The sequence below is a fragment of the Blastopirellula sp. SH421 genome, assembly GCF_057808535.1.
In genome coordinates this window covers 3,510,976-3,626,318 of the sequence record NZ_CM173712.1, presented here as the reverse complement: position 1 = coordinate 3,626,318, position 115,343 = coordinate 3,510,976, and the positions used below count along the sequence as shown (strand labels likewise).

General features: G+C 55.3%; 87 protein-coding genes, 1 tRNA gene and 1 riboswitch (2 of these 89 only partly in view). Of the genes, 38 read left to right on the top strand and 50 right to left on the bottom strand.

Annotated elements, in window-relative coordinates; genetic code table 11:
- On the top strand, positions 1–181 hold the 3' portion of the coding sequence (locus SH421x_RS14910) for a DUF167 domain-containing protein (RefSeq protein ID WP_488850077.1). 125 nt of this gene lie to the left of the window's left edge; 181 of the gene's 306 nt are visible here — the last part of the coding sequence; its start codon lies beyond the left edge, outside the window; the stop codon is at positions 179–181.
- A 70-nt stretch (positions 182–251) separates the two neighbouring features.
- On the opposite strand, the gene SH421x_RS14905 is transcribed toward SH421x_RS14910, so the two are convergent.
- The 5 genes from SH421x_RS14905 to dnaG all read right to left on the bottom strand — a co-directional run bounded on the left by SH421x_RS14905 (position 252) and on the right by dnaG (position 6,532).
- Complete coding sequence (locus SH421x_RS14905; RefSeq protein ID WP_488850076.1) at positions 252–815, bottom strand: hypothetical protein; 564 nt, start codon at positions 813–815, stop codon at positions 252–254.
- 507 nt (positions 816–1,322) lie between these two features.
- The gene (greA, locus tag SH421x_RS14900; RefSeq protein ID WP_488856437.1) at positions 1,323–1,805 is read right to left on the bottom strand and encodes a transcription elongation factor GreA; all 483 of its coding nucleotides are present in this window, start codon (positions 1,803–1,805) and stop codon (positions 1,323–1,325) included.
- Positions 1,806–2,060: 255 nt separating this feature from the next.
- Positions 2,061–2,777: a zinc ribbon domain-containing protein gene (locus SH421x_RS14895; protein WP_488850075.1), complete on the bottom strand. Its 717-nt coding sequence runs from the start codon at positions 2,775–2,777 to the stop codon at positions 2,061–2,063.
- 150 nt (positions 2,778–2,927) lie between these two features.
- Positions 2,928–4,601: a sigma-70 family RNA polymerase sigma factor gene (locus SH421x_RS14890; protein ID WP_488850074.1), complete on the bottom strand. Its 1,674-nt coding sequence runs from the start codon at positions 4,599–4,601 to the stop codon at positions 2,928–2,930.
- A gap of 92 nt (positions 4,602–4,693) precedes the next feature.
- On the bottom strand, positions 4,694–6,532 hold the full coding sequence (dnaG, locus tag SH421x_RS14885; protein ID WP_488850073.1) for a DNA primase: 1,839 nt from the start codon (positions 6,530–6,532) through the stop codon (positions 4,694–4,696).
- A gap of 278 nt (positions 6,533–6,810) precedes the next feature.
- Here dnaG and aat point away from each other — a divergent pair, with 278 nt between their 5' ends.
- Positions 6,811–7,518 (top strand): leucyl/phenylalanyl-tRNA--protein transferase, encoded by a 708-nt coding sequence (aat, locus tag SH421x_RS14880; RefSeq protein ID WP_488850072.1) that lies wholly within the window; start codon positions 6,811–6,813, stop codon positions 7,516–7,518.
- Positions 7,519–7,743: 225 nt separating this feature from the next.
- On the opposite strand, the gene SH421x_RS14875 is transcribed toward aat, so the two are convergent.
- Complete coding sequence (locus tag SH421x_RS14875; RefSeq protein ID WP_488850071.1) at positions 7,744–9,165, bottom strand: AAA family ATPase; 1,422 nt, start codon at positions 9,163–9,165, stop codon at positions 7,744–7,746.
- Between the two features lie 802 nt (positions 9,166–9,967).
- Here SH421x_RS14875 and SH421x_RS14870 point away from each other — a divergent pair.
- Positions 9,968–10,414 carry a hypothetical protein gene (locus SH421x_RS14870; protein ID WP_488850070.1) on the top strand — a complete coding sequence of 149 codons (447 nt, stop codon included), beginning with the start codon at positions 9,968–9,970 and terminating at the stop codon, positions 10,412–10,414.
- Between the two features lie 96 nt (positions 10,415–10,510).
- Positions 10,511–10,924, top strand: a complete 414-nt coding sequence (locus SH421x_RS14865) for an Imm63 family immunity protein (RefSeq protein WP_488850069.1) — start codon at positions 10,511–10,513, stop codon at positions 10,922–10,924.
- Positions 10,925–10,946: 22 nt separating this feature from the next.
- Here SH421x_RS14865 and SH421x_RS14860 read toward each other — a convergent pair whose 3' ends face one another.
- The gene (locus SH421x_RS14860; protein ID WP_488850068.1) at positions 10,947–12,161 is read right to left on the bottom strand and encodes a CinA family nicotinamide mononucleotide deamidase-related protein; all 1,215 of its coding nucleotides are present in this window, start codon (positions 12,159–12,161) and stop codon (positions 10,947–10,949) included.
- A 248-nt stretch (positions 12,162–12,409) separates the two neighbouring features.
- Here SH421x_RS14860 and SH421x_RS14855 point away from each other — a divergent pair, with 248 nt between their 5' ends.
- On the top strand, positions 12,410–13,237 hold the full coding sequence (locus tag SH421x_RS14855; protein WP_488850066.1) for a YkgJ family cysteine cluster protein: 828 nt from the start codon (positions 12,410–12,412) through the stop codon (positions 13,235–13,237).
- 114 nt (positions 13,238–13,351) lie between these two features.
- On the opposite strand, the gene SH421x_RS14850 is transcribed toward SH421x_RS14855, so the two are convergent.
- Positions 13,352–14,275, bottom strand: a complete 924-nt coding sequence (locus tag SH421x_RS14850; protein WP_488850065.1) for a hydroxypyruvate isomerase family protein — start codon at positions 14,273–14,275, stop codon at positions 13,352–13,354.
- 246 nt (positions 14,276–14,521) lie between these two features.
- On the opposite strand from SH421x_RS14850, the gene murB reads away from it, so the two are divergent.
- Together murB and SH421x_RS14840 are read left to right on the top strand one after the other, a co-directional pair.
- Entirely contained in the window at positions 14,522–15,400 is an 879-nt protein-coding gene (murB, locus tag SH421x_RS14845; protein ID WP_488850064.1) for a UDP-N-acetylmuramate dehydrogenase, read from the top strand.
- Positions 15,401–15,618: 218 nt separating this feature from the next.
- Positions 15,619–16,515, top strand: coding sequence for a cell division protein FtsQ/DivIB (locus SH421x_RS14840; protein ID WP_488850063.1), 897 nt, complete (start codon positions 15,619–15,621; stop codon positions 16,513–16,515).
- 35 nt (positions 16,516–16,550) lie between these two features.
- Here the strand turns inward: SH421x_RS14840 and SH421x_RS14835 are convergent, their stop codons facing one another.
- From SH421x_RS14835 to SH421x_RS14810, 6 genes are all read right to left on the bottom strand, one after another.
- Positions 16,551–17,207 carry a hypothetical protein gene (locus SH421x_RS14835; protein WP_488850062.1) on the bottom strand — a complete coding sequence of 219 codons (657 nt, stop codon included), beginning with the start codon at positions 17,205–17,207 and terminating at the stop codon, positions 16,551–16,553.
- A gap of 311 nt (positions 17,208–17,518) precedes the next feature.
- A complete protein-coding gene (locus SH421x_RS14830) occupies positions 17,519–18,982 on the bottom strand; it encodes a DUF7133 domain-containing protein (protein ID WP_488850060.1) in 1,464 nt (487 codons plus the stop codon).
- A 31-nt stretch (positions 18,983–19,013) separates the two neighbouring features.
- Positions 19,014–21,740: a PA14 domain-containing protein gene (locus SH421x_RS14825; protein ID WP_488850059.1), complete on the bottom strand. Its 2,727-nt coding sequence runs from the start codon at positions 21,738–21,740 to the stop codon at positions 19,014–19,016.
- A gap of 116 nt (positions 21,741–21,856) precedes the next feature.
- Positions 21,857–23,992, bottom strand: coding sequence for an ATP-binding protein (locus SH421x_RS14820; protein ID WP_488850058.1), 2,136 nt, complete (start codon positions 23,990–23,992; stop codon positions 21,857–21,859).
- 21 nt (positions 23,993–24,013) lie between these two features.
- The gene (locus SH421x_RS14815; protein ID WP_488850057.1) at positions 24,014–25,459 is read right to left on the bottom strand and encodes a sigma-54-dependent transcriptional regulator; all 1,446 of its coding nucleotides are present in this window, start codon (positions 25,457–25,459) and stop codon (positions 24,014–24,016) included.
- Positions 25,460–25,743: 284 nt separating this feature from the next.
- The gene (locus tag SH421x_RS14810; protein WP_488850056.1) at positions 25,744–27,318 is read right to left on the bottom strand and encodes an alginate export family protein; all 1,575 of its coding nucleotides are present in this window, start codon (positions 27,316–27,318) and stop codon (positions 25,744–25,746) included.
- A 458-nt stretch (positions 27,319–27,776) separates the two neighbouring features.
- Here SH421x_RS14810 and SH421x_RS14805 point away from each other — a divergent pair, with 458 nt between their 5' ends.
- The 7 genes from SH421x_RS14805 to SH421x_RS14775 all read left to right on the top strand — a co-directional run bounded on the left by SH421x_RS14805 (position 27,777) and on the right by SH421x_RS14775 (position 37,471).
- Positions 27,777–29,273 (top strand): CmpA/NrtA family ABC transporter substrate-binding protein, encoded by a 1,497-nt coding sequence (locus SH421x_RS14805; RefSeq protein ID WP_488850055.1) that lies wholly within the window; start codon positions 27,777–27,779, stop codon positions 29,271–29,273.
- Between the two features lie 101 nt (positions 29,274–29,374).
- Positions 29,375–30,934 carry an ABC transporter permease gene (locus SH421x_RS14800; protein WP_488850053.1) on the top strand — a complete coding sequence of 520 codons (1,560 nt, stop codon included), beginning with the start codon at positions 29,375–29,377 and terminating at the stop codon, positions 30,932–30,934.
- Complete coding sequence (locus SH421x_RS14795; protein ID WP_488850052.1) at positions 30,931–31,815, top strand: ABC transporter ATP-binding protein; 885 nt, start codon at positions 30,931–30,933, stop codon at positions 31,813–31,815. Before SH421x_RS14800 ends, SH421x_RS14795 begins: the two co-directional genes overlap by 4 nt.
- A 22-nt stretch (positions 31,816–31,837) precedes the next feature.
- Positions 31,838–32,734: an ABC transporter ATP-binding protein gene (locus SH421x_RS14790; protein WP_488850051.1), complete on the top strand. Its 897-nt coding sequence runs from the start codon at positions 31,838–31,840 to the stop codon at positions 32,732–32,734.
- Positions 32,735–32,770: 36 nt separating this feature from the next.
- Positions 32,771–33,595, top strand: coding sequence for a hypothetical protein (locus tag SH421x_RS14785; RefSeq protein ID WP_488850050.1), 825 nt, complete (start codon positions 32,771–32,773; stop codon positions 33,593–33,595).
- 10 nt (positions 33,596–33,605) lie between these two features.
- Complete coding sequence (locus SH421x_RS14780) at positions 33,606–35,216, top strand: DmsC/YnfH family molybdoenzyme membrane anchor subunit (RefSeq protein ID WP_488850049.1); 1,611 nt, start codon at positions 33,606–33,608, stop codon at positions 35,214–35,216.
- Positions 35,213–37,471, top strand: a complete 2,259-nt coding sequence (locus SH421x_RS14775; protein WP_488850048.1) for a molybdopterin oxidoreductase family protein — start codon at positions 35,213–35,215, stop codon at positions 37,469–37,471. The genes SH421x_RS14780 and SH421x_RS14775 overlap by 4 nt, the downstream gene beginning before the upstream one ends.
- Positions 37,472–37,492: 21 nt before the next feature.
- Here SH421x_RS14775 and SH421x_RS14770 read toward each other — a convergent pair whose 3' ends face one another.
- A complete protein-coding gene (locus SH421x_RS14770; RefSeq protein ID WP_488850047.1) occupies positions 37,493–38,971 on the bottom strand; it encodes a hypothetical protein in 1,479 nt (492 codons plus the stop codon).
- A gap of 317 nt (positions 38,972–39,288) precedes the next feature.
- Positions 39,289–40,575, bottom strand: a complete 1,287-nt coding sequence (locus SH421x_RS14765) for a DUF6666 family protein (RefSeq protein ID WP_488850046.1) — start codon at positions 40,573–40,575, stop codon at positions 39,289–39,291.
- A gap of 302 nt (positions 40,576–40,877) precedes the next feature.
- Between SH421x_RS14765 and SH421x_RS14760 the strand changes: the two genes are divergently transcribed.
- Complete coding sequence (locus SH421x_RS14760; RefSeq protein ID WP_488850045.1) at positions 40,878–41,501, top strand: hypothetical protein; 624 nt, start codon at positions 40,878–40,880, stop codon at positions 41,499–41,501.
- Between the two features lie 58 nt (positions 41,502–41,559).
- On the opposite strand, the gene SH421x_RS14755 is transcribed toward SH421x_RS14760, so the two are convergent.
- Both SH421x_RS14755 and SH421x_RS14750 read right to left on the bottom strand, forming a co-directional pair.
- Positions 41,560–42,702, bottom strand: a complete 1,143-nt coding sequence (locus SH421x_RS14755; RefSeq protein WP_488850044.1) for a trans-sulfuration enzyme family protein — start codon at positions 42,700–42,702, stop codon at positions 41,560–41,562.
- Between the two features lie 205 nt (positions 42,703–42,907).
- Positions 42,908–44,116 carry a trans-sulfuration enzyme family protein gene (locus SH421x_RS14750; RefSeq protein ID WP_488850043.1) on the bottom strand — a complete coding sequence of 403 codons (1,209 nt, stop codon included), beginning with the start codon at positions 44,114–44,116 and terminating at the stop codon, positions 42,908–42,910.
- A gap of 320 nt (positions 44,117–44,436) precedes the next feature.
- On the opposite strand from SH421x_RS14750, the gene SH421x_RS14745 reads away from it, so the two are divergent.
- The 4 genes from SH421x_RS14745 to SH421x_RS14730 all read left to right on the top strand — a co-directional run bounded on the left by SH421x_RS14745 (position 44,437) and on the right by SH421x_RS14730 (position 51,516).
- A complete protein-coding gene (locus SH421x_RS14745; RefSeq protein ID WP_488850041.1) occupies positions 44,437–45,570 on the top strand; it encodes a hypothetical protein in 1,134 nt (377 codons plus the stop codon).
- A gap of 238 nt (positions 45,571–45,808) precedes the next feature.
- The gene (locus SH421x_RS14740; protein WP_488850040.1) at positions 45,809–46,423 is read left to right on the top strand and encodes a YMGG-like glycine zipper-containing protein; all 615 of its coding nucleotides are present in this window, start codon (positions 45,809–45,811) and stop codon (positions 46,421–46,423) included.
- 105 nt (positions 46,424–46,528) lie between these two features.
- Positions 46,529–49,792, top strand: a complete 3,264-nt coding sequence (locus SH421x_RS14735) for a DUF7133 domain-containing protein (RefSeq protein WP_488850038.1) — start codon at positions 46,529–46,531, stop codon at positions 49,790–49,792.
- Between the two features lie 17 nt (positions 49,793–49,809).
- On the top strand, positions 49,810–51,516 hold the full coding sequence (locus SH421x_RS14730) for an outer membrane protein assembly factor BamB family protein (protein ID WP_488850037.1): 1,707 nt from the start codon (positions 49,810–49,812) through the stop codon (positions 51,514–51,516).
- Between the two features lie 339 nt (positions 51,517–51,855).
- Here the strand turns inward: SH421x_RS14730 and SH421x_RS14725 are convergent, their stop codons facing one another.
- The gene (locus SH421x_RS14725; protein WP_488850036.1) at positions 51,856–52,992 is read right to left on the bottom strand and encodes a hypothetical protein; all 1,137 of its coding nucleotides are present in this window, start codon (positions 52,990–52,992) and stop codon (positions 51,856–51,858) included.
- A gap of 165 nt (positions 52,993–53,157) precedes the next feature.
- On the opposite strand from SH421x_RS14725, the gene SH421x_RS14720 reads away from it, so the two are divergent.
- The 11 genes from SH421x_RS14720 to SH421x_RS14670 all read left to right on the top strand — a co-directional run bounded on the left by SH421x_RS14720 (position 53,158) and on the right by SH421x_RS14670 (position 63,585).
- Entirely contained in the window at positions 53,158–53,943 is a 786-nt protein-coding gene (locus SH421x_RS14720; protein WP_488850035.1) for an SDR family NAD(P)-dependent oxidoreductase, read from the top strand.
- The gene (locus SH421x_RS14715) at positions 53,940–55,346 is read left to right on the top strand and encodes a DUF6513 domain-containing protein (RefSeq protein ID WP_488850034.1); all 1,407 of its coding nucleotides are present in this window, start codon (positions 53,940–53,942) and stop codon (positions 55,344–55,346) included. The genes SH421x_RS14720 and SH421x_RS14715 overlap by 4 nt, the downstream gene beginning before the upstream one ends.
- Entirely contained in the window at positions 55,343–56,752 is a 1,410-nt protein-coding gene (gene pabB / locus SH421x_RS14710) for an aminodeoxychorismate synthase component I (protein ID WP_488850033.1), read from the top strand. Before SH421x_RS14715 ends, pabB begins: the two co-directional genes overlap by 4 nt.
- Positions 56,749–57,411: an anthranilate synthase component II gene (locus SH421x_RS14705; protein ID WP_488850031.1), complete on the top strand. Its 663-nt coding sequence runs from the start codon at positions 56,749–56,751 to the stop codon at positions 57,409–57,411. The genes pabB and SH421x_RS14705 overlap by 4 nt, the downstream gene beginning before the upstream one ends.
- A 9-nt stretch (positions 57,412–57,420) precedes the next feature.
- The gene (locus tag SH421x_RS14700; protein ID WP_488850029.1) at positions 57,421–58,011 is read left to right on the top strand and encodes a DUF447 domain-containing protein; all 591 of its coding nucleotides are present in this window, start codon (positions 57,421–57,423) and stop codon (positions 58,009–58,011) included.
- Between the two features lie 76 nt (positions 58,012–58,087).
- The gene (locus SH421x_RS14695; protein WP_488850027.1) at positions 58,088–59,077 is read left to right on the top strand and encodes a beta-ribofuranosylaminobenzene 5'-phosphate synthase family protein; all 990 of its coding nucleotides are present in this window, start codon (positions 58,088–58,090) and stop codon (positions 59,075–59,077) included.
- A 69-nt stretch (positions 59,078–59,146) separates the two neighbouring features.
- Entirely contained in the window at positions 59,147–59,656 is a 510-nt protein-coding gene (locus SH421x_RS14690) for a hypothetical protein (protein WP_488850026.1), read from the top strand.
- A gap of 253 nt (positions 59,657–59,909) precedes the next feature.
- Positions 59,910–60,623 (top strand): pyridoxine 5'-phosphate synthase, encoded by a 714-nt coding sequence (locus tag SH421x_RS14685; protein ID WP_488850025.1) that lies wholly within the window; start codon positions 59,910–59,912, stop codon positions 60,621–60,623.
- 265 nt (positions 60,624–60,888) lie between these two features.
- Positions 60,889–61,776 carry a 4-hydroxy-tetrahydrodipicolinate synthase gene (gene dapA, locus SH421x_RS14680; protein ID WP_488850024.1) on the top strand — a complete coding sequence of 296 codons (888 nt, stop codon included), beginning with the start codon at positions 60,889–60,891 and terminating at the stop codon, positions 61,774–61,776.
- A 224-nt stretch (positions 61,777–62,000) separates the two neighbouring features.
- Positions 62,001–63,119, top strand: coding sequence for a glycosyltransferase family 4 protein (locus SH421x_RS14675; RefSeq protein ID WP_488850023.1), 1,119 nt, complete (start codon positions 62,001–62,003; stop codon positions 63,117–63,119).
- Between the two features lie 124 nt (positions 63,120–63,243).
- Positions 63,244–63,585 carry a hypothetical protein gene (locus tag SH421x_RS14670; RefSeq protein ID WP_488850022.1) on the top strand — a complete coding sequence of 114 codons (342 nt, stop codon included), beginning with the start codon at positions 63,244–63,246 and terminating at the stop codon, positions 63,583–63,585.
- Positions 63,586–63,615: 30 nt separating this feature from the next.
- On the opposite strand, the gene mgtE is transcribed toward SH421x_RS14670, so the two are convergent.
- A complete protein-coding gene (gene mgtE, locus SH421x_RS14665; protein WP_488850020.1) occupies positions 63,616–64,968 on the bottom strand; it encodes a magnesium transporter in 1,353 nt (450 codons plus the stop codon).
- Between the two features lie 275 nt (positions 64,969–65,243).
- Here mgtE and rnc point away from each other — a divergent pair, with 275 nt between their 5' ends.
- From rnc to SH421x_RS14650, 3 genes are all read left to right on the top strand, one after another.
- The gene (gene rnc / locus SH421x_RS14660) at positions 65,244–65,975 is read left to right on the top strand and encodes a ribonuclease III (protein ID WP_488850019.1); all 732 of its coding nucleotides are present in this window, start codon (positions 65,244–65,246) and stop codon (positions 65,973–65,975) included.
- A gap of 940 nt (positions 65,976–66,915) precedes the next feature.
- Complete coding sequence (locus SH421x_RS14655; protein WP_488850018.1) at positions 66,916–67,902, top strand: 2Fe-2S iron-sulfur cluster-binding family protein; 987 nt, start codon at positions 66,916–66,918, stop codon at positions 67,900–67,902.
- A gap of 73 nt (positions 67,903–67,975) precedes the next feature.
- Positions 67,976–68,434: a response regulator gene (locus SH421x_RS14650; protein WP_488850016.1), complete on the top strand. Its 459-nt coding sequence runs from the start codon at positions 67,976–67,978 to the stop codon at positions 68,432–68,434.
- Between the two features lie 232 nt (positions 68,435–68,666).
- Here the strand turns inward: SH421x_RS14650 and SH421x_RS14645 are convergent, their stop codons facing one another.
- A complete protein-coding gene (locus SH421x_RS14645) occupies positions 68,667–69,410 on the bottom strand; it encodes a hypothetical protein (protein WP_488850014.1) in 744 nt (247 codons plus the stop codon).
- A 103-nt stretch (positions 69,411–69,513) separates the two neighbouring features.
- Between SH421x_RS14645 and SH421x_RS14640 the strand changes: the two genes are divergently transcribed.
- On the top strand, positions 69,514–70,035 hold the full coding sequence (locus tag SH421x_RS14640) for a methylated-DNA--[protein]-cysteine S-methyltransferase (RefSeq protein ID WP_488850012.1): 522 nt from the start codon (positions 69,514–69,516) through the stop codon (positions 70,033–70,035).
- Positions 70,036–70,115: 80 nt separating this feature from the next.
- On the opposite strand, the gene SH421x_RS14635 is transcribed toward SH421x_RS14640, so the two are convergent.
- Both SH421x_RS14635 and metE read right to left on the bottom strand, forming a co-directional pair.
- On the bottom strand, positions 70,116–71,204 hold the full coding sequence (locus SH421x_RS14635) for a tetratricopeptide repeat protein (RefSeq protein ID WP_488850010.1): 1,089 nt from the start codon (positions 71,202–71,204) through the stop codon (positions 70,116–70,118).
- Between the two features lie 437 nt (positions 71,205–71,641).
- A complete protein-coding gene (gene metE, locus SH421x_RS14630; protein WP_488850008.1) occupies positions 71,642–73,936 on the bottom strand; it encodes a 5-methyltetrahydropteroyltriglutamate--homocysteine S-methyltransferase in 2,295 nt (764 codons plus the stop codon).
- Between the two features lie 277 nt (positions 73,937–74,213).
- A riboswitch (cobalamin riboswitch) is annotated at positions 74,214–74,431 on the bottom strand.
- Positions 74,432–74,688: 257 nt separating this feature from the next.
- Here metE and SH421x_RS14625 point away from each other — a divergent pair.
- Positions 74,689–74,762 (top strand) — tRNA-Arg (locus SH421x_RS14625).
- Positions 74,763–74,842: 80 nt separating this feature from the next.
- On the opposite strand, the gene SH421x_RS14620 is transcribed toward SH421x_RS14625, so the two are convergent.
- Positions 74,843–80,791, bottom strand: coding sequence for an ATP-binding protein (locus tag SH421x_RS14620; protein ID WP_488850006.1), 5,949 nt, complete (start codon positions 80,789–80,791; stop codon positions 74,843–74,845).
- 392 nt (positions 80,792–81,183) lie between these two features.
- On the opposite strand from SH421x_RS14620, the gene SH421x_RS14615 reads away from it, so the two are divergent.
- Complete coding sequence (locus SH421x_RS14615) at positions 81,184–82,317, top strand: SAM-dependent methyltransferase (protein ID WP_488850004.1); 1,134 nt, start codon at positions 81,184–81,186, stop codon at positions 82,315–82,317.
- Between the two features lie 18 nt (positions 82,318–82,335).
- On the opposite strand, the gene SH421x_RS14610 is transcribed toward SH421x_RS14615, so the two are convergent.
- The 3 genes from SH421x_RS14610 to SH421x_RS14600 form a co-directional block, all read right to left on the bottom strand.
- Positions 82,336–83,409: an HD-GYP domain-containing protein gene (locus SH421x_RS14610; RefSeq protein WP_488850002.1), complete on the bottom strand. Its 1,074-nt coding sequence runs from the start codon at positions 83,407–83,409 to the stop codon at positions 82,336–82,338.
- Positions 83,409–83,711, bottom strand: a complete 303-nt coding sequence (locus SH421x_RS14605) for an Hpt domain-containing protein (RefSeq protein WP_488850000.1) — start codon at positions 83,709–83,711, stop codon at positions 83,409–83,411. The genes SH421x_RS14610 and SH421x_RS14605 overlap by 1 nt, the downstream gene beginning before the upstream one ends.
- A 227-nt stretch (positions 83,712–83,938) precedes the next feature.
- Positions 83,939–85,141 (bottom strand): OmpP1/FadL family transporter, encoded by a 1,203-nt coding sequence (locus SH421x_RS14600; RefSeq protein ID WP_488849998.1) that lies wholly within the window; start codon positions 85,139–85,141, stop codon positions 83,939–83,941.
- A gap of 947 nt (positions 85,142–86,088) precedes the next feature.
- On the opposite strand from SH421x_RS14600, the gene SH421x_RS14595 reads away from it, so the two are divergent.
- Positions 86,089–86,532, top strand: coding sequence for a tellurite resistance TerB family protein (locus SH421x_RS14595; protein ID WP_488849995.1), 444 nt, complete (start codon positions 86,089–86,091; stop codon positions 86,530–86,532).
- A 62-nt stretch (positions 86,533–86,594) separates the two neighbouring features.
- On the top strand, positions 86,595–87,041 hold the full coding sequence (locus tag SH421x_RS14590; RefSeq protein WP_488849993.1) for a tellurite resistance TerB family protein: 447 nt from the start codon (positions 86,595–86,597) through the stop codon (positions 87,039–87,041).
- Between the two features lie 529 nt (positions 87,042–87,570).
- Here the strand turns inward: SH421x_RS14590 and SH421x_RS14585 are convergent.
- The 23 genes from SH421x_RS14585 to SH421x_RS14475 form a co-directional block, all read right to left on the bottom strand.
- Complete coding sequence (locus SH421x_RS14585) at positions 87,571–88,314, bottom strand: hypothetical protein (RefSeq protein WP_488849991.1); 744 nt, start codon at positions 88,312–88,314, stop codon at positions 87,571–87,573.
- Positions 88,314–89,327, bottom strand: coding sequence for a cysteine protease StiP domain-containing protein (locus SH421x_RS14580; RefSeq protein WP_488849989.1), 1,014 nt, complete (start codon positions 89,325–89,327; stop codon positions 88,314–88,316). Before SH421x_RS14580 ends, SH421x_RS14585 begins: the two co-directional genes overlap by 1 nt.
- Positions 89,314–90,249: a phosphoribosyltransferase domain-containing protein gene (locus SH421x_RS14575; RefSeq protein ID WP_488849987.1), complete on the bottom strand. Its 936-nt coding sequence runs from the start codon at positions 90,247–90,249 to the stop codon at positions 89,314–89,316. Before SH421x_RS14575 ends, SH421x_RS14580 begins: the two co-directional genes overlap by 14 nt.
- 660 nt (positions 90,250–90,909) lie before the next feature.
- Entirely contained in the window at positions 90,910–91,932 is a 1,023-nt protein-coding gene (locus SH421x_RS14570; protein WP_488849985.1) for an SMP-30/gluconolactonase/LRE family protein, read from the bottom strand.
- Positions 91,929–93,407: an MFS transporter gene (locus tag SH421x_RS14565; RefSeq protein ID WP_488849983.1), complete on the bottom strand. Its 1,479-nt coding sequence runs from the start codon at positions 93,405–93,407 to the stop codon at positions 91,929–91,931. The genes SH421x_RS14570 and SH421x_RS14565 overlap by 4 nt, the downstream gene beginning before the upstream one ends.
- A complete protein-coding gene (locus SH421x_RS14560) occupies positions 93,379–94,500 on the bottom strand; it encodes a mandelate racemase/muconate lactonizing enzyme family protein (RefSeq protein ID WP_488849981.1) in 1,122 nt (373 codons plus the stop codon). Before SH421x_RS14560 ends, SH421x_RS14565 begins: the two co-directional genes overlap by 29 nt.
- 39 nt (positions 94,501–94,539) lie before the next feature.
- The gene (locus tag SH421x_RS14555) at positions 94,540–95,583 is read right to left on the bottom strand and encodes a M14 family metallopeptidase (protein ID WP_488849979.1); all 1,044 of its coding nucleotides are present in this window, start codon (positions 95,581–95,583) and stop codon (positions 94,540–94,542) included.
- Positions 95,584–95,610: 27 nt separating this feature from the next.
- On the bottom strand, positions 95,611–97,026 hold the full coding sequence (locus SH421x_RS14550; protein ID WP_488849977.1) for a DUF1501 domain-containing protein: 1,416 nt from the start codon (positions 97,024–97,026) through the stop codon (positions 95,611–95,613).
- Positions 97,027–97,037: 11 nt separating this feature from the next.
- The gene (locus SH421x_RS14545; protein WP_488849975.1) at positions 97,038–100,406 is read right to left on the bottom strand and encodes a PSD1 and planctomycete cytochrome C domain-containing protein; all 3,369 of its coding nucleotides are present in this window, start codon (positions 100,404–100,406) and stop codon (positions 97,038–97,040) included.
- Between the two features lie 87 nt (positions 100,407–100,493).
- A complete protein-coding gene (locus tag SH421x_RS14540) occupies positions 100,494–100,937 on the bottom strand; it encodes a hypothetical protein (protein ID WP_488849973.1) in 444 nt (147 codons plus the stop codon).
- Positions 100,938–101,071: 134 nt separating this feature from the next.
- Positions 101,072–102,022, bottom strand: a complete 951-nt coding sequence (locus SH421x_RS14535; protein WP_488849971.1) for a DUF1559 family PulG-like putative transporter — start codon at positions 102,020–102,022, stop codon at positions 101,072–101,074.
- A 401-nt stretch (positions 102,023–102,423) separates the two neighbouring features.
- Positions 102,424–103,038, bottom strand: coding sequence for a GntR family transcriptional regulator (locus SH421x_RS14530; protein WP_488849969.1), 615 nt, complete (start codon positions 103,036–103,038; stop codon positions 102,424–102,426).
- A 310-nt stretch (positions 103,039–103,348) separates the two neighbouring features.
- Positions 103,349–104,401, bottom strand: a complete 1,053-nt coding sequence (locus SH421x_RS14525) for a protein-glutamate methylesterase/protein-glutamine glutaminase (RefSeq protein ID WP_488849967.1) — start codon at positions 104,399–104,401, stop codon at positions 103,349–103,351.
- Positions 104,402–104,458: 57 nt separating this feature from the next.
- Positions 104,459–104,800: a chemotaxis protein CheD gene (locus SH421x_RS14520; protein WP_488849965.1), complete on the bottom strand. Its 342-nt coding sequence runs from the start codon at positions 104,798–104,800 to the stop codon at positions 104,459–104,461.
- A 200-nt stretch (positions 104,801–105,000) separates the two neighbouring features.
- Complete coding sequence (locus SH421x_RS14515) at positions 105,001–105,891, bottom strand: CheR family methyltransferase (RefSeq protein WP_488849963.1); 891 nt, start codon at positions 105,889–105,891, stop codon at positions 105,001–105,003.
- Between the two features lie 141 nt (positions 105,892–106,032).
- Entirely contained in the window at positions 106,033–107,661 is a 1,629-nt protein-coding gene (locus SH421x_RS14510) for a methyl-accepting chemotaxis protein (protein WP_488849962.1), read from the bottom strand.
- Positions 107,662–107,763: 102 nt separating this feature from the next.
- Positions 107,764–108,258 (bottom strand): chemotaxis protein CheW, encoded by a 495-nt coding sequence (locus SH421x_RS14505; RefSeq protein ID WP_488849960.1) that lies wholly within the window; start codon positions 108,256–108,258, stop codon positions 107,764–107,766.
- Between the two features lie 86 nt (positions 108,259–108,344).
- Complete coding sequence (locus SH421x_RS14500; RefSeq protein WP_488849958.1) at positions 108,345–110,321, bottom strand: chemotaxis protein CheA; 1,977 nt, start codon at positions 110,319–110,321, stop codon at positions 108,345–108,347.
- Positions 110,322–110,332: 11 nt separating this feature from the next.
- Complete coding sequence (locus SH421x_RS14495) at positions 110,333–110,698, bottom strand: response regulator (RefSeq protein WP_488849956.1); 366 nt, start codon at positions 110,696–110,698, stop codon at positions 110,333–110,335.
- Between the two features lie 15 nt (positions 110,699–110,713).
- The gene (locus SH421x_RS14490; RefSeq protein ID WP_488856435.1) at positions 110,714–111,442 is read right to left on the bottom strand and encodes a methyl-accepting chemotaxis protein; all 729 of its coding nucleotides are present in this window, start codon (positions 111,440–111,442) and stop codon (positions 110,714–110,716) included.
- Between the two features lie 435 nt (positions 111,443–111,877).
- Positions 111,878–112,321: an STAS domain-containing protein gene (locus tag SH421x_RS14485; RefSeq protein WP_488849954.1), complete on the bottom strand. Its 444-nt coding sequence runs from the start codon at positions 112,319–112,321 to the stop codon at positions 111,878–111,880.
- 906 nt (positions 112,322–113,227) lie between these two features.
- Complete coding sequence (locus SH421x_RS14480) at positions 113,228–113,887, bottom strand: carbonic anhydrase (protein ID WP_488849952.1); 660 nt, start codon at positions 113,885–113,887, stop codon at positions 113,228–113,230.
- A gap of 262 nt (positions 113,888–114,149) precedes the next feature.
- Positions 114,150–115,343 carry the 3' portion of an FG-GAP repeat domain-containing protein gene (locus SH421x_RS14475; protein ID WP_488849950.1) on the bottom strand. It continues 732 nt past the right edge of the window, so the window shows 1,194 of its 1,926 coding nt (coding positions 733–1,926); its start codon lies off the right edge, out of view; its stop codon occupies positions 114,150–114,152.

The following is a 115,343-nucleotide window of genomic DNA, read 5'->3' as shown; positions in this document are numbered from 1 at the left end:
TCCGGAGGATGGCAAAGCGAATAAAGCGATCGTCGAAGTACTGGCCAAAAAGCTACGGCTGCGCAAGTCGCAGTTAGAGATTATCGCCGGGCATACGCATCGCCAGAAACGAATCTTGGTCAGCGAGATTGAGCTTGCCGAGCTACAAGCGAAGCTCGACGCGGTGCTCGCCGGCAGTTAACACAAACAGAGGGCGAGTCGACATGCGACTCGCCCTGCTGGAAGGTTGCGAAGTGGATGCTCAACAGGCCCTACTGAGCGAGAGCGTTGTCGATCGCTTCCTTGAATTCGGCGACGATATCGATGTTGAATTCTTCATCGGGAATCTCGTTTTCATCGGCGATGGTCTTCATTTCGGCGACAAAGCTTTTCAATTCTTCATCCGAAACCGGCTCGCGGATTTTCCATTCTCCTTCAGGGTCGCGGTCGGCGATTTTCTCCATCGCCGGATCGAGTTGCTCTTGCGTGATTTTGCCTTCAAACATGCCGTGGGCGACGCGGTTCAGTTGCTTTTTCGCAGCTACTTTTTCTTCTTCGGTCAAACCCGAGTTTTTGACATACAGCGTTTCGACAACGATCACCGGAATCGCGGCGATCACCGGCGACTTGCTGATGTTCGTGCCGATCTGTTCCATCTGCTCTTGGGAGATATCTCCATTGATATAGCCATCGGCCACGCGATCGATCTGCTCTTTCATGCCGACCTTCTGTTCTTCAGATAGATCAGTTTCGTCGATCATTTGATGTCCGACGCCTTTGGCGACTTGGGCGATCAACGCGCCGGCGTTCATATAGAGGGTAGATCCCGCCGGCACAGAAAATGCCAAAGATCACCAGAATTACCACCAAGCATCCGATCAGGATCTTGGGCGCCGCGCTACGTTTTTGAGGTTGATTTCCTGTCGCCACAATGTTTCTCCCTAAAGTCTTCTGTGAGTTGGTTCCAGCCTATGTTGGTATTCAATTCGTCGCAAAGGACGGAATCTTTCCTACAATCCTCAGATCATAGCACTTGAATGGGGGGCGTTAGAAGCAGGCCCGTTCGGCATTTTACAGAATTTGTTAGAAAGCGCGTCAAGCAAGCTTCGTCAACAGAAAGCTGTAGGCTGCGGTGGTGGAGAGCTGCGCGGGTCGAGAGCGGTTGGGGATTGAGCTCGCGGTTTTATCAACGCCGTGACAGGAGAGGATATCCACCAACGCCGATTTCGCGCAGAACAAGATTCACTGCATCCCTGGAAATGAGCCGCTATCAATCGAAAAGCGCCGCTTGCAGTGCGAAGCGACGCTTAAGAGATACCAGATTCGCAGGCTTCTACAGCCGACTAATCGAGGTTGTATTCGATCTTCAAGATCTTCAGTTCGTAGGTCCCTTTGGGAGCTTCGATCGCCACCACGTCGCCAACCTTATGACCAAGCAAGCTTTGGGCCATCGGGCTATCGATGAGGATCTTGTTGTTCATAAAATCCTCTTCGCCGTTGCCGACCAGCGTGTAGGTCTCTTCTTCATCCATGTCGAGGTCTTCGACCGTGATCGTCGCGAAGAAGCCGACAATCGATTGATCAATCGAAGCGGGGTCGATGATGTACGCGCGAGATAGCTTGGACTTGATCGCGTTGATCTTGGCCTGAATCATTCCCTGCGTTTCGCGGGCGCCGTGATACTCGGCGTTTTCTTTCAGGTCCCCCTCTTCACGCGCCGTCGCGATTTTCTCGGTGATGCGCGGCATTTCGACCGACTCAAGCTGGTCGAGATCCGCTTTGAGCTTGTCAAAGCCTTTTCTCGACATTGGATTGCGATCAGCCATGCTGGACATTGGAACTCTCCCGCGGTTCAAAAAAAATGCGACCCTCACAATGGATGGTCGCCGTTTGTTTCTAATTTCTTCTATTATCCCTCGTTTGACGTGAAGTGTAAAGAGAGCTTCACGTTAACTTTGGGTTGCATCGATCCTCAGGGGATGAAGCCTGGATGATGCCGAACGGTTGCTGGCTATCGCCTAAATCGCCTCTAGCGGCCAGTCGCAGCTTGATTGAGGCCGAATTGAGCTAGTTGGCGCCCTTTATTTTTCACCTGGAGGCAAGTACAGCATCGCCCCACACGAGGAGCAATAGACAATACGTCCCATTCTTAGGTCTTGAAACGCCTGGGGCCGCATCGAGACGTAACATTGCCCGCATTCTTCGCCGTCAACAGCGGCCAGCGCGTCTTCTCCGCGAGCTTTGGTCAAACGCTGATAGTCGGATTTCAGTTCGGGCGGAAGTCGCGGTTCGACTTCGGCGAGTTCGCCCTGTGCTTTGGCGACCTGGGCTTCTAGCTGCTCGCGTTCGATATCAGCGGCTGCTTCGATCTTTTTCAGTTCCGCTTCGGCGGCGGCGATGTTCAGCTTTTCGCTCTCGCTTTGGGCAGTGAGCTGATCGATTTTGTCGAGCGCTTCGAGAATCTCGTCCGAGAGGACGCTGTTGGCCATCTCGGCTGCTGCAATCTGATCTTTGAAGATCTGGTATTCTTCGTTCGACTTCGCTGCGTTCAGTTTCCCATGCGTCGCTTGGATCTTGGCTTCGCTATCTTTGAGCTGCAGCTGTTTGCGATCGGCCGTCATCTTGGTCTTTTGAATCAGCTCTTTGGTCGTCGCTAGATTGCTTTCGATCGCTGCGAGCTTTTGACGCGCCATCGATACTCTCGCAGGGCCGCGCTTGAGTCGCGTCCTGAGTTCCGAGAGCTGCTGGTGGATGCGATGCAGTCGCGCCAGCGTTTCGCCATATTCATGAGCCGTCATCGACGGTAACCTCGCCCGAGAAATGAAATCACACTCCTCAATGTTAACACTCCCCCCGAACTCCGAATACCAGAGCGCACAAAAAAGCCGCCTGGCGAACCAGGCGACGATCGTACATTTTTACATTCTAGCGGGGGGAGAACGCAGCTGCTATTCGGCTGCGGCGCCGGCCAGAAAGCCTTCCAGTTGCTGGCTGCGAACCGGATGTTGCAGCTTGCGAACGGCTTTGGCTTCGATCTGGCGAACGCGTTCTCGCGTCACTTTGAAAATCCGCCCGACTTCTTCAAGGGTGTAGGTATACCCATCCCCCAGACCGTAGCGAAGCTTAATGATTTCTCGTTCGCGATAGGTCAAAGTCTTCAGCAGACCCTGAATTCGATCACGCAGAATCTGGTTGTTGGCGCTGCGAATTGGCGTCTCTTCGTGGCTATCTTCGATGAATTCGCCAAAGCTGCTATCTTCGCTTTCGCCGATCGGGCGATCGAGACTGACCGGCTGGCGGCCAATGTCCATCACGCGGCGGACTTCTTCTAGGTCAATCTCGGCGCGACGCGCGATTTCGTCCATGGTCGGCTCGCGACGCAGCTCTTGCAGCAGACGCTTCTGCACGTTCCGCAGTTTCGACAACACATCGATCATGTGGACCGGAATCCGAATCGTCCGAGCTTGATCGGCGATGGCCCGGGTAATCGCCTGACGAATCCACCAAGTTGCGTAGGTCGAAAACTTGAAACCGCGGCGATACTCGTACTTGTCGACCGCTCGCATCAGGCCGGTGTTCCCTTCCTGGATCAAATCCAGAAAGCTGAGCCCGCGATTGCGATACTTCTTGGCGATCGAAACGACCAACCGCAAGTTGCCGCTCGACAGTTCACGTTTTACTTTTTCGTACTCGTTAAATTGACGACGGAAACGTTCGCACCTTTGACGCAATCCACGCGGGCTTTCCAGCGTCAGGATCATGAGGTCACGCAGCTCTTGTCGCAGGTTCGCTCGTTCGTCTTTAAACGCCGACTGATCGCCGATCGCATCCAAGCGATTGCGGATTTGCTCCATGCGACTGGCGAAATCTTCCAACTGCTTCATCACCGGCAGCACGCGACGCGATCGCAAGCTGAGTTCTTCGACCAGTTGCAAGCATTTTTGGCGACGACGGATGAAGCGATTTTTGGCGATGACGCGATCTTCACGCGAGGTCGACTTGCGTAGCAAAGCTTTGAAGTCGCGTTGGTTTTGTTCCAGCAGGTGATTTAGCGTCCCCAGGTTGTGCGGCATGCGCGCCTGGATTTGCTCTTTGGTCAAATGTTCGGTCAGCGAAACTTTAATCGTGCGATCGAACGGCAATTCGCCGCGATGGACTTTGGTCAAAATTTCGACAGTGGTTCGCATCGCGAAATCGCAAGCCAAGACCGAACGGCGGAATTGCTTGCGGGTTACTTCGATCTTTTTGGCCAGCGCGATTTCTTGCTCACGCGTTAGCAGCGGAATGGTCGCCATTTGCGACAGATACATCCGAATCGGATCGTCATTCGATTTCGTGATTTCTTCAGGGACGAAGGTCTCGGTCCCTTCTTCGTCTTCCAGCGCTTCGCGAAAATCTTGGGCCGAAGGAGCTCGCGACGTCGGAGCGTCGTCAAAGTCATCTTCCGGGGCGCTGGTGACCAGCTCAATCCCTTTTTGCTCTAGCTCCGTCAGAAGCTTGTCTAGCTTCTCGGGGCTGGTCGCTTCGTCGGGGAGATAGTTGTTGACTTCGTCGTAGGTTAGATAACCCTGGGTCTTACCGCGCTCCATGAGCGCAATCAAATCCTGATCACAGTATTCCACGTGAAAAGCCTCCTTGCCTTTCAAGTTCATCAGGTTGTCTGCCGTCAAACAGGCTTGCGGGAGCCGATTTAACAAGGCAATTCTCGACAGTTCTACCCATCCGTGGGAGAAATGATTCCCTGTCGATTACGTTGTCGCTCGATCATTTGTTGCAGCAGGTCAAGCTCTTCCTGCCCATCCATCGTCCTCTGTTCGAGAGCGGTGACACGGTCACGTCCCTCTCGGTCTTCAACGCGGCGCTGAAAGTCCGCGATGATCGTTTTCAGCAGCGTTTCAGGATCGATAATCTTTTTTGCCGTCGCCAACTCGTCGAGTTCCACCAACAAGCCTTTGAGCGATTCGGATTCAATTCCTGAAAGCAACTGATTGAATTCAACCGGCTTGCCATCATGACATGCCGTAATAAACGTTTGATAAAGTTGGCGAGCCGCACCGCTACTCATCTCCTCAATCCCGATCTCGTCAGCCGCCAAGATCGTTAGATCAGGCTGGCAAGCCAACACTTCGAGAAAGTTGCGATCGTAGGGATCCAAATCGGCAGCGCGTAGTTTGGGGCTATCGTCCGCTTGTTCGCTCGGCCGCGAAGCGGCGGCGCTGGTCGCACGGCGAAGCGACGACAATCGTTTGCGTAGTTCCAGCTCGTCGACTTCAAACTTGCGAGCCAAGCGGGCCAAAAATTGATGTTCTCGTAGGCGAACGTCCGAGCCGGTATCGTCTCGCAGTCGCGGCGCCCGAGCCAACGTCGAAAGCAAGCTTTCGAGCGCTTCATTCGCTTTGTGCAAATCACGTCGCACATCGACGCCGGCTGTGGTGATTCGCAACTTGTGTTCTAACGCGTCGACCGAAGTCTCCAGCGCGGCGTAAAACGCATCGACCCCGCGTTGTTGGACAAAATCGCACGGATCCAGTTGATCCGGCAGCGTGACAATCCGCAGGTCCGCTTGTTCGGATACGAACAACTCTAGGATTTCGTTCGTGCGGCGTTGCCCCGCTTCGTCGCCGTCAAGTAGCAGATAAATGCGATCGGCGTAACGACGCAGCAAATGAATGTGACGTTCACCGAGTGCGGTCCCGAGCACGGCGACCACATTTTTGATGCCGGCCTGCTGCAACGCGATCACATCGGTGTAACCTTCGACCACAATCGCCGAGCGGGATTCGACGATCGCGTCGCGAGCCAAATCCAACGCATACAAGTTGTCACTCTTCGAGAAAAGCTTGGTCTCGGGTGAGTTCACGTATTTGGCCGCTTTGGGATCGGTATTTTGCGGCAAGATTCGGCCGCCAAAACCAATCGTACGTCCTTGAACATCGTGAATCGGAAAGATCACGCGTCCCTTGAATCGATCGTACGGCTTGCCCGAAGTGCTGCTGCGGCCGATCAGGCCGGTTTTTTCGAGCACGGCGGCCGAAAACTCGGTCGAGTAAGCTTGATCTAGCAACCATTGCCACTGATCGGGGGCATAACCCAAGTGGAAGCGCTGGACCGAATCTTGCGATACGCCGCGATCGTGAAAATAACGTCGTGCGTTGTCGGCATCCGGCGAATGAGCCAGATTTTTCTGGAACAGTCGCTCGGCCCAAGCCGCCGCCGCATACAGTGTCTTCTTGTCGTTCGGTGAGCCTGGCTGAGTCGGGGTCGCTTTGCTGAGCGAGATATTGGCCCGTTCGGCCAATAGTTCCATCGCTTCGCGGAAGTCGATCCCTTCGCGACGCATCACAAAGCTGAAAATGTCCCCGCCGATTCCACAAACCCAACAACGCCAAGACTGGCGGTCTGGGTTGACCTGCATGCTGGGGCGCGTGTCGTTATGCCAGGGGCAAAGCGCGACATAGATGCGACCTTGGCGCGTCAGCGGCAAGTATTTACCGATCACATCCGTAATGTCGGATGCTTGGCGTACTTGCTCGCGTGAGTCGTCCAGTGTCACTTTTGGGAAATCCTTTCGGGGACTAATTGTCCCGCGGCGTCCGTTATGTAGGCTCGTTTTTGGTTCAGCTCCGTGCTGACCAAAAGTGACGTAAGTCGGTCGCCGTCTTCGCCTTCCATGGCGAGTGGGAGCAATTTATGCTTTTTGGCGATTCCGAGTCAAGTTCATCACGGCAGTTGTCGACATCTTTTTTGGCGACCCCTGGCGATTGCTCTTAAGTCTATTGTCCAGCACAATTTAAAAAGAACAAGACCTTCGCGGAAACCACGGAACGGAACATGCCGCCCAAGTTTTTTCCTCCAGCGGATTCAGCCGACGAGCAAGGGCTCGTCCTGGTCGGCGGAGATTTATCTGCCGAATGCCTGTTGGACGCGTATCGCCATGGGATTTTCCCCTGGCCGATGTGGGACGATTGGCTGCCGATGACCTGGTTTTCGCTCGATCCCCGCGCGATTATCGAGCTAAACGGCTTGCATGTCTCACGACGTTTGACGCGAACGCTGCGCAGCGGACAGTTCACGGCGTCCTGCGACCGGGCCTTCCCCGACGTCATGCGTGGCTGCTCGCGCCGCCGCAAATCAGGCGACGGCACCTGGATTACGCCACATCTGTTTAAAGCCTTCTGTAATCTGCACGAAGAAGGGCACGCCCATAGCGTCGAAGTTTGGCAAGGCGAGGAACTCGCAGGCGGAATCTACGGTATCGCCATCGGCGGGCTCTTCGCCGGCGAATCCATGTTCCATAACGTGACCGACGCCTCGAAGGTGGCGCTCGCAACCTTGGTCGCGCATCTCAACCTCCGCGGCTACCAACTGCTCGACATCCAACAATGGACCCCCCACACCGGCAGCATGGGCGCTAGCGAGATCCCTCGTCGCGCCTATCTGAACCGTCTGGCCAAAGCAGTCCAACAACCGGTCACCTTCGGCGAAGAACTGGCGGTGGAAGTTGCCGAAGTTCCTCAGGTGCTGGCCGAGCTGCGTTAGGGGCGTCAATGACGAATGTCGAAATCCGAATGTCGAATTCAATATAGTAGGGTGGGTGCAGCAAGCGATTAGCGGCATCCAATGTCAAACAACGTCCCCGCTTGCGCAACCCACCAATGCCGCCGGATCGTTCGGCAGGTTCGGTGGGTTACGCAAACCGGTTGCGTTGGTTGGTGATGGTGGGATTGGTTTCGGTTTTGCTCCATCCACCCTACGATTGCTATGTTATCTCCGTCGCTTGTTCCGCACCTTCGGGCGTCGTTTTTGTGACTGGCGGGGCGGGTGGACTGGACTCGGCGGCGAATTTTTTTCGAGTGGACTCTCGCCGAACATTTTTTCTGGCGGCTGGACTGGACTCGCAGGCGTTTCTTTTTCGGCGTAGGCGATTAGTTCGGCGGTGGTGAAGGTGGGGAAGACGGTGTCGAGCGGGTCGAACTTGGGCGCATCTGGATCGTTCAATTCCGCCAGATCGACCAAGCGGTACCGGGCCTCGCCCTGGCCCCGGAAGGCTTCCGTTTTCGAGACCAGGCGAATTTCTCCGGCGTCGACCATGCGCTGCCAGGCCAAACCAAAATTGCTTCCGCTCATCCCGCTTTGCTCGCGGATTTTCAGCTTGGTCGCTTTCTCGGGGTCGATCTGCGAGATCACGCCGCGCAGCTTCCAGCGCAAGCGTTCGGCCTGTGATTTGACCGCCAGTTGGGCATTTTCTTCGACGATTGAAGACTCGTCGCGCAGCTGCACTTCCCATTTGCCGCCGGCGTCCGCTTCGTATTGTCCTTCGTCAATGTCCAGGCCCCATTGGCTGCTTCTTCGCGCGCCGCCGCCGACTGTTAGCCATAATTGATGTCGCCCGGTTCCTGGTTCGAATGTTTGGCGGCGATTCACCAAGAGCCATTGGCGGGCAATGCCGCTGCACGCCGAACCGCCCAGATCGGCGGCGGTCATGGCTCGCGGGGACAACTCTCTGCGCGTGGGGCAACAGATGATCGGCGTGGCCCCGGCTTGCTGACAGTAGCGAACCAACGCGCTCAACTGCTTGGCCTGGGCCCGCGGAGTCGCATCCGCCAAATCGGCGACGTCGATCAGCACCACTTCTAACTGATGCTGCTCGATCCAAGCGGTCATCCGCTGCAAATTGACCGGACTGCCAGGGTTGCCCATGTTCAGGCTCCAGATCAGTCGATCCAGAGTAAGCAGATCGACCTGAGCCGCAGCGCTCCAGCGCGGCGCCAGATCGGCGATTGTTGGCTCAACCTCTTCGCTGCCCACAAAGCCGACGCGAAATGCTCGCTCGGCCGCGAACTGCCCCAAAAATTTGCCCCCGCTGGCCAGCGCTCCGCACAGATCAACCGCCAGCGAAGTTTTCAGACATTTCGAAGGCCCCAAAATCACCGCCGCCTGATGCCGGGCGAGCACTCCCGGCAATAGCCAAGCCTGCGGCGTTTGCCGCGCCAACAATTGGACCGTACTTAGACCTTCTAAAGGTTCATCAGGCCGCTGCTGTCCCAGGTCCAAACGCTGAAAAATAGTCGCTGGTTTTTCAGTATCCGAGCGCAACAAACTCGAAAGCCCTGCGGCCGATTCCGCATGGTGGATTGGATTAGTAATAGCCTCAAAAGAAGCAGACTCCATCATGGCCGTTGACATGAAAATTTCTCCCCCATGGTTCACCCTGGCGCAGCAGAAAAACCTCGCCGAACCAGCGATCACCCGATGCAAACGCCCAGCCCGATCCCCCGGCCAAACGCCCCAAAAACAGCCCCCAACGCATCCCGCAGGCGCCCGATAGTTTGTAGATAGGCAGAATCAAACCGCAGCTTGATTACCTGTACATATTTATACTAAAAAGCGGCGGCAAGTCAACCTTGTTTTGGGAAGATTGGTGCGGCCGCGGCGGGAAGGCTTTGACGGCAAAGAGGCAGCACTGGCGCCATGCGGAAAAGAGCCGCGAATTAGCGCTGGGGTGGCCCGCGGCAGTTACTTTCGGACTTGTGGTGCTTCTTGGTAGCCTGAAGAGAAGACCACTGGCTGCTGTTTTGTGTGGACATGCAGGTGCATGGTCGCCAGGCTCACGTGAAGCCCGCTCGGTTGGGCCGGTTTTCGTGGAAGGGTTCTTTGCGATTTCATTGCAATGAGAATCGTAGCGGAAGGGCGCGAGCCCTCCGGTGCGAAGAACGAAGAACGAAGAACGAAGAACGAAGAACGAAGAACGAAGAACGAAGAACGAAGAACGAAGAACGAAGAACGAAGAACGAAGAACGAAGAATGAAGAATGAAGAATGAAGAATGAAGAACCGGAGGGCTCGCGCCCTTCCGCTAGGATTGGATGAATAAATGGCACCCGTGCTTAACTTGCTGATTGCAGGCGCCAATGCTGCAGTTGGAAGAGCAGGAACAGGGGGCGAAGTAAAGTGCGGTAGGGATTTGCAAACAACTCGCGGATTTATTCATGATTATCGACGCGAACATAGACTACTTCATCGCGATTGCTGAGGGAGAACAGACCGTACCGTTTAAAGAATGGTGGGACGCCAACGCCGCTCAACTGGCGAGTGAATTGCCTCGGGGGCGGTTCCTGGGTCTGAAAATCCAGTCGTTTGATGAGATCTGTCGAATTCTCGATGAACGCGGAATTGAATACACCAAATCGTTCGCGAACTCGAACGCCAGCGCTTGCCAGTTTCCGATGAACCATGACCCAATAGAACGTGATCCAGTGATTTCTCCACTGCTGGCTCAAGCGGAGGCGATGGCCAGGAACGAATTGGCAAACGAGAAACGCCGCATGGGCTTCTGTCATTTATACTGGGGGACGAAAAAACGGATCTTAAGGGAGAAATTTGGAATCGATTGGAAAACGCCCGCTGAAATGAATCCAGGCGTCCTGTTTGATTGAAATACCAGAATTGCAACAACAATCCTCTTCAACCGGGCAGCGAAGCCGGGCGTTTTGAAGTGGTTGCTCGCTCACCTTCTGCGTCATGGAGGAACCATGTCATTAGAGTCAATTCGAAAAGGATTTCTCAGCATCGCACGCGAATTGCAAGCTCCTGAGGACTCCGTAGTTTTCCGGACGGTGCAGCGCGATGATGGATCAGCGCACTGCGAACGCGAAGGCGAAACCTATCACTACATCGTCACGGAACGTGGTCTGAAGCTGGAGAAGAAATCAACCGATGATCCAGATGGATTATTATTCTGGCTTGTGTCTGACATGACCCGTAAAATGGCCACGGATTACGAACTTTTAAATCGGGCTAACAGGGAAAATCCAGAGTCTGACGGGCGGCAAATCTGGTTTCCCTATCACGTTGAGTTACTTCGCCGCGTTAGTGGTTCTTGGGCGGACCAGCAAGCTGCACAGTACGCAAAGATCCTCGATAAACATCCCTTCAAAGATGCATAACAAGGTAACTCACCGGCTGAGGCTACAAAAGCTTGGCTAATAGCCGCCGGCGCAATAGATCTAGCGCTTGCTTTGCGGCGCGGGGGCGATGGATCTCGGGGTGGCCTAAGGTTTGGGAGGATTTGCTGATGACCCCTTCGCTGTCGGCTACTGCAAAGCTGTAGGCGCCGGCTTCGTTGATCGGGCCGATGGCTAGGCCGTAGTCGGATTGCAGTTCGGCGCGGATTTTTTCGGCGGCGGTTTCGATCAGCGCCTCAACGCTGTCGGTTGCTTCGTTGACGTATTGCGTGACGGCGGCGAAGGTGGGCGCGACTCGGCCGCCGGCGTAGTATTCGTGGGCTTCAGACGACTCTGAGAGGGAATAGGCGAGCATACCGGCGGTTGCGGATTCAAAGCAGGCCACCGATTGATGGGCTGCGGCCAGTAGGCGGCCGACCGCTTCTGGGAGCTCGTCGCCTGTTTCGCCAAAGACGAGCGGGCCCAAGATGGTGCGGATCTCGTCCAGCGTTGGCTGCGCCTTGGCCTGGCATTCGGCGTCGTCTTGGCCGCAGGTGGTGACGCGCAGCGTGATGGTCGCCAGATGAACGGTGATGCCGACTTGCGGATCGCGGCCGCGGCGGATCATGTCGGGTAGCATGGATTCGAGTCGGCTCTCGCCCACGCCGAAGCATTTTAGCTCGTAGTGGCGAATGACGCCGGGGGCGCGACCCGGCGTGGTTGCGATCGCTGGCTTGACCGTCTGCGACCACATCTCTTTCAGCTCGATCGGAACGCCGGGGAGCGCGAAGATCCGCACGCTGCGTCCGTTGCGCTCAATCGTCAAATCGATCCCGGGCGCGGTGCCGTTGGGATTGGGGATCACGCGGCTGCCGGTCGGAAACATCGCCTGAGCGACGTTGCGCTGGGCCATCTCTAATCCGCGGGAAGCAAATCGCAGCTTGATTTGTTCTAGGCTTTCCGGATCTAACTGCAGCTCTCGATCAAACGCCAGCGCGATCGCTTCGCGGGTTAAATCGTCGGCCGTGGGGCCCAGACCTCCACTGACCAGAATGATCTCAGCCCGGTCGGCGGCGATTTGCAGGCAACCGACTAGCGAAGCTAACTCATCGGCGGCGGTAGTATGAAATCCGATCGGGACGCCTAGATTGCCGAGCTCAACGCTTAACCATTGCGAATTGGTATCCAAGCGTTGACCGCTGGTAAGTTCATCGCCGATTGCGAGGATTTCTGCACGCATGAGAAAGTATCCGAAATGTTTGGGGAGTGGAGAGCAAGTCAAAGTTTCCGCGAGTTCGCCAAGCCGGACAAGTCGGTAGAGCGACGTAATCGGCAAAGTTTCAGAAAGCGGCGCCGCAGGCAATCGGAAAAGAGAATCGCGAGCCAAGCCGATGATTTCGTTTTTGGGGGGCGCCTAACCTGTCGAAGGTACCCAATAGCAAACCTGGCTAACTGCGAACCTTCGTTTCTTCCGCCCAAACGACCGGCATGATATCACTACTACAAGAGATTCAGTCTGGCGGCGACGCTCGCCGCGCGTTTGACGCGGCGGTTGCTCGGGTGAAGGGAGAGTTGCCAAGCTTGCTGAAAAGTCTGAAGCAGGGAGAGTCGCTGGATCTGATTGATACGCTGCGTTTAATGCAACCGGACCCATTGACCGAGAAGCTGACGGCGCCGCTACGTGCGTGCCGGCAAGGGTGCTCGGCCTGTTGCTTTACCGTCGCGATCGACGTGACCCCGCTCGAAGCAATCGCGGCGGCCGAATATATCTTGCAGTGTCTGACAACTGAACAAGTAGAGACGATCCGAATTCGTCTGGAAAAGCTGACGCTACGTCGCGCCATGATGACCCGCGAAGAGACGCAGACCAAGCGGTTAGGCTGCGGGCTACTGGGAAGCGATGGCGCTTGTATGGTTTATCCGGCGCGACCGCTGGTTTGTGCTGGGGTCCATTCATTTAATCAAAGCGCGTGTGAGACGGCGGCTGAGTCGATCGAGACTGCCGCCGTGGATCAGGTGATCCCGATCGATCGCGCGGCCAAGGCTTCGACGATGGGAGTCTCTGGCACGCTGCAGCGGACCTTGGTTGAGCAAGGTCTTGACGGCAATTTGTACGAGCTGAACTCGGCCGTGTTGTGCGCACTCAACGCTGACAACGCATGGAGCCGCTACTTGGCGAAAGAGGACCTGTTTGCGTCAGCGCATTGCACCGAGGCGCATTCATGGCCTCGACTAGCCCGAACCGACGCGCCGCATCGCGTGGTCAAAAAGCCGAACTTTTTGCAGCGAGCACGGCAGCGATCGAATCGACGATAGATATCCAAGAAGCGAAGCGCCGTTTCTCGCCAGCTCGAGACGCGAGCCATGAAGAAACATGCTCTACCGTCGAAATTGCGGTCAGAGCATGGCGCCGCGCGGGATGATGAAAAATTAGACGTCGCACAGTTTAACGGCTGCCGCTAGTGATGCGATCATGTCTTTGTTTTTGGGGATGAACTCTTGGCCGACGTAGCCGGTGTAGCCGGTGGCGACGATCGCTTTCATGATCGCGGGATAGTTTAGCTCTTGTTCATCGTCTAACTCGTTACGGCCGGGGACGCCTGCGGTGTGGTAGTGGCCGATATAATCTTTGAACTGGGCGATTCGCGTGATCACATCCCCTTCCATGATCTGCGTGTGGTAGATGTCGAACAAGATTTTCAGCCGTGGAGAGCTGACGGCGTCGCAGACGTCGACCGCCCATTCGATCTTGTCGCACTGGTAGCCGGGGTGGCCTTTCATCTCGATATCAACGCGGGTATTGAGCGGTTCGATGCAGACGTTGACTCCCCGCTTCTCAGCCAGGCCCATGATCGTTTTGAGGCCGGCGACCATGTTTTTTTTCCCTGCTTCGTCAGTCAACTCACCCCGCATCCCGCTAAAGGTGATGACCGCAGGAAACTGGGCATCGGCGGTTGCGTTGATTGCCGAGGTCATTTTGTCGCGGCAGAAGTCATGATTGGCCGGGTCGTTCCACCCTTTGACAAATCCGTGCGAACTGGTCAGAGCGCAGATCAGGCCATGTTTTTTTAAAGTCGGAAAATCGGTTGGCTGCACCAGTTCGATCGATTTTAGTCCCATGCGAACCACATGCGGGGCCAACTGATCCAGCGTCATCGGCTTGAAGCACCACGGCACGACCGATTGGTTGATTCGGCCATTTTTTACGGTGACGCTCTCGGCAGTTTCGGCGGCCTGGGCGCTGCCGGTGACCGAGGATGCGGCGGCTCCGGCGACGGCGCCTGAGACGGCTGCGGCCAGCATCGATCGGCGAGAATAGCGAGATTGGCGGTCGTCACGTGCGGGAGAGTTCATGCGTGCTATCCGAGCGGGGGTGTCGGGGAGGATGCTTCTAGCCTAAACCGACCAGCTGCGCCATGCAATTGTAGGGCCGCGGGGGACGGCAGCGAGGAGCCTTTGGCCGCTCAGCGTAGTGTCTTTGGCCGCGCAGCGTAGTATCTTTGGTCGCGCAGCGACATTGTCAACGACGCCGCCGCCCGGTTTAATGAACCATCGGGAGTGACGATTGCAGAGAGCTAGCACGCTAAGGAACGACATCTCATGGATTTATGCCAAGGGTTTGAGCATTTTGTACGGACGCAAGAGCCGCTGGCCTCGTATGCTTGGCTGCGGATTGGCGGTACGGCCGAATACTTTGCCGAGCCGAACAACGTAAGCGAGCTGTCTGCGCTGCTGAAACGGTGTCGCGAGCAGGAAACGCCGGTTCGCTTGCTGGGGGGCGGCTCGAATCTGCTGATTCGAGAAGAGGAAATCTCGGGCGTGGTGATCCGGCTGAGCCATCCGTCGTTCTCGAACATCGAAGTTGCCGGCTCGACCGTCCATTGCGGCGGGGGAGCCCGATTGGCTAGTGTGGTCTCGACAACGGTCGGTCTCGGCCTAGCGGGGCTCGAATCGCTGGTCGGCATTCCTGGCACGGTGGGCGGCGCTTTGCGAGGCAACGCCGGCAATAACGGCGAGGATATTGGCCGCTGGGCGACGCTGATCGAAGTGATGACCGCTGACGGCCAACTGCGGAAATGCGGCGCCGGAGAGCTTCGTTTTTCGTACCGTGATAGCAATTTGGACGAATTTGTGATTCTCGGCGCCGAGCTGAAGCTCGAAGCCGGGGACTCGGCCGAATTGACCCGGCGGATGCAAAAACAGTGGATCGTCAAGCGAGCCGCCGAGCCGCTGCCAGAGCAGAATATCTCGATCCTGTTTCGCGATCCGGCCGATGTCAGCGCCGCTAGCTTGATCGAGCAAGCAGGTTTGCGCGACGCATCGGTGGGGGCCGTGAAGCTATCCGATCGCAACGCCAACTTTGTGGTCGCCGCCGCTGGCGCCAAAGCAACCGATGTATTGCAGTTGATGGAATTGGTCCGCGGTCGCGTGCTGGAAGTCTTTGGCATCGAGCTGAAAAACGGCGTTACCATTTGGTAGCCAGCGATAGCAAGTTGGCGATCCAAACCGAAGGATCGCCAACGGCGCCGCGTTTTGCTTTAAGGGGAATGCTATCCCCGTTAGATTATCGTCTGGATGATCTAATGTTCGTGAGATCGGAAGGCCGATCACAAGAAGAAGGATTCTTGGTTCGGCGCTCTCGGCGCTGGGCCTGACTGTGGGTCAGTCATCAATTAACGAGCAGGGAGCAACCAGGGGTGAGTCGTCCATCGCGTAATGCCGCGCCCGCACGATTCGGATTGTCCGATCCGCTGGGGCGCCAGCTATGGATTTGCGCCTTGATGGTGGTCCTGTTCATCGCAGGAACCTACGCGCTTTCAACATCGATTCAATCGAATGTAGACGAAAATCTCTATCTCGTGACCAAAGAGCGGATCTCATTTTCGGCGCCTCCAGATTGGATCGGCGAAGGAGTCCTGCAAGAGATTGCCAACGTCCTGTTTGTTGACCAAGAGAAACTAGATGTTCGCGACCGGGATTTGACCCTTCGGATCGCGGCGGCGATCGAAAAATCAGAAAACCCGTGGATCAAGTCAGTCGAGCGGGTGGTCAAGCAGTACCCGACCAAGGTTCTGGTCGACATCCAGTATCGCCGCCCGGTGGCGATGGTCGAAGTGAAAATAAAGATCGATGACGCCGATTGGGGTTTGATCCCTGTCGATGGTGAAGGGGTGATCTTGCCGGGCCGCGGCAATGGATACCTTGAAGCGCACAAGAAGAACTTCCCTCGGATCAATCTGGGGGGAGTTGCTCCGGACGGTTCCAAAAAGCCGGGCAACGAGTGGGGCGACCCACAGATTGTCGAAGCGGCGCGCATTGCGGAATCGTTGGGGGCCGTTTGGTCGCGGTTGAATTTACACCGCATTGTCAACGCTTCTGCGGAAGCAAACGTCAATCTCTACGAGTTGCACACGACCAGCGGAGCGCATCTGGTTTGGGGAAGCGCTCCCGGGGCCGAGCAGCCGCACGAGAACAGCGCCGCCCAAAAGATCGGCATGCTGTTGGCGCTGCAAGAATCGCAGATCGCCGCGGGAGCGATTGATTTGCGCACGCCGGCCGAGTTGACGTCGACTGCGCCGCCACAGGCGCGGTAGTCATCTAGCCACGCTAAGAGGGGATCTAGCGAAGTCTATTTGCGACGAGCTTGTGCTTGTGGTGGTCCCCATGGCATCCACCACGGGCTGGCGTCAATCAACCACTTGCCGCCAATCTTTGTGAAGTGAATGTTGTCATACCCATCTCGGTCATAGCGATCGCGAAACCCCTCGACTTTGGCGAACGCCCACTCATCCTCTGTCGTTATCTTTTGAAGAGTGCTCTGCTGGTCGATGATCGAGACCTGATCGGAGAGCATGGCGTCATACAGCTTGGGGAGAAAGGCTGGGAGATTGGGAATTTTCTCTGGCTTCTTTTTGCCATCTGGAACATGAAACTCTTTGAAGAGGGCCGCTACCTGAAGAGCTCTCGCCTTATCTGCCTCGGATAGCGGCCGTCGATAGGGGCTTTCTTTCAGGTACTCTTCTTCATTCTCCCCCACATACGCCAAATGACTGGCGTCGTTGAGGATTGTTTCAATTTGATCGTAGCGTGCTTGAGCCGTAAGGCATCCATAGAACTTTGGCCAGTCACGCTCTGCTGACGCGAGTTTCAATGCTTCAAACGTCTCCTCGGGCGTTGTACCCTCCGGAAGTTCCGCATCCATCGTTACCCAAGCCGGCTGCGAGCAACCTACGGCAAGCAGAAGCGTCAAGCAAAGTCCGAAGTGAATGCCGGTATGACGAATCATGTATTGTGTCCTCCCTATCGCATCATCCCGTCTGATTGCCAGCCGAATTTCCCTCACTGGCGTCTTTTGAAGTTGCGTTATTTCGAACCACTTGGACACTAGCCCGCAGCGCCAGCGAGGGAATGCGCATTGGTAATGCTAAAACGGCATGAAGTAGAAGCCGCATTCCCTCGCTGGCGCTGCGAGCTAGTGACTTAGTTCTTACCGTGCTTTTCCGCTCTTCATCTGTGGCCTGGCCGCGTTCTGTTTTTATTGGGCCGAATAGCGCAACCTCAAAACTAGCGCTTCGGGCCTAATTTTACGAAGACAAGCTACTTCGCCGGAATCTGATTCAGGGTGTAGTAAGCGATATCGTGCCACAGTTTCTGACCTTGGGCATTTTTTACGCCGGGCGAATGCAGCTCGTGGACGTGCCCTTTTTGCAGGCCGTCGATGGTGAGTCGGACGGTGTGATCGTTGATCTTTTCGATCTTGGTAATCTTCGGCGTGGTGTGATCGACTTCGGGGCTGCCGTAGCTTTCTTGGTAGATGTAGGTGTAGGTCGTCAGCTGGTACGAGTCGAGTGATGTGGCTGATTTTTCATCGCAAGGCTGGGTGAATACCAATTCAAAACCATCCGGTTGGGCTCGCATCTCTTTGATTTCAAAGGGCGTTTTACCGGTCCAATTGACCCGCTCGAGCGAGAAGGGGGCATTGCCGCGCGAGCCCCAACCGCGGTTGGTTCCGCCGACGAACAAGCTGCCTGAATCGCTCATCAGCAAGGGGAGCGTCCCGGAGGCGATTCCATCCAGAAAGGGGAAGCATGCGCCTTGGTAGCGGTCGTTTACTTTTTCCATGTAGACCCGCATCACGGTGCTATGCGACTGATCGCCGACCAGCATCTGATCCGCGAAGGGGCCGAACTTACCGCCGCTTCGATCGAGCTCAACGCCGCTGGCCGATTTGCCCATCTTGTCGTACGGAAAGAGCACCGCGGCGGGAAGATACTCAGGGATCTTGTCAGCTTCCAAATGGGTTCGGCTACCGCTTTGCGGGGTCTGCGGCTCTGGTCCCATATTGGGCGCCAACGGATACCAACGATTGCCGCCGGGGTGGCCGACAAACTTGCCGGGGACCAAATGTTTCAGACTGCAGGTTCCGTTCCATGGGCCTTGGTTGTCAGTATAGAAGAGTTCGCCGGCGGCGTTGATGCCGACGCCGCCGGGGCTGCGAATGCCGCTGACCGTAGGGATCACTTCGCCATCGGCCGAGATTCGGAAGCACCAGCCGCGAAAGGGAACCTGACTTGAGAACGAACCGGTCAAGCACAACGGCGCCCAGATGTAACCATCTTTGTCAAACTTCGATCCAAACGCATATTCGTGGTAGTCGCCGTTGATTTCCCACGGCATCGCGACGGTCTCAAACATGTCGGCGCGGCCATCCCCATCTTCGTCTTGCAAACGCGAGATCTCGCATCGCTGCGTGACATAAAGCCAGCCATCGCGTTCGGCCAGGCCGAGCACTTCGTGCAGTCCTCTGGCGAAAAGCTTGAACTTCGACTCCTTGGCCGGATCGTCCGAGAAGGGATTGGTCACCATATAGATGTCGCCGCGACGCGTTGAGACGGCAAGCTCACCGTTGGGCATCAGCTCTAGCCCGCCGGACTCTAGCACAATGTCTTCAGGGATCTCGAAAGTGGTGATCTTGTAGTACTGGCTTTGCTCAGCAGACTGCGCGGCGGCGCTGCTTATGCACAGGCAGGCTGTTAGTAGCGTGAGAACGAAGTGTCGCATATCAAAAACTCGCGAAGGATTATCGGCTGAATTACCAAACGTAGGTTTGACGAATGGTCGCTTCGCCATTTTTGAAACGGATCGGAATCAACAAATCGTGTTTGTTAGAACGCAATATCGCCTCGCTTGGCGATAGCTGGATGGTCAGTTGATCATTGATCTTGTAGCGACCATCCCCTAGATCTTGGATGTCACCGGTGGCGGCGCGGTAGTAGAGCGGCGCCTTGGGATCGCCGACAAAGCGAATGGTGCGCGTAAGTGTGGGGAAGTCATTGGTCTTTGTCGCTTCGTAAAAGTCGCTGACATCGACGTTGTTGTAGTGATAGCGGAAGGTTGGACGGCGGGTGTTGTCCAAATGGTATCCCTTGAACTGTACGCCCAGCGGTTTCGCGTCCCCTGTTGGCCAATCGTCGGTTTCCGACGCGAGGGCGAAAAAGTCTGGTCCGCTGGCAAGCTTATAAATGTTGTCTCCTAGCGGCGGCTGAAAGCCTTGTCCGCGGCCGGTCCAATGCAGAGAAGCGTCCATAAACGCGCCTTGCCAAATCATGGCCAAACGCATTTCGTTGGCGTCAATCGCCAGATTGGCATGTTCGGCGTAGCCGACGCCGATGCCGCGTGGACCGGCGCCTTCGATAAAGTTGCGATACATCACCGCGTCGCGGTACGCGACCAATTCAATCGGCTGTCCGCCCACGCCAAATGGTTTGGCGGCGCTGGTCCCATCGTCAAGGAACTGCCAGATCGCTTCGAGCTGCTGATGGGTGTTGCCGTCCAGAATATTCTTCATCACCGATTGACCATTGGGCCACGCGGTTGGCATTCGCGTGCCAGGACGATAGGCGGGCGGATCGACCACATAACGATGGAACCAGGTATGTTCGAGCCGCTTGGTCATCAGCGTCATGTCGATCCCTTGCACTCCAGAGGCTTTTACCCCGTCAAAGGTGTGACACTTGATGCAGCCAAAGACTTTGTCTCCCACCATGTGACGGCCGATCGCTTTGATGTGGGCCGGCGTATCGTCGATCACCACTTCCATCTCGGGAAGCGAATCGAGTTGTTTGAGCGGATCCTTGAGTTTCCCAACGTTCTGGCCGCCGAATTTTGGCATGCGGGTGGTCATGTAGGGACGATCTTTCGCGCCGTCATTCAAGATGTGGGCGAGCCAGTCTGCTTTCAACTTGCCCCCCACTCCATTGAGATGGGGCGGAATGCGGCCTTCGTCACCCATCTCTTGTTGCGTGGTCGCAAAAAACGGATTGCGGGCCTCTTCGACGCCCCCCAGATCGTCGCGCGCGTGACACGCGTAGCAGTTCATCTGCAACATGGTTCGCTTCACCAGTAAATCGGGTGAACTATTTTCACTGGGTAAGGCTTGCAGCGCCGCGCGGATCGATGATTTTTGCTGGGCCGTCAAATGATAATCGGCTGCTGCAGGGGAAGGCTGGGCGGCTAGACAGCCAGCATTCAGATTCAAATCGGCCAGCGGCTTGGCGGTCAGCGTGGGGGCCGGCAGGTTCTGTTCGCCGCTTTGGTGGCAACTGGCGCAACCAGCTTTGCCGAACCATTGTTTGCCTTGCTCGATTAGCGCTGGATTGGCTTGGAACGGTGGTTCTGCAGTCGCGCTAGGCTGCTCGCCGGCAAGAGAAAGCTCTGCAAAGACTTCGCGGCGGGAGATTTTGGGACCGCGATATTCGACGGTCAATTCGGTCTGCCCCCCGCCATCAAAATACTCGACGACGATCGGGTGTTTGCCGGCGGTCAATCGGATCTTGCCGCTGCGGGTTGAATTGGGGTGAATGCCGTCGTTGATCACCACTTGCTGGCCGTCGATCAGCAGTCGACTACCATCGTCTGACGAAAGGTAGAACTCATATTCTCCTTCGCGCGGCGCGGCGAACAGGCCGGAGAACTCAAGAGCGTAATTGTTCTTCCGCTGCGCAACTGAAAGGGTAAAGCCGTCGACTTCGCCCGACTCTTGGGGTGTCACCTGCGAGAAATCAGGCAGATTGCTGAGATTCAATTCGTAATATTTGTAGCGCAGGTTAGAGGGGAAAGCGGGATTCAGATCGGGCAACAAAAACTGCGCGATGGCGGTTGCGTCTTCTCCGCTTAGGTTCAAGCTGGGCATTCGCCCGGCGTGGCGGACTTGGAGCGGATCTTGCAGAAACGTAGCGAGCGAACCGACCGAGTATTTTTTCGCGAGATCGCCCAGCGGTTTGGAGGTTGGAAGCGATTGGGCTTGGCTGGGATCTGGATTGTGACAGCCGACGCACCCCACTTGTTGATAAAGGGTTTTGCCTTGGGCGATCAATGCGTCACGGCGGCGAGTTTCTCGAAAGCTGCCGGTCGACGTCAAAAAATGGGTCAGCGATTCAATCGCTTGGGCACGTTCCGCCTCCGAAAGGTTACCCAAAGGTTGCGGCATCGTCGTGCCGGGCTTGGCGGTATGGACGTCCGACAAATACTGGGCAAAGTAGCTGGGGCGAATGCGATCGCCGACTCGGCTGAGATCGGGCGCCGTTTTGCTGGCTAGTGCGGCGAGCTTTTGAGCATCTGCCTGATGACAGGCGACGCAATTTAGTTCGCTCACCAATAGTCGTCCCCCTTCGACATCGTCTGCGACCCCTTCCGCATAAAACCGCTCATAGGCGGAGATCACCGGTGAGGTCGGTTGCGCGCCCTGAAGTGAGCCAACAGTCAAAGCGGTTAACGGCAAGATCAAGAGGGAGAGAGATCGCGTGCTTGCGAAGAACATAGGCCGTCACAACTCGTCGATGGGAGGCAAACGCGGGGAGAAAAGGGAAGGATGTCGCCTATTTCATCCCGCTTGCGCGCGATTGTCAACTATTGCACCACAAATGGCCCGAAATCTTAGCTGCTTTCCAACAGCTGAGCCGTCAGCTCGGCTTGCAGCTGAGCGATAGAAATCTCTAGGTCATGGAGAATTGCGGACGTGCGATCGTTTGCAATCACAAGGTCTTCGCGATCGAGCTGCGCAAGTAGGCTGGAGGTCTCACGACGATCGAAGTACGCGAGCATCCCTCGCAGGCGATGGGCGGTGAAGACGACACGGCGTTGATCTTGTTCAAGAAAGGCCTGACGAAGCTCGCTCATCGCGTGGGGAGAATGCTCTAGGAAGAGCGAAACCAGTTTTCGCCGCAAGCTGTCGGTGATTTCGATCGGCCGATGTTGGGAGGTTGGCGCCTGAGCTAGGCAAATTCGCAACTCGTCGAATCCGATCGGCTTGGTGAGAAATTTGTTGATCCCGGCATTGATTGCCGACGTTTTGTAGGAAGTAACCGCATGGGCAGTCACCGCGACCAACCACAGATCGGCAGCGGAGAACTGCTCGCGAATTTTTTGGGCTACTTCCAGACCCGAGATGTCAGGCAACTCTAGGTCCAACAGGACCACGTCATAGGTTGTGGTTCCTAATGCGCTAAGCGCGGATCGGCCGTCACTGGCGAAATCAGCGACCAAGCCTAGTTTGTCGAGCATCTCTTGCAGCACCAACTGATTTGCGGCGATATCCTCGACCACCAAGATTTTTAGATGAAGATCGGGATTCGCCATCCGCAACGCGGGGACTTCGGTGCTGATCGCTTCACTCTTCAACAGCCGGAGTTGCAAGCAAAACTGACTGCCGCTGCCGAGTTGGCTGCTGACGGTTAGTTGGCCTCCAATTTCTTCGGCCAACCGCTTTGAGATATGCAAGCCGAGTCCGACTCCACGCTGTGAATTGGTCGAACTGCCAAGCTGCGAAAATGCGTCAAAGATCCGTTCCTGTTCGTCGGCTGGTATGCCGGGGCCTGAATCTTTGACGGTGATGCTGACGGTGAGCGAATTTTCGTCTTCGGCCTCCGCGACCGCTGCGACCGCCACATAGCCGGTGGAGACAAACTTCAATGCGTTTTGAATCAGATTGGTCAGAATCTGACGCGTGCGAAGTTCATCGCCAAGCACAATCACTTCAAGCGCGGGGTCGAGCGAGATCGGAAATTCGATTCCTTGTTGTTGGGCTTGAAGTGCAAACATCTCTTGCGTGCGCCGCAAGAGCGATCCCAGGTGAAAGGGTTCGGCCGAAACCGGTTTTCGCGCGTCAATCTCTAGTCGGCTGACATCCAACAAGTCGTTGAGTAGCGACATCAGCGAACGCGCCGAATCATTGACGACGATTGCCTGACGGCGTTGCCGTTCATCTTGAATCGATTCGGTCAGCGATTGCGACAGCCCCAAGATCGCGTTCATGGGGGTCCGAATCTCGTGACTCATCTTGGCGAGAAAATCGGTTTTAACGCGGTTGGCTTCCTCGGCTTTTTGTTTCGCCGCTTGCAGTTGCTGGGTCATCTCGGCTTGGGCGTCTAAACTGCGGCGAATTGCGGCGACTGCCGGCCGGAAAATGAAACAGCCTTCGATCAGCAAGACAACGAGCGTCAGACCAAGCAGCAGCGATTCGATTTGTCGCAGTCGTCCCACGCGGTGCGAAGCTTCCTCGTCATACTGAAAGACGATGCGATCCATGCCGTGCAAAAAAGAGGCTTCGTGCCGCATGATGTTTGCGACTGCTTGAGCGACGATTTGTTCGTTGTCGAGCGACTGCAAGAGTTGCTGTGCCGAGGTCTGAATCTGACGATAATCTTCGTCAATTTCAGCGAACATGGTTTGGACGGTTGGACTGTTGGCGTCCCCCAGTCGCTGCCGCGCATCGCGGTTGAGCAACTGTTGGTGCGAGGCTTGCCATTGATGCAGACTTTGACGCAGACTTTGCTGCGCGGCGTCGTGAGCCTGAGAAGGATCGCGCAGCACCAGCGCGTCTTTGGCGATCCGCTGGCTGAGCATCCGTTGTCGGCCGGCGATATTGACCAGGGTAGAGTCCCCTTGTTGACGGTCAATCGATTGCTGAATAAGAATTTGTCCAGCAATCGACAGCAGCGCGACGATGCTGAGCGCCGTGATATAAAGCATCGTCAGGCGATGCGTGGAAGCGGCGGGAGTGGGCGTAGGCATGCAGTTGGCGGGGTTCTACCATTAAGCCGTTGCGAGAAACTGCTCGATCTCAAGGCCCAGGTAATTGATCTTCTTGCGCAGACTGGTGCGGGTGATCCCTAGCAACCGCGCTGCGTGTGCTTGGTTGCCGCCGGTCTGCCGCAGGATTAACGAGATCAGATGGCGTTCCATCTCGATCACCGCTTCTGAGTATATATCATTCGACTTGCTTGAAATCCGCTCGCCAACAAAATTTTCCCAATTGGTGTCAAGCGTTTCTTCGCCGGAGTGGTCGCCGCCATGTTCACGCAGCGCTTTACGCAGGTAGGTTCCGGCAATTACCGCGCCTTGGGATTCAATCATCGCTCTTCTCAATACGCTTCTGAGTTCTGAGACGTTTCCGGGCCAGCTATAATCGCTTAACAGTCGGAGCGCTTCGTCTGAAGTTCGCACCGCTCCCATATTGGTAATGCGTTCGACTTGACTGAACTGACTGACAAAATGGTCAACCAACAAACGGAGGTCGTCTTCGCGTTCTCGCAGAGGGGGGAGCTTAATGATGAATCCGCTCAGCAAGTAATAAAGGTCGGGGCGCAGACGACCTTCGGCGACCAGTTCTTCCGCGTCGTAGCTCGTAGTAAAGAAAAGAGTGACGTCGCTTTGAAGCGTTTCGTCGCCGCCAAGTCGCTCAAACCGCTTCTCGGTCAGGTAGCGCAGCAGCTTGCTTTGCAACGCATGCGGAATTGCGGCGATCTCTTCAAGCAGGATCGTCCCCTTGGAGCATTGCTCAAATTTACCGATCCGCCGATTCGGGACGCCCGGCATTGCGTTGGGCTCATGGCCCAGTAGTTCACTTTCAAGCCAATGGGCGGTGAAGTCAACGCAGGAGATCTTGTGGAAAGGACGTTCGGGTCGCTGTCCATGTTGATAAATGGCCCGCGCGACCAGTTCTTTGCCGGTCCCGTTTTCGCCTTGCAACAAGACGGACACATCGTGTGCCGCGGCGCGACCGATCGCTTTGTAAACGGATTGCATCGCACTACAGTCGCCTACGAGCCGATCGCCGCCATCGGCTAGCTCGTGCTGCGAAGGTAATTGCACCGGCATCAACATGAGATGTCGGCTCTCGATCGCTTCCAGCGTTTTCTCAGCGATCGTTTCTGGCGCGAACGGCTTGGTAAGAAAGTCAAACGCGCCCAGCTTCATCGCCTCTATCGCGAGATCGCTGGACGAACGCGCTGTGGCGAACAAAATCGGCAAGCGTGAATCGATTGCCTGAATCTTTTCGATCAGTTCGATCCCCGAGCAATCGGGCAGCACCTGATCTAGTAGGACCACGTCAGGACGCCGCTTCTCCAGCAACTGGAGGCCGGTAGCGCCGCAATCGGCGGAATGGAATTCAATCGCGAAACCGTTGAGGGCTTCCTGAACGATGACGCCTACGCCAGGATCATCGTCGATCACTAGCATGCGCATGGGACGTCGCACTCCGTCAACTCCGCTCAAGGTACTACAAAACGTCAGTCTTCGAGACGACTCATTTGAAAACCTACTATTGCAAGTCGCGTGCCGTGCAGCGGATTGTTATTGAATCACCTAGAATCGCCCTAAATCACCGCATGAAGGCTAATCGTTGTGATGACCGCTGATCGGTTGGGAAGGTGGTTTTTGCCCAAGTTTCAGGCAATCTGTGCGAGAAAAAGAAGACGCCCTGCGGCGCTTGCGAAGCAGCCCAGAGCGTCAATTTAGAGTCACTGCCGCGAAATTTTGGTTTAAAATCGCAGCGAGTATTGGGCATAGAAAAAGTTAGCGTCGCCCTTGTAGGGGAAGTCCGGATTGGCGGTATTTTGGAAGAACGAGCCGGTGAAAAAGTGGCTATATCCCAAAACCAGGTCCGAATGGGGCGAGATCGTGTAGCTGGCCAAAAGGTCTAGTTCTTGGCCCAGGTACTTCGATCCGCCGGTGAAGGGATTGGCGGGATCATTGCCGAGTGGGGTCATGATGACGCTATACGCAGCGTCTCGATCATCTTGGCGGTTGAAGATGTGCCACCACGCCAATAGCTTTAGTTTAGGGTCGGGATCGGCGGTCAACAGGAAGTTGAGATCGGTAATATTCCGGCGACCAAATATATCCATAAAACCTAAGTATCGGTGGGCCAGCGGGAACAGGTGATCGTAACCGTTGCCGATGGTCGAGTCGCCAGAGGCCCAGTCATAGTAGCTCCAGATCGTCGGTTTCCAGCAAATGTCCGAGAACTCATGTCCAAGCCCTAAGGTGTAGAAGCCAGCGCTGTGATCGTTGGTCGTGAACGTACCAAACTGCACCGCGGCTTCCGCTTCGTACAGCAGCCAGTCATTCTTCCCCTGCAGACGCGTGCCGAGCGTCTGGTAATTGAAGGGACGCGCGGTGTTCTCGTAGCCGAGCCAATATAAATCGAGCGTATGGTCCTGTTTCCCCTTATAAGTGGAATAGATCCCGTAGAACGCCTGATTGTAATCGGGAGAGTCGAAGGTGTTGCGCGTCGGAAAGATTGGGCGAACGCCGAACGCGTCGACATCCCAATCGGTCCCTCTGTAAAAGACTTTCGCCCCTTCAAAGGTTCGACGCGTATTGGCCCAGTCAAGCGGCGATACGGTCCGTTGGGCGCCGTACAATAACTCTTGTCGACCATAGCGGGCCCAGTATTCGCCTTCGCTGGTTTCTAGAAACTTGAGGTCGACAAAGCAGTTTTGCAGGTTCCAATAGTTTTCTTCGATCGGGCGAGGCGCGAATTCTTCAAAATCGCTGGTCGCGTGCAGCATTTCGGCGTACACGCGGGCCCAATCATTGATTTGGTAGTTACCGTAAACGCGCAATCGCTGCAGCAAAAAATCGTCGTCCCGGCCGGTTGGCCCGAGTCCGCGAAAGTTGTCTTCGCTTTGGTAGCGTGCTCGGTATTCGCCGCCGAGATCGAAGACGCCGCAATCTCCCACGCAGATTCGTTTGAGGTTTTCGCCGAGATGCCATCCGTCGTAGCAGGGATCGCAGAGATACGAGAAGTCGTTGTTGTAATAGACCCCTTTGTAGGCGCCGGCGACTTTGGCGGCCAACTCTTTTTCTTTCTTGGCGTCGCAGATGACCGCTTTGCCGTTGGCTATCTCGATGGTATCGAACAGCTGAGTTGATTCGACGGTCATCGCGGTGTCGGTCACTTCGGTCGCGACACTTTCCAGCTTCGTCTCAGTCATATCGGACGGTGAAGCAAACGAGTAAGGCTCGGCCGCATCCAGACCGCTTGCCAGACACAAAAGACTCGCGACTGCGGATCCGCGCAATAACTGACGAAAGGGAAGGTTGCTAAACATGGAATCGACCTGAAAACCGCGTGAAACGAGCCAGCCCGACGAATCGGCCGCGTATGGCAAGGTTCGGTCTTCGCGAACGGCAATATTGACGGAAACCCTTGGCGCCCTTGAACTTTGCCTAACAGGTCATCGGTGCTGGCGGCGCTGAGCGCGATGTGACCAGGGGTGAGCAGCGAATGTGCATCATTTGGCTGGCAGACTGCGACCTGGCAGGGCGCCACGTGCCGGGAATGGACGCAAAGCGGGCAACCGTGCACCGCGAGTCAAAAGAACTTTGTGTTGGCCGCAAGTAACGAGATTAAGAGGGTTTACGCGATTTGCATCATGAACTTGTGCGTGACGGCACGCCGCTTGCGATAGAGATTCCGGCAACTGAATCGCTCCCTTGGCGAACTTTTCGTGGGCAAGTCATGAAAGGGCAAAAGTTGTCAGCGCCGAAATCCTTCTGGAATTTTTCAATGCGACGTCATCGAATCTCTGCTTGCAGTGTGATGTTTGGGTTGGCCACGGCAATCCTGATGATTTGCGGATGTGGTCAACAACGTAGCGGCCCGCGGCTGCAAGATCTTGATCTTGACGCGTTGGCGGCGGAAGCGACTGTTGCGTTAGAAGTCTTAGGGAAGCAACAGCCGATTGGGGTTGGCACGCTTCCAGGCAAGCAACCAGATTCGCTACGGCTCGAGAAGACGAAACTTAAGTTTGGCTTTATCAAGCTGACTGACTGTGCTCCGCTGGTCATCGCCAAAGAGCAGGGGTTCTTCGCCGACGAAGGATTGCAAGTCGAAGTTGAAGCCCAACCCAATTGGAAGACGTTGCTCGAGCGGGTGATCAGCGGTGAATTGGATGGCGCTCATATGTTGTCGGGCCAACCAATCGCATCCACGATTGGGATCAACGGCGAAGCACATGTGATTACCGCTTTTACGATGGATCAAAACGGCAACGCGATTACAGTCGCCAATTCGATCTGGGAGCAAATGCAGAAAGCCGATCCAGCATTGCAGTCTCCGCAGCCCAAACATCCGATCACCGCCGACTCGCTGCGTCCGGTAGTCGCCCAGCGGAAAGCGTCTGGCGATCTGCTGAAGATGGGGATGGTCTTTCCTGTCTCAACCCACAACTACGAGCTCCGTTATTGGCTTGCCGCTGCGGGCATTCATCCCGGCATGTATACGACGGCCGACACGACCGGCGTGACTGACGCCGAAGTGCTGCTCTCGGTGACGCCGCCGCCGATGATGCCGCAAGTGATGGAAGTTGGCACGATCCAAGGTTATTGCGTTGGCGAGCCTTGGAATCAACAAGCCGTGGTCAAAGGGATCGGCGTGCCGGTTGTGACGAACCATGAGATCTGGAAAAACAACCCAGAAAAAGTCTTTGGCGTTACCAAAAACTGGAATGACGAAAACCGCCACACCCATATCGCGGTGATCAAAGCGCTGATCCGCGCCGGCAAGTGGTTGGACGAAGTCGACAGCGATGGCAAGTTTGTCAATCGCGAAGCGGCCGTGCAATTGCTATCGAAAGCTAACTACGTAGGCGCCGATGTCGAGGTCATCCGCAACTCAATGACGGGGTCCTTTACCTTTCAGAAGTCAGACAAGCAAGCGATGCCAGATTTTAACGTCTTCTTCCAAGGGCACGCGACCTATCCCTGGTACAGCGACGGCGTTTGGTTTTTGACGCAGATGCGGCGTTGGGGACAGATTACTGAACCGAAGCCCGCCGAGTGGTACGCCGAATCGGTGCAGAAGATCTATCGTCCTGACATCTACAGGGAAGCGGCGGAGCGTCTGATCCGCGAAGGGAAGTTGGATCGGGCCGATGTGCCTGCTGACGACAGCGACGGCTACAAACCGCCGACCTCTGACTTTATCGACGGGATCCGCTTCGACGGTCACGATCCGATCGCTTATCTCAACGCGCATAAGATTGGAAACAAAGATCCCGAGTAAACAGTCGTCCGAGGCGCGAGTCGAGGGAACGCGCAGCGGGCTCGTGTCCAATCGATTCGCTATCGCACAACTTTTAAAAACCGCGGTCGACAAGAAACGCTATGAAATACAAAATCATTCGTCTGCTAGATATCGCCGGCATGAACTGCTTTGAGCCGGTTGTTCGGCTTTGTTACGGCGAGGAACCGCGTCAGCAGATGCGTAAGATCGGCCTCTTTATTGTTGCGCCGGTTCTGGTGTTTGCCTTGTTTATTGGCGCCTGGGCGGCGATTGCGCCGCTGATTAAAACCAAAGCCGGCAGTTTGCCTTCGCCGGTCGATGTCGCCGGTTCGCTGGTTGACGTCTATCAATTCCACTGGCGCGAATATACCAAGCAAGCCGACTTTGCACGCACCGGCGAAGAGCGGGATAGGACGCTCGCTTTGGTGAGGGAGCAAATTGCGGCAGCGACTAAGCGCAAAGCAGTGGTCGATACCGAACTGGCCGAGTTGACCGCGACCTTGGACGCCCAGACAGCTATCGAGTTGAAAAAATACGAGACCGCGATTGAGCGCCAATCGATCGTATATCAAGCGAAACAAGCCGAGCGTGAGCAGGCGTTGCAGACATTGGGCGACAAGCTAGATGTCGCCAAAACAGAACCGCGTGCCGAGTTTGTCGCGGCGGTGCGTGAGCATCAGACATTGTCAACGACCGAAACGACTCACTTGAAAGAATTGCGGTCGGACTTGGCCGCGATTCGGAAATCCTCGACGCCAGAGTTTGCGGCGCTGCAGAGCGAGAAGAACGGTCTGGATCAAGAGACGCAATTTCTCGACAAGCGTATCTTGCTACTAAGTGAAGGGAATCGACGCAGCAATGTCGCCAGTGCCGCGCTCACGCTAAAGCATGCCGATGCTGCGCTCGCGGCAGCTCAGCCAGGGGATCGCTATGATGCGTCACTGCAATATCTAGGCGCCGAACAGCGCATCCTGTCGAGCGCCGGCGCGATCTACGCCAAGCCGCCGACCTTTTTCGATCAGGTTTTTACGAGCATTCAATGCGTCTTTGTCGGGTTTTTGTTCGCGACGGCGATTGCGATTCCGATTGGCGTGGTGTGCGGATTGAACAAAGTGGTCATGGCCTCGTTGTCGCCGTTGATCTCACTGTTCAAACCGGTTTCGCCAATTGTGTGGCTGCCGATTGTATTTATTGTTGTCGGTGGGTTCATTGAACGACCGGACGAAGCTTGGGTGAAGCCCGCGTTTTTAAGTTCGGCGATCACGGTGGCTCTTTGTTCGCTTTGGCCGACGTTGGTGAATACCGCGCTGGGAGTCGCCTCGATCGACCGCGATCACATGAACGTTGCAAGGGTGTTACGACTGGGGTGGTGGGATCGCTTGATCAAGATCGTGATTCCCTCAGCGTTGCCGCTGATCTTTACTGGACTGCGGATTTCGCTGGGAGTTGGTTGGATGGTGTTGATCGCCGCCGAGCTGCTTTCCTCGAGTCCCGGATTGGGAAAGTTTGTTTGGGACATGTTTAATAACGGTTCGTCCGATACCTTTTCGCAGATGCTGCTGACCGTGTTTGTGGTTGGCGTCGTCGGCCTGTTGTTGGACCGGATTATGATCGTGTTCCAACGTCTGGTCAGTTTTGATGGAGGCGCAACGGCCCTATGATCCGCAACACCAACCTGCCGGCGGAAGATGCAAGTCGCCCGCCCGTGTTAGAGCTGAAGGATGTAACCGTCTCCTATGGGATGGGAGCGGAAGCCTACGTAGTTTTGGACAAGGCTTACCTGAAGGTCGAAGAGAACGAATTTGTCGTGTTGATCGGCTATTCGGGCAGCGGCAAGTCGACGCTGATCTCGACTTTGGCCGGGCTGACCACACCGACCCGCGGCGTGGCGCTTTATCGCGGAGCGCCGATGCCAGAGCCTGGCCCGGACCGGGGCATTGTGTTTCAAAACTATTCGCTGCTGCCGTGGCTGACCGTAGCCGGCAATATCGATCTGGCGGTCAAACGCCTGCAACGAGACCTTCGCGGCAGCGCACGGCGTGACTATGTGCAAAAGTATATCGACATGGTCAGCTTGACCGGTTCAGAGAAAAAATATCCCAGCGAACTCTCAGGGGGTATGCGGCAACGACTTTCGTTGGCCCGCACACTGTCGATGCAGCCAGAAGTATTGCTGTTGGACGAACCGTTGAGCGCGCTCGATGCCTTAACGCGTAGCGTGTTACAGGACGAAATTATTCGACTATGGGAAGAAGATCGTCGGACCGTGGTAATGGTGACCAACGACGTGGACGAAGCGGTGTTGATGGCCGATCGCATCGTGACGTTGACCCCAGGCCCCGGCGCCAAACTGGGGCGCACGTTTGATGTTTCGCTGCCACGGCCTCGCGACCGGGCGACGCTCAATTTTAATTCTGATTTCAAACATTTGCGCAACGAAGCGACGCGCTACATGTTGCAACTGAACTCCGATGCAAAAACGGAGCGTCCGGCTCGGCGGTTTGCGCTGCCGGATCTAGAGCCTGCCAATTTGGGCGCTTAGTCCTTCAAGCCAAGGAATTGATATGTCGAGTGGTGGTGGTGACGGGCGCTATGTTGAGCTTTTTCGGCTCTCGAAGGCGTATCCCAACCCGTATGGCGACCGGGTGACGGTGGTCGACGGCTTCAACTTAATTATGAAGCGGGGAGAAGTCGTTAGCTTGATCGGACACTCTGGATGCGGCAAGTCGACGGTGCTGACCATGGTCGCCGGGCTCAACGCGATCAGCGAAGGGAGCGTTGTCCTTGCAGGCAAAGAGATTTCGCAGGCCGGTCCAGACCGCGCTGTGGTGTTTCAATCTCCTTGTTTGTTGCCTTGGATGACGGCAATTCAAAACGTGCGACTCGGTGTGGATCGCGTATTCGCACATGGTACCCGGCAGCAACGGAAAGAAATCTGCGAGTACTATCTCGACGCGGTCGGGCTGGCTGACTCCATGCATAAATATCCGCGTGAGTTATCCGGCGGCATGCAACAGCGCGTGGGCATTGCAAGAGCCATCGCGCTGAAGCCTAAGATGCTGCTGTTGGACGAACCGTTTGGCCGACTCGATTCGTTGACGCGAATGGAGCTGCAGGATGTCATTTTAAGGATTCTGGATCGCGAAAAAATCACGACGATGTTGGTGACGCATGACGTCGACGAGGCGATTTACATGGCCGATCGGATCTGCATGATGACGACTGGACCGATGGCGCGCGTTGGACAAATCTTGGATTTGCCGTTTGAGCGGCCGCGACAACGTGCCGACGTGCTGGAAGATCCGCTGTACTACGATTTGCGCGGCTGTCTCGTTTCCTTCTTGGAAGAACAAGATCGGCGAAAGCATAGCCCTGCAGAAATCCAAGTTGCCAAATCGGCAGAAACCCCCTTTGACTCTGCGTCCAATCCAACCGTCGCATTGGTTCACGCCGAAACTTAACGAATCCATTCCACCAACTTTGCGGAAATGAACTCGATGCAAATCGATACCCTCAGCATGCTCCAGGCAGTTCGCGTTACTGCGATCGACGATGCCGACCCGCAAGGTTGGAACGTCGAAGCGACCGGCGATTGGTCTGTGCGTGGCGACAAGCAGGTTGCAGAAGAGTTCCAACACCAGCGAGGCGTGCGGCTTGATCAGGTCGAAGACACCGTGTATCTGGCCATTCCGATTGCGACGAATGAGTCGCTTCGCGGCGTGGTCGAAATGTTGTTCCACCTGCCTGAGGATGCGATCGGCGCTTGGGAAGTTTGGAAACGGGACGATCGAGACGAACTAACTTTGGACCAAGGGATCTATCGCCGTCTCGAATACATCGAGCGGATCACTCCCTATGTTCGTTTCCCACGTCGATCGGGCTTGCCAGGCGAAGTGTGGGACAAACGGTTGGCGGCCTGCGTCAACAATTTGGGAACCTCCCCAAATTTCATGCGTTCGGCCGGCGCGCGTTCAGCAGGGCTCGACTTCGGCTTAGGGTTGCCGCTGCTCAAGTCAGAGTTTGAGCTGGTGAGTGTTGTATTGATGCTGGGCTCTCACCAGCTGCCCCTTTTCTCGGCGGTCGAAGTTTGGCTGCCCGATCGTGAAGAGATGGGACTAGAGCGGTCGCAACGGATCGCACTGGCCACAGACGACCAGTCGCCTGACAAACTACGGCTGAGCGAAGGACTGGTTGGGTATGTCGCCGCCGCCAGATTTCCGAAGCTGGTATCAAACGCCGAGGACGCTTCGCAGGCCCGGCAAGTTGCTTTTCCCCAGTTTGTTGGGAATCGTCTATCGTCGGTTGTCTGTGTGACGCTGTAAAGGAAGAACGATGGCGAGCGTATTCGAGACAAAAAAGCCGATCCTTACCGAAGGCTTCGACCTGGTGCAGTTCCTGCTTGCAGAGCAGCAGGATCTGACGGCGGTCGAACGTTTTTCTCAGCGACATGCCGATGTGAGTGCTCCGTTGATGGCGCCGTTGTATCGCGAACTGCTGCCTGCTGCGGCGCCGAAAGTGGGAGAGCAGTACGCGTTTGAGGTGGACCTGGACGCTTGCTCAGGCTGCAAAGCGTGTGTTGTGGCTTGTCACAACCGGAACGGCTTGGAAGAAGCCGAGACTTGGCGCAGCGTCGGATTGCTGCAAGCCAAGGATGAGTGCGCTACGCTGCAGCATGTGACGACCGCGTGTCATCATTGCGCCGATCCCGGCTGCTTGAAGGGGTGCCCGGTCAAAGCTTACGACAAGGATCCGGTGACCGGCATTGTGGTTCACTTGGACGATCAGTGCATCGGCTGCAAGTATTGCACGATGATGTGCCCTTATGATGTTCCGCAGTATAGCCCGGCCAAAGGAATCGTCCGTAAGTGCGACATGTGCCGCCAACGGTTGGATGTCGGCGAAGCGCCAGCCTGCGTTCAGGCTTGTCCGAATCAAGCGATTCGGATTACGTTGGTCAAACAGGCCGATGTTCGAGCCGCCGGTCTGCGAGGAGAATTTCTGGATGGAGCCGCGCATCCTGCCACGACCAATCCGACCACGCAATTTATTGGCGCCGCGCGTCAGTTGAAGTTGGCCTCCGGCGACCAGTTCTCGCTGCGACTCAATCATGGTCACTTGCCGCTGGTTGCACTGCTGGTCTTCACCCAGCTTTCGGTCGGCGCGGCGATCGCTGGTTGCTTGCTGCCGGCGCAGCGACTGACCTTGTTGCTGATTTCGACGCTGTTCTGCTCAATTGGGTTGGCCGCTTCGGGACTTCATCTCGGGCGTCCCTTCTATGGTTATCGGGTTTTTCTAGGGCTGAAAACTTCGTGGCTCAGCCGCGAAGCGGTCATATTTGGCAAATATTTTCCGCTGATTCTGTTGGCGACGGCCTCGGTTTGGTTTCAGCAATATTTGCAGTACGGAATCATTGCCGCATGGCTGGCAGTCGCCGTTGGTTTGGTAGGGGTCTTTTGCAGCGTCATGATTTATGTCGCTACGCGTCGTCCTGTTTGGGGAATGATTTGGACCGGCGGTCGTTTTTTTGGCACGGTCGTAATCTTAGGGCTTGCGGCGGCGCTGATCGGAGCAAGCAGTCAGCGGGCGATCCTATTTCCCTTAGCGATGTTGTTGATCACGATGACCGTGGTTCGTGCACTCTTTGAGCGGCAGTTTATCGAGCGAGGAGATCGGGATTTTTCCAACCCCTTTACGCGAACGGTTGCGCTGCAAATGGAAAAGCTGCCGTATCCGCTGCAGGCTCGCAACTGTTTGTGGGCGCTGGGGGGGATCTTGTTGCCGATCCTGGGCGTAGTGGTCCGTGAGCCGTTGGCGGCGATGCAGATCACCGTGGTCGGTTTGGGCTTGTTGACCATCGCAGAATTGTTTGACCGTTACCTATATTTCGCTTCTGAAGCGACCCCTAGCATGCCGGGCGTTGCTCGTGCGGGAGAGCATGGATGAGTACGACCAACGGTGATTCAGCGAAAGCGAAAGCAGCAAAAATCAATTTGTCACCGCTGAAGCGGATGGGGGATATCCTCCTTGCGCGTGACGGTCATTTGACGCGGCAACTGCTGTTAGAACCGGCTAAGTTCGGGCTCGGTAAGACGCGCAAATCAGAATCGCCGGATGCGACCACCACGTCGGTCTGCGGCTTTTGTTCGACCGGTTGTGGGCTGGAGATTCATTTAAAGCAGGGGCGCGCGGTCAATCTGACTCCTTCGACCGATTGGCCGGTGAACCTGGGGATGGCATGTCCCAAGGGGTGGGAAGCGCTCCACGTATTGCAGTCGTCGGATCGGGCGACGAGGCCGCTGCGGCGCAACGCTGCGGGCGCCATGGCGCCGACCAGTTGGGACAACGCGCTGAAATATTTTTGCGAGCAACTAAAACAGGTGCAGTCGCGGCACGGCAACGAGGCGGTCGCTTTTTTGAGCACCGGTCAGATCGCGACCGAGGAGATGGCGTTTCTCGGTTCGTTGGCCAAGTTTGGAATGGGAATGCGGCATGGCGACGGCAATACGCGGCAGTGTATGGCGACCGCCGCGACCGCTTATAAAGAATCGTTTGGGTTTGATGCGCCGCCGTTCGCTTACTCTGATTTTGAAGAGTCCGATACGCTTGTTTTTGTTGGCTCGAATCTCTGCATTGCTCATCCAATTCTGTGGGAGCGTGTGCTTCGGAACCGTCACCAGCCAGAGATTATTGTCATCGATCCACGGCTGACCGAGACGGCGCAAGCGGCGACTTCGCATCTTAAGATCCAGCCGAAGTCCGATTTGACGCTGCTGTACGGGGTCGCCAATTATCTGATTCAACATGATTGGATTGATCGCGATTTTATCGCCGCGCATACCAATGACTTTGCCGAATTTGCCCAACATGTTGAAGTTTACTCGTTGGAGCGGACTATCGAATGGACCGGCCTGGCCGAGCAAACGATCATCGATTTTGCTGAGAAGATCCATTGTGGTGAGCGAGTCTCGTTTTGGTGGACGATGGGGGTGAATCAAAGTCATGAAGGAGTCCGCACCGCCCAGGCAATCATTAACCTGGCCTTGCTGACCGGCAATATCGGTCGCCCTGGGACGGGCGCCAATTCGATCACAGGTCAGTGCAACGCGATGGGCTCGCGACTGTTCAGCAACACGACCAATTTGTTAGGGGGACATAGCTTCACCAACGCCGCGGATCGACAAAAAGTCGCCCAGATCCTCGAGATCCCCGTGGAGCGGATCCCGACTGAAAACAGCTGGGCTTACGATCAGATCATTGACGGGATTCGCGACGGTAAGATCAAAGGGCTGTGGGTGATCGCCACCAATCCGGCCCATTCATGGATTGATCAAAAGGATCTGCACGAGGTTTTTAAGCAGCTTGAGTTTCTGGTCGTGCAAGACATGTACTCGACGACCGAGACCGCCCAACTGGCCGACTTGGTGTTGCCGGCGGCCGCGTGGGGCGAGAAGGAAGGGACTTTTATCAACTCAGAGCGACGCTTGGGACTGCACAAAAAGGTCTCGCCGGCGCCGGGCGAAGCGCTGGCCGACTTTCAAATATTTCGCGCGGTCGCCGACTATTGGGGATGCGGTGAGATGTTCGCGCGGTGGTCCGAACCTGAGCGTGTCTTTGAGACCATGCAGCAGCTTTCGCAGGGGCAACCATGCGACATTACTGGGATTGCCGGCTATCAAGATCTGGACGATCGACGCGGCGTGCAGTGGCCATTTGCAGCCGGTGAAACCGATCGCTCTGCGCAGCGCCGGCTATTTGCCGATGGCCAGTTCTATCACCCTGACAACAAGGCGAAGTTTGTCTTTGGCGATGTGCGACGCCCCAAAGAGATGGCGGACGCCGACTATCCATTTACCTTACTGACTGGTCGTGGAACCGCCGCCCAGTGGCATACGCAAACACGCACCGCCAAAAGCGCCGTACTGCGGAAGCTGTATCCCAACATGCTGCAAGTCGATTTGCACCCGGCCGATGCGAAGGCGCTGGGGATCTCTCCGCACGAGTTGATCACCGTCGAGTCGCGGCGCGGCAGCATAGCGGCCCACGCGAATCTCACCGCCGCCGTGCAGCGGGGACAGCTCTTTATGCCGATGCACTGGGAGCAGGTCAATCAGCTGACCTTTGCCGAGTTTGACCCTTACTCTCGGCAACCCTCCTATAAAAATGCCGCCGTGCGATTACGCCGGCGGCAAGATGTTTGAAACTAGGCGGGAAGCTTCTTCCTAATTGGCATTTGGGCGTCGACCGCCTCCGCGACGTCGTCGACCTCCGCCGCTACCACCACCACCGCCGCCGCTGCGACGATCCACATGCTGGGGCGCCGTCTTGTGGCGTTCGATGTTCATTTCAACAATTGCTGTGACCGCGTCTAGCCATGATGGAATGTTGCGATGACGACGCATATCATGATCTTCATCATCCTCATCCTCGACTTCGTCGTAGACATCATCCAGCGATGGGTCGATGTCATCCTCGTCGTCTTCAGGGAAGTCGACATCGGTCAGCACGCGCTCGCGTTTGGCCGCGACTTCAGGAGTCTTACGGGCTTCGCCAGTCTTACGGTCATCGCCTTCGTCCGCTTTGCGAGAACGACGACGACGACGACGACGGCGAGGCGCTCCGCCGGATTCGGTCGAATCATCATCCGCGTCGGCAGACTTCTTGGCGGTCGGTTCTAGTTCGGCAGAGACTTCTGTCGCTTCGACCGAATCCGCTTCGTCGGCGCCTTCTTCGGCCGAGGTCGTTTCGGTACGCGGGTCACGACGCCGTCCGCGACGACGACGCCGACGGCGAGGCCGCGGCGCACCTGATTCGTCCGTTGCTTCTTCGGGCGAATCGTCCGCGTTATCTTCAGAATCTTCAGAAGAATCGTCCGAAGGTCGCGTTACTTTGGCAGGTCGCTCCGCTCTGGGAGCTCGCTCCCCGCGGGGAGAACGCTTACGAGAAACGACTTCGCGTGGTGCGTCATCATCATCTTCATGATCATCACGATCGTAGCTGGTCGCGACCGACTCTTCTTGCATGTCGTCGATCAGATCGTAATCGCCGTTTTCAAAGAAGATCTCGTCACCTGGCAGCAAGTTGCGCGGCGCGTCGGCGGCTGGCTCATTTTGCTTCTTCGTCGGAGAGTCAATCTGAATGAACAGACTAGCGGCTCGCTTCTCTGTCTCAGGCGAATCTGATCGCTCATCGAACATGGTCCGAGCGGTCGATTCGGCTCGACTTGGTTGGGGCTTCTCTTGCATCACCTTTTCAATGACGCTGGGCCCCGCTTCCGGTTGCTTTGCAACAGGCTCTGGCTGCTTAGTGACAGGTGCAGGCTGCTTTGCAACCGTCTCTGGAGTCGGCGGTTTTACCGCGGCAGGCGCCGGAGCCGGCTCACTTTTTCCAAACAAACGTTCGACCGGCAAACCAAGCGACTGAGCCAAACCAGCCCAATGACGTTTGGTCGGCGGGGCGACAATCGCCTCTTCGACCGCCGGTTCTTCCGTTGCTGGCGCATTTTCGGCGACTGGTTCGGGAGATTCGGCGATGGGAGCAGTTTCACCGGGCTTTTGATCGAATTCGACGCGCTCCACCGATTCCTGTTTTTCTGCGGCGGCCGGAGTTTCACTCGACGGCTGTTCGTTCAGCTTTTCGGTCGGCGCGGCGCCAAGAGTAGCGGCCAGCGAAGCCCAATGGCTTTTTTTGGGTTGATTCATAAACCTATTGGCAGCAGTAAGTTAGTTTCGTGTGCAGCTCGACGCATCGAACTTGGCGATTGCGGAGCAGGCCGAATCCCTACGGTGAGCTTCGGCTATTCACCCGGTCTACGTGCAACTTCGTCTAGTAAACGCGCAAGTATATCGGCGCCAGCAGCTTTTGGGAAGTCATGATACTCAGCAGGGTTACGTTCACCAAAGCCGCTACAGACGTGATGACCGGTAAAATTTTGACAGATAAATGGAGCGAGCCGCCGCAGTTCCAGGTTGCACCTGGGCCAGCGGCGGCTCGACTCCTCCCCTCGAAATGACTCTTTTTATTGGCGACGCAAGATGAAGTCGCCGTTGTTCGCTACGTTAAATAACGGGCGATAATAGCTGGTGCTGCCTGATGCGGACCCGCAGCGTGGGTACCAAACTAGGTTGACACCGACGTTCCAGGATTCTTCCTCATTTTGCGTGCGGCCATCTTGTTGGTCCGGCAGCAGAAAGGTGAAGCCTGTGTCCAAGGCCAAGCAATTGTTCAGCGGCAGATGAAAGTCAGCGCCGAGGATGCCCTGGCTGTCTCCGGTCCAGCCGCCGAGAATTCGCATTGATTTGCCGCAATTGTCCAAGCGGTGACGCCAAAAAAAGGTGTACATGTTGGTCGCGGCGATCGTTTCGTTCACCGTAATCGGGGCCGCGCCCGGGATGGTGGTCGTTTGGGCGCCGTTGCCTTGCGAATCGCTGGCCGAGAACTGAAAGCCAAGTTCGTTACATTTCGGGAAAACCCAGCTCAATTGGCCGCGAACCTGGCTGACTTCGATGTCATAGTACCACTGATCTCTGAGGTGATCGAAGACGATCCCTCCTTGCCAGCCCCAGTCGACGCGGCGAAACAAACCTACGGTGAAAAAAGTTTGATCGCGGGTCGCGTTCACAAAGCTGGTTTCGTAAAGATTGGCGTTCGAACCAGAGACGCCGATTTGCAGCCCAATCCCAGAATTCTTCAGAAATCCAATCGGCATTCCCCAGTTGAAGCCGTATTGCACTCCGAAGCTGCCATCCAGACCACGGTTGAGCCCGTTCTTGAACCCGCTTACTCCGGCATTGAGCGAGAAGTCGTCCCAGTTCAAGCGAAAGCAAAGCGGAAAGCACATCATCATGCAGCGGTTGCATTGGCCGCAGTCGCCGCAGCTTGAACCGCAATCGCCAGTACCGCAGTTGCCAGATCCGCAATTACCACTGCCACAGCTTGCACAGCCACCGTCACCATGCACATGACCATGCATGTCACCGGAACTCATCGAAGGGTCCATCATCATGGAGCCTTCGTTCAGCATTTGCGGAGCTTCGTCGATGAACTCGACTCCGGGCTCGACGATTTCGACCGTCGCTTGATCATCCAAGACGGAGTAATCAACCGGCTCGACCGTCGCGTTGGTTTCGATCTGGGTCGCGATCCGACTTGCTTTGGCGGCCCGTTGACGTGCTTGATAGATGCGATCTGAAGAGGGGGAAAACAGCCGAGTTATTGGATCTTGTTGTTGAGCGTAACTACTGGCGCCTAGCATGCAGAAGCCTATCAGGACTGCAGCTAGCGCCATGCGAATTGTTTGGGTCATCCTCGATTTCCTTCATTCCGGGGGGACGGAAGAAGCGGTGAAATCCTCCGCTTCCATCCTTTTCATCGTCACGACCGGAACGCGACCTGAAGGAAAAGTCGACATAATCGGAAAAGTTTTTGCAGATTACCACGGTGTTAAAGCGGGGTGTTTGGGGTGCTGTCGTTGAGTCTGGCGGTTCTTCTGAAAGTTCTGTTTTTTTGCATCGCATCGATTCGATGAAGTATTCCGGCGATCAATCTTCGCCGAGATCGTTAATAGGCCGCCTCCCGGGGGTCGAATCTGTGAAGGAAGAAAGAACTATGGTCAAAAACTTGGTTTGTGGAGCGATTGTCGCTTGCCTGCTAGCGATCAATGTCGCGTCAGCTCAAAACTGCGGTTGCTCAACTCCGGCTCCCTCCTCGTGCGGTTGCAATGCTTGCCAGTCAACCTGTTGCGACCCTTGTTGCAACCCGCTGGGCACCGCTTTAAAGAACATTGGCCGCGGTGTGAAGACCGGGTTGTGCCACGTCAAGGGAGGGCTTTCTCGGCTGTTTTGCCCAATTCGTTACGACGGGTGCTCAAGCTGTGACACCGGTTGCGGCAGCAGCTGTGGCAGCGGTTGCGGTGGTGGTTGCTCTTCGTGCGGCAGCGGCGTTCCGTCCGCGATGCACTATGGTTCGCCGGTGATTGAAGCTTCGCCGATGTGGAACGGTAAGGGGGTTCCGACTGCTCCGACCCCGCATGTGGATGAAGCGACTTCGGTGACTCCTGAGCCGGCTCGCTTTCAACCTCCAGGAAGCTGGAAATCGGCCCAAGCTGGCCATCCGGCGCCGGCCAAGTCGAAACTGTACTACAGCAAAGTCATCGCCGAGAAGGCGCCGGTCACGCGTGTGAGCCACACCGCGAACAACCCCGGCGCCTACTACGCTGCTCCGCAGCGCTAGTCAATCAACCTTGGCAATACGAACCGAACAGAAAACGCCTTGTTAAAGGGGCGTTTTTTTATGCGCCGAGCGCCTGATCCAAATCGTCGCGCAGATCTTCAAACGCTTCTAGCCCGATTGATAGACGAATCAGTTCGTCCCGAATTCCATGGGCCACGCGAGCTTCGCGATCATAGCTGGCATGTGACATCGAAGCTGGCTGTTCAATCAGCGACTCAACAGCGCCCAAGCTGACGGCCAGCTGAAACAGCCGGGTCGATTCGGCGACTTTTTTGGTTGCGGCAAAATCGCCGTTCACCTCAAAGCTTAGCATCGCTCCAAACCCGCCATCCATCTGACGAGCTGCAATCTCATGACCGGGGTGAGCTGGCAGTCCTGGGTACAGCACACGCGAGACGCGAGGATCGGCGTCGAGAAACTCAGCGATCTTCTGCGCGGTTCGGCATTGTTCGCGCACACGCAGTTCTAGGGTTTTCAGGCCGCGACTGACCAGAAAAGACTCAAACGGACCCAGCACGGCGCCGGTGGCATTTTGCACAAAGTAAAGTCGATCATAAAGCGACTTCTCTTTTACGACCAGCGCTCCCCCCAACACGTCGCTATGACCGCCAAAGTACTTGGTGGCCGAGTGCATCACGATGTCGGCGCCCAGTTCCAGCGGACGGGTCAACACCGGCGTTGCAAACGTGCTGTCGACTCCCAAGAGCAGGTGATGTCGTTTGGCGATCTCGGCACAGGCCGCGATGTCGGTGATCGACATTTGCGGATTGCCGGGGCTTTCGATCCACAGCATTTTGGTCTGCGGCGTGATCGCCGCTTCCAGGGCGCCCAAATCGCTGGACGGAGCCAGCGTGGTGGTGACGCCAGAGCGATTGCAGATCTTGTGCAGCAAACGATAGGCGCCGCCGTAGATGTCAGATCCGGCGACAACGTGGTCGCCCGACTCTAGCAGCATCATCGCGCCATGGATCGCAGCCATGCCAGAAGCGTAAGCCAGTGCGCCGGTTCCCCCTTCGAGCGCCGCGATGGTTGTTTCCAGGTTTTTGCGGGTAGGGTTACCGCTGCGCGAATAGTCAAACTCGCCCCATTCTCCGGCCCCCGGCTGCACGTAAGTGCTGGCGACATGGATCGGCGGTACAACGGCTCCTGTTTGCGGATCGCGATGATTCCCGACGTGGATCGCTTTAGTGCGGAACTGCATCTGCTTTCACTTTCTGCAAAAACAAGTAGTCGTAGGGTGGGTGGAGCAAGCCAAATCCAGGCAACCAATTTCAAAACGATACATCCGGCTTGCGCAAGCCACCAGCTCTCGCTGTGAAAAGCAGCTCACGGTGGGTTGCGCAAGCCAGTCCATGTCGATTGATATTCGCCCACTCAATCGCGGCTTACTGCACCCACCCTACTTTTTAGATCGAATCGAGGGCTTGCTTCAAATCGGCGATTAAATCTTCGGCGTCTTCGATGCCGCAGGCCATCCGAATCATGTTGTCATAAATGCCAAACTTGGCCCGTTCTTCCGGTGCAAGCTGATAATAGCTCATCACCAGCGGTTGTTCGATCAGCGACTCGACGCCGCCCAAACTCGGTCCGATTCGCGGGATTTTCACCGCATCGATCACATCGGCCGTTTTTCGCCAATCGGCGTCTTTGACCAAAAAGGTGATCAGACCGCCGTATCCCCGCATCGTTTTTTGTGCGACGTCAAAGTATTTGTGTGACGGCAAGCCGGGGTAATAGACCTTCTCGATTTTCGGATGGGCTTCCAAAAATTCGGCGATTGCCTGACCGTTGCGATTGTGCCGCTCCATCCGCAAGCTGAAGGTCTTCAAACCGCGAAGCAGCAGATAGATATTGTGGGGAGAATTGACCGCTCCCATGATCCCGCGCAGCTTGCGGACCGACTCTAGTTGGGCTTTGGAGCCGATGATCACGCCGGCCAATAGGTCATTGTGACCGGCCAGATACTTGGTCGCTGAGTGCAGCACATAGTCAACGCCATATTCGATCGGGCGAACGTTGTACGGCGTGGCCAGCGTGGCGTCGATCAATGTTTCGACCCCATGGCGTTTGCCGATCGCGGCGAACTTTTCGAGATCGACAACGCTCAAATGCGGGTTGGTGGGAGATTCGCTGATCAACATTTTGGTTTTTTTGTTGATCGCGTTTTCCATCGCATCGTAGTCGCACGCTTTGACCTGACGTGTGACGACGCCAAACCGAGCGAGATGCTTGGAGCAAAACTCGCGGCTGCGATGATAACACTCGTCGAAAAAGATCACTTCGTCGCCGGCGTTCAGCTTGGCCATCAACAGACCGACGATCGCCGCCATGCCGCTGGAGTACAAGATGGCCTCTTCGCCCCCTTCGAGGGCGGCTAGTTTTTTCTCAGCGACTTTTTCGCCGGGATTGCCGTAGCGGCCATACTCTTCACGCTCTTGGCCTTCTTCGATAAAGCGAATTACCGACGCTGTATCTGGAAAGGTATAGGTCGAAGCGCAGAAAATTGGATCGGTGATCGCATTTTCGGGCTTTTGACGCGCTTCACCGGCTTGGACCGCAGAGGTCGAAAAACCAAGGTCCGAAACGTCCAGCGGGATGCGATTGGGGTCATTCATATTGGGCGGCTTAAAATAGGTCCGCACAGTCGCGCTGAATGGGAATTACCCAGAGGGCGCAGAGAAGGCGGCTTTTGAAAAATACATCGGCCGCAGCAGAAACAACTGTTTCTTCAGCTCACCACACGAACTTTTCGCTGATGAGGGCACTTTAGCAGTAAAGCTGCAAGCGGCCACAAATCCCTAAGAATCCTTACTGTACTTGTCGGCTCGTCTGGGGGCAAGCGGGGGCGTCATGCAGGTTTTTCATAGACGATACCCTGGTCGAGGGTCTAAAATGAAGCCAAAGTTCTTTTTCCTTACCGATTGGGCGGCGCGTGATGAGCTATTCTCAACTCTTCCTATTCAGCCTGCTGTGGGCTTTGCCTGTGGCGCAGCTCTCGGCCGCAGAGCCCGAATCGATTGAAGAATTGGTGATCGCACTGGGCGCTGACGACTTTCAGACTCGCAAAAGAGGGGCCGAGAGCCTGCTGGCCCGCGGAATGGAAGCGCATGCGGCGTTAGTGGTTGCGGCGACATCGCCCGATCCGACCGTCAAAATGGAGGCGCTTAACTTGCTGGATGAGATCGTCGCCAAAGATCGGCGCGAGCGAATCCATGCATTTCGGACCGCCAGCGACGACGTGACGCTCCCTTGTTGGCCGGAGTTTTGCGAGATCGTGGGAGATGACCCGGTCGCGCGACGAATTTTTGCCCGCATGACTGAAAGTGAGTGGGAACTGTTGGAGTTGGCCAAACAGGCGCCGGACGAGATCGACTATGCGGTTTACCGACGAGCGCTGGAACTGCGGCTTCGCCTTTACAATTCTCAGGCTCCTCCCACCATGTCGAGCGTCGCGGCGCTGTTGCTGCTCACTAGCAGTCACACGTTTGAAGTGACGGCGCCTGCCTATGCCGAGCTGCAATATTCTCTCTCATCACGACCGATTACCCAAGCGCTGAACAACCCGGACGAAGCGGAAGTGGTCCGCAAGCTGTTCAACTGCTGGATTCGAAATTGCGTCGATAGCCCTCATTTGTCAATGCAAAATCGCTTTTCGGTGTTGTTGCTTGCGATTCGCGAAGATCTCAACGCCGGCGTCTTGCTAGCCCGCTCGATGGTCGAGGATCCAGGTCCGACATCGCAATCCATCCCAAATAATCTACATCTGGCCTATTCGGTGCTCGCGATCGCAAAATTGGGGTCGCCGGAGGATATTCCGTTTCTCGAACAGATGTTTGACAATGATAGTGACATTGTTCCGGTCAATCAGCGAGAGCCTTTTGAAAGCCAGGTTCGCGATATTGCTCTAGCGGCTGCGGTCCACTTGAGCGGCCGCAATCCGCGAGAATTTGGCTTTGATCGGATCACCGCCGACGCAAATTATCTCTACAGCTACCGCACCGTCGGTTTCACCACCGACGTCGAACGATCGGCCGCGTTCGAGAGATGGCGCAAGTTCTCCCCTAAATAGGGAGGGGCCTCCATCGTAGGACGACTCTATAGTGGGCGCAGTTCTGCATTTCGCTGCGAAATTCGGACCTATCGTCAATTATGTCCCCCCCATCGACCGAACTTGCCCTGTTTCCAAAGTCAGCTTGACCCATCTAACCGCTACTGCCATGATTCGGCATCGCTCGGCAGCACAATCGGCACAAAATGGCCGATAACGTGAGGAACAGGAAGTACGAGCGCCGTCGGAGATGGATCGGATGACGAAAGATTGGCTGTATTTCTCGGTAACAGCGCTGGTCGTTACGACGCTGGGCTGTCGCTCTCCGTATGCCCAAGATCGTTTGGCTGCCGCCGGTGGTCTCACTGGCGCAGTAGCCGGTGCTGCGATCGGTAGCGCGACAGGTAACGCCGGCGCAGGCGCGTTGATCGGCGCTGGCGTTGGCGCCGTTGCTGGTTCGGCCGTCGGATCCAGCATCGACGAAACCGACGCCCGAAATCAGGCGATCTTCCAAGAGCGACTTGGACGACAAATCGCCGGCGCGACCACCTTTCAAGACGTCGCCGCGATGAGCCAGGCCGGACTAGGGGACCAGGTCATCATGTCCCACATCAGTCGGCACGGCATGGCGACGCCGCCGACTCCTCAAGATTTGATCCAGCTTAAAGGCGCTGGAGTCAGCGAGCCGGTATTGGCCGCGATGCAAAATGCGCCGCCTGCGGTGGCGCCGGTGCAGTATGTCGAGACTCGGCCGGTGATTGTCCGAGAACGCTATTACGATCCGTGGTGCGGCCCGCCGCGCTATTACCGTCATCCACATCACCATTATCACCACCCGCCGCACGCATCGTGGTCGATTGGGGTTTATCACTAAGTCAGAAGACAGAAAGTCAGAAGACAGATTTGAGCAACCAAGCCCTGGCGTTTAGGATGGAAGCAGCTTCCCGCCTACCCAGCCCACCCAATTGGTTCTGACGTCATGCTCCGACTTTTTCTGCTTTTGCTTACGGTCGCCGTCCCAGCAACGCTGGTCGCTCCCAGTTTTGCCGCTGAAACAGCCGCCGGGATTTCGGTCCCTTCTGGCTTCCGCGCCACGCTGTTTGCCGATGACGACCTGGCGCACGACATCTACTCGATGACGCTTGACGCACAGGGTCGCGTTGTCGTCGCCGGCGCTGGCTACATCAAAACTTTGCATGACGACGACGCCGACGGCAGCGCCGATCGCGCGACCGTGTTTGCCGATGTCCCCCGCAGCGGCGCGCACGGCATGGCGTTTCGCGGTTCAGATCTCTACTGTACCGGCGATTTGGGCTTGCTAAAGCTGAGCGACGCTGATGGGGATGGCAAAGCCGATGGCGACGCCGAGGTCTTGGAGCAGTCCCACCATCCCGAACACGGCACCAACGGCGTCGTCTTTGGCGCCGATGGTTGGATCTATGTGATCTGCGGCAACGACGCAAAAATCTTTGAGCGTCACGTCACTACCAGCCACTCGCCGGTCGAACATCCCAAAACCGGCGCGATCATTCGCATCCACCCTCAAACGCACCAATGCGAAGTAGTGGCGCATGGTTTTCGTAATCCGTACGACTTTGCCTTTGACGCCGCCGGCCACATGCTGACAGTTGACGCCGACGGCGAGCGAGATCAACACTTGCCGTGGTACGCTCCGAATCGCTTGTTTGACATCGGTGTCGGCCAGCATCACGGTTGGGTGCTGCATGGTTGGCAGCGCAGTTGGAATCGTCCGCCCACTTTCTTTGACAGTCGTGCCCGGCTGGTTGACATTGGCCGCGGATCCCCGACCGGAGTCGAAACCTATCGGCACACCGCGTTTCCCCCAAAGTATCGCGACGGCGTGTTCAGTTGTTGCTGGACGCTGGGCAAGGTTTATTTCTTTCCCTGCACTCCCGATGGCGGTGGCTTGCAAGCGAGCCAAGAAACCTTTCTAGAAACGACCGGCGCTGTCGGTCTTGCGCCGGTTGATATCGCTGTTGGCAAACAGGGGGAAATGTACTTGGCGATCGGCGGCCGCGGCACGCGCGGCGGGATCTTTAAGATTGAATATGTAGGAGACCAGCCGCAGCAGAGTCCCGCGATTCAACCGCTAGAACAAGTGCTAAACGCACCGCAGCCCCAGGCGGCTTGGTCGTACTCTCAATGGTCACCCTTTGCGTTGCAACTTGGCCGAGAGTCGTTTGTCACCGTGATGCTAGACCAACAGCGCCCGTCGGCAGAGCGAGTCCGCGCGATCGAAATTGTGACCGAACTTTTTGGCGGTTTGCAAAATGGACCAGAAGTCGAGCAGTTGCTGGGCTCCAAAGATGACGCGGTTGTTGCCCGTGCGATCTGGAGTTTGGCTTGCCGCCGCGACAACGTTTGCCCACCGCAGTTTTATTCATTAACTCACCACGCGTCGCCGCTCGTACGTCGCGCAGCATGGGAAGCGATTGTCACCGCTGCTCGATACGACGATCAGGTCGAAAGCTGCAATTGGAGCTCACTGAGCGAAGAGGATCGCAACGTTCGCAGCGCTGCATTGGTTGCGCTCGAACGAATTTTGGCTAAGTCGCCTCAGGCCAAAGTTAACGTCGTTCAGTCGATCGCGGCGATTTGGGCGCAAACGGCGGCTCAGAACGGCAGCTCAGGCGACATCGTCGGCGTGATTCATCAAGCAGTTGATCGACTTGAAGATTCCGATTCGCTGCATGAGCAACAAGACGCGATTCGAGTGGTGCAAATCGCGCTGGGCGACATCACTGCCGAGCAAGTTGATCCCGATATTTATGCTGGCTACTCGCCGGGACGCCCGCGAACGGCGCCGTTGACGATGTGGGATCAATTGGCCAACAAGCTGGATCCGATCTTCCCGGTTGGCGAGCCGACGGTCGATACCGAGATCACCCGAACCTTGGCGATGATCGAGCAGCCAGCGCCCAACTTTGTTGAGCAGGTTGGTCAATTTTGGACGGACGAGACGACAGTCGAACAAGATGAGCACTATTTGATTTGCCTGTCGCGCATCCCGGGTGAGCGGTCGCCGGCAGTGATTGCCGCCGCAGCGGACGCATATCTGCAACTGCACGCCAAAATTGCTGACGAAGGATTAACGATCAGCCAAAACTGGTCGCTGCGGATGGGCGAAGCGTTTGCCGTCGAGCTGAAGCAGACGCCGCAACTGGCCGAAGCAATGCTGGCCAGTGAAGAATTTGGCCTGCTCGAGCACTCGCTGTTTGCTTCCTACTTTACGCCTGACCAGCAAGCGGTCGCGGTGACCAAGATTTTGGAAGAGAACGATGTCGACGCGATCGAAGATAGCTGGCCTGCCGAGATGATGCCGCTGCTTGATTCGTTGCCTGTGGCGGAGCGCCTCGATGTGCTGCGAGCGCGTTGGGACGACTTTAATATGCGGCATGCCGTGTTGGCGCGTTTGGGGGATGAGCTGCAAAGCGAAGATCGCCAGCGATTTGTGGATTCGCTAGTGTCGGCTACTCCTGACTCGGTGTTGCTTGCGGCCGAAATCTTACAAAAGATGCCAGCCGATGCTGTAGCGCCGGCCGATTTGTTGGTTGCGATGAAGGCGCTGCGCTCGGCCTGCATGCCGGGACAACCGGTTCAGCAAAGTCAGACGATCGCCAAGTTGCTAGAGTACTGGACCGGCGCTGCAATCGCGACTCCAGCCCAACCAGGCGTGACCACCGCCGAAACTTATCAGCCTTGGTTTGCGTGGTTCGCCGCCCAGCATCCGATGCTCAACCAAGAGCTGTACGCTTACGCCGCTGACGAAGCAAGTTGGAAAAGCCGCTTGACCGAGATTGCCTGGGAGGCCGGAGACCCAAAGCGGGGCGAAGCGATTTTCGCTGCTCGCGGCTGCAAACAGTGTCATGCGACCTCGGGTCGGATGGGGCCGGACTTGGACAATATCACCGGACGATTCCGGCAGTACGACCTGTTTATGGCGATTGTCGATCCCAACCGCGACGTTTCGCCGCTGTTCCATACGACGCAGTTGATGACCCGTTCTGGGAAAAGCTTTATCGGAAAGATCATCTACGAATCACCAGCCGGCACGCTGATTCAGACCGGGCCCGGGGTTACCGAGCGAATTTTGGAAGACGAAATTGTTCTGCGGCGCCCCAGCACCCAGTCGATGATGCCGGTCGGGCTGCTGAACGGGGTCGACGATCAGGGGTTGGCCGATTTGTACTCCTACCTACAATCATTGCGTGACAAAAAATGATTTCTCAGGAGTAGCGCATGACCGAGCCGGTCCAGTCCAGTCCAGCGAATGAGACCTTGCCCAGCCAGGTTCGGCCGCCGCGTATCTTGCCGCCGCTGCGAATCTGGTTTATTTCGGGCTTGGCATTTCTGCTAGCCCTGTTTGGTCAATCGGCCAAAGAGCTAGGGGACGGCCCGTTGGCTTCGCTGCGTCAGATTGTACCGATGATGTTTGACGGCGCCGCCGGCAACATCATGACGCTGATCGGCCTGTTTTTTGCGATCTTTGTTCCGCTGATCTGGTTTGCCCTGTTCAGCGGCTGGAGTCGGGCGGTTCGTGTCGCGCCGTTGGGTTGCGTCGCCATCGGAATCGCGATCTTTTTTCTCTTTTTCCGTATTGGGCATGTCGACGGCGAAATGAAGCCGAGGTTCACCTATCGCTTCGCCAAAACTGCCGATCGGCGATTGGGAGAGCTCAGCAGCCAAGCTGCAACAGACAACGAGAGTGCAAACTCGACCGAGCAGGACTTTCCCCAATTTCTTGGTCCAGATCGTAATTTGAAGCTGGCCGGTCCTAGCCTTGATAGCGACTGGAGCACCAACCCGCCGCAGCAGGTTTGGCGGCGTCCGATCGGCGCCGGTTGGTCTGGTTTTGTCGTCGCGGGAGATCTCGCCTACACGCTAGAACAGCGCGGCCCCAGCGAGTATGTCGCGTGTTACCGCGTCGCCGATGGCGAGCCTGTCTGGAATTTCAAACATGACGCACGTCATGATACCGTCTTGGGCTTCGTCGGTCCGCGATCAACGCCGCTGGTGCATGCCGGCAAGCTGTATGCGGTTGGTGCGACTGGATTGTTTATCTGTTTAGACGCGGTCAGCGGCGCCGTGTTGTGGCAACATGATCTGCTGGCCGAGTTTGACACGACACTGGCGCAGTTTGAAGCGATCGTCGCGTGGGGCAGGGCCAGCTCGCCGCTGCTGTACAAGGGACAAGATCGCACACTGGTCATCTTGCCGGCTGGCGGACCGACGGCTGAAAAGAGCGTGACGCTGGTCGCCTATGACGCCGAGTCGGGCGAGCGAGTTTGGACCGGCGGCGCGCAGCCGATGAGCTATGCGTCCCCCAATCTGTTTCAGCTAGGGGACGAAACGCAAATTGTCACCGTCAACGAAAGCACCGTCAGCGGCCACAATCCCGAAACCGGCCAGCAGCTTTGGATCACCGACTGGGCCGGTGACTCATCAGGCGCCGCAAGTTGTTCGCAGCCGGTCGATCTGGGCGAAGGACGAATTTTGCTCAGCAAAGGTTACGGTCAAGGAGCCCGGGTCATTGCGATCGAAAAACAGGCGGACGGCAAGTACCTGGTCAACGATCTCTGGAGCGATGGGCGGCTTTTAAAAACCAAGTTCACCAACGTCGCTGTCCAAGATGGTTTTATCTATGGGCTGAACGAGGGGATCCTGGAATGCGTCACCACCGCCGGCGAACGAACCTGGCGCCAGCGTGGCTTCGGCCATGGGCAACTGCTGATGGTCGGCGATCAACTGTTAGTGATGACCGAGGTGGGAGAACTGGTGCTGGTCGCGGTCAATCCGGACAAGTACGTCGAAGAGGGACGCATTCAGGCTCTGCAAAGCGAGATCTCGCCCAACTGGAACAACCTGTGCATAACGGGAGACCTACTGCTAGTCCGCAACGCCGAGCAAGCCGCCTGTTATCGGCTGAGGACCAAAGAGAAAGATTGATACGATGCTCCCCAAAAATTTTAGCCCGAGGCGCGCCATTTGAGGTTGCGCTATTTGGTAGTTCGTAAAGAATGGGAACACGGATACCACGGAAAGAAAGACGGATGACACGGTAAGAAAAGAAGCGTTGAGATCGAAATGTACTTTCACAAGCCAAATTTTGAACCCGTTGAAAATGGATCGCTCAACGCTCAGGGATCTTAATTATCTTACCGTGTTTTCCGTGATTTATCCGTGCTCTCCGTGTTCCCATTCTTCTTGAATGGCCCAATAGCGCAACATCAAATGGCGCGCCTCGGGCTACTATTTTAATGCTAGGCGTCTGAGAAATCGTCTCTTCTAAAACTCCTGCGCCAGCAACCATTCTTCGATCATGATGTGCTGGATCATCGGCGCTCGCAGCAGCGAGGCGCGTTCGGGCAACAGCGATTTTAGCCAAGGTCGGTTGACGAAGGTCGACAATGTACGCGAGCCGAGACTGCCGCGTGTTTGCAACTGCACGTTGTCGGCCAGACGTTGGTAGGTGGCCGGAATAATGTTGGGACCGGGACCAATGTGGACGATCGTCTCGACGCCGCTACGGAGCGTTTCATAGACGACCGACCACAGCTGTTGCGGCTGATCGACCCAGCGATAGATCGTGTCACGCAGATTGATCTCGTCATAACTGTTTTTGCCGGTCACCAGCGACAGGACCGGCGGCTGCGGAACCGTGAGCCCGCTCCCCATTTTGGCCATAAACAGTGCAGCTCGCGTGTTGATGCTCTTCCGCCAGACCAGCGGCGTGTGCATTGGCGGCCAGCGATGTTCGTTGATTTTAAAATAGATGCGAGCCGGAATGCGGGTCGCCAATTTTTCTCGAAACCGCTCCAGCGAGGTTCCTTCGCCGATTACCAGGATCGAGTTGGGCGATAGAATCGACGAAATCCCGATCAATTCATCCCCTTCTTGATTGGTTTCGATGCAGCACCGTTGCACCACCTTCATCGGCAATTCTTGCTTGCGACAAAACAAAACCGCTAACTGGCAACTGACGGCCAAACTGGCCGTATCGTCCGCCAGGGCTGTCGGAATGCCGACGGCGTCTTCAATCGATAGCGCGCCCGAGGCGCACAGAGCGGTAATTTCGCCCAGGCTATAACCAAAAAAACATTGGGATTTTGCCAGTTCGACGCCGTACATTTCGCGCAAGATATCCAGCTGCGCCATTTCGGCCGCAATGATCAGCGCCACCGCGTCAACATAGGCCAACAAGTCTGGCTCAATCCGCGCTTCGACACGTTTCACCAGATCAATCCGGCGGCCGACGTTCTGGCTGGCGATTTCGCCACACTCGATCAAGCGGCGGCGGACGAGCGGTCCATACTGCGCATGCGCCAGCAATTCAGGCGTCTTGCCGAGATTCTCAAAGTTGTAACCGCGAAATGCAAAACAGGTGCTGCTAAGGCGATTGAAGGGGGGTGGGGAGTTCGGCATGCGGCCAATGCTGGTTGTCGAGGGAGCGGCGGCGTATCAGAATGAGATGGCTGCCGCGTCCTCGATGGACTCGGGCGGGAAACGCCATTCTCCATAGCAAGCATAATATACCGTCGACTTTGTGGTTGGCGCCCCTGACGTTCTCGATTTTGTCCCCCCAGCCTTATGCCAGATCTGACCGGAAAAATCGCCGTCGTAACCGGCTCGTCCAGCGGAATAGGCCGGGCTATTGCGCTGCGCTTAGCAGCGAGCGGCGCAAAAGTTGTCGTTCACGCCGGCCGAAATCGGGACGGTGCTGTCGCCGTTTGTGACGAAATTCGCCGAACGGGGGGAGAAGCACAGTCGCTGGTGTGTGATTTTCAAGCTCGGCCGGCTCGGCTGCAGTTTGTCATCGATGCGTGGGAAAAATGGGGCGGTGTTGACTATTGGGTCAACAATGCCGGCGCCGATGTGTTGACTGGCGCCAATCGCGAGCTGACTTTTTCAGAAAAATTACAGCTCCTTTGGCAGGTCGATGTCGAAGCGACGATTGATTTATCGCGCGCAGTCGGCCAGCGGTTGCAAGCCGCGCCGCGCGACGGCGCCGCGATCGTCAACATTGGCTGGGATCAGTCCGAGCGCGGCATGGAAGGGGAGAGCGGCGAGATGTTTGCAACAACCAAGTCGGCGATCACCGCGTTCAGTCGCAGTTTAGCTCGCACGCTGGCTCCTCAGGTTCGGGTCAACGTGGTGGCGCCTGGCTGGATTAAAACCTCCTGGGGCGAAACGGCCAGCGACGTTTGGAACCATCGCGCCATCCAAGAGTCGCTGTTGCAGCGCTGGGGGACGCCGCAGGATATCGCCGCCGCAGTCGAGTTTCTCCTTTCGCCGGATAGCTCGTTCATCACCGGACACGTATTGCCGGTCAACGGCGGGCTCAATCATTCGCATCTCCCCGAGCGGGTCGAATGACATCAACGCCGCAAATTCATTTTGTGACAGGGCGCCTAGCCGAACCGGCGCTGCGCTCCATCTTGGCCGATCTCGCGCCGCGGATCGGTTTTGCGTACACCATTCAGACGATGAATATCACCGTCGCCGCGCTGATGACCGCAGATTGGGTCGCCGCACGGATTGATGTGCCGGTCGGAACGACCATGGTGATGGTGACCGGCTATTGTTTGGGTGATTTGGCGGTAATCGCAGCCCAGACCGGTGTGCCGGTCGAGCGCGGACCGAAAGATTTGCGGCTGCTGCCGGCCTACTTTGGTGAGACCAACCGCGGCGACGACTACGGCGCCTATGACATCCAGATCGTCGCCGAGATCAACCACGCCGCCAGCTTCTCGCTTGATGATCTGCGGGCCGAAGGGATGCGGCTCGCCCGTGACGGGGCCGATTTGATCGACGTTGGTTGCGATCCCGGCGCCACATGGACCGGCGTCGCCGATGCGGTGAAAGTACTGCGCGACGCAGGTCTCCAGGTTTCGATTGACAGTTTGAACCCGGCCGAGATCGCCGCCGCGGTCCAAGCCGGCGCCCAGCTTGTCTTGTCAGTCAACTCCAGCAACGTTGCGCATGCCGCGGATTGGGGCTGCGAAGTGGTGGTGATCCCCGACGATCCAAAAACGCTGGCCGGGTTGGATGCAACCATCGCCCAGCTACTGCAATTAGGGGTCCCGTTTCGGATTGATCCGATCCTAGAACCGATCTCGTTTGGCTTTGCCGAAAGCTTGGCCCGCTATGTCGAAGTCCGTCGCCGTTATCCAGACGCTGAGTTGTTTATGGGGATCGGCAATTTGACCGAGCTGACCGATGTGGACTCGGCCGGGGTCAACACGCTGCTGCTGGGGATTTGTCAGGAACTAGGGATCCGTGGGGTGTTGACTACGCAGGTCATCAACTGGGCTCGGAGCAGTGTCAAAGAGTGCGATCTGGCGCGTCGTTTGATGCACTACGCGGTAACCAATCAGGTGTTGCCCAAACGGATCGAGCCGCAGTTGATCACGCTGCGAGACGATCGCGTCGTCTATGAAACGGCCGAAGACCTACAGCGTCTCGCCGCGACCATCAAAGACAATAACTACCGCGTCTTCGCCGATGGAGACGCGTTGCACTTGATCAGTCGTCAACTGCATCTCCAAGCGGCAGATCCGTTTGAGCTGTTCCAGCAGCTCATGGAAACGTCGCCGACTAATGTCGACGCATCCCACGCGTTCTATCTCGGCTTCGAGCTTTGCAAAGCGTTAACGGCCAATCAATTGCACAAACAATACCGCCAGGATGAATCGCTTGACTGGGGTTATTTGACCCAGGCCGAAAAACTGCATCGCTTGCAGCGCAGCAAGCACGCATCGCGAAAGGAGCAGTCATGAACGAGCCTGCCCCAGTGATCCTGCCGCTTCCCCATTTTGATATCGCCGCTGCGTGGGAAAAACTCCGCTCTGCGCCGCGCTGTTTGTTTCTCGACAGTGCGCTGCAACATGTGCGACTAGGACGGTACAGCTTTCTAACCGCCGATCCTTGGCATTGGATCACTGGCGAACGCGACGAGAAGCAGTGCTTGGACGAAATCGGCAAGCTGCTCTCCCAATTTGAAGTCCCTACGATCCCTGGCTTGCCTCCGTTTCAAGGTGGCGCCGCCGGCCTGTTTGGCTATGAATTTGGCGCCGCGTTAGAAGGAGTCGCGCCCGCCGCGCACGATGAATTCTCGTTGCCCCAATTAGCGATCGGCTTTTACGATGTGGTCATCAGCGTCGACCACGCCAGCGGTGACGCGTGGTTGATCTCGCAAGGTTTTCCAGAGACGGATCGTAAAAAGCGGCAAGCTCGCGCCCAGCAGCGGGCCGATTTGTTCCTGGGATGGCTTGAAGCGGGTGCGACGGTCCATGCATCCACTAACCAACAGCCGCCGCTATCCGAATCCCAACTAGCGCCGCAGTTTGCTACACCGCATCCAGGCGTAACCAGCAGCTTTTCGCAGGCCGCTTACTTGGCCGCAGTCGAGCGTTCTGTCGAGTACATTCGGGCAGGCGACATCTTTCAAGTGAATCTGGCGCAGCGGTTGTTGCAGCGCGCAACTACCGACCCGGCGACTCTCTATCGCAGCTTGCGAACCTGCAATTCGGCGCCGTTCGCCTCCTACTTTGACATGGACGGAGTGACGCTGCTTAGCGCCTCGCCAGAGCGGTTTGTCCAGGTTCGCAATCGCCACGTCGAAACGAGACCGATCAAAGGAACGCGTCTGCGTAGCGGGCGGCCAGAGTGGGATATGTACTCAGGCGGCGATTTGCTGGCCAGCGAAAAAGATCGTGCCGAAAACATGATGATCGTCGATCTGATGCGCAACGATCTGTCACGCGTTTGCCAAGACGAGAGCGTTGCGGTCACTGAGTTGTGCGTACTAGAGCAATATGCGACGGTGCAACATTTGGTCTCGACGATCGTCGGCAAGTTGCATGACGCAGCGCGACCGACGGATCTGTTGACGGCGGCCTTTCCCGGGGGATCGATTACCGGTGCGCCCAAGATTCGCGCGATGCAAATCATCGCTCAGCTCGAACCAACCGTACGCGGCGCCTATTGCGGTTCGTTAGGCTATCTTGGACTAGATGGCGCGATCGATTTGAATATTTTGATCCGCACGGTCACCGCCGCCCGCGGATGGTGGCAATTTTCGGTGGGCGGAGGACTAGTCGTGCAAAGCGATCCTCAGCGAGAATACGAAGAAACCTGGCACAAAGCAGCCGGCATCTTGCGCGCAATTGCGGCGATTTCATGATTTTGGTCATCGACAACTACGATAGCTTTGTCAACAACCTGGCCCGGTATTTTCGCCTGTGGGGTCAAGAGACTCTCGTGGTCCGCAATGACGCGATCAACCTAATACAGATTCATGAGCTGAAGCCGAGCGCTATTGTCTTGTCGCCGGGCCCTTGCACACCGGACGAAGCTGGGATCTCGGTCGATGTGGTGCGCGCGTTCCTAGACGTGACGCCGATCCTGGGCGTTTGTCTGGGACATCAAGCGATCGCCGTCGCCCTCGGCGGCCAAGTGGTTCGCTCGCAGGAGCCGATGCATGGTCGCTCGTCGATCATTCGACACGATCAAGACCCGCTCTTCGCCGGCTTGCCAGACTCAATCCGCGTCGGCCGTTATCATTCACTCGTGGTCGAACCCAAGTCGCTTCCGGCGTCACTGCGCACTATCGCGACGGTCGAGGATCGCTCCATCATGGCGATTCGCCATCTGACGCGACCGGTCTACGGCGTCCAGTTTCATCCCGAGTCGATATTGACCGAACAAGGGTTTGCGATCATCGGAAACTTTTTGCGAAGCGCCAGCATCTCTGTCCAACGGAACAGCGACGCGACGGTCGATCAAACTGTCAACACGTCGACGCCGAGCCTCTCTCCGACCCATGTTCCTTTTTACTTCTAAGGGCGATCGATGGAACGTTTGGTGCTCGAAGGCCTAGTCACCACCATCTGTGAAGATGGCGAAGTAAATGTTGCGCCGATGGGACCGCTGGTCGATCGACAGTTTCAAAGCGTCGTGCTGCGGCCGTTTCAAACTTCACGGACCTTCGCCAACCTGCGACGCGGGTCGCCGGTGGTCATGCATGTGACCGACGATGTCGAGCTATTGGCCGCCGCCGCCATCGGCGCCGCAACCGACGCTTTTGTAGGCCCGACCACGCGCTGCGAGCAAACCGGCGGCGTCATCTTACAAAACGCGTGTCGCTGGTACGCGCTGCAAGTCAACCAGATCGACGCGACGACCGACCGGTCGACGATCCAGTGTGATGTGGTCGCCGCCGGCCGCAACCGCGACTTTTTTGGGTTGAACCGGGCGCTGCATGCCGTTGTCGAAGCAGCCATTTTGGCGACGCGCGTCGATTTTCTCCCGATTCCCGAGATCGAAGCCGATTTGCAGCGTCTGGCGCCGCTGGTCCAAAAAACCGGGGGCGCCGCCGAACAGCGGGCGTTTCAGCAGATTTGCGACTTTGTAACCGACGCGAAATCACGCACCCTCGCCTAACCGGTTTTTCCGGACGCCCCAGAAGCGTTACACTACAAACATTCCCACCTCCTATCGTTCCCACTCCGATCGACCGTTGCTCGAAATCCGCACTCCAAGTCGACTTCACTTCGGACTTTTGTCGTTCGGCAATCGGTCGGTCGTTGCGTACGGCGGCTGCGGTGTCATGATCCAGCAACCGACGCTGCACTTGACGGTCGACAATGCCGAGCAGTTTTCGGCCCACGGCGCCGCAGCCGGGCGGATCCGCGAATTCGCCGAGCGCTGGAGTCGTCACACAGGGCACAAGTTGCCGGATGTCACGATCCGCGCCACGCATACGCCGCGGCAACATGTGGGGCTAGGGCTTGGCACGCAGTTGGGATTGGCCGTCGCGACGCTGCTGAACTGCGTCAGTCAAAGCGGAGAAGCAACCATCGAAACGCTCGCTGCTTCAGTCGGTCGCGGCGCTCGTTCGGCGGTCGGCTGTTATGGATTCCGCCAAGGTGGGTTTATCGCCGAACGCGGCGTCGAAATCGCCGGACAACTTTCACCGCTAGAGACTCGGATTGAGTTCCCGGCAGACTGGGCCTTTCTCCTGGTATTTCAGGCCAAAAAAAGCGGTATCTCGGGAAATGCCGAGATCTCAGCGTTTCGCCAATTACCGCCGGTGCCGGTCGATGTGACCGAGCAGCTGAAACGCATCTTGTACGAAGAGATGACCCCAGCCCTGCACGCGGCCGACTATGACCATTTCTCGGATAGTCTGTTCCGCTACGGCGAACTTGCCGGCAACTGTTTTGTGAAAGTGCAGGGGGGCGCCTACCTCAATCAACTGAGTCAACGCACCGTCGACGCACTGCAACAGTTTGGGGTGCGCGGCGTCGGGCAAAGCTCGTGGGGTCCAACCATCTTTGGACTCTGCACCGATCGCCAACAAGCCGAAGCGGCCCGCGATTATCTCCGCGAAGCGCTAGCCGGTGAAGAGCTAGAAATGGAGATCACCTCCGCCGACAATCGCGGCGCCCGACTTAACCTCCAAGCGGAAGGGCGCGAGCCCTCCGGTTCTTCGAGCCGCCTCTCATAGACCGGAGGGCTCGCGCCCTTCCGCTACCATTGGAATAACTACGAGCGTGACTTGTGTTGGAATTTAATTATGCACAGCGACCCGTTAGCTTACTTTATCACTTGGACTTGCTATGGCACTTGGTTACCCGGTGATGAACGTGGTTGGTCGAAGTGGCGCAAAGGTGATAAGCTTCCGCAACCTTTGCTCGCCGATTGGTGTCGCGAACAGATGAAAGAGAAACTCGTTCGACTCGATCCAATTCAGCGCAAAGTTGTTGAGAGCACCATCGCACTTCACTCCCAAGTCCGCAGTTGGTATTTGCATGCAGTTAATTGTCGTTCGAATCACTGCCATGTTGTGGTCACAGCGAACAATCACCATGGTGAAGTGGTTCGCGATCAATTCAAAGCGTGGTCCACTCGGAAGCTGAAGGAACAGTTGAACGCAACACTCGATCGCGAAACAACAATGCGAAAACAGTGGTGGACAAGTAAAGGAAGTGTTCGTTTGATATTGGATGAAGAGTCCTTGCACGCGGCGATTGCATATACGCTGGAAGCGCAAGATGCCGGCGGATCAAAGCTCGAAAGAATGTAAGCGGAAGGGCGCGAGCCCTCCGGTTCTTCGAGCCGCCTCTCATAGACCGGAGGGCTTGCGCCCTTCCGCTAGTATTCTCTCTTCCGGACGAAGAAACTTCGTCTGGTTCGCGGAACCGAGACGTCGCCGTATACCAAGGAGACGAACCTCTTGGTGATCGGCGATGTCCTGCTGACGCGCGCGGCAAAACGCCGTAAAATCAGCATCTCGAACTCGCTATCCATTTCTCGGCTAACTGCAAGGTAAATCCCCCATGCCCAATTTGGGAGTCAACATTGACCATGTCGCCACCGTGCGACAGGCCCGTCAGACGAATGAGCCTGATCCGGTTTGGGCCGCTGCTTTGGCCGAAATGGGGGGCGCCGATTGCATTACGCTTCATCTACGCGAGGATCGACGGCATATCCAGGATCGCGATCTGCGGATCATTCGTGAAACGGCCAAGGTCAAAGTCAATCTGGAGTTGGCGACCGCCGAAGATGTGCTGAAATTGGCTTGCGAGCTGAAACCTGATCAAGCGACCCTGGTGCCTGAGCGGCGTGAAGAAGTGACGACCGAAGGGGGGCTCGATCTGCTACGGCAGCCTGAAAAAGTGCAAGCGGCCATCCATCGCCTGCAAGACGCTGGTATCGCGGTCAGTCTGTTTCTCGATCCTGAGCCGGCCCAGTTGGTGATGGCCCGCAAGCTGGGCGCGACCGCCGTCGAACTGCACACCGGGCAATATGCGCTGACCCGCGGAGCCGAACAACAGGCCGAGATCGAAAAACTGACCCACGCCAGTCAACAAATTTGCGATCTGGGCATGGACCTGTACGCCGGACATGGGCTGACTTATAGCAACGTTCTGCCGATCGCGGCGATCCCAAAAATGAGCGAGCTCAACATCGGCCACAGCATTATCGCACGCGCGCTGATGGTCGGCATGCAGCAAGCGGTTCGCGATATGAAAGCACTGATCGCGGGGTAGTTGGGGTAGGGTGGGTGGAGCAAGCGGTTTGGATTTGGCAATTTTTTCACGAGCTGATTCGCTTGTGCAACCCACCGTCGAATCGCCAAGTGCCGGTGGGTTACGCCAGCGAGTGAGAGCGAATCGGTGTGGCCAAAGGCTTTTCGCGCTTGCTCCACCCACCGTACGACGATTTGAAGCACGCCCCCCGGTTGTCGAACAGGGCGGCTTGCACCATATTTGTAGCACTAATTTTTCTCGTTTCTGTTGGTATCGGTGAAGATTCATGTCGCGAAAAGGTTCTGAATTTGCTGGCGTTTGGGTCGCAATTGTCACTCCGTTCAAGGACGGCAAAGTCGATTACTCATGCTTGAAGCAGCAAGTCGATTTTCAAATCGCGGCAGGCGTCACCGGGCTTTGTCCGGTCGGCACCACCGGCGAATCGCCGACGCTCTCGCATGAAGAGCACGAACGCGTCATCAGTTCGGTCATTGAAACCGCCGCTGGTCGCGTCAAAGTGATGCCCGGCACCGGATCCAACAGCACGGCCGAAGCGCTGCGGCTGACCAAGTGGGCCGCCAAAGAAGGCGCCGATGCAGCGCTGATGGTTGCTCCGTACTACAACAAGCCGACGCAGCGCGGTTTTTACGAGCATTTCAAAGCGGTCGCCGAAGCTGTCGACGTGCCGATCTGCGTTTACAACATTCCCGGCCGCGCCGCAAAGAATATTGAGCCCGATACGATCGCCAAGCTGGGCGAGCTCGAAAACATCAAGCTGGTCAAAGATGCGACCGGTTCGCTCGACCAGACTTCGCAAGTGCTAGAGCGGACCAACCTGACCGTGCTAAGCGGCGACGATAGCCTGACGATCCCCATGATGTCCGTCGGCGGTGAAGGGGTGATCTCGGTCGTCGGCAACATCGTGCCGCAAGACATGATCGCCATGGTCGCCGCCATGTCCGCAGGCAAGCTGGCCGAAGCGAAAGCGCTTCACTTCAAGCTGTTTGGTCTCTGCCGCGAAATGCTCGGCCTGGCGACCAACCCAATCCCGATCAAAGCCGCGATGCAGATGCTAGGACGCGACACCGGCGAACTTCGCCTGCCAATGACGCCGCTCGAACCAAGCGAAGAAGCGCAATTGCGAGCCACGTTGACCAAATACGGCTTGCTGTAATTGGCGACGTCACACGAGGCGCGAGCCGAGGGAATGTGCCTCGTGCCTCCATTTGAATGACGAATGACTAAATCCTAATGTCTAGTCAAAAGAAGAGGCCGCGGCGAACTTGTCTGTCCTTAGACATTCGTCCTTAGTCATTTCGACATTTTACTCGCATGCGGATACCCTCGCTGGTGCTGCGGACCAGTATCCGCGTTGGTTCGATAATCGCAACTTTAATCATGCCGTCGGTTCTTTATCTTTGCGAGTATGCGACGCTCAACGGGGGCGAGAACTCGTTGCTTTCGACGCTGCCGCATCTGCAATCGGCTGGCTGGCGCGTGTCGATCTTGGGACCAGCCGGCGGTGATTTGTCGGCGGCGGTCGCTGCGACCGGCGCGACCTATCAGGCCTGGGATGTGACCGATCAACAAGGTCGCAAACGCCCGCTTGAGCAACTTCGCAGCGAACTGACCGCGCAGGTCGATCGACTGCGACCGGATGTGGCGCACGCCAACAGTCTCTCGATGAGCCGCATCTTAGGACCGGTGGTGACAGAATCGCTGGTGGTGAAAGTCGGCCATCTGCGTGACATCCTCAAACTCAATCGCCGCGTGATCGATGACCTAAATCAGCTTCACGCGCGAATCGCCGTCTCCCAGGCGACGCGCGACTTTCATGTCGCCCAAGGTCTCGACCCAGAGTCGACCCATGTGATTTATAACGGCGTCGACAAGTCGCAGTTTTATCCGGCGCCGGCGACCGGCTGTTTGCAGCGCGAACTAGGACTGCCGGCAAAGACGCGTCTGCTGGCGATCATCGGCCAGCTAGGGATGCGCAAAGGAGTAGAGATCGCGCTGCAAGCCTTCGCCCAAGTGCACGCCGACCACCAGGATACGCACCTGTTGATCGTGGGAGAACGCTTTTCGCAAAAGCAAGAAGCGATTGCCTACGAGCAAGCGTTGCATCAGTTTGTGCGGCGGCAACAACTAACGGGCGCCGTCAGTTTTCTCGCATTTCGATCAGACGTCGCGGTGCTGCTGCGTGAGTTGACCCTGCTGGTGCATGCCGCGCGACAAGAGCCGCTGGGGCGCGTCTTGCTAGAAGCGGCGGCGACATCTTTACCGGTTGTAGCGACCGCGGTCGGAGGAACTTGCGAGATCTTTCCGTCTGACTCGGCCGCGTTGGTTCCGGTAGACGACGCCGCGGCGATGGCGGCGGCGATCAGCCGCGTACTAACGGACGACGCCTATCGCACGCAACTTCGCGGCAAATCGCAACTGCGCAGCGAAATCTTCGAAACTTCTCGGTCCACAGCACAGATCCTGCGCCGCTATGACGCCCTGTTGGCGCGGTTCTAACGGTTGCGCCTAGCGACTTGCAATCGGCGGCAGATTTTCTGAGAAAGGAGCTGCAAACTGAGCTAAAGTTCGATAGGCCCGCAGGGGGCAATCGCCTACTCGTCTTCCAGGCTGGACACAAGCCATGAACGTTTCTTGCCGCGAACTCGCCGATCGAATTCAGCATTTACAACCCAGTGCGGACATCAAAGATGTCGCCCGGCTCTGTTTGTTGCTCTCGAACTCGGTCAAAGACACCCAACAATTGGCCAGCGAAGAGCTGCTGACCACCGTTTGGAAAGAAGTGGGGCTAAAGCTGCAAGCCGCCACCGACCAACACGCCGCAATGACGGCCGAACTGGACGAACTTTCCTGCTCGGACCCGCGTAGCTTTACGCCCGATCAAGTCTGGGTCTTGATCCGCGCGATCAAAGTCCAAAGTCAGATCCTGCAGTTGTATGTCGGCCAACCGGCGCTAAGCGTGTAGCGTTCGCTCAGAGTCTCTCCGGATAGGCTATCAGTCCCCCAGCAACAAGATCGCGACGGACATGTAGATCACGATTCCCAAAAAGTCGATGATGCCGGCCACAAAGGGATTGCTCATCAACGCCGGATCCAGCTTGATGCTTTTGAAGAGCAGCGGCAACGAAGAGCCGACGGTTGTGCCTGCGACGACGACCGCTAAGACGGTGATCGGCACGACCAGCGCCGCCCAAGCCGAAGGCGCCTCGGTAAATGCGATTCCATAACCCAGGACGCTGAGGATGCTTCCCAAAATCAGCCCCATCAAAATCTCGCGCCGCACTACCATAAACCAATCGCGGGCCGTCAAATCTCCCTTGTTCAGCGCCATGATCACCAGTGTCGCCGATTGATTGCCGGTATTGCCGCCGGTCGAGATAACCAGCGGAATAAATGGGACAAGCCAAGCGAATTTTAGCAGCTCGCCCTCAAAGTGCGCCAGCGCCATCGAGGTGAACAGGGCGCCGATGAACAGAATAATCAGCCAAACTCCGCGCTTCCAACTGAGGATCATAATCGGCGTTTGCAGGTACGAGTCTTCCAGTGGTTCGACCGCCGCCGCGCGGTAAGCGTCTTCTTCCGCTTCTTCCACCACGACGTCCAAAATATCGTCGTGCGTAATGATCCCTACCAACTGCAACGTGTCATCCACCACCGGGATCGCCAACAAGTCATAGTCGGCCATCTTCCGCAAAACTTCTTCTTGATCCTCCGTCACTTGAGCATGAATCACCTCGGGCTCCATCAGCTCGGCCAGCTTGCGATCCGGTTTGCCCAAAGACGAAACCAGCTGCCGCGTCGAGACAACTCCATGCAGCCGATCGTTCTCGTCAACGACGTAGAGATAGTAGATGGTCTCCAGTTCCTCCGCTTGGCGCGTCAGCTCTTCCAGCGCCTGTCGGACGGTCAGGTCTTCGCTCAGCCGGCAAACCTCGGTCGTCATGATTGCGCCGGCGGTCCCTTCGGGATGCCCTGACAATCGCTGAAAATCGCGGCGTTCCTCCAGCGGCAACAGCCCCAGAATGATGTTTACCGTCTCGTCTTCGACCCCCGACAGCAAGTCGACGCGATCGTCCGCCGACATGCACGCGATCATCTCGGCTACTTCCGCCGGGTCGCGCGACTCGATGATTTCGACCTGAAACGGATGCTCAAAGTAGGCGAAAATCTCGCTCTGCAATTGCGTGTCGGCATGTCGCAGGACGTTCCAGACCTCGTCGGCGGTCAGGGCCTCCATAAACTCGGCCGTCCGCGCAGGGTGCAGCGCAGTGCAAAACTCCAGCAGACCTTGATGGTCGTTTTCAGCCAGCATTTCGCGCAGTTCAGGCAGATAAAGGACGTTCATCATGGTGCTATTTTTTCGGAGATCGGTTCGGCAGTGTTACTACTCTAACTTGCCCTGCCGGATTCGGTTACCCAGTCCATTGGCGAACCGGGGGGAAGGTCTTCAGCTGCCTTCGGATCAATCACCGTTGACGCTATCATGGTACACAACTAGACTGACGTTGCTGATAGCACTATCATTCGCGTTCTCTGCGTTCCGCCCACGAATCGGCTGCATGTCGAAGTCAATGTCGTGGTCGCAACGGAGGAAACGCTCAACTGGCGAAAACTAGGTCCGCAATGAGCGAATCTTCCGAAGCGCCGAGCCAACTTGATGACCCCATCTCGCGATGTGAGGCTCGGATTGGCTACGTGTTTCAAGAAAAATCTTTATTAAAATCTGCATTAACCCATGCTTCGGGAGCCAGTCACCGGCTCGAAAGCAATGAGCGTCTCGAGTTTCTCGGCGACGCCATTTTGGGCCGCGTCGTTTGCGAAGCCCTGTTTCGCAGCTTCCCTCATTTTCTCGAAGGGGATCTGACCCGCATCAAATCGGTTGTCGTCAGCCGGTTGACCTGCGCAAAGTTAAGTCGCGTGCTTGGGCTCGAAGAGTTTTTAATTGTCGGCAAAGGAATGTCGTCTAGTCCTTCGGTTCCGCCGTCGCTGTTGGCCGACGTTTTTGAGGCGATCATCGCCGCGATCTACTTGGATGGCGGTCCCAAGCCGGCCGAAGAATTTGTCCTGGGCAATCTAGAAGACGAGATCGAGTTGGCTGTTTCCGGCGAGGCCGGCGCCAATTTCAAATCGTCGCTCCAGCAATACGCCCAGCGCGTGCATGGCGCAACCCCCAACTATCTGCTGCTCGACGAAAAAGGCCCCGACCATAGCAAATGCTTTCAGGTCGCCGCCCAAGTCTCTGGAGTTCGGTACGGCGCCGCCTGGGGACGCAACAAAAAAGAAGCCGAGCAACGCGCCGCCCAAAACGCACTGTCCGAAATCGAAGGCCGACCCATCGAGCATCCCGCTGAATAAGCGGTCCAAGCCAAAGGTCGCAACAAAGTCGAAACCGTGACACTAGCCCGCAGCGCCAGCGAGGGAAACCGCTTGGCGATTCCAATCCGGATCGAACCAACCAGACAGATTCACTCGCTCGTGCTTTTTGAAGTTGCGTTGTTTAACAGGTTCGTAAGAAACGGAACACGGATACCACGGATGAAGAACGGAAAACGCGGTAGGAATTAAGTCAAAAACGTTCACACTAGCCCGCAGCGCCAGCGAGGGAAACCGCTTGGCGATTCCAATCCGGATCGAACCAACCAGACAGATTCACTCGCTCGTGCTTTTTGAAGTTGCGTTGTTTAACAGGTTCGTAAGAAACGGAACACGGATACCACGGATGAAGAACGGAAAACGCGGTAGGAATTAAGTCAAAAACGTTCACACTAGCCCGCAGCGCCAGCGAGGGAAACCGCTTGGCGATTCCAATCCGGATCGAACCAACCAGACAGATTCACTCGCTCGTGCTTTTTGAAGTTGCGTTGTTTAACAGGTTCGTAAGAAATAGAACACGGATACCGCGGATGAAGAACGGAAAACGCGGTAGGAATTAAGTCAAAAACGTGACACTAGCCCGCAGCGCCAGCGAGGGAAAGCGCTTGGCGATTCCAATCCGGATCGAACCAACCAGACAGACGCTCGTGCTTTTTGAAGTTGCGCTGTTTAACAGGTTCGCAAGAAATGGAACACGGATACCACGGATGAAGAACGGAAAACGCGGTAGGAATTAAGTCAAAAACGTGACACTAGCCCGCAGCGCCAGCGAGGGAAAACGGCTCGCTACTTCCAGCCACGTTGGCATTTCTAGCCGTTTTCCCTCGCTGGCGCTGCGGGCTAGTGTTCTATCTAGCGCACTTCAAAACCTGCGCGGCCTGGATAGCAAAAGATCGCGTAACCCTGCAACAGAATTCCGCTCATGACCCGCTGTGTGGCTTTACTCTCAGGCGATCTCGACGGCGCCGTCGCCGCGGCCCTGATCCAATCGCAAGGGATCGAAGTGTTCGGGCTCGCCTACGCAACGCAGTTCTCACCCATCGCCGCCGCGGCCAATCAATCGGCCCAGCAACTGCAGATTCCGCTGCAAGTCGTGCAGCCCCCGCCGACCGAATACTTGCAATTGATCGCTCGACCGCGGTTCGGTTACGGCAAAGGCGCCAATCCTTGCGGCGATTGCCGCTTGGCGATGCTCGCCGCAGCGGTTGACTATCTGCACCAATTGGACGGAGCGTTTATTGTCACCGGCGAAGTGCTAGGACAAAAAATGATGGGGCAAAAGCGGACGCATCTCGAAATGATGGAGCATCACGCCGGCATCCCGGGACGCTTGGTCCGCCCGCTGTCGGCTCGGCTGCTGACTCCGACACTTCCCGAAACCTCAGGTCTCCTCGATCGCAGTCAGTTCTTTTCCATTCACGGCAGCGGCCGCCGCAAGATTCGTGCATTGGCCCAACGCTTCGGCCTGACCGGCAGCGAAAAAGGAGCGTCCCGCTGTCGTCTGGTCGATCCAGCCTATGGCCAGCGGTTACGCATGGCGCTGGTTTCGCGGTTACCGCCAGCGTGGCTTTTGCCGGGGTTGTTTGATATCCGGCGTCACCAGTGGATCGAAGATCGCGGTCTGATTTTGTTCGGCCGCAATCAGACCGAGAATTCGCAGCTACAGCAATTGTTCGATACGTTGCCCCCTGATCCGACCATCTTGCTGGCGACTCCCACCGGGTTTCACGGGCCTACTGTTTTATCCTTAGGTTTAGCGTCGCAACAAGCAGAGCCGTTGATCGTCGCGCGGTTGCGTGAGCAAGGATTGCCGACCCAAGCAGGCCAGCCCCAAACGAGCCTGCGTCTCGCGATAACCGATAAAACCAACCACTGGCAATGGTCGCTCGATTTGAATTCGCCGGTTTAGCGCAGAATCATCCCTAAGTGGTGCGGAAGGGCGCAATTTGAGGGGGCGCCGTTGGTTTGTGGACTAGATTTCAATGAACGAAAGATCTCGTCATTCTCTCTATTTGGTCGACATGATGCAGACCGACATTTCCGAATCGCAACCGCTGGCGGGACTCCGCATTTTGATCGCCGAAGATGACGAACTGAATCGCCAGCTCCTCGAAATCATTTTAACCGGGGCCGGCGCGGATGTGACGCAAGTCAGCGACGGCGATGCCGCAACCGCCGTGTTTGATCCAGACCGATTTGATCTGGCGATTCTCGATCTGCGCATGCCGCGGCAAGATGGTATCACCACGCTGGCCACGCTGCGTCGGCTTGAGCCGAGCTTTCCTGCCGTCGCGTTGACCGCCTGCGCTCGACGCGAAGACAAACTCGCCTGCCAAGCCGCTGGCTTTCAGCTGTTTTTGACCAAGCCGATCTATCCCAGCGATTTAGTCGCCGCCCTAACAAAATTGACCGAAACCCACGCCACACTATCGGTCAGCTAACGCTGAGAAGCCGTGGCCGGGTGTCCATCGCTCGGCGCCTCGGCTCCTACGGCGTCTTCGCCGAATAAGGCGTAGGGTCCGCTGTGCGGACCACGGGCAGCGCGCCAAAACTTGCCAGGCGAGCAAAACCGAAACCACTCTACCATCATCCAACCGCCTCACCGGTTTGCGCAACCCACCGATTCCCACGCAAACGCGCCTCACGACGGATCTGCTATTCACCGACGCGCGTCTACCCCAGCGTGATTGCTTGACGCAGCGGTTCTAGAATGTTTTGGATCACATACTCATCCATGATCCGCGCGGCGGCCGTATGCAATCCATCCATCGCATCGACGTAGCTATTACCCGGGTCGAGACTTCCATAGCTGCGTAGCGTCAGATAGACGCTCAACTGCTCTTCCGGAAACTCGCCGGTCCGCACGTGATAGGCGCTGGTTCGCGTTTCAACACTGATCCGGCACTGGGTGCGACAATCATCATCCAGCGCGATTTGGATCGATGGTTCACAACTCACCAGACGACTGTTCTCCAGTCGCCCCAGCTTTTCAAACGCCGGCGACAGACCCAGCGCTTCGGCAACCAATTGGTTGTGATTGCCGCGATAGGTAAAGTCGAATCCATACATCAGGTTCAGCGATTCGCAATCCAGCGGGCTCACCGACAACAGATACGGCGCAAGCTCTAGGATAAAGCGATGCTGCTCGATCGCCTCTTCCAGGTTATCAATGTTGACGCAGCCAGACAGAACTCGCTTCAACTCGACCGAAGCCCAGCGATAACTCCCCTGATCTTTGTCTTCTTCCAGCACAAACTCAGAACGTTCGCGCGCATAGAAGTTTCGCATCAGCGGATACTTCTTGCGGATCTGTTCAAAAAAGTGGAGCACCGCTTCGCGGCCGCTCGGCAGGTCCATCTCAGTATTGAGATTCATGTTGACGTAGAAGTCGTCACTCAGCGATCGGTAGCCGGCCATCCGTATTTCCTTCTCGAGCGCTAGAGATTCTCGGATAAACTAAATAATCGTCTATCCATCTGAACCTTAGTATATATCTCTGCCGACTTAGGGAAAGTCCGACATGCCCCCCCAATACCGCCGCACTCCCCCGATTTTCGCATTGGAGCCGACGATTTTCACGATTTCGTCCGATTTGGGGCCGCTTGAGATCGAACTGCGTGGAGACTTGGTCCACCGTTTGAGCTTCGTAGCGGCCCCCAAGCGGCGCCAGCAGCCGGGTTCTCTCTCCTCACAACACCAGGCAATCGTCGACCAACTCCAGCAATACGCCGCCGGAGAACCTGTCGATCTAGCCAAGATTCCGCTCGACCTAACCGGCTATACCCCATTCGCAACCCGCGTCTACCAGCATTGCCGCAAAATCCCCCCCGGCACAACGCTCAGTTATGGACAACTAGCCGCAAAAGCTGGTTCGCCCGCCGCTGCCCGAGCCGTCGGAGGCGCAATGGCCCGCAATCGAATCCCGCTGTTGATCCCTTGCCATCGCGTGGTCGCCAGCACCGGCAAGCTACACGGGTTCTCGGCGCCGCAAGGCCTAAAGCTAAAAGCACGCTTGCTAAAGCTAGAAGGCCAAACGCCGTAAGGTGGGTTAAGCAAACGGCGAGGTCGTTCGATATTGGCTTCTCGAAATTCGCTTGCCCTACCTATGCTGCAAAACTTGATTCACCCACCAAACAAACGCGCCAGCCATGATTTGCGTTTGGGTGGCTGCATCATTTCTGTTAGCGAACGGGGCTGCTCTCGTTTGCCTTCCGCCACTGCCATAATAATCGACAGCACGTTGTGATTCACCTCATCTTGCGGGTCAAGTCGCATCGCGTGTGCGATGGTAGCCTTCGCATGAGGTACGTCGCCGGTTAGCAGTTGCACAACGGCCAAATTGCCAAGCAATTCAGCACTGTCAGGGTTGATCGCAACCGCCTTTGTCGTTGCATCCAGTGCGGCAGAAAAATCGTTTCTCGCCAAGCATACGCTTCCCAGTTCCTTCAACATGATGATGCTGTCTGGCTCTAGTTCAGCTGCGCGAGTGAGTTGTCGCTGTGCCTTCTGATCCTCTCCGATCGCGAACCAAGCCATTCCCAACGCCAAAAAGATCTTGGCCGTCTCGGGACATTTGGCCGCGAGCGACTGCAAGTCTTGGATCGCTTTCTGAATCGCCAACGCTTCGTCGCGACTCTTGGCCGCCGCGCCCGGCACACGTCGCAGTTCCCAAACAGTATCAAACGCTTGAAAGAAAATCTCGTCGAACGTCTCCGTGTTGCGAGCGTGATAGACCAGCGTGCCGGTCGCTTTTTCTCGGTAGGTGTCGATGCCATCTTTCCGCTCGACAAACTCAAATCTCTCTGCAATCTCTTCAGCGCTGTAATGCTGAACGCTGTTGGGATCGTAGGTCGTGTCGATTGACGCCGCGATCACCGTCCGCGATTCCGATCCACGCAGAGTAGCGATCAGGCGCTGCTCATATTCAAACAAAATCAGCCAGTCGCACGCAGGCTCGACCAATTGGTTGTGAGCCTGAACGACAACAAAGTCAGGTGACTCTCCGCTTCGATCCAACCCACGTAGCTCAAGACTTTTGGCGAACTCCTCGGCGTCAAGCGGCGACATAAAGCTTGCTTGAGAAAGCCGATCATCCGCATAGCTCATCGCATTCGTGGCGATCTCTCCAAATTCCGCGGCGCCACCCTCTAAGACCCGATCAAGTGCGTCGTTACGAATGACGACCGAAGTACATTGAAGTTGGATCGGCACGATTATTCCCCACTTTACCGACTACGAAGAAAGAAGCCGCAGCGCCTTCATTTTCGATGTGCAAGCTGCCGCAAGTACGTTAAATTTTCTCACACAAAAGGGACCCAAGATAGACATGAGCAAAATAAAAAGGTTCACCTGACGATGCCAGAGTGGGCAGTACGAATAGCTCTGTTGTCCGCCCGCAATTTTGAGAAGCGGCACTTCGTTTTGAGGGATGATTTTTCACTACAAATTGCTGGTTCGCTGCATCTTCCAAAAATCGATTCGACTGTCGCCGTGGTGGTTTGCTTGTGCGTTGTTGTGGGGACCCTGCTATTGAAGCTTGTTTTCCGTTCTTCATTGGTTAACTCTTGGTTCCCTTCTTCTCTTTGCCCCAAAAAAAAGACCGCCGCCGAATTGCTTCGAGCGGCGGTCCATTCACCTAGGGGGTCGCGTCAGGTAGCCAACGATTGACGCGCCGCTTCGGCTGCTTTCACCATATTGGTTAGGGCTGGTCGCACTTCTTCCCACTTTCGAGTTTTCAAACCGCAGTCAGGATTTACCCAGATTTGTGACGGATTCAACACTTCGGCCGCTTTCGTCAGCAGTCGCAACATTGACTCGGACGTGGGCGCCTGGGGCGAATGAATGTCAAACACGCCGGGTCCGATTTCATTGGGATAACGAAAGTTAACAAACGCATGCAGCAGTTCCATATCGCTGCGGGATGTTTCGATCGAAATAACGTCGGCGTCGAGTCCGGCGATCGCTTCGATGATGTCGTTAAATTCGCAGTAGCACATGTGCGTGTGAATTTGCGTTGCATCCCCGACCACGCTGCTGGCCAAGCGAAAACTATCGCCGGCCCACAGCAGATAGTCATTCCAATCCCGTTTACGAAGCGGTAATCCTTCTCGCAAAGCAGGCTCATCAATTTGAATCACGCGGACCCCCGACTTTTCGAGATCTTCAACTTCATCCCGAATTGCCAGCGCGATTTGCTTGCACGTTTCACTGCGCGGTTGATCGTCACGCACGAACGACCAGCAGAGAATCGTCACCGGTCCGGTCAACATGCCTTTGACCGGTTTGCTGGCGCACGACTGGGCGTACTTAATCCATTGGACCGTGATCGGCGCCGCACGCGATACGTCGCCAAAGATAATCGGCGGCTTCACACAGCGGCTGCCGTAGCTTTGCACCCAGCCGTTTTGCGTGATCGCGAATCCTTCAAGCGTTTCGCCAAAATACTCGACCATGTCGTTGCGTTCAGGCTCACCGTGTACGAGCAAATCAAGCCCGACTTCTTCCTGGAACTGAATCACTTCGCGAATTTGAGCCTGCATGGTTGCAACATACGACTCATCCGAAATTTCCCCTTTCCGCCGCAGGGCGCGAGCTTGGCGGATTTCGACCGTTTGCGGAAACGAGCCGATCGTGGTGGTGGGGAAGGCCGGCAAACCAAGCGACGCTTGCTGCAACTGACGCCGCTGCGGATAGGCGCTGCGGCCGGGAACTCCGGTGGTTTCGAGCCAAGCCAAGCGACCTTGCACCTGAGGCGAGTAAACGCGCTGCGACCTTTGACGACTGCGGATCGCTTGTTGGTTGGCGTCCAGTTCGGCTTGCACCGTGGGATCGCCGCTCAACGCGCGGGTGATCAGCTGAACTTCCGCCAGTTTTTGCTTGCCAAACGCGAGCCAACTTTTCAGCTCGTCGTCAAGTTTGGTCTCGGCATCGAGATCGACCGGCGCGTGCAGCAACGAGCAACTAGGAGCAATCTGAATTCGCTCGCCGCCAAACTTTTCGATCAGCGGTTGGACGAAAGCAATCGCGGCGTTGATGTTGGTCTTCCAAATGTTGCGTCCTTCGACCAGGCCGAGAGACAAAACTTTGTCGGCCGGAATGGTATCGACAAGGTCGGCGGCGTCCGCTTTGCCGCGGACCAGATCCAGATGCAGCCCTGCGGTCGGCAGATTGGCGGCGAGATGCAGGTTTTCGGCCAACGGACCAAAGTAGGTGGTCAGCATCACTTTCAACTGCGGCAGCTGATCTGCGATTTGGCGATAGGTGCTGACCAAAGCTGCTCGCTGCTTGTCGTTCAGATCGGTCGAGAGGATCGGCTCGTCAATCTGAATCCAATCGGCGCCGGCGGCCGAAATTTGACGAAGCAAATCCATATAGGCCGGCAACAGCGACGAGATCAAATCAAGTCGATCACCGGTTTCGGAGCGTAACTTGCCGAGCGACAAAAACGTGACCGGACCCACCAACACGGGTCGCGTGTCGATCCCCAAAGCTTTCGCCTGGTTCCATTCGGTCAGCGGCTTGGTTGCGTCAGGCGTGAACTGCTGACCGACTTCAAACTCAGGAGTGAGATAGTGATAGTTGGTGTCAAACCACTTGGTCATTTCGAGCGCTGGGATTTCGTGCGGCAAGGCAACGCCGGGCGCCTGACCACGAGCCAACAAAAAGTAAAGCTGCAGCGGCGAAACGTCAAGCTGAGCAAACCGCGGCGGAACAACGCCCAGCGCGAGTGCGGTGTCGAGCATTTGATCGTAGAACGAAAAATCGTTGCTGGGGATCGACTGAATGCCGGCCGCTTGTTGCAAACGCCAATGAGTTGCTCGCAACTCGGCGGCGACTTGTTGCAGTTGCGTTGCCGAGGAACTGCCAGACCAATAAGACTCGACGGCTCGCTTGAGTTCGCGATCTTTACCGATCCGGGGAAAACCTAAATTTGCAGATAGCATGTACGCTGTCCTTGGTAATTGCGCATTCTTAGCGCAGCAGGCCAATGCGTCCGACCATCAAAGTTGGGACAGAGCCTGCGCGCGGAAACAGAAAGAAATCAAACGTGAACTCGCGGGGTCGCTATAAAGCGTGAGAGCGACTTGCAGGCGAGCGAGTTCGCCGCGGCGCAGCAGGAGCGCGCACATCAAGAGATGATGTCATCGTAGGGATCCTCAAAATCGCCTCCATCCCCGAAGGCGTATGACAAAACTGCACGCAAGAAGCCGATTGGGCTACGAGCGAACAGGCGGTTGGCAGGTCTTCGGACTTCCAGACTGAGCCCGGCGAGTTGCCGGACGGTTCCTACTTGCCGCTGCTTTCCAATCCAACGAGGATCAGTGCTTACCGACGGCGTTCGTTTCTGGTTACCGCAGCGGGGGCTGTCCCGGACTTTCACCGGTGTTCCCTCTTTCGACGCTCCATTTATGAAGCGAACCAATCACGCCGCCAAACTATCCTAAGAACGCAGGCCGCGTCAACTAGCAGTCGACCACTCCGCCGACGAAGGTCCCAAAATCCCCGCAAGCCCAAGCAACCCAATCGCCAATAAAACCGCTGCCACCGATAAACCCTGACACAGTAGAAGGTTACAACAGCCGAAAAATTGAAAATAGCGGGCCAATAAGCAAGCCCAGCCCCTTTACGCATCGCAGCGGTGCGGCTAAACTTTGTGATCTGCCGCAGGAGACAATCGTCTGCCGCAGCAGAAGATGCGGATGTAGCTCAGCTGGATAGAGCGTCGGTCTACGAAACCGAAGGTCGCAGGTTCGAACCCTGCCATCCGCACTTGCAAAAAGCCGTTAGCTTGTAAGAGCTTGCGGCTTTTTTTATTGCTGGATTGAATGACGCTGATGCTTTGGGCGGCGTTATGCCTGGGAGGCTCGTTGGGTGGCGTATTCTGCCAAGACGCGCTTGAGAATTTCTGGCTGGATCGGTTTGGAGAGGTAATCGTCCATCCCGGCTGCAAGGCATTTCTCGCGGACTCCAGAGACTGTGTGAGCCGTCATGGCCACAATCGGCGTGTGCATTAAGTTCTGAGCTTGCTCCCAGTCCCGAATGGCGCTGGTTGCCTGGGTTCCGTCCATTTCGGGCATTTCCAGATCCATCAGCACGATATCAAAACTTCCGCCCTTGAAAGCATCAAAAGCTTCGCGGCCTGTCTCGGCCACTTCGCAAGAATGACCAAAGGCTTCTAGGATTCCGACAGCAACTTCTTGGTTTACAGCGGCATCATCCGCTAACAAGATATGAAGCGGACGGGTGAGCTTGTCACTAGGTTCCTTGGTCGCGACAACGTCAAACGCTCGCTTGCCGAGGAGCTCTGATGCTGCGTGAAGCAGATCCGTTGCCGAAGCGGGCTTACCTAGCGTTGACTGCACCGTCCAATCGATATGACTTGGCAAGCCCGTCGCCGGCATCAAAATCAAATGAGGAATTTTTTGGAGCAGACTGGCCTGAGGACCGCTAACCAAGGATTCCAACCGCTTTGAATGGACTTCCCAATCAATGATCAGCAGGGTGTCTGATCGCTGAGAATTTGCGTGTATCCTGTCGATGGCCTCCGGGAGGTCTTGTAGCGAAAGCAGATCACATTCGGCGCCTGCATTGATCAGGACCTCTTGGTAAATTTCATGGAATGTCGACTGGTCCGAAGCGATCAAAATCTGGCAGCCAGTTAACGGCTCAGTCGCAGCTGTCGGGAGATTGGAAATTGACTCTTGTAGTGGAATTGTAAAGTGGAAAGTACTTCCCTGATTCAACTCGCTTTCCACCCAAATCTGGCCCTGCATCAGTGCGACAATCTGGGATGAAATCGAAAGTCCGAGACCTGTGCCGCCGTATCGTCTGGTTGTCGAGCTATCGCTTTGTTCGAAGGATTCAAAAATGGAGGACTGCTTGTTCTTCGCAATACCTGGCCCCGTATCTCGAACGGCGATATGAAGTTGATCTCCATGCATCGCAGGTTCGAGAAAACAGTTTACAAATACTTCTCCATTTTCGGTGAACTTAATCGCATTGCCAACGAGATTGACAATCACCTGTCGCAATCGGCAAGGATCACAGATGACCTCAACAGGGACTTCTGGTGCGATTCGGTACAACAATTCGATTCCCTTGTTGGCGGCGTTAACCGCCAGCAATCTCACCGCTGCGCCGATTGTCGCATGCGGATCCATCGGGATCATTTCAAGTTCCATCTTGTTTGCTTCAATCTTGGAGATGTCCAAAATGTCATTCAGCAGATGGAGCAGGGCGTCGCCTGATTGATTGATAATGGTCAAGCAGTTTTTTTGCTGCGAAGTGAGATCGGTCCGGAGGGCGAGTTCGGCCATGCCGAGAATTCCGTTGAGCGGCGTCCGAATCTCGTGGCTCATCGTGGCCAGAAATCGACTCTTCGCTTCGTTCGCTGTTTCGGCTGCGACTTTCGCGATCCGTAGCTCCTCTTCGGTCAATCGCAATTCCTTCGCAATCCGTTCCAATTCTTCATTCGAGCAAGCCAATTCGGCGGCGCGAGATTCAGCGGCCGCGGTTCGTTCGGCGACGCGTTGTTCGAGAGTGAAGTTTAACTGAGTAAGCTCCAAAAATCCTTGCGCGTTTTCCAACGCAGCGCCGGCGATGGTTCCGACGAAGTCTGCGAGACGCTCTTCGTCGGAGCCAAATAACCCAACCACCTGAGAATGCGTTACGCACAAACAAGCATTCAAGCGATTGCGAACAAAAATGGGAATGTAAATCGCAGACTGCTGACCGAGCCCATTTCGAAGAGAATCGGTGTCGGCTCTCCCTTCGACAAAGGCCATGGCACGGCCTGCATTCGCGGTTAAACGTAAATTGCTTTCGTCAAAATCGATGTCCGTTGGCCCCAAAACGATGCGCGGAGGAGCTGCTTCGTCTTCTTCATCAAATTCCAGTAACAGACATTTCTCACCACGCAGCAGTCGAGCAGCTCCGGCACACGCCTCTTCGTATACTTTTTCGGTGGTTAATGCGGATGCGATACGTCTGCCTGCATGCAAGACCGTTTCAAATCGATCGACAAGGGATAACGTCCCAAACTCTCCATTTTGAGAGTTGCGTAGATCCTCGTCATCTGCCGTTAATTGATCGAGTAAGGATTGTGCTTGCTGCTGATCTTGAACAGCGTCATGCCAAGCGGAGGAAAGGCCGACTTGTCCACGATGGCTCAGCGTCAACGCTTGTTCGTAAACCATTTCCAAACGTCGAGCCACGCGCAAACTATAATTGAAATATCGACGAGCCTTCCGCACGTTTCCTCGCATCGCGGCGATCATTGCAATTTCCCGGGCGGCCCTGGGCAAGTCATTTGGACACGAGCTTGCTTGGCGGATCGCCAAGCAAGCCGTGCGATCTGCTTTTTCCAACCACGCTTTTTTCTGGAAGGGAGCATACGCCGGAACGCTTTCGGCCTGCATGCGATAGGCGGTTGCTAGCCAAGCCATAGCAGGTTGGGTGTAGGCGTTTTGGATACCCGCCGATTTGGCCTTCTGTATCGCTTTTTCTAATGACTTGACGGCTTTGTCCAAATTTCCCTGATAGATATGCAAAACACCGACCGCAAACAGCAATTGCGTCTGGCCCTGCGTATCCTGCCGTTTCCTGGCCATTTCGGTTTCAATCACGACATCCGGCAAATCTCCCAGAGCAGCTCGGACCCAGACGTCCAGGTTAATACCAGAGGCTTGCTCGTCCCCTAGTTCAATTCCGGAACGATGGTTCGCATGGGCCTCAGCAAGAGCTCCTTTGAAGTCACCCAGGTGATACAAGGATGCAGCGACTTGATAGCGGGCGATATGAACCTGCCAATAGTCGCCAGAGCGTTCCAGCAAACGGACGGCTTCGCGTCCCTTTTCGACGCACTCGCGATATCTGCCGGCAGCATAGAGCGCGCAACTGTAATAATTGAGCGATTGCCCTTGTCCCCAAATATCATTGAACTGGCGGCGCATTTCGAGCGAGCGTTGGGCGTATCGAAAGGCGCGCTTAAACATTGGTAGCAAGCAAGCCACCGGCGCATGCTCGGAGTAAGCATGCGCCAGTTCGGGACTGGGATCGAACTGCTCTGCTAGATTTAAACCGCGCAGATGAGCGGACAGGCATTGAATTTTACTGCGACAGTAATAGCAGCCATGAGCCAATAAGCCGAACAATCGAATGGCAAGTCGTTCCGATTCGCTGGGGGGGCGTCTCAGGCGATGCAACATGAGGCTCGGCAGCCAAGTATGAATGACTTGGCGCAACGCTTCCCAGATCAAGAGCAAAATGGTGAGCGTGCTGTTTCGCGGGACATAGCGTCCCAGCGTTCGCAGCGCCGTTTCAAAACCGTTGGTGGCGCTTTCCATGTCGCCTCGTTTGAAACTGAGTTCCGCCAGTTTGCTTTGGATCTGCGCTCGCGCGAAAGCCCCCTCCGCTAACTCCGCCGCCTCCTCGAATTGCGGCGCCGCTTCGGTGTAATGCCCGCGCAGCATCAAAGAGTCGCCTAATCCCTCCGCGATCCGAAAACGAATAGCATTCGGTTGGTGCAAAGCGCCTCGTCGAGCAATCCGAAATTGCTGTTCCGCGACAGCCAGCGAAAACTGCCGACGAGCTTGTTCTGCTGCTTGCAATGCGAAATGGAGGGCTTCCTCGACGGCGCCTGCCTGATCGAGATGAAAAGCGATATCCGAAACGCGGCTCGGCGTGTATTGCTGAAAATGCTCTGCGGTCCGAAGATGCAGATCTGATTGTTGGAACGGTGTAAGTCGATTTAGTAAAGCCGTACGTATCTGATCATGAATGAAGACAAATTGACCACCATCGGCCCGTTCCCAAATCAAGCAGCGATCACGCGCATGCGCCAGAGCTCGCACCGCTTCGGAAATCGTCATTTGCGTCAAGTGAGTGGCGACATCCAGATTAAATTCCTTACCGACTACAGCGCCAACCGTAAGCAGATGAATCGTCACTGACGGCAGCAAGTCAATGCGCCGAGCTAGAATCGACGCCGCTTCACGCGAAGATTGCAGATCTTCCATCGCGTGGGGAATGACGCTCCAGCCCTCTTTGGCAACCACCAGCGCTTCTGATTCGACCAACCCGCGGAGAACTGCCGACGCCATGAATGGGCTTCCGCCAGCAAGTCGCGTCACTACCTCCACCGCTGCAGAAGGGAGACTGCCGGCCATCGACTCGGCGAGTTGTTTGATTTGTTCCGGGCCGAGCGGTTTGAGTTGAATGTGGGGACATTTGCCGATATGTCGCAACGAATGTCCCTCGGCGACTTCCTCAGATCGGAACGATACGATTAGCGAGCTAAATCTATCTTCCTGATGGGGTTGAGCTTGCCACCGACGGATCAGATTGAATGTGAGCTCATCCGCCCACTGACAATCGTCGAGGATAATGATTGCGGGTCGCTCTTCGCTTCCCAACGCATTCAGAAATCGAATCAGTGACTCAATGGTCCGATTCTCGCCAAAGGCCGCTGGCGACCGATGATTGCCTTGCTCCGAGTCCAATACGCTGCCTAGGCTAGGAAGCGCTGAGATAAGTTCGCTAGTCAGGTCGGCAACTTGCTGGCTCATGTGGCGAACTAGGTCGCGGTCGTTTTGAGCGAGAGAAAGAAAGCTATCGACAATCCCTTCTAACATCCGAAATGGACGTTGCCCGACATGCGTTGTCGCGATTCCTCGCAGCACCCAGAGCCCGTCACTTCTGGCCTGTTTAGCGGACTCTACCAGTAGTCGACTCTTGCCGCTGCCTGAATCCCCTTCGACAAGCAGGACGTCGCCTTGTCCCAGGTGTGTAGCGGTTACGAAGTCCTTAACCAGCGACAATTCATCGTCCCGTGCAACGAAGGCGGGTTCTGTCAAAGTACAGCGCCGATCACTGGCCCCAATCGTTACATGCGCGCCGCTAGAATCGCTCGACAGCGCATCCTCGATCGCCAACAAATCTGCGACGACGGCGCTAGCCAACTGATAGCGATCATGTGGGTTCTTACGCAACAATCGCTGCACCAGTTCGTCAAGCTCGCGTGGAACCTCTGCGTTGAGGCTCGGCAATTCGGCAACAGGCGCCGTCAAATGTTCAAAGAGAATTGCGCCAGCGTTTTGCCCTTGAAAAGGCAAGCTGCCCGCCAGGCAACGGAATAGCACGATACCCGCTGCGTAAAGATCAGAAGGGGGACCGACGTCCGTATCGATCGATCCGGCTTCCTCTGGCGACATATACGAAACGATTTCGCACTCCCGCTCGCCGAAGAGTTGATCGGGATGAAAACGCTTCACGGTTCCAAAGCCCGCCAGACTGACGGCTCGAAATTGCGTTGACGAATCCAAGCTAGTGTGCAGGAAAATATTTGACGGCGTGATGTCTCGGTGAAGCGCACCCCGCCGATGGATCGCGTCAAGCGCGGTGAACAAATTCTTACCGAGAAGAATTGTCTCGGAGATTGACATTCGTGTCTGTGCGAGACGTCGCCGTAGGGAGATGCCCTCCGTCCACGGCATCACGACATGCAACATGCCATCGGCATGCAGGTGATGCAGCACAGGCGTCAGATGTTCGTTGTCGTGCGTCTTGCGGACGTCCGCTTCAAATTCGAGGCGAGCTCGCGTTCCCCGAGAAAGTGAATTGGTCTCAATCGTCTTGATCACGACGCGATTACCAGAGGCGCGATCGCTACCCAGGAGCGTTCTCACCAGCGGCGAGTCTCGGTGGGACGCAGAGATCTCGTAGCGAGCCTCGATTTCGGCCGCTACTGCGCGTGTTGTATCCAACGTATTGAAGGCCTCGTCGGCTTCACAAACCACCATGATCTTTTGCGGATCACCTCTTGAAGCCGGAATGCGCCAATGACTTTCCAACCCTCGCCAGTCTTCTCTAGCAAGGTGGTCGAAAAAATTGTGTTCCTAGGGGTCGAATGCAGCGCGAGTAGCTTTCCAACTCACGTAATTCAACCATAGCTCTTCCCTAAGCTGTCGCCGATTTGCGACAGCTGTTCAGCGCATTTCGCGCAATAAGATGTAGCGAAAACGGCGGCTTGGCAGTTAAAGCTGTTTATTCGCCCCCCCCGATGCTGAAAACCTGTGATTTTGGGTTGATTTATCGCAACATCCACTACAGATTAAACGCCACCGATTTACGTGTTGCCTTTTCACCACATTGATGTTTCTTTTCTTCAACACAAATCACTTTAGGTGTAGTCATGAATCCACTGTCTACCGAGTTGACCACTTCAATACTGCCAGCAGTTCAACAATTTTTTTCTCAAGATGTAGAAGCATTTAAGCAGTCGCTGATGCAGCTCGAGTCTGAGATCGACGAGAACGCGACGCCGCAATTAAACGACGAATTTCATCTGCGCGTACGTGAAGCGTTCGCTCAGTCGCAGGCAGCTTGCCGTAGCTTTGAAAAAAGTCATGCTGAAGATCCTGAATTGATCAAAGAAGTTCAGGCCCGTTTTCGTGCAGAGACCGAACCCTGGTTTCGTCAAAGTTGGTTTGCGAATCGAGCTCGCACCAAGCCGAGCGGCTTTTCAGGCGACTACGCAATGCTGCTCAAGCTGTATGAAGAGTCGACGCCGGCGCGCGGTATCGGCGGATATCTTGATCTATGCCTTTCCGAGTTGCCGCTCTCCCAAGCGGTGCGAGGACGGATGAAGCTGGCGCGAAAATTTCTGTTGGATGAAATTAAGTCCCGCAGCGGTCATGTGCGGATCTTGGACATCGCTTGTGGACCTTGCCGAGAATACTTGGAGTGGCCTGCTTTTAGCGATCAAAGCGTCGAAGTCGTGACTATGGATAACGACCCTGTGGCGCTGGAATATGTAGAATCGCAAGTCGCCGCTCATCTTCCAGCCTCCACGAAAATGAAGCCGGTCCGATACAATGCGTTGCGAACGAGAAACTCGGAAGCCACGAAAAAACATTTTGGAAGCTTCGACATCATTTACAGCGTGGGATTGGCCGACTATCTGACGGATGACCATCTCACCGGCATTTTTAGCGGTTTGGGAGAAACGTTGAATGAAGGGGGCGCGCTCGTTATCGCGTTTAAAGATACAGAGCAGTACGACGAAACCCCTTATCAATGGCACCTGGATTGGTTCTTCTACCAACGCACCGTGGAAGACGTGCTGAAGGTGTATGATCTGGCTGGTTTCAATACGGATAAAATGGAGCTGACTCGCGACGAATCAGGCATCATCACCAACTTCCTCAGCCGTCGTTCGCCCGACATGATCCGCCGCATCGACCCGGCTCAAGCTCCGGCAAGAGGACGCCAGAGACGAGCGGCTGCAGTTTCTGCAGAGACATTAGATTCAACGCAGGAAAACTAACCTGGTGCAATCCAGATTTTAAAGAGTCAAATATTTCAACGGCGACCCGGACAGGTTCTCGGTCGCCAGAGAGTCGCTTAGCCGCTGCTGAATTTCGATAAACTGTTCTTCGCAATGGAGAAATGCGTCGACGATGTCAGGATCGAAATGCGATCCGCGTCCCTCGACAATAATATTTCGCGCCGCCTCGTGACTAAACGCTTCTTTGTAGACACGCGCAGTTGTTAATGCATCGTAGACGTCTGCAACCGCTACGATGCGGCCGCAAAGCGGAATCTCTTCACCTGCGAGACCATATGGATAGCCGCTGCCATCATATTTTTCGTGATGCGAGCCTGCGATATCGCGTCCGAAGCGCAAGTACTCGGCGCCTGGCTGTTCTTTGAGAGCTGCATTGAGCGTGTTGTACCCAATCAGCGCGTGCAGCTTCATGATTTCAAATTCTTCCGGCGTTAACCGACCTGGTTTGAGCAGCACGTTGTCGGGAATCCCGACCTTACCAATATCATGCAGCGGGCTGGTCAAATAGATCGCTCGCACAAAATCAGGATCGACCACTTCCGCATACTTGGGAAGCGCCGACAGTCGCTCGGCGAGCAGTCGTGAATACTCTCGGATGCGTTCGAGATGCTCTCCAGTTTCTGGATCTCTTGACTCGGCAAGTTTCGCCAAAGCAAAGATGATCACGTTGCGGCTTTCCAGCGAGACGATTCGATTGGCGGCTCGCAGACGAACGTAGAGTTCTTCGGGATCGAACGGCTTACTGATAAAATCGTCGGCCCCTGCTTGCAAGCCGACCACATTGTGCCGGCGATCCAGGGAGGTAAGCAGGATGAAGTAGACGTACCCGCTCAAAGAGCGTTGTCGCACGCGCCGACAAAGTTCGACTCCAGACATGCCAGGCATTTGCCAATCCGATAACACGATCCGAAAATCGCCCTGGCAAATCATCTCCAGCGCTTCTTGGCCATCGCGCGCAGTCGCCGTCGCAATTCCCATCGCGCCAAGCACATCGCTTAACATTCCTAAGCAGGCTGGATCATCATCAACGAGTAATACAGGGGCTTGCTCGTCATTATCTTCAATATTCATTAGCCGTCCTCTTCCAGGCGCTGCGAAATAAGTTCGCTGAGTCGACGGCACTCTTCTCGAATCCCCTCCACGCAGGCGTCTATTTCTTCCGCATTACTGTCTGCTTTATTTTCAAGCTCGATAGCACAGCTAGAGAGACGATCCGCCGAAACGGTCAGCGACGCTCCTTTGATGCGATGGGCTATTCGTGAGATTTCTTCACTGTCAGACGCGCCGGCGGCTTGCTCTAAATGGATCAGATCCTTGCTCAGCGAATCATTAAACCGCATCAACGCCTTCTCGATGAGATCGATACGGCCCAAGCACCGATTGCTCAACGCTTCCCAATTGAGAGACGCTTCCGCCGGTATTGTGGGTGTCGATTGCGAGTCCATGAATCGCCTCCTAGAAGTGCGAATGATCGAAGAGCGCTCTGTCACTGTGGACAAAAAAGATTATTCCACTGAAAGATAGGTTGCATTCGTAAGGTGGTCAAAGCTATCCACCAGATGCCGACAATAAGCGGAAAACCGCATTTAACGGGGGGCTTCTAGTACCTAACTCGAATCCCCAGCGCCAGCGAATGGGCGCTGATCTCGTTGGTCAACGTATCGTTGGGTCCAAATGGAGGGGATGGTAGTCCCCCTGTTAGACTGTTGTTGATCAGATAAACGTAAGCCAATGTTAGATCGACTCCGTGCGTTAGCAGACAAGATGCGCCAACGGCGACGTTCTGTTGCTGAATCAAAGGATTCGCAACATTCGCGAAGGCAGCGTCGCTTTGAATGGGGTTTTGGTTGAAATTGAAACCGCTTCGCAGCTGCCACATCTCATTCAACTGATACTGGACCCCGAACGCGCCGGCGGCAATGCTCCGCCATCCCATCGCGTCAAATCCGGCAGTATTGGCATAATCGAAATATCGAACATCAGCCGCAAAAACCCATTTTTCCCAGCCATAGTACGCAACGCCGCCAGACAGGATCATCGGATAATCGAGATCAAATGTGACAACTCCTGAGGGGGTAAAAAAACGAAACTCTTCAAACCATTGAGGGCTTTTGATGGATAACCCAGTACGCCATCCATTCTGGCACGCATAGTAAAGTCCTGCTTGAACTCCTCCGCCCCAGTGAACGCGATTACCGGATCCTTGCGTCATGCCGGGGGTGATTGTCGAAGGCCCCAACGGATCAAACATGATCCGTCCGGTCGACAATGTCGGTGAGACGCCAAAGGATAATTGGTCGGTAATCGCATAAGAAATTGTAGGAGTGAACTGCATGATTTCGGCATCCGCAAACAACGGCCCATTCGCCAAGATCAAGTTGTTGGGGTCCGTTGGAAGGTTGTTCCGAAATCCGGCGATACCACACACGCCCAAGCCAAGCGTCACCGGCGTCCCTTCGAGCTTTTGCACCCAGCCGACAGAAGGGATCATACAAACGCCAGCTTCACCGCTGGTCGAATGACTGACGCCGCCGATGTTGGTCGTTAGATCCACATCCGCCAGCAGGCCCTCCATTCCAAACGAAACTTCGGACTGCTCCAGCCAACTGATCGAAGCAGGATTCCAATGCAGTGCTCCAATCGAATCGAGAGGCGCTGCGGTTCCTGCTCCTCCCATGGATCGATTGATGGGCCCGACTCCTGTGACCGTCAGTCCCTGGCAAAGACCGATTGCAGTGCTGCCGAAGATGGCTGCAAGCAATGCTATTGCCTGCACTACGAATAGCTTGGTAGTTGAAGCCATTGTTCTAAGCTTTGAAAAGAAAGCGGTGAGATGTAAGTCACATTGGAGCTAAGCATGGTTTGCCATCGACTCAACTCACACTACTTTCCCACTTTTTTCACTCCCACCTGCCTAATCTAACATCGGCCTGAGATCGCTCTTCAACTTCAGCGACAAGAGGCCTTAGGCGTGATTTTCTGAAGGGAAAATTGAGTTGAGCGGCAAACTCCCGTCGCGTCTGTGGGGGGCCAATCACCAAAAGCCGCGCCGCTCCAGTCTGGGCAGTTCACGCCGAATTAGGTTGGTTGAGAATCCAGAATCGGCAGTTTTGTGGACCGAAGTTGTAACGGCGGAGTCGCGAGAAAAACTTTCAGACCGTGAAAGGACAATCTCTATCTGGGACGAAAACTGTGGCGAATGGTGGAGGCGGATTGGCGTCATCCTTCACGCTCGTCAATAACCAGATCGTCAGACCTTGGATGCGCGAAAAATGAGCGCCTCGCCCAAGCTGGATCAATGGCTATTTTCCTCAGACAATAAATGCCACCAGTCGACTGAAAATTCGCTCGACCAGATGGGACGTCCTGGGAAGCTCAAAGCAATTTGAGAAATCTCACGTCGCTGTATGACGCCTCAGCTGGCTCAAATCTTGCTGAACAAATGCACAAGTCGCAAGAAAGCTTCGCCCAGCGGAGCGGCAGCGATAATTACAGGCGGTTATGCAGAGATTTATGGAACCCCTGTTCTGATTTTTTCGTCATTTCTGATCTCCTCTAATTTTCTTCGCTGACAGCAAGTTTTATGGAGACGTCCAATACAAAACTATTTACCATAGCTAGGCGGCGTGGCGTCGCGAGGGTAAGTTTCGACCCTCTGTTTTTTCCAAATTGTCCGCGGAAAAAACGACAAGCTACTTCGCCGTTGCAAAAGCTAATCCCAAATCACCCGCTTATTAGGAAACCGATACGATGGGACTATTGGACTCACTTTTTGGAAGCATGGAAGGTTCCTCCAAACTCACGCCGCAAGAATCATTTGCGGGCATTTTGATGGGCGCGAGTGGATGCGACGGACACATCGCGGACGATGAAGTCAACGGCTTAGTTACCTGCTTGGTGCGGATGAAACTGTTCCAGCGATACGATGGCCGTCAGTTCGGAAAAACGTTAAACAAACTGCATGGCTTTATGAAGAAGAAGGGGGTAGACGCGTTGATCGACGCTTGCTCCGAAACCCTTCCCCAAGATTTGAAACGAGCGGCTTTCGCCAATGCATGCGATATCGTGTTGGCAGACGGTGTGGTCGAACAGGATGAAAAGGCGTTTATGGAACGCCTGCGTGACAAGTTGCAAATTGAACCGAAAATCGCCAAGACGATTGCCGAAGTGATGGTTATCAAAAACAAAGGGTAATCTGCTCGCAAACAAGGCTGCACAATATCGATCCCCAAACCTTCCACGATTTGGAAAATCTCATGTCACTCTTCGATGATATCTTGGACGACTCATCCTTCACTCCTGAACAATTCGGTCCGCAAGAAGGCTTCGCCGGCACGCTCTTGGCCGCTTCGGCATGCGACGGTCATATCGCCGATGAAGAAGTTGGCGCCCTTATTACCACGCTGGCGCGCATGAAGATGTATCAAAATATTCCGCCGCACAAATTCAACTCGATGATGGATCGCCTGTTAGGTGTACTGAAGCGCGGCGGTCCTGAAAAGCTAATCTCTGTCGCAATCCCGGCCATCCCTCCAGAACTGCGCGAAACGGCCTTTGCGAATGCATGCGACATCGTGCTGGCCGATGGCGTGGTCGAAGCGGATGAGAAGGCGTTTATCGACGACCTCATGATCAAGCTCGAAATGGATTCGCAGCGAGCCAAAACGATCGTCCAGGTAATGGTCTTCAAGAATCAGGGCTAACTCGCCGACTCTGTCCCGATTCGGCTCATTTCGGTTTGGGAAACGACTGGTCGAATTTAAACTGGGACGGTCGATGAGATAAGCGAGTTTCTTAACAAAGGCGTACGGTCAAACCTTCGTTTTCATAGCAGCCACCGGCTTTTTCAGCCGGTGGCTGCCATGCAGATTTGCCAATCAGCACTCTCAATTTGTCGCTCTTCAGTCCAGAATGGTCATGGGGCGAACCCGGCAACCAAACTGGGTCGCTTGGCCATGCACGCGCAATCGTGGTCGCTTTTGGGAAGCTGACGTCGAATCCTCCATTCTGTCCGGATCGCATTACCAATCCCTCGCGAACTCGGGCGTGCGCGAGGTCGAGATTGATAACACGGGTTCGCAGTCGGGCTGGCATGCGACGCACGGCCCATGCTCTGTTCTAAAGTCCAATTTGCTCCGCAATGGATTGAGAGCTTAAGGATGTAGGCGAACAGATCTTAGAAGACCGCATTCTTGAAGTTGCGCCGCGCGCAAACTCCGCGCAATAGGTTCGTCAATCGGTCGACTTGCGATTCTTGGCGGAGAGTTCATGGTGAATTTGCTCGAGGATTTCGGCCGCACCCTGATGTGACGCCGATGCCGCGATGGTCCCACGCCGGTCTTGCACCAGTTGCAGGATTGCTGGGCTTGCTGATCGAGGCGCAAAACAACGTTCTGCGCTGGCGAGAAGCGTCGCATCGTACATTTCGTCATCCGCGGCGGCGAAATGGACGTCTCTAACCCCAAGCTGATTCAGCCCTGAGATTTTGCAGAGGGGGGATGGATAGAGGAATGTCTTGTGACGCTCGCGATGCGAAATCCATCCGCTGGTTGAATCATGCAGCGCAGCGAGTTGTCGAACAAGCGGCAGCGTATCTGTTTCGGCGGAGGCGACGCAACAAATCATTTGTTCATATCCGGCCACAAGCTCCCAATTGGGATATTTCAGGGCGATCGCTTCTAGCAATTGGAGTCGTCCTGCAAATTGCTGGGGTGGAGCAAAAATGTCAGCACGCTGCACGAGTCCACCCTCCAGCACAAAACCGGCGAAGCGGATCTGCGGGAGTGCACGAACTAATCCTGCTACGCTTGCTGCATTGCGCGCTGTTGCGATGTATAAATTGCTGAGTTCTCCGATCCGCTTCAGCCAATGGGCAGTTTCGGCTGAAATATAACTGCATCGCGATCGGCCAGGGATTGCGATTTCGGCCGTTTCGGCAAATACGATCGTGCCATCTAGATCGACCACACAGTTCATTAGTTTTCCTGAAGCCGCAGAGTACAAGCAACCTGTGTGCTAAGAACCGCTAATTCTTTGACTAAAAACTTTTGTGCAACGTTTTGGCTATCAGCCAATTCAAGAAGCAGTTCAAAACGCTCGCGTGCTGATTGCTGAGAACACGCGAATAACAGTTCATCTGGATTAGAATTGATCAATGCTCGACAAACTTCGTTGCTATGGACTCGCAGTTGCGTCTCCATTTTTGGGGAGGTCGGACTTTTGTCAAGCTTCTTGAATGATTGCCTTTGCAGAGTCGTCATTTTTTCAGCCGGGCAGGAATCCGACCAAGCCTGGATCCATGTAGGCTGCAACAAATCTGCGGAGAACTGATACGCTGCAAAACACTGCCCAGGCTCGCGAGTAAATGTGCGCGAAAAACCAAGGGTTGTTGGTCCGGTGAAGCAGGCGGATGGGGACAGAATGTCCTCTTGCGTGCCCTGGAAGGTTGCCTGGCCCCATGGATCACTGAGTACCGCAAGTGGTCCGGCGCCGAGTTGCAAAAGTTCGCGGGCAACGCCCCCTTTGCCCGTCCATCCGTCCACAAAAATGATCTGACGAGTAGGATAGTCGGCTCGAATGTTCGCGAAGGATACCTGATCAATCCCGTGCCCGAGGAACAAGGAAGTTGCGACGCCGATGCTGCCGGGTAGCATGCGCGTTAACCAATCCACGACCGGTACGCCTGCTCGTAAGATCGCGACGAAAAGAAGCTCGGCAGGATCATAAGAATCGGCAATATTCATCGCCAAATTTACCGCAGCAGTGCGGATTGGATCTTCGCTTTTCAAAGCTCTGGATAGACGCGCGCCAAGGGAGCTGTTCAGCATGGGCTCTGGCGATGGAGTAGCCCAGAAAGCCTGATTGCCGGTGTAGCCAACGGTGCGATTTCGGAAACGGCCATCCGCAATATAGGGATCCACTTCTTCGATCCGCTCGGCGTAGATCGTTTGGTTCCACCACTCGACACAAAAGCGATCAGGCATGTTCATCCCAGATCTGTTTAGGCTCATCTTCAAGAGCATTGTAAATGTAGTAGCAGTCTTCCCAGGATTGACGCGAGAAAATGTATTCGCCATCGATCACCCAAGGGCTCAATGTAATGTGCTGCAAGCACTGCAGATCTCCGCGGAGCAGGGAAGGGAGCGCCGCAGCAATGGATTCGCCAACGGCAAAGTGCCGAGCGACCTGGTCCACAATATTAGTAAAACCGAGTTGCTGGTGCTGTAGACACGACGAATCAGCTGGCCGCAAGATTCCCTGAAAAGTCACATTCCAGCCGCGAAGTCGGCAGATTTCACCAAAGCGTTTTTGGTCGGTTGCTGCGCGAGCGTCAAGCAAGGTGAAGACGCGGCATCTGCGAATGTTGCTTGAATCGTAAATGCATTCCAGCAGATTCGCAATTGTGCTTCCCGTCGTAACTTCATCCTCGACAATCCAAAGCTCTTGCCCCACCTGATCTAGCAACTGGCGAGGGAGATAGTGCTCTGGTGCGTGGGAGTGAGATTCGTGAAAACTCAACCCGCCTGTATCGGTGCGACTGCTGCAGCACCACACTGAATCGATTCCAGCAGCTTCACACGCCTTCTGCATCGCAAAGGAAGGAACAATTCCCGATTCGGTAAGTCCCAGCACCGTACAAAATGGAGGGTGAACGTGTCTGTCGCTTCTGGGGTGAAATTCATGACCGGTTATCTCACTCAGCTGACTTTGACCAATTATCGCACCGAAGCAAGTGATCAAGTCCTGTAAGTGAAGAACGCTGATCGGTCCGAGTTTAGCGAGATGTTCAAAAGTGATGGCGTGCGTTCGATTAGGGTTCGCATCACGCTGCACGATCTTGGTCCCATGCGCAATTCGCTCGGCTGCTTTCCTGCTCGACGCTGTTCTTAATAATGGATGGATTGAGAACATCGTTTGTTGAGTCGTTTTTCAGGACAACCAAGGGAGCAGGGAATCACTTGTGCAGATCAGTAAGGCATCCGTACCGAAGTGAGTCATGCTCAAGTCTAGAGATGACGATGTCAAGCATTCGAGGATTTGGACGACGAAATAACAAGAATGTTAATCCGCAAGGCGCCAGATTGCTATCGCTGCGCTCACGGACGAGAATTTCGCCAGAAAACCCGCTTAGGATTCAAGACTCGCAAAGGGTATCATAAATCGGCCATCGATTAAATAAGGTTTCGCTCCCCAGAGTCAAACGGTTGACGTTTGCGGTTGATGCAGAGAACGTGATCCTCGGATTTGCGTCACACGCATCTAGATCTCGTTTTCATGCATTTCCAGGACTCGCTAGGTCTTGCGATCGGAAAATTTAGAAATGCATTGTCGATGCAGCCAGCAACCGCGCTGGTGGCTGCTGAATCAAATCGCGGATTAGCCGTGCGAGAACGCGCTTGAGCGGCGCGCAGACGAGATGGCCGCGCAAGCCTTGGCTGCTAGAACAAAACTCTTTAGGCGGTTACGCCCCCATTGCAATAGGAGGCGATGAAACCAAAGAGCAGCGGGGATCCATGGGACTTGACGAGTTGACTCATCACTTGCCAAACCGGATCTGATGCTGGAGACCAACTACCATCCAGCGCCGCGGGTCGATGTTTTTACGCGTCCCAAATACATATCGGCGTTAATGTAGAGAGAGCTGCCATCGTCTCCCCAGGCGCAGTTGCCGGTAGCTTCGCCGGTGGCGATCGTGCCGAGATGCGTTCCATCAGGAGCGAAGATGAAGACCCCGCCGGGCGCGGTGGCGAAAATGTTTCCTTGCTGGTCGACTTTCAGACCATCAGGCAAGCCCTTCTCTGTGGCGACCCATTTCGTCGCGTCAGAAAAGATTTTGCCTTCGCTGAGAGTCCCGTCTTCTCGTACATCATAGACCATCCACAAGGCCGCCTTGGGATCAGACTGCGCGACGTAAAGCTTCGTTTCGTCTGGACTGAAGGCGAGACCATTGGGAAACGTCAACTTGTCGTTGAGCAGCGTCAGTTCGCCTTTGGGGGTTAGACGAAAAATGCCGGAGTAGGCAAGCTCTCGCGCTGGATCTTGTTCGGCGAGCTCCAATCCATAGGGCGGATCGGTAAAGTAGAGATCGCCATTTGACTTGAAAACGCCGTCATTGGGGCTGTTCAAACGCTTGCCACGATACGAGTCAATTAGTACGGTTTGCTTGGATGCGGCGTCGATTCCCTTCAGCCGCGCGATCTGTCGGTCGCCATGTTGGCACAAGACCAGATTGCCTTGCGCGTCAAGCAGCAGGCCATTGCTGCCCGGTTCGGTACCGCGACGTACGGCCCCGCTTTGTCCAGCTGGTTTCAGAAAGAGCGAGAGTCCTGACTTTTCCGACCAGCGCATGATCGAGTCGTTGGGAATATCAGAGAAGAGCAAGCATTGAGCTTGGGGAATCCAGACCGGTCCCTCGCTCCACTCAAAACCGCTCGCCAGTTTCTCAAGTTTGGCGTCTGCGGGGATTATCGCGTTGATCCTAGGATCCAAGCGAATGATCTTGCCGAATGCAGGGTAGTTCTGTGGGGATTCGGCGCGGCCAATGTTGAATGTGGCCAGCAGCATTACGCAGGCGCCAAGGATGCCAAGTTTCATGAGAGTTCACCAGGGGATGAGTCGTGATACGGAGTCGCTGCGTCGACCACTGGGGGATCGACCTTAACGAACAGCCAGCAAACGGCCGCTGCCAGAAATACGAAGATATTGATCAAAAACAACTGGTCATAACCGGCGAGAACCGCCGATTGCCGTTGCAGCGGCGACAGTAATTCAATGGTTGTTTGCAAGCCCGCGGCGCTATGAATCAGGGAAGTTTGAATTAGCGTACCAGTGAGCCAACCAGCGAAGGCGGCGCCGAACGTACCAATCATATTCATGCTGGCCGCGGCGACCCCAGCGTTCTCTTGCCCGATATCCTGACAACTGGCCCAAGCCGAACCGACCGTCAGATCAATACAAAAAGCGGACAGCGCTACCATCAGACAGAAAAGATGAATGTTGGGACTCCAGTAGGCGCCAACCCAGAGCAAGCTGCAACCCAGCATGGCGGCCACTCCCAGACGTTGTCGTGCTTGGGCGCGCGTTGCTGTCCGTCGCGCGAACCACGAGACGAGAAACCCGCCCGCCAAACAACCAACGGCGCCTAACCAAAGCGGGGCTCCGCAATAGATCGCTCCCAGCAAATCCCCTTTTTGCAGTTGAAATCGCTCCTGCAAATAGGCCGGCAGATAGGTAATGTTGAAGATCCAGACAAAGGTCACCAACGCGTACATCAGGCAAAGGGCATGCAAGCTACGCGTGGTCAACAGCATTGACCAAACGATCTTGTGCGACTCTTTCGACGTTTTTCGATCCTGTTGAATTAGGGTTAACTCGGCTTCACTTACCTGAGAAAGTTGGGCAGGCGAGTTGCGAAACCAGTAGGCGAACCCGATGCACCAGAGAAAACCGATTCCTCCGAACAGAAAAAACGCGCCACGCCAATGGAGCGGGGCGATAGGGAAGAGGGCGTTGCCGACCAGAATCGCCCAAATCAGCGGAGTGATTCCTCCCATCAATCGTCCGGTCATCCAGATGGTCCCTTGGGCAAATTCCCATTCGCGTTTAGGAAACCAGTCGTGGATGGCCCGGGTGATGTTGGGATAGGCGCCGGCTTCGCCAGCTCCGAACAAAAATCTCAGCACAATCAACGTGCCTAGGCCGCCAAAACTGATGGCGCCCCAAGTGAGGCCGATGCATCCAGTTAAAATAGTGCAGGCCGACCACCAGATGACGATCCGAATCAGCAGACTTCGGGGACCAACACGGTCTCCCAACCAGCCTGACGGAATCTCGAACAGAGCGTACGCCAGTGCAAATGCGGTGAACGCCCACTTCATCTCGGAAACATCGGTCAGTCCGATTGCCTGACTGATCTCGGGCGCGGCAGCGCCGAAACAGACGCGGTCGAGGTACGTGATCATTGAAAGGACGCACAGCAACAACAGCATCCAATAGCGGATCCGCGTCGCCGGCGCCTTGGCTTGATCACTTTGCCGAACTTCAGCGCGATTCGCAGACGCGGTGTGCATTGACGAAATCCTCGTTCAACGTAATTCCTAGTCCCGGGCCATCGGGCGGGCAGATCCAACCGTCGATTGCCTGAATTTTCTCGTGCGTCAGTTCATGACGGAGCGGAGAATCCTCGACACAATCTTCAAACAAAAAGGCATCACGACAGGTCGTTAGCCAATGCAAGCTGGCGGCTGCGGTGACAGGACTCGTGTAGCAATGATTACAGGGCCGAGCGCCGATCTCTTCGATCCGCTGGCGAATATAGGACGCCTCGGTGAAGCCGTTCCGCGATAGATCGACCTGGTAGATGTCTAGACAACGGCCATCGATGAGGGGACGAAACGCTTGTCGTCCGCACTCTTCTTCACCTCCGGCGATGGGTACCGGCGAGCGATCTCTTAGCCAGCGATAACCTTCGTAGTCGTCGGGATGGAGCGGTTCTTCGAGCCAACCAATCTTGTAATCTTGAAACGCATGAGCTCGCTGGAGAGCGGTTCGCGCATCCCAAACACAACCGGCGTCAATCAGCAGCGTACCATCCGAGCCAAGTCCCTCACGGGCTCCTTGCACCAGATCGACGTCAACCGCCTCGGAGGTTCCCATTGGTTCCCAACCGAACTTGACCGCTCGATAGCCTGCTTCGCGCCAGCGGCGACCGATGGCAGCGGTTTCGCCGCCATCTTTACCAAACAGGATCGATGCGTAGGCCTGGATCCGATCATGCTGCTTTCCGCCAAGCAACCGATGGATCGGCTCTCCAAAGTATTTCCCTTTCAGGTCCCACAGCGCCATATCGATCGCCGCCATCGCGGTGATGGTGACGCTGCGGCGACCGCAATACATTGTGCGACGATACATCTTTTGCCAAAGACGATCGGTCTCGAGCGGGTTTTCGCCGACCAACAGATCGCGCAGGCCGGTAGCGATGTTATGACTGAAGGGAGCATCGATAACCGCTTTCACCATTTCTGGGGACGAGTCGGCCTCGCCAATTCCTTCCAAGCCGGTATCGGTGAGAACTCGAACCAAAACGGAGTCTTGGCTGCTGGCTGTTTTGGCCTCAACTTGAGGAATTCGCAGAATCTGGCAGATGATTTGGGTGATTTTCACAGGTGGGCTCATTCAGAAACAAACTAGTAATCGCAACGTTTACGAAGTTACACGTCCTACGACAACAATGTGCTGACCACGGGGGACAACCGCGGCCCAAGCTTGCGCCAAGATAACGCCGTCAACTTGAGCGCGAACTTGCCAGGGAGGCATGTCGATATGATCAAAGTCATGTAGCAGGCCAACGACGTCTCCTTGCTTGACCGCAACCCCGCAATCGATCAACGGCTCAAAGTGACCATCAAACGGCGCGATGCAATAGCAAGCACGATCGACTGTTTCCAGCTTCAATTGCGTCCCGGACTTGTGGTATCCAATTGGTTCGATCTCCCCCCGCAATTGCTCATGATGGATCGCCGCCGCCATCACGCCATGTCGAGCGTAACGAACCCCTTCTAGGTTCACCGCGCGTCCCCAACCCAGCTCGGTGCCGACGGTGATCTTACCCAGTCGTTCAGCTTCGCTCGGCAACAAGCCTGGCGTCGCATTCTGGTAAACCATCAAACAAGGCGTACCAAACCAGCGAGCCGTCTCTTCGATTGCTTTCGATAGAGCAGGATCTTCGACGGGGTGAAAGCTAGAGCAGATCGCAAACCGGGCGACATCGCCGCCGCTATGTAAGTCGATCACTACGTGCACGCGGGGCCAAATATACTGACGGACGAACGCGGCGATGCGATGCGTGATACCAGACAAAGCTGGAGTCGTTCCGGCGCCTTCGACGAAAGCGCGGTTTAGATTAACTCGATCATCCAGAGAACTCTCTCGCGTACCTGCGCGAAAAGCCGAGGGATTTAATACGGGGATGAGGATGATGCGACCGATGACCTGATCGGTGTCGATCTCTTGCATCAGTTTCTTGAGTGCAACCGGGCCTTCGTATTCGTTGCCATGGTTGGCGCCAAAGGCGACCAATCCGCGATCAGCGGCGGCATTCTGACCGACCCACACGGTAAGCGGCATCAAATGGTCGCCCCAGATGCTGTCATGTTCGAGCGCGACCCAGTAGTCGCGTCGCCCCGGAGAATCCAGATCAATCTCGGCAGGGCGAACGATTTGTCGCAGGCTGTTTGGTTCTGACATAACCGTGTTGTTTCTGTCCGCGCGGGACTAGGAGAGAATGTCGTTCAATACATGACCATGAACATCGGTCAGGCGAAAGTCTCGACCAGCATAGCGATAGGTTAATCGCGTATGATCGAACCCCAGAAGATGCAGAATCGTGGCGTGCAAGTCATGCACGCTGGTCGGACGTTCGACCGCTTTAAAGCCAAACTCGTCGGTCGCACCGTAGGCAGTACCACCGCGAACGCCGCCGCCGGCCATCCAAACAGTAAAACCATAATGATTGTGGTCGCGGCCTAGCGTGGTGGCGCCGCTGCCGTTGAGTTCGACGGTTGGCGTGCGCCCGAACTCTCCGCCCCAGATGATTAGCGTATCTTCAAACATGCCGCGGCGTTTCAGATCGGTCATCAGCGCTGCAATCGGTTGGTCGATCTCTTGCGAAAGCTTGCGATGGCTCGGCTCTAAGTTGGCGTGATGGTCCCAGGCATTGCCTGCATCGTGCCAAAGTTGAACGTAACGCACGCCGCGCTCCAGCAGGCGCCGCGCAATCAACGTTTGTCGACCATGAATATCTTCGCCATACAATTGACGCGTTTCTTGCGTCTCTTGATTGATGTCAAACGCGTCGGCCGCTTCCATCTGCATCCGGAAAGCTAACTCAAACGAATGGATTCGTGATTCCAGGCGAGGATCGTGCCGCTGCTCGCGATGTTCGTTGTTGAGTTGATTTAGTAGTGCCAACTGGCGACTTTGCATCTCTGTCGTTGCGTGGTTGCTTCGAATGTTCTCGATTAGCTTGTCAAGTTGTTCATGCTTCGAGTTGATATAGGTTCCCTGCAGGCTGCCAGGCAAAAAGCCCGATTGCCAGTTAGCGGCGCCGCTAACCGGTTGGCCATTGGGACACATCGCGATAAATCCCGGCAGGTTCTGATTTTCGGTTCCCAATCCATACAATGCCCATGAGCCGACGCTGGGTCGCGGCAAGACCGAGTCGCCGCAGTTCATCAGCATCAGCGAAGGCTCATGATTAGGAACCTGGACGTACATCGAACGGATCACCGCGATGTCGTCGCTATGTGCGGCCGTCTTGGCGAATAATTCGCTCACTTCGAGCCCGCTTTCGCCATACTTTTGAAACTTAAACGGCGATGGCATGCAGGCGCCGGTCTTCCGCTCTGTCGCTAGCGACATCGGCGGAGCTTGTCCGGCATATTTCTGTAGCATCGGCTTCGGATCGAACGTGTCAACATGCGAAGGACCGCCGTTCAAAAAGAAGTGGACAACGCGTTTGATGCGGCCGGGAAAGTGCGGTTTTTTCACCGCAAGCGGTGATTCGGCAGCGACGGCATTCGCCAGCGCAGGAGCAGAGTCTTGGAGGAGCGACGATAGCCCGAGCATCCCTAGCCCGATACCGGATCGCTGCAGCATCTGTCGGCGATTGATCGATTCTGAATGGTTCATTGGCATCATGGCTAATCCACAAACAAAAATTCGTTAGAAAGCAGGAGCACCTGAGCCAACTGTTCCCATGGATCCAGCAGACGTTGACGCTGGCCGGTAAAGTCGTGCTGGGCATCCCACTGAGGAAGCGGCGAGTTGCTGGATGTGACGTTGCTTTGCGACAGCGCCTTGATCTGCGGCGACCAGAGATGTTGATCACTATTCAGTACTTCCAGGATGTCGACGACAAAGTCGAGCGACTCTCCTTGTTTCAACTCAACAGAGGAGACATCTATGGTCCGTGTCGTGTTATGAACCAGTTCTTTGCGAAGGACTTTGCCGCTGCTGGTCAAGACCCAGCAACGGATTCCATCGGCGACTGGCTCGGCATGCTTCACCGTCGAATTGACGGCGTAAATTCCGTCGGCTGGCGCCGTCCAGCGACGAACGATTGCATGTTGTAAGTTATTGCCGGGATGACCGCCGTCAGCCGTAATCTGAGCCCAGCCATGTTGGGCGTCGGGCCATGACGCTGCTCCTTGCCAAGCGGCGCCGGTGAAGTAGGGGAGGGGACTGAAGTTCAGCAGTGTTCCGCTCGCCGGCTCAATCTCACCATACCCATACGTCCAAGCCGCCTCTGTTGTAAGAGTTTCGCCGATATCTGGCTTGTCTAAAGCCGCTGGCACAAACTGAAGTGCGGCGGTTAGCTCGGATGAACTTGGGGACCTCTGCAAAATCTGGTGAAACAAAAACTCGACCGATGCTTCTCTGCTCGCCGTAGGCTGCTCGCGGATCAGCGCAGCGACCGATCGCGCACGATCAGCGATAAATGAATGATTGAGTGCAAATAACGCTTGTTGCGGAACCGTCGTTTCTGAACGCTGCGGCGTGTGCAAGTCGGGATTGGCGAAATCGAATGTCTGCAGGATGGTCGGTAGCGATTCTCGCTCGATCTGGCTGTAAATTGTGCGTCGTGCTCCGTCCTCTTTCACGTCGAATAACGGATCTCCTTTGCCACCGGATCTGCGATTCAATTCATCTGCGACCAGCAGACTGGCGTCTCGAAACTGCTCGAAGGTCAGCCGTCGCGGGTTCATCCTCCAAAGCAATCGATTCTCGGGATCGGCCTGGCTCGCTTGTGCGTAGGCTTCATCGTGCGCCGGTCCGGTTGATTGTTGTTGATAGGCGGCCGACAGCATGATCTTGCGATGCAAGTCTTTGGTAGACCAGCCGCCGTCAATGAAAGTGCGCGCCAGCCAATCGAGCAGTTCGGGATGGGTCGGCGGATCAGCCCGCAAGCCGAAGTCGCTTGGAGTGCGGACGATCCCGTGGCCGAAATGGTGCATCCATACTCGATTAACCCAGACTCTCGCAGTCAGCGGATTGTCAGCCGCGGCGATCGCTTCGGCCAGTTCAAGTCGCCCGCTGCCTTGTTTGAACGGTCGTCGATCGTCGTGCGAAAGTATCTCGAGAAACCGCATCGGCACTTCGTCGCCAGGATTGTTGGCGCTGCCGCGTCGCAAGATGCGCGGAGTGAGGATCGTGGGCTTATCTACCAATTGAACTGCATGCGGAATCGTTTCGGAATTCGCAAGGATCCACTGATCGTACGCCGTTTGCAGTTTCCACATCTCAATGCAAGAGCCCGTATCGAAGTCAAATTCGATGTTGATAAAGTCGAGATCAGGAATCACGCAAGGAGACCCTGGGGCATACAAAACTTTACGTAGCTCTTCTTCCTCGCGATTGGCCAAAGCTGTCGGCAACGGATTTCCTTGCTTCACTGCCGCCGCCAATTGTTCGTCCCACTTGCGACGAACCTCATGAAAGATTTGAGCGTATCGCGCGACCATCTCAGCGCGTGTAGCCGGCGGCGTTACAAAAGCTTTGTCGATGATCGGATGAATCGGCAGTGAAGACTCGCGTAATTTCGCTAGCGCGGTGCGGGCCTGCTCAAGAAAGTTTTCTTCCGGCAGTTCCCTAAGCTTGGACCAGATAAGGAAGGCCGGATGCTGCGATTTCTCTGCCTTTGTTAAGTATCGCTGCCATCCCCAGACGGTCGTGGGGAGCAAATCCTCCTTTGACAGGATCTGGCTGAACGCTTGCTGCGGATACTTGTCGAGCTCGAATTGCGCCTGCAGATATTCACCGACGCGACTTCTGGCCAATTCGGCGAATTCCTGGCGTGTTGCCTGCAAGCCGAGCTGTAGTTTGGTCTGACGATTTTTAAGTTCGGCTTGAACTTGCTCATCTGCCTCCTGCTCAAAAATCGGTACGGTCTTTTCCGCCGAATTCTGAAAGACGCCGTAGAGCGAGTAGTAGTCGGCTGTCGGAATCGGATCAAACTTGTGATCATGGCAGCGGGCGCAACCGACGGTCAGCCCAAGTAGGCCGCGGGTGACCACATCAATCCGATCGTCGATTATGTCAGATTCAACTCCCAGAAAACGACGTCCTAGCGTCACAAATCCCATCGCGGCCGCTGACTTGGGATCATTCGGAGCCACTTGATCAGCCGCAAGCTGGAGCCGCACAAATTGATCGTACGGCAGGTCGCTGTTGAACGCTTCAATGACCCAGTCTCGATAGTGAACTGAGTTAACGAAGAATCGCTCTTCGCGGCCGTAGACGTAGCCTTTCGTGTCAGAGTAGCGTGCGACGTCTAGCCAGTGCCGCGCCCAATGTTCTCCATAAGCAGGCGATCCCAGCAGGCGATCGATCAACTGTTCATAGGCGTCTGGTCGCGGGTCGACAAGGAACTCTGCGACTTCTGTTGGCGACGGCGGCAAACCGGTTAGGTTGAATGTTGCACGGCGAATTAAAGTGCGTCGGTCCGCTGGCGGCGAAGGGCTAAGCGAGGATTCTTCTAGCTTGTGAAGGATAAATCGATCAACGTTGTTCTGCGGCCAAGATTCCTCTTTCACCTCTGGCGGTGATGGAGATGAAATCGGCTGAAATGCCCAGTGCTCTCGCTTGGCGGCGTCATCGAGCTGGGGGAGATTTGACTCGGGCCAGGCTGCGCCGGCATCTATCCATTGACGGAGTAGGTCAATTTGCGCCTGCGACAATATCTTGCCGCTCGACTCCGGAGGCATCTTCTCTAAATTGTCGTTAGATGAAATTCGCTCGATCAAGATACTCTCATCCGACTTGCCGGGGACGATCACCGGGCCGCTATCTCCTCCGTCGATAGCGAACTTGCGAGCGTCGAAGCGCAGGCTGCCCCATTGCTTTTTCGGCCCGTGACACTCGTAGCAATTCTCTACCAACAGGGGGCGAATCTTCTTCTCAAAATGCTCTGTCGCTTCGGCAGACATATCGCCAGGCATTTGGGCGGCAAGTTGTCGAAGAAACTCACCATTCGACGCCAGAGAGATCCACGTCAGCAGAAGAGTCGCCAAAAGGCGAGTCGGTATTGCGACTGTGTCCATGTTGCGAGCGTAAGTAGGGATGGGAATTCTTTCAATCATTTTAACGGCAATTATCTGCTATCTGCGAGGACGTGCCGACGTTGGTGGAGCGACGTCGAATTCGATGGAGAGAGGCGACATATTTCCTGCGACAACTTCTAACTCTTGCGGCGGAAAGTCGATGTATCGTGTCTCATCAACGATGATACCCGGCGGCGAAGGAGGAGGAGCTTCGATTTGACGGCCGGTTTTTACTGCGCCGGATACCCGAACAATTTTTTTACCCGGCAGCATGGTTTGCGAAGAATCAAGCTGGAACTTTCCGGCTGAAATCGTCGTGCCGCGACTGGGCCCGACTCCATCGGCCGGCATAAAAACGATGCTGCCGCTATCCAATGGTTTTCCGTCATAGGTGACTTCACCTAAAAGTGGTGCGTTACCTACATCGCACCCGACCATGAAGAGGATCCCAGCGATCCAAGTCTGTTTCCAATACCAGGCAGAACAGGTGCAGTTCGCCATTTGTGTCATCCATAGTGATTGAAGAGAAGTAGGAGTAGATTGTCCGCCGTCTTGGTGACGGATTATTTTTTGGTTTCTAGCTCGACGTCGGCCCAATAGGCCGACGTCGAAATTGTGACTAAGAGCCCAATCCTTTAGAAACCAGGAAATAGGACTTCGTTGGTTATTGCCTGCGGAGTTCCCAAAGCGCGCCAGATGTTCAATTCGATTGTCTCGCCCACAAAATGGACGCTTCCATCCCCCGCTAGTAGATTTACGCCGCCGGGGTGATTGCTGCGGGGAGTGGTGATCATCTGGCGATCGCTCCACGAGTTGAATGCGCCGACACAAGGGGCTTGTGCCGTTGATACGCAGTGGCCGTTACGGGTTTGATCTGGCGTCAGATCTCCCGGCGAGTAGTTGTGGTGGTAATAGGCGCCTTCAGGATAGTTGGTTCCCCGTTGATCACCGGTCGAGCCGTTGGGGTTTACGTTGATGATTTCCGACATCATCGCAGTGTTTGTGGTGCCGTCCGTCATATCGGCCAGTCGAATTTTGCTGTCCGAAAACAACACCCCTTTTTCGGCGCGAGGACGTAGATTGTCATGCGCCGCAGCCCCTTCTCGACCGGGCCCGATGCCGTTGTTCGCTACGTAGCTGCGATGGGCAGCAAAGTTGAGCCAATTGTCAACGTTCGAGGTGTCGGAGGGGCAGAGATAAGCTTCCAACTTCGTCCCGGTAACAATTTCGTTGGTCGCATTTCCACCGCCGAAACCGGCGTTTAAATTGGCCGAATCAAACAGCGAGTTTTGTTCGAGAAACGGCAGGAGATAAAGCGCCCAAATGGATTCGTCAGCGGCGGTGTTGGCCACGACGCCGACATTGCCTGGAGGAAGTTTGCCGTACGTGTCGTGATGCATGTGCAACGCCAAGCCGATCTGTTTCAGCTTGTTGGTGCAATCCATTCGCCGCGCCGCTTCGCGGGCCTGTTGGACTGCCGGCAGCAACAGCGCGATCAATACTCCGATGATGGCGATCACCACCAACAGTTCTACGAGCGTGAACCCGCGACGACGATTAATAAAGACCGAATTCAGACGACTCATGACAGACTCCAGAGAAAAGAAAAGAATCGGAGCTACGAAAAGGCGATGATCTGGTTGGCAATCAAATAACACTCTGCTTATGGATTATGATCCCCAAAAGAGCTTACCAACTGACCACAGCTCGGATTGTCAACAATCTGAAATGGATTGTCAACAATTTTTTCTATCGACTTTTTTGCAACAAACGTGCCAATGCATTTTTTGAAGAGGCGCATCGGTGGTAGGGGATAGTCATCGCTCCCTGGGAACCTTGCTAGGGAGCGGATGCGCCTCTTGCCGGAAAGGGCAGCGCGATGCTGTTGCAAGCTAGTAACAGTCGAATGCCTAGAAGCTGTGCAGATTTCACGCGGAGTGCATCGAAGCAAGGCGTGGTTAACAGCCAGGGTGTCGATCAGAACCGACTACTCAATTTTTTCGTTCAAGAGCGAAAGAGTTGCTTGGAGATTGCCCGATTGAATGCAGTCCACAATCGCGCGATGCTCGTCGTAGATCACCATCGGATCGGGGCAACGGCGCTGCGTCCGACGAAAATGGGAGCGAATTCGATAGACCATCGCTTCCCAGATTGCTAGCAGGTCTGGTTGTCCAGCTCGTTCCAAAATCGAGCGATGAAAAGCGATGTCGGCTTCGGCAATTGCGGCGTAGTCGCGCGCGGCGCAGGCTTCTTTCATTCGCGCTAGAAGCGTCTCCCAGCGAGCGAAATCTTGATCGTTCAGCTCGTCAAAGATCAGTTCCAGCACGTAGCTTTCTAGCATACGCCGGATCGGTACGATCAAGTCGCGAATCGGTTTGGGGGGTTCCGATGCGACGACAACACCACGATTAGGACGCGTGACCAGCAACCCCTGATGGGTCAGCTTCTGAAAAGCTTCGCGAATCGCGTTTCGCCCCAGTTTGAAGCGTTTCGAGACGTCCATCTCGGTCAAACGAGAGCCCTCGACGAGTTGGCCGGACAGGATTTCTTCGCGCAATTGCTCGACAATTTCGGTGGATCGATGCGATTTTTTGTTGTCCACGATACAGGGATCCGCCATATTTCCGAACCAATTCGCCGCGTTTAAATATTGTCGACAATTGCCGTCGCTTCTCTCAAATGTGAGCATGCCAGGGCGGAATGTCAATCGCGCTACTGGATAGATACTTTGACGATGGCTCCTCAGTACATCCGAAAATCAGAGCGGTAATGTGGAAAAAGCAGGGTTTGACCGTATCGCTTCAACGGGCAAAAGGTGCGTCAAACCTTTCGCGCTGTTGGTAGTGCGCTCTGCTGAAGCGGCGTCGCGTCACTTTACCACGATGCTGGCCCTCTTGTTCGGCGCAGCCAGCTCAAACGGGTATGCGGCTTGTCTGATAGAGCATTGCGTCCGCGATTTTATCAAGGCTTACAATTTGATCGACTCCGCCAGCGGCGATTGCTTCCTGTGGCATGCCAAAGACGACGCAACTGGCTTCGTCCTGAGCGATCGTGCGGGCGCCGGCTTGATTCATTTCTAGTAACCCTTGTGCGCCGTCGCGTCCCATCCCTGTCAAAATCACGCCGGTCGCATTGGGGCCGATATATTTTGCACAAGAGCGAAATAAGACGTCGACCGACGGCCGAAATCGATTGACCGGGGGGCCTTGCGTGATCCGCACCGCATAGCTGGCTCCGCTTCGAAAGACGCTCATATGAAAGTCGCCGGGGGCGATTAACGCGTGTCCCGGCAGAATTCGGTCGCCGTTGGTCGCCTCACGGACGCGGATTCGACAGAGACGGTCGAGCCGTTCCGCGAATGAACGCGTAAATCCCGTTGGCATGTGTTGCACGATAACAATCCCCGGCGCGTCAGCCGGCAGTCGCGTCAAGACATCGCACAAAGCCTCGGTCCCGCCGGTGCTGGCTCCCATTGCGATCACACCGTGCGTTGAACGGATCAGCGATTTGCTAGTCGAGGTTGTAGGAACCGGTGGTTTCCAGGCAGCTGATCGGGGACGGACGCGCGCTTGTCGAGCACCGCGTACTTTTTGACGGATGTCATCCGCCATTTCCGCCGTACCTGACTGAACGTCAATTGAAGGCTTGGTGACAAAATCGATGGCGCCCAACTCCAACGCGCGCATGGTTGTTTGACAGCCGCGCTCGGTCAGCGACGAGATCATCACGACTGGCAGCGGATTGGCGTGCATTAGCTTTTCGAGAAAAGTCAAGCCATCCATCCGCGGCATTTCTACATCCAAGGTGATTACATCGGGACGCAGTTGTTTGATTTTGTCCCACGCGGCGTAAGGATCCGGAGCTGAGCCAACTACTTCGATCTGTGAATCAGCTTCTAAGATATGCGTCAACAACTGTCGCATGACTGCAGAATCATCAACGATTAATACGCGCGTTTTGGTCATCTTGGTCGCCTTCCCGAAAGGAACATTGATTGGTGGTTTGAAATTGATCTAGCGAAGTCAATGACGACGTCCATCGCCCGAGACTCGGCAGACGTGTACGCGACCCGAATCTGGCGAAAAGATCACTTTCATGCTCTGATCTCCTCCCAACAGGAAACCAACCAGCGGAATATTCTGTTCTTCTAAATATTGTCGGACAAAACTGACGTTCTTTTCGCCTGCATTGAGCAACGAATTTCGCGGAGCGATGGATGCTCCGCCAAACGCTTTCGCTTTTAAGCGAAGCTTGTCACCGCCGGAGCGAATCACTCGGCGAATTAGTTCGTCCATTGCGGAGTCACCGTAGCGAGTTGAATTGACGCCGGCGTGAATTGGTCGAGGAAGCACAAAATGGTTCATGCCCCCGATCTTGGAATAAGAATCAAAAAGGCAAACAGAGACGCAGGAGCCCAGGATTGACTGAATCTTATCACTTGCTCCGGCCACGCGCACTTCTCCGGCGATTACCGTGAATTTGGCGCCGACGTAACTAATAGCAGCGATCTTGCCCATATACGGCCACATTGTTGGGAAACGGGAGACAGTTCAAAGATCGAAACTCAACTCCGCAAGCGATAGATGGTCCCTCCCAGGGGCTCATAAGGATTTGCGCCCCACGACATGCTTTCGGAGTGCCCAATAAACAGGAATCCGTCTGGCTCTAAATAATTCGCGAAGTTTTCTAGGATCCGGCGCTGAGTAGGCTGATCAAAATAGATCAGCAAATTGCGACAGAAGATGGCGTCGAATCGCGTCTTTACAGGCCAGCCCGGCTTCACCAGATTGATCTGCCGAAAAGTCACGATGTTTTGCAGTTCTGGTTTTACCCTAGCGACCCCGTTAAATTTGCCGGTGCCGCGTAAAAAATATGCCTGTTGCAGTGGCCGAGGAATCGGCATGGTTTCTTCGATTGGGTAGACCCCTTCTTGGGCCTGCGCCAACACGTTGGTGTCAATGTCAGAGGCTAACACGCGAAGATCCCAGCCTGAGTTACGAAAGAACTCACGCAACGTGATCGCGATCGTGTACGGCTCATGTCCCATCGAACAGGCGGTGCTCCAGATTCTTACTCGCCGTCGACGTCCGGCGTTGGCTGCTTTGGCGATGGCCGGAAGCATCTGTTGCTGCATAAAATCAAAATGATGCGACTCGCGGAAGAACTCTGTTTTATTCGTCGTAATGCAGTTGATCATCTCCTGCATTTCGTCCCCGGTCGGGTCACGCAGCAGGACATACTCGAGATAGTCCAGATAAGAGGTGAGATTCAACGCTCTCAATCGCTTTGACATCCGCGAGCAAACCAACACGCGTTTGTTATCATTCAGAGAGATCCCTGACTCCTGATAAATCAGATTTTGGAAGATCTCGTACTCGTCGTCCGTGATCGTGGTTAACGAGCCAGATGAAGAATGATTTCGGCAACTTAGCGCCTTGACGCGATTGACAGCCATACGATTTCTGCGGGACGATTCGGATGCGATGTGCGGCGTAGTCATATTGAATATTTGGATTTCTAAAGTATCTCAATCGCAGCGGACGCGTCCATTTATAGACGCGCCCGCTTGATTGAAATCATTGAATAACAGCGTTAATTAAAACTCTTCAAACCCATCCGCACCGTTGTCGGCGCCGGCATGAATGAGATCGAGTTCATGTCCACTGCCGTTTCGATTGCTGCTTGCGGCGGCGTTGCGGGCACGGCCGGCGACAGCTTGACCCGAGCGAGCAGCGGGGCGCGACGTAACCGATTGTCGAATTGCGACGGTCGGCTTCCACTCAGCGGTGCGGATCTTGCCACGTGCGGCGCTCTTGCGAGCGACGTTAAACTGAGCGACGACTTCTTGCAATTGATCCGATTGACCAGACAAAGCGACGGCAGTTCCCGAAAGTTCTTCGGTCTGTGACGCATTGGCCTGGGTGACCTGATCCAACTGCGCGACCGCTTTGTTGACCTGCGAGATGCCGGCCGACTGCTCACGAGATGCGGCGGCGATTTCGGCGACGATATCGGTAACTCGTTTGACCGAGGTCACGATATCTTGCAGCGTCTCACCCGATTTGTTGACCAGGTCCGAGCCGACTTCGACTTTTTGGACCGAGTCTTCGATCAGACCTTTGATCTCTTTCGCGGCGCTGGCACTGCGTTGGGCCAAGTTGCGAACTTCTCCGGCGACAACGGCGAAGCCGCGTCCCTGTTCTCCGGCTCGTGCCGCTTCGACGGCCGCGTTCAGAGCCAACAGATTCGTTTGGAAGGCAATCTCATCAATCGTGGTGATAATGTCGGCGATCTTACGCGAGGCGTTATTGATTTCGCCCATCGCTTTCACCGCTTTACTGACGACTTCACCACCCTTTTCGGCCGTCTCACGCGAGCTGTTCGCCAACTGATTAGCCTGATCGGCGTTGTCGGCGTTTTGATTGACCGTCGCGGTGATCTCTTCCAGGCTCGAAGCGGTTTCTTCCAAGCTCGAAGCCGATTCTTGGGCGCCTGACGAAAGCTGTTCGGCGGCTGCGGCCAACTCTTGCGAAGCGGTGGCGACCGTCTCAGCAATGTCGTTGACTTCTACGATTGCGCGAGTGAACCAGCGGGCGATGAAGTAGCCCAACGCCAAACCGATCACGATCCCGCCGATAACAAATGAGATCACGGAGATTCGAGCGGAAGCGTAAGTAACGTCGCCGGCTGTGTTCGCCTCTTTCGCGATCTGTTCTTTTAGCTGCGACAACGCAGTCATATCTGTGTCGAGTTTGCGTGCTGTATCCTGCAATTCCCTCAGTCCGGTTGCGGCCTCTTCATTCTTGTTTTGGACGGCGAATGCCATGATCGATTTCGCCTGGGCCATAAAGGTCGGCATCGTCTCATTGATTTTTGCAAGCAGGGCCGCTCCTTCGGGCGTGTTAATCGTAGGGGTTGCTTCTTTGATTGCAGTTTGGAAATCGGCAGCACGTTCATCTAGTCTCTCTGAGAGTCTCTGCAGCTCTGTCTCATCCAATTCGATCACGGTTTGACGTACGATGCGACCAAGGTCTACTAAGCAAATGTTCGCCTCTTTGGTCTTCGAAAGACCGACCAACTCGCTCGTATACATGGTGGTTTGCATGTCGTTAATCAACGACATTTTGCTGAGTCCGAAATAACCGACAATACCGGTAATCAGACAGACCGCAGCAAACGACAGTAACAACTTCGCTCTAACGCTTAAACTTTGAAATGCAGCCATTGGTATATTTCCTGAAAATTAAATCTCGTAAAGAACTTCCTAAACAAATTCGCCCCCTCGCGTCCTTACGAGAGCTTCTCAAGTGAGTGTTGGAATTAAGGCCTAGGCCGCAAGTCCGTCTAGATTCGCCAGTTCGTCCATCCCGACAAGTCGAGCAATGTCGAGCAGCATGACGATTCGGTCATCGATTTTCCCCATCCCGGTAATGCACGAAGCATCTACATTTCCGGCAAGCTCCGGCGTCTCTTCGATGTCGCGTGACGGAATGTCAAGCACATCCGAGACTGTGTCGACCAGCAGGCCGACCACTTTGGCGCCCAAATTGACGACGATGATGACGGTGAATTGATCGTATTCTTTCTCCGCCATGCTAAATCTGCTGCGCAGATCCACTACCGGCACCACGGTGCCGCGCAAGTTCAGCACGCCTTTAATAAAATGCGGTGCTGTGGGGATCGGGGTGATCTTCGAAAACCCTTTGATCTCCTGAACTTTCAAAATCTCAATGCCGTATTCTTCGTTCTGTAATATGAACGTAAGAAATTGGCTACTGTCAGCGGCGACAGGGCCGCCATCTCTTGTCTTGTCTTCGCCCATTAGATTTACCTTTCAAATGTCGATTGACGCCCACGTGATCTCTACGCGGGCAATCGCCGCAAAGAGGTGTTGTCAGAGTCCGATTCTTACTTTCCGCATCCTGCAATCCGCATCAAACCAGGCACGTCGAGAATAAACGCGACGCGACCATCGCCAAGAATCGTAGCGCCTGAAACGCCCTCGATCTTTTTGTAGTTTTCTTCCAAGCTCTTCATCACAACTTGAAGTTGGCCCAACAATTCGTCCACCATCAGTCCGAATTTTCGCCCTTGATGTTCTAAGATGACGACCAACGCTTGACTGGGATCCAAAATCCGCGCCGAACAGCGAAATAGCTGATGTAATCGCAACAGCGGAATTGTCTCGCCTCGCACGATCAATACTTCGCCCCGGCCGATGACCGACTTGATCTCTGATGACTTGGGCCGGATGGATTCCAGCACCGAGAGCAGCGGCACGATGTAAACATCGTCATCCAACGCGAGACTCAAGCCGTCTAGGATCGCCATCGTTAGCGGCAGCTTAATTCGGAATGTAGTTCCTTCCCCTTCCGTGCTGCGGATAGAGATCCCGCCGTTGAGCATTTCGACGTTGCGCTTGACCACATCCATGCCGACGCCCCGCCCAGAGACGTTACTGATTGTTTCCGCCGTAGAGAACCCCGGCGCGAAGATCAACTCATGAATGTGCTCATCGCTTAATTCTTGATTCGCATCGATCAGACCTTTGCTGATCGCTTTTGCTCGGATCCGAGATTTGGAGAGTCCGCCCCCATCGTCGGCGACTTCGATAATGACGTTGCCCCCTTCGTGGTACGCGCTAAGCCGAATCTTTCCGACTTCCGACTTGCCAGCGGCCAATCGTCCAGCCGCCGACTCTAAACCATGATCAATCGCGTTTCTAACCAAGTGGGTGAGGGGATCGCCGATTTCTTCGATCACTTGTTTGTCGAGTTCGGTATCTTCGCCCAGAATTTCGACTTCGGCTTTTTTGTGCAATGATCCGGCCAAGTCGCGAATCAGTCGGGGGAAACGGCGGAACACATGCCCAATCGGCATCATCCGCACCGCCATGACGCGTTCTTGCAACTCCCGCGTCGTACGCTCCATCGTTGCAATCGCTTCCTGCAAAAGTGGAACGCGCTGGATTGGCAGTTCGCCGATCGATTGGTTGACCATTGAATTGGCGATGACCAACTCGCCAACCAGATTGATTAGCTCCTCCACTTTTTCTACCGACACGCGAATTGAGTCGGCTTGCAATGCTTTGGACTTCGGCGCTTCGGGGCGAACCTTCTGGTCCAGTGGATTGGCCTGGGGCTCATCGTCGTGGTCCGTCGAAGCGTCCACGGTCTCCTGGATTTCTAGTTCGCTGTCGTCTTCTACAAAGATGAATACCTCGCGGATATCGTCGATCGATCGCTCGGTTTGCAATCCGATCTCCCATCCCAAATAGCATTGCTCGGGATTGAGTTCCGCTAGACGCGGCAAATTTCGACGTTTCAAATTGACATGGAGGATTTCGCCCAGTCCTGCTAATTCACGTAGGAGCAGACCAGGGTCCATGCCCGACATAAAGATGTCTTGCGGCGGGGCAAATTTAATTTCAAAGCAACTTGCCTTGTTGGGACTAGTTTTCTGTTTTTTTGTAGACAGATCTTTGGCGTTGGTTGTTGATTCTTTGCCGAGGGCTGCTTCCAGTTCCGCTGTTAGCGTCGAAGTGTCAACCTCTAGGTCGGTCCCATCCCGCGCTTCGTTCACCAAATCGCCGAGCATATCCGCCGAGCGTAGCAAGAGATCGATCAACTCTTGAGTCGCCAGCATGCGACCTTCGCGAAGGAGGTCGAGCAGGCTTTCTAGGTTGTGGGTGAAGCCGGCAATTTTTGGAAAGCCGAAGGTCCCGCTCGATCCCTTGATGGAATGGGCTGCCCGAAAGATGTTGTCTAGCAGTTCCGTGCCGGCCGGATCTTTTTCAAGTTGCAACAACTCTGCTTCAAGGGTGCCGACATGTTCCGCCGCTTCTTCAAAGAATGCGGCGTGAAACTGCTGTAGATCAATTTGCATCGGATTATTTCCTACTTGACGACCTTGTTGACAACCGCCAGCAGCTTTTGCGGATCAAACGGCTTCACGATCCAACCGGTCGCGCCCGCCGCTTTGCCTTCTTGTTTTTTGGAGTCTTGAGACTCGGTGGTCAGCATCAAAATTGGCGTGAAGCGATAGTCGGGCTTCGCGCGTAATTCTCGAATCAAAGTCATGCCGTCCATGACCGGCATGTTGAGATCGGTAATCACCAAATCGACCGTTTTTCCGGCGACGTTATTTAGCGCCGCTTGACCATCGGCTCCCTCGACGACTTGAAACCCGGCTTCCTGCAGGGTGAAAGAAACCATTTGACGAATCGAGGTGGAATCGTCGACGACTAAAGCAGTTTTGGGCACGACGTATCTCCGAATCTAAAAAAGTTCAATGTCATCGCCAGCGTCAACTGCATCGTCCAACGTTTGAACGTTGCCTCCATGAGTCTCTCGCTGCGCCGCCATTACATAGCGGCTTGACAGTTCTACTAACCACTTATTATCCGCCGCTGAAAAATCGATATCAGTGATCTCCGGCTTGCTTCGCAGCTCTTGATCAATACTCTCCAGAGTTTTCACCACATGCCCAATTCGCTGGCTCATCGCGTCTTGAAATTGCATCGCCATGACGGCTCTAGAAATATCAGTCGCAAGCTGCTGGCTCGCCAGGGATGTGTGCTCAATGGTGACTTCGATTTCATGGTGTTTTGTCTCGAGAATTTGTAAGACACCGTCCACTTCAACTCGGCTCTGTTCCGCATCGCTGCGGTCAACGTCAGCACGGGACTTTAATCCAGCCGCCGCAGTTTGCGTCGCCTGTCTCAGTTCGTTCACGATTTCACGAATCGAATCGCTGGTGCTGGCGGCGCTTTTCGCCAGATGAGAAGTTTCGTTGGCCACAATTCCAAAGGCCGCCCCACGATCGCCCGCGCGAGCCGCTTCAATACGGCCATTCAGCGCCACTAGACGAGCGTTCTTCGCGAGTTCGTCAACCTGTTTCAATCTTGTTTCGATTCGCTGCATTCCCTCTTGCACCACAAGCATTTGGGATACGGCGGCGATCGAAAGTTCGCTCGACTGTTCGATACGGCTCAACAGCGATTCCATCGTTTTTCGAGCGGTCTCAATCAGCGTTGTCATGTTCGCCGTATTCGAGTCGCTTGCACCTTCGGCCGTAACTGCAGAGGTTCGTTCCACCATGTCTCGTGCTCGCGAGACCATTGCCTGAAAGCTCTGACAAACGTCAACGACAGATGATTCGACTTGCCGCACGGTTTCGTTAAGTTGTGCGCACAAAATCGGAAACACTGGCAAGCAAGAAGCGACCTCGGTCGCCAATGAATCTTGGACACACTCCAGATCAGCGACGTTTTGGTACTCGTCCGGAATATTTGTTTCTGGATCGGCGCATATTTCTTTCGTTGCGTTTAATGGAAATTTCATCACACGGAGCCCTATGTGCTTGAACGTTATGGGTATCGCAGAAGAAGGCGAATTGTATTTTTGCGCTTCGTCGCGAGCCTGAATCGATTTGTTTTTGGATTAGACGAAGACAAACTCTTCGTGCAGTCCAATAACCTTCAATGACTCTTTTAGGTTATCTGAGACGTTCGAGAGCATCATCGTGCGACGCTGAGAAACCAATTCTTCCTGGAGCACCAAAAGAAGTTGGCAGATGGCCGTATCAAGGCGTTCAACTCCAGTGCAGTCCACAAACAAGTCACCTTGTTCGTCAACAATTCCGAGCGCGAGATCTCGCAAATCTCGCACATGCTTAATACTGATCTCGTTGGAGAGGATCAGCCGCTTTTCTTGCTCATCGATTTGCCCAAGCGAGAAAGCTTGAGTCAGTTCTTGCAACAACATTGGAGCCTGCCCTAAATTTCGTAAGTTCTTCTTGAACGCACGCAGCTTACGTAATTGAATCGCTCTACTTGAGCGGAAATCTCCCCTTATTTTGCGGTTTACGCATTGCGGAATTTGCATCTATCATGCGCATTAAGCCGATTGTTTTTTAGCGAACGAATATCCTTTAAGCTCTTCTGAATGACCGACAGAAACCGCAATATCCGCATTAGAAAAATTGGTCGTAGTCGCGTAGTTTCGCAGTTTTTTCAGGCACGGCGTACCGGTTAGAGGAGTGCTACGGATAGTGGCGCCATTGTGTGGAGATGGAAGCTGAATTTGAATCCTGCACGATATGCGCATTTGGCACATTCGTGGTCTAGAAGCTGTTATCTATTGGAGTGGAGAGGGCATCGCGATGGGTGCTGATCTGACAAGCGTCTCCCCACCATGACTCCACAAGCCAGATAATCCCTACTTCACGCGGATCGAGATAAACTGGGTTACAAGGCATCTCTGCTCGCGGGGATAATTGAGCCAGGCGATGATTTCCGCGTATCCCATCCACATTCGTGCATTGGATTGACAAGTTGGGGCAATTACCTTTTGCGCTGAACTTTTCGCCTGATGCAGAGATCTAGGCGGTCGCCTGGGGGGAACCGGGCGTTCTAACCAGAAAAGTTTTTATCAGCTCAGTTCTCTGGGGCGCCTCTTCCCGGAACTGGGGCTGCCGTTTCTTGTGGTCGACGTATTGCGGACGCTCGCCACTGGGAAGCGGCGGCAGCAACGCGCAGCGCGCTTCGGCTAAATCTTGTTTAATGTCTTGCCAAACCGATGAATTGTTCTGGTTGATTCATCGGAGAGACCATACAGCCTATCGCTGAACGGCCATTATTGACAAACTGGCATACCCACGGCCAGGGATTAGAGCCCTTTCCCCGCAGGCTGGGCGTCTTAAGCGTAGGCAAGGCCAGCTGAGACGCTGCCTACAGAGAGGGGACGCACTAGCGTTGGGAGCAACTACGGACCGAATTCGGCACGCATGCTTTAAGCTAGGTTTGTGCTACTGATCTTCGTCGGCGGGGGAAAATCGCGGAGAGCGGCGAACTGACCATGCTCCGGATGATAGGCGAAGACCTCGCCGGTTTCAAATTTGTAGACCCAACCATGCAATTTCAATTTGCCTTGGTCGCAGGCCGCAGCGACTGCGGGATGCGTCGCCAGGTTGTCAAGTTGGGCTAACACATTTTCTTGAATAGCTAGGTTCAAACGCCGTTCCGGATCGGTGATGTCCCGGTAGTTCTCTTCCAAGATCTCTCGTGTTGGATGCGTATATTGAAGATAAGACTTGACCGCCGGCATCCGTTCTAGCGCCTCGGGATTCAATACTCCCTTCATTGCGCCGCAGTGAGAGTGTCCGCAAATGATAATGTCCAACACCTTCAGCTCGGTGATCGCATATTCGATCGTCGCTGCTTCTCCCCCGTGCATCGCTTCGTAAGGAGGAACAATATTTCCGGCGGTTCGCTGAATAAATAATTCTCCGGGTTTGGTTTGGGTAAGCCGGTTGGGATCAACACGTGAATCAGAACAAGTGATGAACAGCGCAAGCGGGTTTTGCCCGTTTACCAGAGACTCAAACAGGATCTGATTCTGACGAAAGGGTTCCTTCTGAAACCGCCGAACGCCCTCAACAAGTTTTTGCACGAGTGAATTCCCTGAGACCTCAAAAGATGGGTACATACAGTTGCACACGCTTGCAACTGTATGCAAGCTCTCATCATACCGTGAACCTCCGAAAAAAACAGGAAGTAAACCAGGAGGCCGCTTGGCATCCAGCAAACACATTTCTCGGTGCAAATTGCCAACGGACGGCCCGGCCGAGATCCAAGAAATCGGCGTGTCTTTAATTTATAGGCCGCGAAAATTTACCTGGAACGTGGTCCGGAAGCGGAGCTCCACCTCTGGACTACTCTTTTGAGTTGGGCTTTCCAGGGTTTTCCCAGTAGTAGAAGTGGCCGTCTTCTGCTCCGATCAGCAGGTCAGGGAACGTATCATGATTCCAGTTCACCGTTGTTGGGCTAGTCGTATGTCCGGCTAAGCGATGCGGATAAATTTGCAGCGGTTTCGCGAATGCCGACGGATGTTCAGTTGTTGAGACGTTTCGCATTAACTCAACGCTACTGCTGTTGATCAGCAGATCGAGTCGACCGTCTTGATCCCAGTCGGCGAAGCAAATTTTGCGACGGCCACTCTTGCCAGCTTCGCCAGGATTTAAGCGTAATGGTTCGCCTGCGGCGCTGGTAAAGATGCGCTTGCCGGGCAGAACGACAAGTTCATCCCCTTGGCGTTGCCGTTGATACCAGGCCAAGTACCCTTCGTGGTCCAAGCTCACCAGGTCGTTGAGACCGTCTTGGTCCCAATCAATCACGAGCGGCGTGGTGCGCCATTGAGTAACCAGTTCATTGTTCTGAGGATTCCACCAATTCCAGGCTGGCTTAGGCGGTTTGCCGTTCCATTGGACTTGAATCGGTCGAGCCGCTTCGAGCTCGTCATTTTTGTCGCCGGAATTGCGATACCATTGCACGCGGCCCCAGATCGAGTTCACGACCAGATCTTTTCGTCCATCGTGATCCCAATCCGCGACGCTGAGTGTGGTGTAACCCCATTTCGCTTCGGCAGGCCCTTGGATCGAACCGTTTTCGCCGGCCTGAACGCGGATTGGTTTCCCCTTCACTTGGAGGAGCTTGGGAGCCGCCCAGCGCGGAGGATTGCCGCCGTCCAGATTTTCAAAATAGCCGACATAGCCAGCCGAGTTGCCGGCAATTAGGTCTTCGTCCCCATCCCCATCCCAGTCTACGCTGACCGGAGTGACCAGCGCGCCAAATTTGAGGTTCTCGGCTTCTTGCTGAAAATACTGCGGCTGCAGAAACTGCGGCAAACCATCCGTCAATTTACCCAAGTTTTCGACCAATGCGACGCGGCCATCCTCGTCGCCGACAATCAAATCGACATCTCCGTCGGCATCCCAATCGATGGCGGTCGGCGTGATCATCTGCAAGTCCATCGCGATCGGTTGCCCGGCATGCATCAGCCGACGACCGGCGGCGTACTTCGGCTGCTTGCGCGTTCCCTGATTCTCGAAGTAGGTAAAGCCGTCGAG

Bases quoted from the DNA above. Each gene is read 5' to 3' on its own strand.
- greA (WP_488856437.1), bottom strand. From the start codon at position 1,805: ATGGCTGATCGCAATCCAATGTCGAGAAAAGGCTTTGACAAGCTCAAA.
- SH421x_RS14895 (WP_488850075.1), bottom strand. From the start codon at position 2,777: ATGACGGCTCATGAATATGGCGAAACGCTGGCGCGACTGCATCGCATC.
- aat (WP_488850072.1), top strand. From the start codon at position 6,811: ATGCCGCCCAAGTTTTTTCCTCCAGCGGATTCAGCCGACGAGCAAGGG.
- SH421x_RS14875 (WP_488850071.1), bottom strand. From the start codon at position 9,165: ATGTCAACGGCCATGATGGAGTCTGCTTCTTTTGAGGCTATTACTAAT.
- SH421x_RS14870 (WP_488850070.1), top strand. From the start codon at position 9,968: ATGATTATCGACGCGAACATAGACTACTTCATCGCGATTGCTGAGGGA.
- SH421x_RS14865 (WP_488850069.1), top strand. From the start codon at position 10,511: ATGTCATTAGAGTCAATTCGAAAAGGATTTCTCAGCATCGCACGCGAA.
- SH421x_RS14860 (WP_488850068.1), bottom strand. From the start codon at position 12,161: ATGCGTGCAGAAATCCTCGCAATCGGCGATGAACTTACCAGCGGTCAA.
- SH421x_RS14855 (WP_488850066.1), top strand. From the start codon at position 12,410: ATGATATCACTACTACAAGAGATTCAGTCTGGCGGCGACGCTCGCCGC.
- SH421x_RS14850 (WP_488850065.1), bottom strand. From the start codon at position 14,275: ATGAACTCTCCCGCACGTGACGACCGCCAATCTCGCTATTCTCGCCGA.
- murB (WP_488850064.1), top strand. From the start codon at position 14,522: ATGGATTTATGCCAAGGGTTTGAGCATTTTGTACGGACGCAAGAGCCG.
- SH421x_RS14835 (WP_488850062.1), bottom strand. From the start codon at position 17,207: ATGATTCGTCATACCGGCATTCACTTCGGACTTTGCTTGACGCTTCTG.
- SH421x_RS14830 (WP_488850060.1), bottom strand. From the start codon at position 18,982: ATGCGACACTTCGTTCTCACGCTACTAACAGCCTGCCTGTGCATAAGC.
- SH421x_RS14825 (WP_488850059.1), bottom strand. From the start codon at position 21,740: ATGTTCTTCGCAAGCACGCGATCTCTCTCCCTCTTGATCTTGCCGTTA.
- SH421x_RS14820 (WP_488850058.1), bottom strand. From the start codon at position 23,992: ATGCCTACGCCCACTCCCGCCGCTTCCACGCATCGCCTGACGATGCTT.
- SH421x_RS14810 (WP_488850056.1), bottom strand. From the start codon at position 27,318: ATGTTTAGCAACCTTCCCTTTCGTCAGTTATTGCGCGGATCCGCAGTC.
- SH421x_RS14805 (WP_488850055.1), top strand. From the start codon at position 27,777: ATGCGACGTCATCGAATCTCTGCTTGCAGTGTGATGTTTGGGTTGGCC.
- SH421x_RS14800 (WP_488850053.1), top strand. From the start codon at position 29,375: ATGAAATACAAAATCATTCGTCTGCTAGATATCGCCGGCATGAACTGC.
- SH421x_RS14795 (WP_488850052.1), top strand. From the start codon at position 30,931: ATGATCCGCAACACCAACCTGCCGGCGGAAGATGCAAGTCGCCCGCCC.
- SH421x_RS14790 (WP_488850051.1), top strand. From the start codon at position 31,838: ATGTCGAGTGGTGGTGGTGACGGGCGCTATGTTGAGCTTTTTCGGCTC.
- SH421x_RS14785 (WP_488850050.1), top strand. From the start codon at position 32,771: ATGCAAATCGATACCCTCAGCATGCTCCAGGCAGTTCGCGTTACTGCG.
- SH421x_RS14780 (WP_488850049.1), top strand. From the start codon at position 33,606: ATGGCGAGCGTATTCGAGACAAAAAAGCCGATCCTTACCGAAGGCTTC.
- SH421x_RS14775 (WP_488850048.1), top strand. From the start codon at position 35,213: ATGAGTACGACCAACGGTGATTCAGCGAAAGCGAAAGCAGCAAAAATC.
- SH421x_RS14770 (WP_488850047.1), bottom strand. From the start codon at position 38,971: ATGAATCAACCCAAAAAAAGCCATTGGGCTTCGCTGGCCGCTACTCTT.
- SH421x_RS14765 (WP_488850046.1), bottom strand. From the start codon at position 40,575: ATGACCCAAACAATTCGCATGGCGCTAGCTGCAGTCCTGATAGGCTTC.
- SH421x_RS14760 (WP_488850045.1), top strand. From the start codon at position 40,878: ATGGTCAAAAACTTGGTTTGTGGAGCGATTGTCGCTTGCCTGCTAGCG.
- SH421x_RS14755 (WP_488850044.1), bottom strand. From the start codon at position 42,702: ATGCAGTTCCGCACTAAAGCGATCCACGTCGGGAATCATCGCGATCCG.
- SH421x_RS14750 (WP_488850043.1), bottom strand. From the start codon at position 44,116: ATGAATGACCCCAATCGCATCCCGCTGGACGTTTCGGACCTTGGTTTT.
- SH421x_RS14745 (WP_488850041.1), top strand. From the start codon at position 44,437: ATGAGCTATTCTCAACTCTTCCTATTCAGCCTGCTGTGGGCTTTGCCT.
- SH421x_RS14740 (WP_488850040.1), top strand. From the start codon at position 45,809: ATGACGAAAGATTGGCTGTATTTCTCGGTAACAGCGCTGGTCGTTACG.
- SH421x_RS14735 (WP_488850038.1), top strand. From the start codon at position 46,529: ATGCTCCGACTTTTTCTGCTTTTGCTTACGGTCGCCGTCCCAGCAACG.
- SH421x_RS14730 (WP_488850037.1), top strand. From the start codon at position 49,810: ATGACCGAGCCGGTCCAGTCCAGTCCAGCGAATGAGACCTTGCCCAGC.
- SH421x_RS14725 (WP_488850036.1), bottom strand. From the start codon at position 52,992: ATGCCGAACTCCCCACCCCCCTTCAATCGCCTTAGCAGCACCTGTTTT.
- SH421x_RS14720 (WP_488850035.1), top strand. From the start codon at position 53,158: ATGCCAGATCTGACCGGAAAAATCGCCGTCGTAACCGGCTCGTCCAGC.
- SH421x_RS14715 (WP_488850034.1), top strand. From the start codon at position 53,940: ATGACATCAACGCCGCAAATTCATTTTGTGACAGGGCGCCTAGCCGAA.
- pabB (WP_488850033.1), top strand. From the start codon at position 55,343: ATGAACGAGCCTGCCCCAGTGATCCTGCCGCTTCCCCATTTTGATATC.
- SH421x_RS14705 (WP_488850031.1), top strand. From the start codon at position 56,749: ATGATTTTGGTCATCGACAACTACGATAGCTTTGTCAACAACCTGGCC.
- SH421x_RS14700 (WP_488850029.1), top strand. From the start codon at position 57,421: ATGGAACGTTTGGTGCTCGAAGGCCTAGTCACCACCATCTGTGAAGAT.
- SH421x_RS14690 (WP_488850026.1), top strand. From the start codon at position 59,147: ATGCACAGCGACCCGTTAGCTTACTTTATCACTTGGACTTGCTATGGC.
- SH421x_RS14685 (WP_488850025.1), top strand. From the start codon at position 59,910: ATGCCCAATTTGGGAGTCAACATTGACCATGTCGCCACCGTGCGACAG.
- dapA (WP_488850024.1), top strand. From the start codon at position 60,889: ATGTCGCGAAAAGGTTCTGAATTTGCTGGCGTTTGGGTCGCAATTGTC.
- SH421x_RS14675 (WP_488850023.1), top strand. From the start codon at position 62,001: ATGCCGTCGGTTCTTTATCTTTGCGAGTATGCGACGCTCAACGGGGGC.
- SH421x_RS14670 (WP_488850022.1), top strand. From the start codon at position 63,244: ATGAACGTTTCTTGCCGCGAACTCGCCGATCGAATTCAGCATTTACAA.
- mgtE (WP_488850020.1), bottom strand. From the start codon at position 64,968: ATGATGAACGTCCTTTATCTGCCTGAACTGCGCGAAATGCTGGCTGAA.
- rnc (WP_488850019.1), top strand. From the start codon at position 65,244: ATGAGCGAATCTTCCGAAGCGCCGAGCCAACTTGATGACCCCATCTCG.
- SH421x_RS14655 (WP_488850018.1), top strand. From the start codon at position 66,916: ATGACCCGCTGTGTGGCTTTACTCTCAGGCGATCTCGACGGCGCCGTC.
- SH421x_RS14650 (WP_488850016.1), top strand. From the start codon at position 67,976: ATGAACGAAAGATCTCGTCATTCTCTCTATTTGGTCGACATGATGCAG.
- SH421x_RS14645 (WP_488850014.1), bottom strand. From the start codon at position 69,410: ATGGCCGGCTACCGATCGCTGAGTGACGACTTCTACGTCAACATGAAT.
- SH421x_RS14640 (WP_488850012.1), top strand. From the start codon at position 69,514: ATGCCCCCCCAATACCGCCGCACTCCCCCGATTTTCGCATTGGAGCCG.
- metE (WP_488850008.1), bottom strand. From the start codon at position 73,936: ATGCTATCTGCAAATTTAGGTTTTCCCCGGATCGGTAAAGATCGCGAA.
- SH421x_RS14620 (WP_488850006.1), bottom strand. From the start codon at position 80,791: ATGGTGGTTTGTGAAGCCGACGAGGCCTTCAATACGTTGGATACAACA.
- SH421x_RS14615 (WP_488850004.1), top strand. From the start codon at position 81,184: ATGAATCCACTGTCTACCGAGTTGACCACTTCAATACTGCCAGCAGTT.
- SH421x_RS14610 (WP_488850002.1), bottom strand. From the start codon at position 83,409: ATGAATATTGAAGATAATGACGAGCAAGCCCCTGTATTACTCGTTGAT.
- SH421x_RS14600 (WP_488849998.1), bottom strand. From the start codon at position 85,141: ATGGCTTCAACTACCAAGCTATTCGTAGTGCAGGCAATAGCATTGCTT.
- SH421x_RS14595 (WP_488849995.1), top strand. From the start codon at position 86,089: ATGGGACTATTGGACTCACTTTTTGGAAGCATGGAAGGTTCCTCCAAA.
- SH421x_RS14590 (WP_488849993.1), top strand. From the start codon at position 86,595: ATGTCACTCTTCGATGATATCTTGGACGACTCATCCTTCACTCCTGAA.
- SH421x_RS14585 (WP_488849991.1), bottom strand. From the start codon at position 88,314: ATGAACTGTGTGGTCGATCTAGATGGCACGATCGTATTTGCCGAAACG.
- SH421x_RS14580 (WP_488849989.1), bottom strand. From the start codon at position 89,327: ATGAACATGCCTGATCGCTTTTGTGTCGAGTGGTGGAACCAAACGATC.
- SH421x_RS14575 (WP_488849987.1), bottom strand. From the start codon at position 90,249: ATGTTCTCAATCCATCCATTATTAAGAACAGCGTCGAGCAGGAAAGCA.
- SH421x_RS14570 (WP_488849985.1), bottom strand. From the start codon at position 91,932: ATGAAACTTGGCATCCTTGGCGCCTGCGTAATGCTGCTGGCCACATTC.
- SH421x_RS14565 (WP_488849983.1), bottom strand. From the start codon at position 93,407: ATGCACACCGCGTCTGCGAATCGCGCTGAAGTTCGGCAAAGTGATCAA.
- SH421x_RS14555 (WP_488849979.1), bottom strand. From the start codon at position 95,583: ATGTCAGAACCAAACAGCCTGCGACAAATCGTTCGCCCTGCCGAGATT.
- SH421x_RS14550 (WP_488849977.1), bottom strand. From the start codon at position 97,026: ATGAACCATTCAGAATCGATCAATCGCCGACAGATGCTGCAGCGATCC.
- SH421x_RS14540 (WP_488849973.1), bottom strand. From the start codon at position 100,937: ATGGCGAACTGCACCTGTTCTGCCTGGTATTGGAAACAGACTTGGATC.
- SH421x_RS14535 (WP_488849971.1), bottom strand. From the start codon at position 102,022: ATGAGTCGTCTGAATTCGGTCTTTATTAATCGTCGTCGCGGGTTCACG.
- SH421x_RS14525 (WP_488849967.1), bottom strand. From the start codon at position 104,401: ATGACCAAAACGCGCGTATTAATCGTTGATGATTCTGCAGTCATGCGA.
- SH421x_RS14520 (WP_488849965.1), bottom strand. From the start codon at position 104,800: ATGAACCATTTTGTGCTTCCTCGACCAATTCACGCCGGCGTCAATTCA.
- SH421x_RS14515 (WP_488849963.1), bottom strand. From the start codon at position 105,891: ATGGCTGTCAATCGCGTCAAGGCGCTAAGTTGCCGAAATCATTCTTCA.
- SH421x_RS14510 (WP_488849962.1), bottom strand. From the start codon at position 107,661: ATGGCTGCATTTCAAAGTTTAAGCGTTAGAGCGAAGTTGTTACTGTCG.
- SH421x_RS14505 (WP_488849960.1), bottom strand. From the start codon at position 108,258: ATGGGCGAAGACAAGACAAGAGATGGCGGCCCTGTCGCCGCTGACAGT.
- SH421x_RS14500 (WP_488849958.1), bottom strand. From the start codon at position 110,321: ATGCAAATTGATCTACAGCAGTTTCACGCCGCATTCTTTGAAGAAGCG.
- SH421x_RS14490 (WP_488856435.1), bottom strand. From the start codon at position 111,442: ATGGAATCGCTGTTGAGCCGTATCGAACAGTCGAGCGAACTTTCGATC.
- SH421x_RS14485 (WP_488849954.1), bottom strand. From the start codon at position 112,321: ATGCAAATTCCGCAATGCGTAAACCGCAAAATAAGGGGAGATTTCCGC.